103 protein-coding genes, 1 pseudogene and 1 riboswitch (2 of these 105 only partly in view) are annotated in these 113,790 nt (G+C 71.6%); of the genes and pseudogenes, 69 read left to right on the forward strand and 35 right to left on the reverse strand.

The features are described from left to right. From ACH4RG_RS18480 to ACH4RG_RS18500, 5 genes are all read right to left on the reverse strand, one after another. Positions 1-54: the start of an MDR family MFS transporter gene (locus ACH4RG_RS18480; RefSeq protein WP_398539840.1), read on the reverse strand. 2,040 nt of this gene lie to the left of the window's left edge; only the first 54 of its 2,094 coding nucleotides appear in the window; the start codon lies at positions 52-54; the stop codon falls past the left edge of the window. A gap of 60 nt (positions 55-114) precedes the next feature. Next, entirely contained in the window at positions 115-969 is an 855-nt protein-coding gene (locus tag ACH4RG_RS18485) for a hypothetical protein (RefSeq protein ID WP_397917449.1), read from the reverse strand. Positions 970-1,154: 185 nt separating this feature from the next. After that, positions 1,155-1,331 carry a hypothetical protein gene (locus tag ACH4RG_RS18490; protein WP_158688564.1) on the reverse strand — a complete coding sequence of 59 codons (177 nt, stop codon included), beginning with the start codon at positions 1,329-1,331 and terminating at the stop codon, positions 1,155-1,157. Positions 1,332-1,719: 388 nt separating this feature from the next. Then, complete coding sequence (locus tag ACH4RG_RS18495; RefSeq protein WP_397917450.1) at positions 1,720-1,983, reverse strand: hypothetical protein; 264 nt, start codon at positions 1,981-1,983, stop codon at positions 1,720-1,722. A 200-nt stretch (positions 1,984-2,183) separates the two neighbouring features. After that, complete coding sequence (locus ACH4RG_RS18500; RefSeq protein ID WP_397917451.1) at positions 2,184-3,398, reverse strand: helix-turn-helix domain-containing protein; 1,215 nt, start codon at positions 3,396-3,398, stop codon at positions 2,184-2,186. 809 nt (positions 3,399-4,207) lie between these two features. Between ACH4RG_RS18500 and ACH4RG_RS18505 the strand changes: the two genes are divergently transcribed. From ACH4RG_RS18505 to ACH4RG_RS18585, 17 genes are all read left to right on the forward strand, one after another. Further along, positions 4,208-5,143 carry a hypothetical protein gene (locus ACH4RG_RS18505; RefSeq protein ID WP_397917452.1) on the forward strand — a complete coding sequence of 312 codons (936 nt, stop codon included), beginning with the start codon at positions 4,208-4,210 and terminating at the stop codon, positions 5,141-5,143. A gap of 225 nt (positions 5,144-5,368) precedes the next feature. Continuing rightward, positions 5,369-6,025, forward strand: a complete 657-nt coding sequence (locus ACH4RG_RS18510) for a hypothetical protein (RefSeq protein ID WP_397917453.1) — start codon at positions 5,369-5,371, stop codon at positions 6,023-6,025. 567 nt (positions 6,026-6,592) lie between these two features. Next, positions 6,593-8,089 (forward strand): DUF6801 domain-containing protein, encoded by a 1,497-nt coding sequence (locus ACH4RG_RS18515; protein WP_397917454.1) that lies wholly within the window; start codon positions 6,593-6,595, stop codon positions 8,087-8,089. 550 nt (positions 8,090-8,639) lie between these two features. Beyond that, positions 8,640-9,626, forward strand: coding sequence for an ABC transporter ATP-binding protein (locus ACH4RG_RS18520; RefSeq protein ID WP_397917455.1), 987 nt, complete (start codon positions 8,640-8,642; stop codon positions 9,624-9,626). Continuing rightward, positions 9,623-10,495: an MlaE family ABC transporter permease gene (locus tag ACH4RG_RS18525; RefSeq protein WP_397917456.1), complete on the forward strand. Its 873-nt coding sequence runs from the start codon at positions 9,623-9,625 to the stop codon at positions 10,493-10,495. Before ACH4RG_RS18520 ends, ACH4RG_RS18525 begins: the two co-directional genes overlap by 4 nt. Before the next feature lie 3 nt (positions 10,496-10,498). Continuing rightward, positions 10,499-11,302 (forward strand): MlaE family ABC transporter permease, encoded by an 804-nt coding sequence (locus ACH4RG_RS18530; RefSeq protein WP_397917457.1) that lies wholly within the window; start codon positions 10,499-10,501, stop codon positions 11,300-11,302. Then, positions 11,302-12,591, forward strand: coding sequence for an MCE family protein (locus ACH4RG_RS18535; RefSeq protein WP_398539841.1), 1,290 nt, complete (start codon positions 11,302-11,304; stop codon positions 12,589-12,591). The genes ACH4RG_RS18530 and ACH4RG_RS18535 overlap by 1 nt, the downstream gene beginning before the upstream one ends. After that, entirely contained in the window at positions 12,588-13,619 is a 1,032-nt protein-coding gene (locus ACH4RG_RS18540; protein WP_397917459.1) for an MCE family protein, read from the forward strand. Before ACH4RG_RS18535 ends, ACH4RG_RS18540 begins: the two co-directional genes overlap by 4 nt. Then, on the forward strand, positions 13,616-14,635 hold the full coding sequence (locus ACH4RG_RS18545) for an MCE family protein (protein ID WP_397917460.1): 1,020 nt from the start codon (positions 13,616-13,618) through the stop codon (positions 14,633-14,635). The genes ACH4RG_RS18540 and ACH4RG_RS18545 overlap by 4 nt, the downstream gene beginning before the upstream one ends. A gap of 1 nt (position 14,636) precedes the next feature. Beyond that, positions 14,637-15,779: an MCE family protein gene (locus ACH4RG_RS18550; RefSeq protein WP_398539842.1), complete on the forward strand. Its 1,143-nt coding sequence runs from the start codon at positions 14,637-14,639 to the stop codon at positions 15,777-15,779. Then, positions 15,776-17,008: an MCE family protein gene (locus tag ACH4RG_RS18555; protein ID WP_398539843.1), complete on the forward strand. Its 1,233-nt coding sequence runs from the start codon at positions 15,776-15,778 to the stop codon at positions 17,006-17,008. The genes ACH4RG_RS18550 and ACH4RG_RS18555 overlap by 4 nt, the downstream gene beginning before the upstream one ends. Beyond that, a complete protein-coding gene (locus tag ACH4RG_RS18560; RefSeq protein ID WP_398539844.1) occupies positions 17,005-18,240 on the forward strand; it encodes an MlaD family protein in 1,236 nt (411 codons plus the stop codon). The genes ACH4RG_RS18555 and ACH4RG_RS18560 overlap by 4 nt, the downstream gene beginning before the upstream one ends. Next, positions 18,237-18,758 (forward strand): hypothetical protein, encoded by a 522-nt coding sequence (locus tag ACH4RG_RS18565; protein ID WP_397917464.1) that lies wholly within the window; start codon positions 18,237-18,239, stop codon positions 18,756-18,758. The genes ACH4RG_RS18560 and ACH4RG_RS18565 overlap by 4 nt, the downstream gene beginning before the upstream one ends. 23 nt (positions 18,759-18,781) lie before the next feature. Beyond that, positions 18,782-19,369: a hypothetical protein gene (locus ACH4RG_RS18570; RefSeq protein ID WP_397927115.1), complete on the forward strand. Its 588-nt coding sequence runs from the start codon at positions 18,782-18,784 to the stop codon at positions 19,367-19,369. Positions 19,370-19,566: 197 nt separating this feature from the next. Beyond that, a complete protein-coding gene (locus ACH4RG_RS18575) occupies positions 19,567-20,064 on the forward strand; it encodes a nuclear transport factor 2 family protein (protein WP_397917466.1) in 498 nt (165 codons plus the stop codon). 52 nt (positions 20,065-20,116) lie between these two features. Then, positions 20,117-20,881, forward strand: a complete 765-nt coding sequence (locus tag ACH4RG_RS18580; protein WP_398539845.1) for a hypothetical protein — start codon at positions 20,117-20,119, stop codon at positions 20,879-20,881. A gap of 25 nt (positions 20,882-20,906) precedes the next feature. Continuing rightward, complete coding sequence (locus ACH4RG_RS18585) at positions 20,907-22,187, forward strand: lytic transglycosylase domain-containing protein (RefSeq protein ID WP_398539846.1); 1,281 nt, start codon at positions 20,907-20,909, stop codon at positions 22,185-22,187. Between the two features lie 63 nt (positions 22,188-22,250). Here the strand turns inward: ACH4RG_RS18585 and ppk2 are convergent, their stop codons facing one another. Continuing rightward, positions 22,251-23,219 carry a polyphosphate kinase 2 gene (gene ppk2 / locus ACH4RG_RS18590; RefSeq protein WP_397917469.1) on the reverse strand — a complete coding sequence of 323 codons (969 nt, stop codon included), beginning with the start codon at positions 23,217-23,219 and terminating at the stop codon, positions 22,251-22,253. Positions 23,220-23,352: 133 nt separating this feature from the next. Then, on the reverse strand, positions 23,353-24,414 hold the full coding sequence (locus ACH4RG_RS18595) for an ATP-dependent DNA ligase (protein WP_397917470.1): 1,062 nt from the start codon (positions 24,412-24,414) through the stop codon (positions 23,353-23,355). A 76-nt stretch (positions 24,415-24,490) separates the two neighbouring features. Between ACH4RG_RS18595 and ligD the strand changes: the two genes are divergently transcribed. Both ligD and ACH4RG_RS18605 read left to right on the forward strand, forming a co-directional pair. Further along, complete coding sequence (gene ligD, locus ACH4RG_RS18600) at positions 24,491-25,519, forward strand: non-homologous end-joining DNA ligase (protein WP_397917471.1); 1,029 nt, start codon at positions 24,491-24,493, stop codon at positions 25,517-25,519. After that, on the forward strand, positions 25,516-26,583 hold the full coding sequence (locus tag ACH4RG_RS18605; RefSeq protein ID WP_397927118.1) for an ABC transporter permease: 1,068 nt from the start codon (positions 25,516-25,518) through the stop codon (positions 26,581-26,583). The genes ligD and ACH4RG_RS18605 overlap by 4 nt, the downstream gene beginning before the upstream one ends. Before the next feature lie 14 nt (positions 26,584-26,597). Here ACH4RG_RS18605 and ACH4RG_RS18610 read toward each other — a convergent pair whose 3' ends face one another. Further along, complete coding sequence (locus tag ACH4RG_RS18610; RefSeq protein WP_398539847.1) at positions 26,598-28,835, reverse strand: OmpL47-type beta-barrel domain-containing protein; 2,238 nt, start codon at positions 28,833-28,835, stop codon at positions 26,598-26,600. Continuing rightward, positions 28,832-31,336, reverse strand: a complete 2,505-nt coding sequence (locus tag ACH4RG_RS18615) for a ThuA domain-containing protein (protein WP_397917474.1) — start codon at positions 31,334-31,336, stop codon at positions 28,832-28,834. Before ACH4RG_RS18615 ends, ACH4RG_RS18610 begins: the two co-directional genes overlap by 4 nt. Before the next feature lie 272 nt (positions 31,337-31,608). Here ACH4RG_RS18615 and ACH4RG_RS18620 point away from each other — a divergent pair, with 272 nt between their 5' ends. Then, on the forward strand, positions 31,609-32,658 hold the full coding sequence (locus ACH4RG_RS18620; RefSeq protein ID WP_397917475.1) for a multicopper oxidase domain-containing protein: 1,050 nt from the start codon (positions 31,609-31,611) through the stop codon (positions 32,656-32,658). Between the two features lie 120 nt (positions 32,659-32,778). Here the strand turns inward: ACH4RG_RS18620 and ACH4RG_RS18625 are convergent, their stop codons facing one another. Then, positions 32,779-35,007 (reverse strand): DEAD/DEAH box helicase, encoded by a 2,229-nt coding sequence (locus tag ACH4RG_RS18625; RefSeq protein WP_398539848.1) that lies wholly within the window; start codon positions 35,005-35,007, stop codon positions 32,779-32,781. A 462-nt stretch (positions 35,008-35,469) separates the two neighbouring features. Between ACH4RG_RS18625 and ACH4RG_RS18630 the strand changes: the two are divergent. The 3 genes and pseudogenes from ACH4RG_RS18630 to ACH4RG_RS18640 all read left to right on the forward strand — a co-directional run bounded on the left by ACH4RG_RS18630 (position 35,470) and on the right by ACH4RG_RS18640 (position 38,009). After that, positions 35,470-36,543 (forward strand): annotated as a pseudogene (locus ACH4RG_RS18630) (LLM class flavin-dependent oxidoreductase). Positions 36,544-36,819: 276 nt separating this feature from the next. Further along, the gene (locus tag ACH4RG_RS18635; RefSeq protein ID WP_397927120.1) at positions 36,820-37,614 is read left to right on the forward strand and encodes a VOC family protein; all 795 of its coding nucleotides are present in this window, start codon (positions 36,820-36,822) and stop codon (positions 37,612-37,614) included. Between the two features lie 140 nt (positions 37,615-37,754). Then, on the forward strand, positions 37,755-38,009 hold the full coding sequence (locus ACH4RG_RS18640) for a WhiB family transcriptional regulator (RefSeq protein WP_397927121.1): 255 nt from the start codon (positions 37,755-37,757) through the stop codon (positions 38,007-38,009). A gap of 401 nt (positions 38,010-38,410) precedes the next feature. On the opposite strand, the gene ACH4RG_RS18645 is transcribed toward ACH4RG_RS18640, so the two are convergent. Together ACH4RG_RS18645 and ACH4RG_RS18650 are read right to left on the reverse strand one after the other, a co-directional pair. Continuing rightward, positions 38,411-39,385: an acyl-ACP desaturase gene (locus ACH4RG_RS18645; RefSeq protein WP_397917479.1), complete on the reverse strand. Its 975-nt coding sequence runs from the start codon at positions 39,383-39,385 to the stop codon at positions 38,411-38,413. A gap of 176 nt (positions 39,386-39,561) precedes the next feature. Further along, entirely contained in the window at positions 39,562-41,937 is a 2,376-nt protein-coding gene (locus ACH4RG_RS18650; RefSeq protein WP_398539849.1) for an ATP-binding cassette domain-containing protein, read from the reverse strand. A 58-nt stretch (positions 41,938-41,995) separates the two neighbouring features. Between ACH4RG_RS18650 and ACH4RG_RS18655 the strand changes: the two genes are divergently transcribed. Further along, the gene (locus tag ACH4RG_RS18655) at positions 41,996-42,205 is read left to right on the forward strand and encodes a hypothetical protein (protein ID WP_397917481.1); all 210 of its coding nucleotides are present in this window, start codon (positions 41,996-41,998) and stop codon (positions 42,203-42,205) included. 53 nt (positions 42,206-42,258) lie between these two features. Here ACH4RG_RS18655 and ACH4RG_RS18660 read toward each other — a convergent pair whose 3' ends face one another. After that, positions 42,259-43,890: an ABC-F family ATP-binding cassette domain-containing protein gene (locus tag ACH4RG_RS18660; RefSeq protein WP_397917482.1), complete on the reverse strand. Its 1,632-nt coding sequence runs from the start codon at positions 43,888-43,890 to the stop codon at positions 42,259-42,261. Between the two features lie 210 nt (positions 43,891-44,100). Continuing rightward, positions 44,101-44,517: an SsgA family sporulation/cell division regulator gene (locus ACH4RG_RS18665; RefSeq protein ID WP_026290062.1), complete on the reverse strand. Its 417-nt coding sequence runs from the start codon at positions 44,515-44,517 to the stop codon at positions 44,101-44,103. 206 nt (positions 44,518-44,723) lie between these two features. On the opposite strand from ACH4RG_RS18665, the gene ACH4RG_RS18670 reads away from it, so the two are divergent. Beyond that, positions 44,724-45,860 (forward strand): WD40/YVTN/BNR-like repeat-containing protein, encoded by a 1,137-nt coding sequence (locus ACH4RG_RS18670; protein WP_398539850.1) that lies wholly within the window; start codon positions 44,724-44,726, stop codon positions 45,858-45,860. 6 nt (positions 45,861-45,866) lie between these two features. Here ACH4RG_RS18670 and ACH4RG_RS18675 read toward each other — a convergent pair whose 3' ends face one another. Then, the gene (locus tag ACH4RG_RS18675; protein ID WP_397927126.1) at positions 45,867-46,736 is read right to left on the reverse strand and encodes an alpha/beta fold hydrolase; all 870 of its coding nucleotides are present in this window, start codon (positions 46,734-46,736) and stop codon (positions 45,867-45,869) included. A gap of 76 nt (positions 46,737-46,812) precedes the next feature. Next, positions 46,813-47,109, reverse strand: a complete 297-nt coding sequence (locus tag ACH4RG_RS18680) for a YciI family protein (RefSeq protein ID WP_398540026.1) — start codon at positions 47,107-47,109, stop codon at positions 46,813-46,815. A 107-nt stretch (positions 47,110-47,216) separates the two neighbouring features. On the opposite strand from ACH4RG_RS18680, the gene ACH4RG_RS18685 reads away from it, so the two are divergent. From ACH4RG_RS18685 to mmpA, 3 genes are all read left to right on the forward strand, one after another. After that, positions 47,217-47,909, forward strand: coding sequence for an endonuclease V (locus tag ACH4RG_RS18685; protein ID WP_397917485.1), 693 nt, complete (start codon positions 47,217-47,219; stop codon positions 47,907-47,909). 72 nt (positions 47,910-47,981) lie between these two features. After that, entirely contained in the window at positions 47,982-48,419 is a 438-nt protein-coding gene (locus ACH4RG_RS18690) for a glutaredoxin domain-containing protein (RefSeq protein ID WP_397917486.1), read from the forward strand. A gap of 81 nt (positions 48,420-48,500) precedes the next feature. Then, on the forward strand, positions 48,501-48,644 hold the full coding sequence (gene mmpA / locus ACH4RG_RS18695; protein ID WP_361866785.1) for a morphogenic membrane protein MmpA: 144 nt from the start codon (positions 48,501-48,503) through the stop codon (positions 48,642-48,644). Positions 48,645-48,673: 29 nt separating this feature from the next. Here mmpA and ACH4RG_RS18700 read toward each other — a convergent pair whose 3' ends face one another. After that, the gene (locus tag ACH4RG_RS18700) at positions 48,674-49,864 is read right to left on the reverse strand and encodes a saccharopine dehydrogenase family protein (RefSeq protein WP_398539851.1); all 1,191 of its coding nucleotides are present in this window, start codon (positions 49,862-49,864) and stop codon (positions 48,674-48,676) included. A gap of 206 nt (positions 49,865-50,070) precedes the next feature. Here ACH4RG_RS18700 and ACH4RG_RS18705 point away from each other — a divergent pair, with 206 nt between their 5' ends. From ACH4RG_RS18705 to ACH4RG_RS18720, 4 genes are all read left to right on the forward strand, one after another. After that, on the forward strand, positions 50,071-51,219 hold the full coding sequence (locus ACH4RG_RS18705; protein ID WP_397917488.1) for a CaiB/BaiF CoA transferase family protein: 1,149 nt from the start codon (positions 50,071-50,073) through the stop codon (positions 51,217-51,219). Positions 51,220-51,227: 8 nt separating this feature from the next. Continuing rightward, the gene (locus ACH4RG_RS18710) at positions 51,228-52,370 is read left to right on the forward strand and encodes an acyl-CoA dehydrogenase family protein (protein ID WP_397917489.1); all 1,143 of its coding nucleotides are present in this window, start codon (positions 51,228-51,230) and stop codon (positions 52,368-52,370) included. A gap of 46 nt (positions 52,371-52,416) precedes the next feature. Further along, positions 52,417-53,631, forward strand: a complete 1,215-nt coding sequence (locus tag ACH4RG_RS18715) for an acetyl-CoA C-acetyltransferase (protein WP_397917490.1) — start codon at positions 52,417-52,419, stop codon at positions 53,629-53,631. A 290-nt stretch (positions 53,632-53,921) separates the two neighbouring features. Further along, positions 53,922-56,093, forward strand: coding sequence for a 3-hydroxyacyl-CoA dehydrogenase NAD-binding domain-containing protein (locus tag ACH4RG_RS18720; protein WP_398539852.1), 2,172 nt, complete (start codon positions 53,922-53,924; stop codon positions 56,091-56,093). Positions 56,094-56,117: 24 nt separating this feature from the next. Here the strand turns inward: ACH4RG_RS18720 and ACH4RG_RS18725 are convergent, their stop codons facing one another. Beyond that, positions 56,118-56,849 carry a MerR family transcriptional regulator gene (locus ACH4RG_RS18725; RefSeq protein WP_397917492.1) on the reverse strand — a complete coding sequence of 244 codons (732 nt, stop codon included), beginning with the start codon at positions 56,847-56,849 and terminating at the stop codon, positions 56,118-56,120. Positions 56,850-57,137: 288 nt separating this feature from the next. Here ACH4RG_RS18725 and ACH4RG_RS18730 point away from each other — a divergent pair, with 288 nt between their 5' ends. The 5 genes from ACH4RG_RS18730 (at position 57,138) to ACH4RG_RS18750 (ending at position 62,509) form a co-directional block, all read left to right on the forward strand. After that, entirely contained in the window at positions 57,138-57,311 is a 174-nt protein-coding gene (locus ACH4RG_RS18730) for a hypothetical protein (protein ID WP_397917493.1), read from the forward strand. Between the two features lie 184 nt (positions 57,312-57,495). After that, positions 57,496-57,972: a macro domain-containing protein gene (locus ACH4RG_RS18735; RefSeq protein WP_397917494.1), complete on the forward strand. Its 477-nt coding sequence runs from the start codon at positions 57,496-57,498 to the stop codon at positions 57,970-57,972. 121 nt (positions 57,973-58,093) lie between these two features. After that, positions 58,094-58,993, forward strand: a complete 900-nt coding sequence (locus ACH4RG_RS18740) for an oxygenase MpaB family protein (protein ID WP_397917495.1) — start codon at positions 58,094-58,096, stop codon at positions 58,991-58,993. 287 nt (positions 58,994-59,280) lie between these two features. Then, the gene (locus ACH4RG_RS18745) at positions 59,281-60,669 is read left to right on the forward strand and encodes a M14 family metallocarboxypeptidase (protein WP_397917496.1); all 1,389 of its coding nucleotides are present in this window, start codon (positions 59,281-59,283) and stop codon (positions 60,667-60,669) included. Positions 60,670-60,742: 73 nt separating this feature from the next. After that, positions 60,743-62,509 carry a BCCT family transporter gene (locus ACH4RG_RS18750; protein ID WP_397917497.1) on the forward strand — a complete coding sequence of 589 codons (1,767 nt, stop codon included), beginning with the start codon at positions 60,743-60,745 and terminating at the stop codon, positions 62,507-62,509. 296 nt (positions 62,510-62,805) lie between these two features. On the opposite strand, the gene ACH4RG_RS18755 is transcribed toward ACH4RG_RS18750, so the two are convergent. After that, a complete protein-coding gene (locus tag ACH4RG_RS18755; protein ID WP_397917498.1) occupies positions 62,806-63,729 on the reverse strand; it encodes an FAD-dependent oxidoreductase in 924 nt (307 codons plus the stop codon). A 156-nt stretch (positions 63,730-63,885) separates the two neighbouring features. Here ACH4RG_RS18755 and ACH4RG_RS18760 point away from each other — a divergent pair, with 156 nt between their 5' ends. After that, a complete protein-coding gene (locus ACH4RG_RS18760; protein ID WP_398539853.1) occupies positions 63,886-65,523 on the forward strand; it encodes an ABC-F family ATP-binding cassette domain-containing protein in 1,638 nt (545 codons plus the stop codon). Between the two features lie 60 nt (positions 65,524-65,583). Here the strand turns inward: ACH4RG_RS18760 and ACH4RG_RS18765 are convergent, their stop codons facing one another. Both ACH4RG_RS18765 and ACH4RG_RS18770 read right to left on the reverse strand, forming a co-directional pair. Then, the gene (locus tag ACH4RG_RS18765; protein ID WP_398539854.1) at positions 65,584-68,046 is read right to left on the reverse strand and encodes a Tex family protein; all 2,463 of its coding nucleotides are present in this window, start codon (positions 68,044-68,046) and stop codon (positions 65,584-65,586) included. 190 nt (positions 68,047-68,236) lie between these two features. Then, a complete protein-coding gene (locus ACH4RG_RS18770) occupies positions 68,237-69,106 on the reverse strand; it encodes a hypothetical protein (RefSeq protein ID WP_397917501.1) in 870 nt (289 codons plus the stop codon). A 196-nt stretch (positions 69,107-69,302) separates the two neighbouring features. On the opposite strand from ACH4RG_RS18770, the gene ACH4RG_RS18775 reads away from it, so the two are divergent. Together ACH4RG_RS18775 and ACH4RG_RS18780 are read left to right on the forward strand one after the other, a co-directional pair. Further along, positions 69,303-70,274, forward strand: a complete 972-nt coding sequence (locus ACH4RG_RS18775; protein WP_398539855.1) for a GlxA family transcriptional regulator — start codon at positions 69,303-69,305, stop codon at positions 70,272-70,274. Positions 70,275-70,329: 55 nt separating this feature from the next. Further along, complete coding sequence (locus ACH4RG_RS18780; RefSeq protein ID WP_398539856.1) at positions 70,330-70,965, forward strand: DJ-1/PfpI family protein; 636 nt, start codon at positions 70,330-70,332, stop codon at positions 70,963-70,965. On the opposite strand, the gene ACH4RG_RS18785 is transcribed toward ACH4RG_RS18780, so the two are convergent. Beyond that, the gene (locus ACH4RG_RS18785; RefSeq protein ID WP_397917504.1) at positions 70,955-71,719 is read right to left on the reverse strand and encodes an enoyl-CoA hydratase/isomerase family protein; all 765 of its coding nucleotides are present in this window, start codon (positions 71,717-71,719) and stop codon (positions 70,955-70,957) included. The two genes, ACH4RG_RS18780 and ACH4RG_RS18785, sit on opposite strands and share 11 nt — an antisense overlap. 80 nt (positions 71,720-71,799) lie before the next feature. On the opposite strand from ACH4RG_RS18785, the gene ACH4RG_RS18790 reads away from it, so the two are divergent. Next, the gene (locus tag ACH4RG_RS18790) at positions 71,800-72,423 is read left to right on the forward strand and encodes an HdeD family acid-resistance protein (protein WP_397917505.1); all 624 of its coding nucleotides are present in this window, start codon (positions 71,800-71,802) and stop codon (positions 72,421-72,423) included. 146 nt (positions 72,424-72,569) lie between these two features. Beyond that, on the forward strand, positions 72,570-73,025 hold the full coding sequence (locus ACH4RG_RS18795) for an ATP-binding protein (RefSeq protein WP_097870931.1): 456 nt from the start codon (positions 72,570-72,572) through the stop codon (positions 73,023-73,025). 27 nt (positions 73,026-73,052) lie between these two features. On the opposite strand, the gene idi is transcribed toward ACH4RG_RS18795, so the two are convergent. From idi to galE, 4 genes are all read right to left on the reverse strand, one after another. Beyond that, positions 73,053-73,646: an isopentenyl-diphosphate Delta-isomerase gene (idi, locus tag ACH4RG_RS18800; RefSeq protein ID WP_398539857.1), complete on the reverse strand. Its 594-nt coding sequence runs from the start codon at positions 73,644-73,646 to the stop codon at positions 73,053-73,055. Positions 73,647-73,793: 147 nt separating this feature from the next. Further along, positions 73,794-75,062 carry a GNAT family N-acetyltransferase gene (locus ACH4RG_RS18805; protein ID WP_397927135.1) on the reverse strand — a complete coding sequence of 423 codons (1,269 nt, stop codon included), beginning with the start codon at positions 75,060-75,062 and terminating at the stop codon, positions 73,794-73,796. A gap of 237 nt (positions 75,063-75,299) precedes the next feature. Next, a complete protein-coding gene (locus ACH4RG_RS18810; protein WP_397927136.1) occupies positions 75,300-76,241 on the reverse strand; it encodes a cation diffusion facilitator family transporter in 942 nt (313 codons plus the stop codon). A 180-nt stretch (positions 76,242-76,421) separates the two neighbouring features. Continuing rightward, the gene (gene galE, locus ACH4RG_RS18815) at positions 76,422-77,399 is read right to left on the reverse strand and encodes a UDP-glucose 4-epimerase GalE (protein ID WP_397917508.1); all 978 of its coding nucleotides are present in this window, start codon (positions 77,397-77,399) and stop codon (positions 76,422-76,424) included. 316 nt (positions 77,400-77,715) lie between these two features. Between galE and ACH4RG_RS18820 the strand changes: the two genes are divergently transcribed. The 17 genes from ACH4RG_RS18820 to ACH4RG_RS18900 all read left to right on the forward strand — a co-directional run bounded on the left by ACH4RG_RS18820 (position 77,716) and on the right by ACH4RG_RS18900 (position 95,776). Beyond that, positions 77,716-79,470, forward strand: a complete 1,755-nt coding sequence (locus tag ACH4RG_RS18820; protein WP_397917509.1) for a DUF5941 domain-containing protein — start codon at positions 77,716-77,718, stop codon at positions 79,468-79,470. After that, positions 79,467-80,204: a sugar phosphate nucleotidyltransferase gene (locus tag ACH4RG_RS18825; protein WP_073868898.1), complete on the forward strand. Its 738-nt coding sequence runs from the start codon at positions 79,467-79,469 to the stop codon at positions 80,202-80,204. Before ACH4RG_RS18820 ends, ACH4RG_RS18825 begins: the two co-directional genes overlap by 4 nt. Next, a complete protein-coding gene (locus tag ACH4RG_RS18830) occupies positions 80,192-81,253 on the forward strand; it encodes an iron-containing alcohol dehydrogenase family protein (RefSeq protein ID WP_097967109.1) in 1,062 nt (353 codons plus the stop codon). The genes ACH4RG_RS18825 and ACH4RG_RS18830 overlap by 13 nt, the downstream gene beginning before the upstream one ends. After that, complete coding sequence (locus tag ACH4RG_RS18835; protein WP_265598047.1) at positions 81,231-82,010, forward strand: CDP-alcohol phosphatidyltransferase family protein; 780 nt, start codon at positions 81,231-81,233, stop codon at positions 82,008-82,010. Before ACH4RG_RS18830 ends, ACH4RG_RS18835 begins: the two co-directional genes overlap by 23 nt. A gap of 8 nt (positions 82,011-82,018) precedes the next feature. Then, positions 82,019-82,891 (forward strand): glycosyltransferase family 2 protein, encoded by an 873-nt coding sequence (locus ACH4RG_RS18840; protein WP_397918099.1) that lies wholly within the window; start codon positions 82,019-82,021, stop codon positions 82,889-82,891. A gap of 101 nt (positions 82,892-82,992) precedes the next feature. Next, positions 82,993-83,922 (forward strand): ABC transporter permease, encoded by a 930-nt coding sequence (locus tag ACH4RG_RS18845; RefSeq protein WP_069753943.1) that lies wholly within the window; start codon positions 82,993-82,995, stop codon positions 83,920-83,922. Then, positions 83,915-84,700, forward strand: coding sequence for an ABC transporter ATP-binding protein (locus tag ACH4RG_RS18850; protein WP_397917510.1), 786 nt, complete (start codon positions 83,915-83,917; stop codon positions 84,698-84,700). The genes ACH4RG_RS18845 and ACH4RG_RS18850 overlap by 8 nt, the downstream gene beginning before the upstream one ends. Positions 84,701-85,113: 413 nt before the next feature. Further along, positions 85,114-86,025 carry a squalene synthase HpnC gene (gene hpnC, locus ACH4RG_RS18855; RefSeq protein WP_398539858.1) on the forward strand — a complete coding sequence of 304 codons (912 nt, stop codon included), beginning with the start codon at positions 85,114-85,116 and terminating at the stop codon, positions 86,023-86,025. A 29-nt stretch (positions 86,026-86,054) separates the two neighbouring features. Beyond that, positions 86,055-86,975 carry a presqualene diphosphate synthase HpnD gene (hpnD, locus tag ACH4RG_RS18860; protein WP_397918100.1) on the forward strand — a complete coding sequence of 307 codons (921 nt, stop codon included), beginning with the start codon at positions 86,055-86,057 and terminating at the stop codon, positions 86,973-86,975. 118 nt (positions 86,976-87,093) lie between these two features. Then, positions 87,094-88,479, forward strand: coding sequence for a hydroxysqualene dehydroxylase HpnE (hpnE, locus tag ACH4RG_RS18865; protein ID WP_397927138.1), 1,386 nt, complete (start codon positions 87,094-87,096; stop codon positions 88,477-88,479). 29 nt (positions 88,480-88,508) lie between these two features. Beyond that, positions 88,509-89,579 (forward strand): polyprenyl synthetase family protein, encoded by a 1,071-nt coding sequence (locus ACH4RG_RS18870; protein ID WP_374105528.1) that lies wholly within the window; start codon positions 88,509-88,511, stop codon positions 89,577-89,579. A 107-nt stretch (positions 89,580-89,686) separates the two neighbouring features. Beyond that, complete coding sequence (gene shc / locus ACH4RG_RS18875; RefSeq protein WP_397917513.1) at positions 89,687-91,684, forward strand: squalene--hopene cyclase; 1,998 nt, start codon at positions 89,687-89,689, stop codon at positions 91,682-91,684. Beyond that, positions 91,684-92,331 carry a 1-hydroxy-2-methyl-2-butenyl 4-diphosphate reductase gene (locus tag ACH4RG_RS18880; RefSeq protein ID WP_397917514.1) on the forward strand — a complete coding sequence of 216 codons (648 nt, stop codon included), beginning with the start codon at positions 91,684-91,686 and terminating at the stop codon, positions 92,329-92,331. The genes shc and ACH4RG_RS18880 overlap by 1 nt, the downstream gene beginning before the upstream one ends. 7 nt (positions 92,332-92,338) lie before the next feature. Further along, positions 92,339-93,358, forward strand: coding sequence for an adenosyl-hopene transferase HpnH (gene hpnH / locus ACH4RG_RS18885; protein WP_397927141.1), 1,020 nt, complete (start codon positions 92,339-92,341; stop codon positions 93,356-93,358). Between the two features lie 91 nt (positions 93,359-93,449). Then, positions 93,450-94,847, forward strand: a complete 1,398-nt coding sequence (locus ACH4RG_RS18890; RefSeq protein WP_397917516.1) for an aspartate aminotransferase family protein — start codon at positions 93,450-93,452, stop codon at positions 94,845-94,847. An 82-nt stretch (positions 94,848-94,929) separates the two neighbouring features. Continuing rightward, complete coding sequence (locus ACH4RG_RS18895; RefSeq protein WP_397917517.1) at positions 94,930-95,538, forward strand: helix-turn-helix domain-containing protein; 609 nt, start codon at positions 94,930-94,932, stop codon at positions 95,536-95,538. A gap of 64 nt (positions 95,539-95,602) precedes the next feature. Then, positions 95,603-95,776 carry a DUF6126 family protein gene (locus ACH4RG_RS18900; protein WP_018955417.1) on the forward strand — a complete coding sequence of 58 codons (174 nt, stop codon included), beginning with the start codon at positions 95,603-95,605 and terminating at the stop codon, positions 95,774-95,776. 48 nt (positions 95,777-95,824) lie between these two features. On the opposite strand, the gene ACH4RG_RS18905 is transcribed toward ACH4RG_RS18900, so the two are convergent. After that, entirely contained in the window at positions 95,825-96,637 is an 813-nt protein-coding gene (locus ACH4RG_RS18905; RefSeq protein ID WP_397917518.1) for a tyrosine-protein phosphatase, read from the reverse strand. Between the two features lie 442 nt (positions 96,638-97,079). Next, positions 97,080-97,240: riboswitch (cyclic di-AMP (ydaO/yuaA leader) on the forward strand. 2 nt (positions 97,241-97,242) lie between these two features. Between ACH4RG_RS18905 and ACH4RG_RS18910 the strand changes: the two genes are divergently transcribed. Together ACH4RG_RS18910 and ACH4RG_RS18915 are read left to right on the forward strand one after the other, a co-directional pair. After that, positions 97,243-98,199 (forward strand): peptidoglycan DD-metalloendopeptidase family protein, encoded by a 957-nt coding sequence (locus ACH4RG_RS18910; protein WP_398539859.1) that lies wholly within the window; start codon positions 97,243-97,245, stop codon positions 98,197-98,199. A gap of 174 nt (positions 98,200-98,373) precedes the next feature. Continuing rightward, the gene (locus ACH4RG_RS18915) at positions 98,374-99,201 is read left to right on the forward strand and encodes an SGNH/GDSL hydrolase family protein (RefSeq protein ID WP_397927143.1); all 828 of its coding nucleotides are present in this window, start codon (positions 98,374-98,376) and stop codon (positions 99,199-99,201) included. Positions 99,202-99,213: 12 nt separating this feature from the next. Here ACH4RG_RS18915 and ACH4RG_RS18920 read toward each other — a convergent pair whose 3' ends face one another. The 6 genes from ACH4RG_RS18920 to ACH4RG_RS18945 are packed head-to-tail and all read right to left on the reverse strand — an operon-like array spanning position 99,214 to position 105,459. Beyond that, positions 99,214-100,137, reverse strand: a complete 924-nt coding sequence (locus ACH4RG_RS18920) for an STM4011 family radical SAM protein (protein WP_397917521.1) — start codon at positions 100,135-100,137, stop codon at positions 99,214-99,216. Between the two features lie 7 nt (positions 100,138-100,144). Further along, complete coding sequence (locus ACH4RG_RS18925) at positions 100,145-101,527, reverse strand: STM4012 family radical SAM protein (RefSeq protein WP_397917522.1); 1,383 nt, start codon at positions 101,525-101,527, stop codon at positions 100,145-100,147. Further along, entirely contained in the window at positions 101,524-102,354 is an 831-nt protein-coding gene (locus ACH4RG_RS18930; protein WP_397918101.1) for an STM4013/SEN3800 family hydrolase, read from the reverse strand. Before ACH4RG_RS18930 ends, ACH4RG_RS18925 begins: the two co-directional genes overlap by 4 nt. Positions 102,355-102,403: 49 nt before the next feature. Further along, positions 102,404-103,561 (reverse strand): STM4014 family protein, encoded by a 1,158-nt coding sequence (locus ACH4RG_RS18935; protein WP_398539860.1) that lies wholly within the window; start codon positions 103,559-103,561, stop codon positions 102,404-102,406. Then, a complete protein-coding gene (locus ACH4RG_RS18940; protein ID WP_397917524.1) occupies positions 103,542-104,501 on the reverse strand; it encodes an STM4015 family protein in 960 nt (319 codons plus the stop codon). Before ACH4RG_RS18940 ends, ACH4RG_RS18935 begins: the two co-directional genes overlap by 20 nt. Before the next feature lie 7 nt (positions 104,502-104,508). After that, positions 104,509-105,459: an STM4015 family protein gene (locus ACH4RG_RS18945; RefSeq protein WP_397917525.1), complete on the reverse strand. Its 951-nt coding sequence runs from the start codon at positions 105,457-105,459 to the stop codon at positions 104,509-104,511. Between the two features lie 176 nt (positions 105,460-105,635). On the opposite strand from ACH4RG_RS18945, the gene ACH4RG_RS18950 reads away from it, so the two are divergent. The 7 genes from ACH4RG_RS18950 (at position 105,636) to ACH4RG_RS18980 (ending at position 111,729) form a co-directional block, all read left to right on the forward strand. After that, complete coding sequence (locus ACH4RG_RS18950; RefSeq protein ID WP_361866713.1) at positions 105,636-105,962, forward strand: hypothetical protein; 327 nt, start codon at positions 105,636-105,638, stop codon at positions 105,960-105,962. An 85-nt stretch (positions 105,963-106,047) separates the two neighbouring features. Further along, complete coding sequence (locus ACH4RG_RS18955) at positions 106,048-107,049, forward strand: DUF6745 domain-containing protein (protein ID WP_398539861.1); 1,002 nt, start codon at positions 106,048-106,050, stop codon at positions 107,047-107,049. A 142-nt stretch (positions 107,050-107,191) separates the two neighbouring features. Continuing rightward, entirely contained in the window at positions 107,192-107,632 is a 441-nt protein-coding gene (locus tag ACH4RG_RS18960; RefSeq protein WP_398539862.1) for a PPOX class F420-dependent oxidoreductase, read from the forward strand. A 104-nt stretch (positions 107,633-107,736) separates the two neighbouring features. Further along, positions 107,737-108,933, forward strand: a complete 1,197-nt coding sequence (locus ACH4RG_RS18965) for an MBL fold metallo-hydrolase (protein WP_398539863.1) — start codon at positions 107,737-107,739, stop codon at positions 108,931-108,933. Between the two features lie 351 nt (positions 108,934-109,284). Beyond that, positions 109,285-110,403: a pentapeptide repeat-containing protein gene (locus tag ACH4RG_RS18970; protein WP_397927147.1), complete on the forward strand. Its 1,119-nt coding sequence runs from the start codon at positions 109,285-109,287 to the stop codon at positions 110,401-110,403. Between the two features lie 505 nt (positions 110,404-110,908). Then, positions 110,909-111,139, forward strand: coding sequence for a hypothetical protein (locus ACH4RG_RS18975; RefSeq protein ID WP_397917530.1), 231 nt, complete (start codon positions 110,909-110,911; stop codon positions 111,137-111,139). A gap of 125 nt (positions 111,140-111,264) precedes the next feature. Continuing rightward, positions 111,265-111,729, forward strand: a complete 465-nt coding sequence (locus ACH4RG_RS18980; protein ID WP_397917531.1) for a GNAT family N-acetyltransferase — start codon at positions 111,265-111,267, stop codon at positions 111,727-111,729. Between the two features lie 181 nt (positions 111,730-111,910). Here ACH4RG_RS18980 and ACH4RG_RS18985 read toward each other — a convergent pair whose 3' ends face one another. Both ACH4RG_RS18985 and ACH4RG_RS18990 read right to left on the reverse strand, forming a co-directional pair. Further along, positions 111,911-112,672 carry a MerR family transcriptional regulator gene (locus ACH4RG_RS18985; RefSeq protein WP_398162757.1) on the reverse strand — a complete coding sequence of 254 codons (762 nt, stop codon included), beginning with the start codon at positions 112,670-112,672 and terminating at the stop codon, positions 111,911-111,913. 145 nt (positions 112,673-112,817) lie between these two features. After that, positions 112,818-113,315, reverse strand: coding sequence for a hypothetical protein (locus ACH4RG_RS18990; RefSeq protein WP_398162756.1), 498 nt, complete (start codon positions 113,313-113,315; stop codon positions 112,818-112,820). Between the two features lie 151 nt (positions 113,316-113,466). On the opposite strand from ACH4RG_RS18990, the gene ACH4RG_RS18995 reads away from it, so the two are divergent. Continuing rightward, positions 113,467-113,790, forward strand: the 5' portion of a protein-coding gene (locus ACH4RG_RS18995; RefSeq protein WP_397917534.1) for a hypothetical protein. 150 nt of this gene lie beyond the right edge of the window; 324 of the gene's 474 nt are visible here — the first part of the coding sequence; it begins with the start codon at positions 113,467-113,469; its stop codon lies off the right edge, out of view.

Consider the following 113,790-nt stretch of genomic DNA (forward strand, 5'->3'; position numbering starts at 1 on the left):
CGGCGGCGCGGCGGCACTCTGCGCGGCGGGAGCTTGCTCGCTGGCAGTGGTCACCTCTGCACCCTCACATCGGCCCCACGCCCCCGCATGCGGGGGCGGTCCGGACGGGGGTGGTCAGCGGGGCAGCGAGGCGATCGACGTCTTCAGCCGCGCCACGAACGCCTCGCGGACGTCGTCGCCGACCCGGTCCAGCGACAGATACGGATTGAGGTCCTCCAGCTCGACGAGCAGCAGCGCGCCGTCCTCCGTGCGGCAGGCGTCGACCCGCTGGATCCCGTGCGTGAGGGAGTTCCAGGCGATGAAGCGCTGGGCGAACTCCAGGTCCGCCGCGCTCGCCGCGTACGGCTCCAGCATCCAGCGCCGTTCCGGGTCGGGTGCGTACAGCGCGTACTGGAAGTCGTGGTCGACGAAGTAGAAGGACACCTCATGGCGGAAGTCGATGCGCGGCTGGACCAGGAGCGAGCCCTCGGCCGCCCGCTCCAGCTCGGTGGCCGCCTCCGCCGCCGTGGCGAAACGCAGCCCGACCGAGTCCGCACCCAGCTTCGGTTTGACGACGTACCGGGAGACATCGGGCAGCCGCGCCAGATCCGCCGCTCGGTCCACCGTGGGGATGACCGGCAACCCGGCCCGGTCCATCTCGACCAGATACTCCTTGCCCGCCATGTCACCACGCCCGTCCAGCGGGTTGTAGACCGGCGTCCGCAGCTCCCTGGCCCGGGAGCGATACGCGTCGTACGCCTCCCGGTGGTGCAGCACCGGCCCGCTGTTGCGGACGAGCACCGTGTCGAAGCCCTCCAGCAGCGCGGCCGCGTCCCGGGGGTGGCAGAGAGCGACGTCGAACGACTCGCGCAGCCGGGAGCCGAGGTAGATGTCCTCGTCGCAGTAGCGGCGGCCGCGGGCCTCGTACGCGAGATCGGTGACGAGCAGGAGGGACGGGCGGCGTGCGCCGGCGGGTGACGCGGCGGTCATGAGGTTCTCCCGGGGGCAGGACGCGGACGGACGATCACTATCGCCGACGCCCGGCAGGGCCCGCGGAGCGGGTGGTTCCTCTGCGTCCGAGGCCGGCCCGCCCGCCCCCTTGCCCGCATGAGCCCGCCCGGATGCCCTTGCGCCCGGGCCCTCGCCGCTTCCGGTGGCAGTCCGCGGCCCCGCGGTCAGACAGCGTCCGTGGATCCGCCCCGTACGGCCGCCACCCACTCGACGAGCAGCCGCTCGTACTCCCGGCGACCCTCGGGCGAGACCACACCGCCGTCGGCGACCAGAGCGCGGATCTCCGCGTTCAGCTCAACCATCGGGCGGGCAGGCGTCGGCTCGGTCGAAGTGGAGGTCATGTGAAGAGGCTAGTGGCAGGGAGACCGGAGAGGCACCGGTCGAACGTGTGGGGCCCACCACGGGCACCGTTCGTCGTCGGTCCCGAGACGGCGCCGACGCGCTGTCGTCCTGTGGGGCGACGCTCTCCACACCGTCGTCACCGATCGCCGCGCATCGTCACGACCGGACGATCCGAACCGTGTTGCCGCACGTCGGCGGCGTGTGGCGCGGCCTCGGCGCTGTTGCGTACACGTCCCGACGCGCTCGGTGACGATCTCCGTCCGGCCCGGCCCGACGGAGAATTGCACGGCTCCGTTCCCCGTCGGTGTACGCGTTCAGGGCGACGAGGATCACACCGATTCCGCGCGGTTCAGGCCCGGATCAGGGGTGGTGAGGGGTGAGGGGCGGTCAGCCGGGTGAGCCCGGGAGCACGGCGAGTCCCGGGTGGTGCGCGGCCAGCATCTTGTTGGCGCGGGCCAGATCGGACAGGGCCAGTTCGCGGTCGGCCTGGTCCTCGATGCCGAGCCGGGGGCCGCGGAACCTGCGTACCTCGCGGGCCGCGCAGTCGGCGTCGAACTCCGCCTGGAGGATGTGCGGCGGAATGCACGAACCGATCAGCGCGGCGACCCGGTCCGGGATCGGCACGGGGACGAGGAGGTGCGAGGCGGTCATGGGGCGTTCCCTCTCGGATGGTTGGCCAGGAGGCGGTGCACGGGCCTGTCGCCTGATGGGCGGCAGGTTCCCTCCTGTGTACGGGACGCGGTTCCGGGTTTCTCGTCGGATACGTCTCCGTGTCGCAACCGTTTGGGACTGACCGTCTATTTCGCCTTACGCGCCGGTAAGTTGACCCGCCGCGCCGAACGTGATCCGGATCAGGGGGATGTGCCCGTGGTGCGGGAACGCAGCCGCAACGCGCGCAGCACCGCCTCGGTGGCGAAACGTCTCTCGGGATCGACGAGTTGGTCACCGAAGATGGTCTCCAGGCTCCGCATGCGGTAGCGCACGGTCTGCGGGTGGACATCCAGCAGTGCGCCCATCTGGGCCGCGGTGCCCCGGGTGTCGAGCCAGATCCGGAGCGTCTCGACCAGCCGGTCGCGGCGGGTGGCGCTGATCCCCGCGACGGCGGCAAGCTCCCGCCGGGCGAGCTGGTCCAGCAGGGCGGGGTCGGACAGCAGCCACAGGGTGGTGAGGTGGTCCTCGCAGTGGATCAGCGGTGCGTCGTCGATCACGCCCGAGTCGACGAGCTCCAGGACCCGGCGGGCCCAGCGGATCGACTCGCAGGCCAGCGCCGTGGGTACGGTCAGCCCGATCGCCGCGCGGCCGGCCGGCAGGGCCTGTTCCAGCATGGATCTTCGTGCGTCGTCCAGTGCTCCGGGGATGAGCAGGTGGGGCTGCGGGGCGCTGAGATCGACGAGGAGGTCGCGGTCCGCGCTGAGCCGGTCCAGTTCCGCCGGGGCGCGGACGGCGATCAGCGTGACCTCTTCCGGCAGCGCCCACCCGACCTGCTCGGACAGGTCCGCGATGGCGCTGCCGGGGGTCGGGCGCCCGGAGAGAATGAGGTGGAGCAGTCGGCGGCGCAACGCCTCGCTGTGCTCGCCCGACTGCGACTGCACCTCCTGGAACCCCTCACGGGAAAGCGATTCCAGTTCGTCGACGTAGGCGAAGAGCGCGTCGGCGAAGCTCAGCATCAGGGTCGGGGACAGGTGGTAGCTCTGCCCGACCTTCTTCGCCCGCCGCAGGGCCACCCGTGCACCCAGCCGGTAGGCCCCCTGGAGGGTGTCCATGGTCCGGCCCTCGTACGCCTCGAACCTTCCGAAGCGCCGGCACATGTCGTCGCGGAGCGTGGTGGGGGAGGAGGGCTCGGCCACCAGATCGACGAAGGAGGCGAGGCTCTGCTCCACGCCCACCCGGATGGCCTGCCCGTTCGGGCCGTCGAGCAGTCGGGCGTATTCCGGATAGGCCCGGGTGACCTCCACGCCGATTTCCTTGATGAGGCTGGGCAGTTCGGGCCGCATGATCGCCGCGAATTCCTGGGGGAGCGGCCCCAACGGGTCGTCGGTATCCAACGGCTGTATGAGATGTGGCATGACAGGTCCCCTTGCTCTCGGCGCCCGGTGGTGGGGTGAGGCGGTGGGGGGAAAGCGCTCCCACGAACCGACAGGTGCGTACCAAGTTCGCGACGAAGATAGACCAACGAACAGGCACTGCACACCACTTGGGCAAGATCGAAGTGCAGGGGGCACACATCCCGGCCGCACTGTGCGACTTCCGTGCAGGTCGGGCGGCACTACGCGCTTTCGGACAATGAATTTCGGCCGCGTGCTCCGGCGGTGACAACAAAGCCGTTCCGCTGCCCGGAAACGTTCTCGGCGTGATGTCCGTGGTGTCGGTCGATCCCTGTGGTGAACGGGTGCGCAAGCGGCTCACCACGGCGAATGTGGGTGGGTGGCCACTCCGTGGTGGGCATTTTCGGCCGAGTGGCTGATTTGTACGCCATCCGTGAGTGAGGGGAGGCGGGGCGTCAGCCGCCCCCGTCTCCGTGGGGCCGCGTACGCACGGCACGCGGGCTTCCGGTCGCGGCTGCGCAATTCTCTGCGCCCGAGTGCGCATTCCTTGACAAGGGGGTGGTGTCCCGATGCTCATTTCCGGATCAAAAAAAGTGCGATACAAAGAATCTTAGACGGACGGATTGTGTCGCCTGGTTTCCCGCGAGTAACATCACGCCTCGATCAATTCGGTCACGAAATCTGCCCGAAATTTGATGCTCCGATCCTCCGCCCCGGGCCCACCCGAGGTTCCAACACCGTCGAGAAGTCGTCGCGGTGCGGGCTCGTATTGCGGAACCGCTCAACTTCGTGCACGAGGCCGCGCCACGGCGGCCGACAGAGGGGACGACATGAGATCCGTTTCCAATCGAACCCGCGTAGGTGTGCTCGCGGCGTTCACGGCATTCAGTGCTCTGCTCTCCACCGGCTCGGCCACCGCCGCCACCCAGCTCAACGGCGACTGGGCGCCCTTCGACCGCTGTCCGGTCGACGCGGCCCCCATGCTGGCCGCGGACGGCCTCACCACCATCGCGACCTGCATAGCGTCGAGCTCGGCCACCGGAACCATCACGCTGGGCAAGACGAAGGTCTCCACCGGCGACACCGATCTGCAGCTCGGAGTCATCCAGCGCCCCGGCGGCGCCGCCTCCCTGGTGGCCCCTCCCGAGGGGGCGCTGACCGCGGATCCGGCGGAGATCCCCGGCGGGCTGATCGGACTCATGTGTCCCAGCGGAATTCCGCTGGTATCGGCAATCTGCCGTCAGTTGACGGACAACAGTCTCAACCGGGTGACGGCCACCATCGAACCGGCCGGAGCGCCACGCGACTTCGATATGAGCGCGGCATTCTCCACCGGTGATCCCATTCTCACCATCCCGGTCCGCATCCACCTCAAGAATCCGTTCCTCGGTGACAAGTGCTACATCGGGACCACTTCCGACCCGGTGCTCCTGAAACCCCGCAACGTGACGGCGCCGAGCCTCTCACTGCAGCGGTTCTCGGCCGATGGCACCCCGAACGACGACGAGGGCGAGATGGGGCGCTACACCTTCGACGGCGCCGACCAGGGGGATGCCACGTTCGCCGTTCCCGGGGCCAGCGGCTGCGGTGCCGGGCTCCTGGACTGGGCGGTGAATCTCAAGACCGGTCTCCCGTCCGCCGCCGGAAAGAACAGCGTGACGCTCGACGCCACCACGACGTACTTCGGCAGCCCCTACGACCCCGCCGGCCTCGCGCCGAACGAGGGCAGGAAGTTGTCCGAGTTCTGGCACTCCGCGAAGCGGTAGCCGCGGTCCCGTTCCGCCGGGCCCACCCTGACGGCGAGTGACGCCGAGTACCGAGGAGGTGATGAGCGACCCTCCCTCCCCATTCCCTGTCCGCGCACCTCGACATGAGCCGGTGCCGTGGACCCGCCCAGTGCCGCACCGTCCGGCACGGCGAGCAACCGAGCAAGCGCCTCTCCAGTCACGTTCAGTCGAATCCCCAACGGGACGAGAAAAGGGAGTACCCCCATGTTCAAGCGAACCGGAGTCCTGACCGCGATCGGTGCCGCCGCGGCATCCGTCGTCCTGGCGGCCCCGTCGGCCGTCGCCGCGCCGACCAGCTGGACGATCAGCCCCACCGGCGCCTTCAACGGCAGCGCCGGCGTGACCGTCCTGACCGACAACAACGGCAACAAGATCCAGTGTGCGACGTCCGCAGCCTCGGGCTCGGCGCCGACCTCTCCGGTCGCCGGGAGCCCGGCCAAGCTCGCGTCGATCTCGGGGATCTCGTTCAACTCGCCGTGCACCGGGCCGTTCAGCTCGACGTGGACGGTGACCACCACGCCGCCGTGGGAGATCTGGGGCCTGAACTACGCGGCGGGCGCCGGCACCAACTCCACGGGCCAGGTGACCGGTGAGATCAGAGCGATCAAGGCGAAGGTGTCCGGGAACAGCGTCCTCGGCCCGTGCACCTTCGACGTGACCGGCAAGGTCGCGGCCAAGTACAACAACCCGAGCGCGGGCGGCAGCAACGGGACGCTGAACACCGCGGGCGGCGGGCTCACCCTCTCCATCGCCAACAAGACCGGCGGCGGCTGCGGCATCGTCGGCACCACCGCCAGCTTCCAGGGGCTGTACACCATCGTGAACGCGGCTACGGGCAAGTCCCCGGTCATCAGCGGGTGACCCACCGCCGATGACGTCCCGTACCTGAGCGTCGTGCCCGGCCGTGCGCACCCGACGGCCGGGCACGACCGCGAGCGGTGCGCGCTGAGAGGTGTCGGCGGAGCCGCACAGGCCGCTCCGTCGGCCGGAGCCGCGCGTACCGCTCCACCGCACCGGCCGGGCGCCCCCCGTTCCCGCGCACTCGCCGACAAGGGCGCGGCCGTGGATTGTCACCGGCTGCCAAAGTCCGGGCGCCCGTGATCCGATCGGAAGCGCGGCCCTTCCCAGGCGTCGTCGGCGTGCGTACCGTACCCGTCGGTAGGAGGGGCCGTATCCCTGTCCGGACGACGTACGGCTGAGCCCGGCCGACGTAGCACCGAAGCCCGCCCGACGTCGGTCCGAACTCCGCTCGACGTAGCACCGAAGCCCGCCCGACGTCGGTCCGAACTCCGCTCGACGTACCACCGAAGCCCGCCCGACGTCCGTTCGAAATCCGCTCGACATCCGCCCACAGGGGCTGTTGCCGAGAAGTGGACCCGCTGTCCGTACTCGTCCCTGGGTCCCCGCGCGCCGGAAGGACACATCCGTATGACCGTCGATGCACGCGCCGCAGCGAGACGACCGATCCACTGGGCCGTGGGCGGGGCGCTCGTCGTCGCCACCGCTCTCGTCCCCAGCGCCGAGTCGGCCGCCGCGGAACAGACCTCGGAGGTCGCGCTCCGCTACGCCTGCCCGTTCCCCTCCGGGCCCGAGGAAGTGGACGTCGTCGTCTCGGCGGTGCTCCCCACCTCGGTCCGCACGGGCGAGGTGATCCGCCCGTCCCAGGTCTCCGTCGAGGTGAACCTGGATCCCACGGCGCTCGCCCGGTTCGGGGAGCTGGACGCCGCCACCCTGTCGGCCGTCGCGCGGCTCACCGTCCGCAACACCGTCGGCGACCGGTCCGCCGACGCCTCCTGGCAGGATCTGACCGCTCCGCCCGTCGTCCTGCCCGGGCCCGACGGGGGCGGCCTGGCCCTGACCGCGACCGGTGACGTGCCGACGGTCTCCTTCGGCAGCCCCGGTCGCGCGACGCTGGCCCCCGCCGAGCTCGCCCTCTCCCTGTCCTCGCTCACCGCCGCCGACGAGCCGACCACGCCCCCCGGGCTCGACGTCACCTGCGAACCCGCCCCGGGCCAGGAACCCGAACTCGCCGCCATCACCGTCCGCGGCGCCAGCGGCCCCACGACCCCCGCTCCGCAGCCGTCGGCGAGCGCCCCGGCACCGGGCCCGGCCCCCACCCGGCCGGCCGAGGGCCTGTCGCCCGGCGCCCGGAAGAAGATCGACGCCCTCACCGACGAACGGCTCGCGGCCCTGGACGGCGAGGACCCGGGCAGCTGCCCGATCGAGATCCCGCCCGAGTGGGTGATGACCACCGCCGAGACCTACGCGGCCGGCTACGCCAACGCCGCCAAGCTGGACGGCGCGGCGGCGCTGGGGCCCGCGTTCATGAAGGTGGTGCTCAACAAGCGCTACATCAACGACTCCTGCGCCTCGACCGTCGACGTCAGCTCGGAGGTGAACTTCGACTACCAGGGGCGCCGGCAACTCCCCCCGACGAAGGCCACGTTCCTCAGCTACGGGTTCATGCCGACGACCGCGACCATGACGCTGGAGCAGGTCGGCCCGCCGGCCGCCATCCACACCCACACGGTCACCAACACGCCCACCTACCCGGAGGAGACGACCGTCACGGCCCAGCTCGTGATGCGGCTCTCCGACGTCGAGGTGAACGGCGTCCCCCTGGACGTGGGCGCCGACTGCCGCACGGCACGCCCCTTCGAGCAGGTGCTGAGAGGGTACGGCCAGAGCTATCCGCCGGCCGGCTACCTCGTGGCGACCGGCGGCAGTCTGACCGGGTACGCCCACATCCCGCCGTTCGAGGGCTGCGGTGTGGGGGAGGACCTCGACCCGATCTTCACCTCGGCCATCTCCAGCCCGGGCAAGAAGGCCGACAACTACACCAAGATGACACAGGCGCCCCTGTGCGTGGCCACGAACCCGGAAGGGCCGGACTGCCCCCCGAGGGTGCCGAAGCCCGAGCGCTGACCCGGACACCTCCGAGCGCTGACCCGAACGCCCAGAGCCCTTCCGGTCTCCCGACCGGAAGGGCTCTTTCCTGCCCACCGGCCGGCGTGCGATTCCTCATCATCCGACAGGTTTGGTTCGAGAATTGCTCACGCGTCGACAATTCTTCGCCCCGCGTGAATTCTCGCCGAGGAAAGTCTGTACCCAGTATTGCGAAGTCAGGTTACCGGCCCGTAGCGTCCCAGACGTGCCGACCGAATCCGGCTGCGTGCCTGTTCGGCGGGCGCACCGGGGCCCGGTTCGCTCCGCTCCGGTCCAGGGGAGCCCCGGACCGAACGCCCACTGCCTGCGCAGATTTCGACAAGGACGGGAATCGGCCTTGTCACTGATTGACAAGTGCTCCATTCTCAGCCCCGCGTTCGCCGATCTTCGCTGTTCAACGGCTTGCCCTGGCGGTTTCGGCGGACATAACGTGCGCCCCCTGGTGCATGTGTGACGAGCCGCCATCGCTTTTCTCAGAGCCGGAGCGCCAATCGATGAACACGTTCACCGCAACTTCGAGGGAGGGCCGATGGGAATCGAAGTAGTCGTCGAGGGCCTGACGAAGTCCTTCGGCAAGCAGAACATCTGGCAGGACGTCAGCCTCACCCTGCCCGCCGGTGAAGTGAGCGTCATGCTCGGTCCTTCCGGGACCGGAAAGACCGTCTTCCTGAAATCCATCATCGGGCTGCTCAAGCCCGAACAGGGACACGTCCTCATCAACGGCGTCGACATGGTGAACAGCTCCGAGCGCGACATCATGGAGACCCGGAAGCTCTTCGGCCTCATGTTCCAGGACGGTGCCCTCTTCGGCTCGATGTCGCTCTTCGACAACATCGCCTTCCCGTTGCGCGAGCACACCCGCAAGAAGGAATCCGAGATCCGCCGCATCGTCATGGAGCGCATCGACATCGTCGGGCTCCTCGGCGCCGAGGGAAAGCTGCCGGGCGAGATATCCGGCGGCATGCGCAAGCGCGCCGGCCTCGCCCGCGCCCTGGTCCTGGACCCGCAGATCATCCTCTGCGACGAGCCGGACTCCGGCCTCGACCCGGTCCGCACCGCCTACCTGTCGCAACTCCTCATCGACCTCAACGCCCAGATCGACGCGACGATGCTCATCGTCACCCACAACCTCGACATCGCGGCGACCGTCCCCGACAACATGGGCATGCTGTTCTGCCGCAACCTCGTCACCTTCGGCCCCCGCGAGGTGCTGCTCACCAGCGACACCCCGGTCGTCTCCCAGTTCCTCGCCGGACGCCGCGAAGGCCCCATCGGCATGTCCGAGGAGAAGGACGCCGCCACGCTCGCCGCCGAGCAGCAGGCCGACGCCACCCCGCCCCGCACCGGACCCCGCGCCGTCGTCCCCCAGCTGGAGCCGTCGCCCGGGATGCCCGTACGCCAGGGTGCGCTGCGCCGCCGGGAGCGGGTCATGTCGATGATGGGCCAGCTGCCGGAGGCCGCCCGTACGGCGATCCTCGACAGCTACGCCCCGGCCGCGGGAGGTGCGCGCGCGTGACCGCCCCGATGCCGGTGCGGCCGCCCGAGCCGCCCGAGAATCCCCCGCCGCCCTCCGACCCCGGGGCGACCGCCCCGTCCGCGCCCGAGCAACGGCGGCCCTCCCGGCTCCTCGCCCCGCTCCGTGAGACCGGGAAGCTCTTCGCGCTCGCCGTCGCGGTGGTCCGGGCGATCTTCCGCCGCCCCTTCCAGGTGCGCGAGTTCATCGAGCAGTTCTGGTTCGTCGCGAGCGTCACGATCCTGCCCGCCGCCCTCGTCTCCATCCCGTTCGGCGCGGTCATCGCCCTCCAGGTCGGCTCCCTCACCCAGCAGCTAGGCGCCCAGTCCTTCACCGGCGGCGCCAGCGTGCTGGCCGTGATCCAGCAGGCCAGCCCGATCATCGTGGCGCTGCTGATCTCCGGAGCCGCCGGATCCGCGATCTGCGCCGACCTCGGCTCCCGCAAGATCCGCGAGGAACTGGACGCGATGGAGGTCATGGGCGTCTCACCCGTCCAGCGCCTCGTCGTCCCCCGGGTGCTCGCCACCATGCTCGTCGCCGTCCTGCTCAACGGGCTGATCTCCGTGGTCGGCACCCTCGGCGGCTACTTCTTCAACGTGATCATGCAGGACGGCACCCCGGGCGCGTACCTCGCGAGCTTCTCCGCCCTCGCCCAGCTGCCCGACCTCTACATCAGCGAGTTCAAGGCCCTGATCTTCGGCTTCATCGCGGGCATCGTCGCCGCCTACCGGGGCCTCAACCCGCGCGGCGGCCCCAAGGGCGTCGGCGACGCGGTCAACCAGTCCGTCGTCATCACCTTCATGCTGCTGTTCTTCGTGAACATGGTCCTCACGGCGATCTACCTCCAGATCGTCCCCGCGAAGGGGAGCTGACCCATGGCGATGCTCAGCTGGCTCGACCGATCGGGCGACCAACTCACCTTCTACGTCAAGGCACTCGTCTGGATCCCGCGCACCCTGCGCCGCTATCTGCGGGAGGTGCAGCGGCTGCTGGCCGAGGTCGCCTTCGGCAGCGGCGGACTCGGCGTCATCGGCGGCACGATCGGCGTGATGGTCGCCATGACCCTGTTCACCGGCACCGTGGTCGGACTCCAGGGCTACGCGGCCCTCAACCAGATCGGCACCTCGGCGTTCACCGGGTTCATCTCCGCCTACTTCAACACCCGGGAGATCGCCCCCCTGGTCGCCGGCCTCGCCCTCTCCGCCACCGTCGGCGCGGGCTTCACCGCCCAGCTCGGCGCGATGCGGATCAACGAGGAGGTCGACGCCCTGGAGGCGATGGGCGTCCGCTCCATGCCCTACCTCGTCACCACCCGGATCATCGCCGGAGTCGTCGCGATCGTCCCGCTGTACGCGATCGGGCTGCTCTCCTCGTACGTCGCCTCCCGCTGGATCACCATCTTCTTCAACGGGCAGTCGGCGGGCACCTACGACCACTACTTCCATCTCTTCCTCTCTCCCGAGGACGTGCTGCTGTCGGTGCTCAAGGTGCTGATCTTCAGCGTGCTGGTGATCCTCGCCCACTGCTACTACGGCTTCCACGCCACCGGCGGACCGGCCGGCGTGGGCGTGGCGGTCGGCCGGTCGGTGCGCAACGCCATCGTCCTCATCAGCGTCACCGACTTCTTCCTCTCGCTCGCCATCTGGGGCGCCACGACGACGGTGAAGGTGGCCGGCTGATGCGCACCTCCAGCACCCGCACGGTCCGCCGACGCCTGGCCGGAGTCACCTTCCTGGCGGTGCCCGCCGTCCTGGTGTGGGTCTCGGTCTCCGTGTACGAGAAGGACTTCACCGACGACGCCACGGTCACCGTCCGCACCGGAGCGGTCGGCAACGAGATGCACGACAACGCCGACGTGAAGCTGCGCGGTGTCGTCATCGGGCAGGTCCGTTCCATCGCCACCGACGGCGACGGCGCCCGTCTCACCCTGGCCATCGACCGGGACAAGCTCGATCAGGTGCCCGCCGACGTCACCGCCCAGATGCTGCCCACCACCCTCTTCGGCGCACGGTTCGTCGCGCTCGTCCCGCCCCGCGTCCCCACGGGCACCACCCTGCGGGCCGGGGCGGTCATCCCGCAGGACCGCTCCAGCAACGCCATCGAGCTGGAGCAGGTCCTGGACAACGTCCTGCCGCTGCTGACCGCCGTGAAGCCCGAGAAGCTCTCCGCCACCCTCAACGCCGTCTCCCAGGCGCTGGAGGGACGGGGGACGCGCCTCGGCGAGACGCTGACCACGCTGGACGGCCACCTGAAGAAGTTCAACCCCCAACTCCCCACCCTCAACGCCGACATCAAGGAACTCGTCAAGGTGAGCACGCTGTACGCGGACGCCGCGCCGGACGTTCTCGACGCGCTGACCGACGCCACGGTCACCAGCTCCACGCTTGCCGACCAGGAGGCGCGGCTGGCCGGGCTCTACGGCACCACCACAGCCGCCGCGCGGGACACGACCTCCTTCCTGCGGGAGAACAAGGACAACCTGATCCGGCTCTCCGCCGCCGGCCGCCCCTCCCTCGAACTCCTCGCCGAATACGCCGAGTCGTTCCCCTGCACGCTGCGCACCATGGCCGGCTTCGTGCCCGCCATGGACAAGGCGCTGGGCAAGGGAACCGACCGACCGGGGCTGCATGTGTCGATCAAGTCCGTGCCCTCCAAGGGCAAATACGTCCCCGGCAAGGACACCCCGGTCTACAGCGCGAGCGGCGGGCCCGCCTGCTACTCGGTGCCGTACGTCGGCAAGCGCGCCCCGACCGCCGACACCCGCCGGGTCACCGACGTCACCGCGCCCCCGGCGGACGCGGGCGACGCCGCCGACACCGGGCTCGGACTGCCCAACTCGCCGCAGGAGTCCCGGCTCGTCAACGAACTGGTCGCCCCCTCGCTCAAAGCCCGGCCGGGAGACCTGGCCGACTGGAGCAGCGTGCTCATCGGCCCGGCCTTCCGCGGTGCGGAGGTGAAGCTCAAGTGAAACGCCGCTCGCTCGCGGGACCGATCACCAAGTCCCTCGTCTTCATCGTCGTCACCGTGCTGGCCACCACCGTCCTAGGGCTCTCCATCGCCAACACCGGCGTCGGGGACACCACCACGTACAGGGCGCGGTTCACCGACGCCACCGGGCTCATCCCCGGCGACAGCGTCCGGATCGCCGGAGTCAAGGTCGGCCAGGTCGAATCCGTGAAGGTCGCCGACCGGCGGGTCGCCGAGGTCGCCTTCGCCGTACGCAAGGGGCGCACCCTCCCCGCCTCGGTGACGGCGTCCATCAAGTACCTCAACATGGTCGGCCAGCGGTACGTCGACCTCGACCGGGGCCCCGGACCCGTCGGCCGGGCCTTCGCGCCCGGCGACACCATCCCGCTCTCCCGCACCACCCCGGCGCTCGACCTCACCCAGCTCTTCAACGGCTTCCAGCCCCTCTTCGAAGGGCTGTCCCCGCCCGACGTCAACCAGCTCGCCGACTCCATCGTCCAGGTGCTCCAGGGCGAGGGCGGCACCGTCGACAGCATCCTGCGGCACGTCGGCTCGCTCACCACCACCGTCGCCGCGAAGGACAAGGTGATCGGCGAGGTGATCAAGAACCTCAACACGGTCCTCAAGACGGTCAACGACCGGGAGGCCGGCTTCGACGACCTCGTCGTCACCCTGGAGAAGCTCGTCACCGGATTCTCCGGCGACCGCAAACCCCTGGGGGAGGCCATCACCGCGATGGGCGCGCTCACCACCGTCACCGCCGACCTCTTCCAGGACGGCAGGAAGCCGCTCAAGGACGATATCCGCCAACTCGGGCGCCTCAGCGACCAGTTGGAGAAGGGTACTCCGCAGATCGAGAACTTCCTGGAGAAGACCCCGGCCAAGATGGCGGCCATCAGCCGGCTGACGTCCTACGGATCGTGGCTCAACCTCTACCTCTGCGAAGCGAAGGTCAGCGGCGTCACCCACGACGACGGCAGCAAACCGCCGGGCGGCATCGCGATCACCCAACCGAGGTGCCTGGCATGAGAATCACCCCCGTCCGGGAACGCAACCCGGTCTCCGTCGCCGTCGTCGGACTCCTCGTCCTGACTTTGCTCGGCCTCGCCGCCTGGCGCGCCGACTCCCTGCCCTTCGTCCAGGGCGGCACCTCCTACAGCGCCGACTTCACCGAATCCGCCGGACTCACCGACGGCGACGAGGTGCGGATCGCCGGAGTGAAGGTCGGCGAGGTCACCGGCGTCTCCCTCGACGGCGCGAAGGTCCGCGTCGACTTCCGGGTGAGAGGCGCCTGGATCGGCGACTCCTCCACCGTGGGCATCGCCGTCAAGACCCTGCTCGGCGAGAAGTACCTCGCCGTCGACCCCCTCGGCGACGCCCCGCAGAACCCCGGCTCCCGCATCACCGCGAGCCGCACCACCTCCCCGTACGACGTCACCCAGGCGTTCAACGGCCTCGGCGAGACCATCGGGGAGATCGACACCGAACAGCTCGCCAAGAGCTTCGAGACGATCTCCGCCACCTTCAAGGACTCCCCGCCGCACGTCCGCAGCGCCGCCGACGGGCTCTCCGCCCTCTCCCGTACGGTCTCCGAACGCGACGCCCAGCTCGCCACCCTGCTCCGCAACAGCAAGAAGCTCACCAAGACCCTCGCCGGGAAGAAGAGCAGCTTCGAAACGCTCCTGGAGGACGGGAACCTGCTGCTCGGCGAGATCCAGGCCCGCCGCGACTCCATCCACCTGCTGCTCACCGGCACCCGCGACCTCGGCACCCAGCTCACCGGACTCGTCCGGGACAACGACAAGCAGCTCGGGCCGACCCTGGAGTCCCTCGGCCGGGTCACCGCCGTCCTCGTCAAGAACCGCAAGAGCCTCGACAAGGTCCTCGCGATGACCGGCTCCTACAGCCGGCTCGTCGGCAACACCCTCGGCAGCGGGCGCTGGTTCGACAACTACGTCTGCGGAGTCGTGCCCAAGAACTACCTCCCCGCCGGCACACCCCCGGCGACCGGCTGCATGCCACCCCGGCAGCAAGGAGGCCGCTGACATGAGACGCACCCGCATCACCGGCATCACCGCCGGACTCGCCCTCGTCGTCGTCGCGGCCGCCACCGGCGTGAGCGCCCTGGAGGAGGACGGCAAGACCACCGTCACCGCCTACTTCGAACGCGCCACCGGCGTCTACGCCGGATCCGACCTGCGGATCCTCGGCGTCAAGGTCGGGACCGTCGCCTCCGTCGAGCCCCGCGGCGAGGAGGTGAAGGTCGTGCTGCGCCTCGACCACGGCATCGACGTCCCCGAGGACGCCCACGCCGTCGTCGTCGCCCCCAGCCTCGTCGCCGACCGTTACGTCCAGCTCGCCCCGGCCTACGACGGCGGCCCCCGGCTCGCCGACGACGCGGTCCTGCCCGCCGCCCGCAACGCCACCCCCGTCGAGGTGGACGAGCTGTACGCCTCCATCACCGAGCTCTCCACCGCCCTCGGCCCGAACGGCGCCAACGCCGACGGGGCGCTCGCCCGGCTCCTGGACACCGGGGCGAAGAACCTCGACGGCAACGGCAAGGCCATCGGCGACTCCATCGAACAGTTCGGCAAGGCCACCAAGACGCTCGACAAGTCCAGCGGTGACCTGTTCGACACCCTGGCCCACCTCCAGACCTTCACCACCATGCTCAAGGAGAACGACGGCAACGTCCGCAGCGCCGAGCAGCAGCTGAACACGGTCACCTCCTTCCTCGCCGACGACAAGAAGAACCTCAGCGCGGCCCTCAAGGAACTCGGCACCGCCCTCGGCCAGGTCAAGACCTTCATCGCCAAGAACCGCGGCGCGCTCAAGAAGAACGTCGAGGCGCTGGTGCCCGTCACCCAGGCGCTCGTCGACCAGCGCGCCTCGCTCGCCGAGGCGATGGACACCCTCCCGCTCGCCGCGGGCAACGTCCTCAACGCCTACGACCCCGCCAACCGCACCCTCAACGGGCGCACCAACCTCAACGAACTGTCCATGGGGGGACCGCTCGTCGACCCCGGGGCCGCCTCCGCCGCCGGCCGGCTCACCGGCCTCGCCCCCGTCGACGCGACCCGCCGCGAGGCCCTTCCCGTCCTGCCGCTCCCGGAGGTCGGCACGGTCTACGGCACCCCCGAGAAGCACCCCGGCGAGCAGCCCGGCAAGCAGAAGGGAGCGCGACGATGAACGACGACGTCCGGCGCAGACCCGTCGTACGGGCCGCCGTCGCGGCCGTGTCCCTCCTCGCCACCGGTGCGCTGATCGCCCTGGTCGTGGTCCGCCCCGACGGCCCCTCCTTCACCGGCATCGAGCAGATCCCGCTGCCCGGCGGCGCGGAACTCGGTGACCGGCCGTACGAGGTCACCGCCGAGTTCGGCGACGTCCTCAGCCTGGCGCCGCAGTCCTCGGTCAAGGTCAACGACGTGGCCGTGGGGCGCGTCACCAAGATCGCGCTGGCCCCGGACGGCTGGCGGGCCCGGGTCACCATGCGGGTCAACGGGAAGATCAAGCTCCCCGCCAACTCCTACGCCCGCCTCGAACAGTCCAGCCTGCTCGGCGAGAAGTTCATCCAGCTCGCCCCGCCCCCCGAGGGCACCGCACGCGGTTCGCTCGCCGCCGGCGGCCGCATCCCGCACTCCCGCACCAACCGGAACCCGGAGGTCGAAGAGGTCTTCGGGGCCCTGTCCCTGCTCCTCAACGGGGGCGGCGTCAACCAGCTCAAGACCATCACCACCGAACTCAACAAGGCGCTCGCCGGGCAGGAGCCGCAGATCCGCTCCATGCTCAACCGGGTCGACACCCTCGTGACCAACCTGGACGGGAACAAGGGCGACATCACCAGGGCCCTGGACGGCGTCAACCGCCTCGCCGCCACCCTCGCCACCCGCAAGCAGGACGTCGGCACGGTACTCACCGGGCTCAGTCCCGGACTCAAGGTCCTGGAGAAGCAGCGCGGTTCACTGCTGACCATGCTGCGCTCCCTCGACACCCTCTCCACCGTGGCCGTCGACACGATCAACCGGAGCAAAGCCGACATGATCGCCGACCTCAAGGCGCTCGCCCCGACCCTCGAGGCGCTCGCCGACTCCGGCCAGGACCTCCCCGACTCCCTCCAGGTGCTGCTGACCTACCCCTTCACGGACGAGGTGCTCCGCGGCGTCAAGGGCGACTACCTCAACGTCTACCTGGACGTGACGGCCCTGCCCGGTACGCAGATCATCCCCGCCCTCACCCCCGATCCCCCCGGCATCCCGCCGCTGCCCCCGGCCGAGGGCGTGGGCGCGGCGGCCCGGGGTGCGCTGCCCCTGCCCCTGCCGTTGCCCGCCGTGTCAGGAACGCCGAAGACCGGGGCGCCGAAGACCGGGGCGCCGAAGCCCTCGGGGGCTTCGAGCGTCGCGAAGGGGGTGACACCGTGATCACCCTCGCCATCCGGCTGAAGAACCTCGCCTTCCTCGTCATCGCCACGCTGGCCCTCGGCTACCTGGGGGTGCGGTACGCCGATCTCGGCCACTACGTCGGACTGCGCGACTACTACACCGTCACGGTCCGACTCCCGCAGACGGGCGGGCTGTACACCCACTCCAACGTCACCTACCGGGGCGTCTCCGTGGGCCGCGTCGGCCCCATCGAGCTCACCGAGGACGGCGTCGAGGCCGAACTGCGGATCGAGAAGGACGCGCCGCCGATCCCGGACAGCCTCACCGCCGTCGTCGCGAACCTGTCGGCGGTCGGCGAGCAGTACGTCGATCTGCGGCCCACCCGCAAGGAAGGGCCGTTCCTGGGCAACGGCTCGGTCATCGACGAGGCCGACACCACCACCCCCGCGCCCCCGACCGACGTCCTCACCAGCGTCGACGACCTGGCGAGCTCCGTGAACCTGGAGAGCCTGCGGACCGTCGTCGAAGAGTTCGGGGCCGCCTTCGAGGGGCGCGGCGACGACCTCCAGGTCCTGCTGGACACCAGCGGCGACTTCATCGAGGCCGCCGACAAGGCCCTGCCGGTCACCACCCGGCTGATGGCCGACGGCGAGCGCGTCCTGCGCACCCAGGCCGAACAGGGACAGGCGCTCAAGGGCTTCGCCTCGGGGGCCAGGGAACTGGCCGCCGAACTCAAGGGCTCCGACGGTGACCTGCGCCGCCTCATCGCGACCACCCCGGACGCCGCCGTCCAGATCAGCGGGCTGCTGCGCGACCTGGATCCCGCATTCGGCGTCGTCGTCGCCAACCTCCTCACCACCTCGGAGGTCGCTGTCACCCGCCAACGCGGCCTTGAAGAACTTCTCGTGAAGCTGCCCGCCGTGGTCGCCGCCGGATCGAGCGCGGTCGACGACGACGGCGCCCGGTTCGGAATGTCCGTCGCCTTCTTCGAACCGCTGCCGTGCACCGCGGGGTACGGCGGCACGGTCTACCGCAACGGCCTCAACACCTCGGACGGGCCCGCCGTGAACACCGCCGCCCGTTGCACCTCCTCGCCCGGCACCGGCATCAACGTCCGGGGCAGCGCCAACGCCCCCAAGGGCGGACCGGTGCCGAAGCCGGCCGTTCCGGGCTCGATGAAGCTGCCGGGAACCGTGGACGCCGAGTCCGCGACCACAGAGCCGCCGGCCGAGGGCATGGCCGGGCTGCTGGGCCTGGGAGGCGGCTCATGACGCCCCGCACCCGACGCCGGGCCGGCTGGGCCGTGCTGCTCGTCGCCGCCCTGGTCTGCGGCCTGGGGGCCTGGTCGTACGGGCAGGCGCGCGGCGACCGTTCGCTGTCCTACGCGAAGGCCCGCGACACGGCCCTGGCCGACGGCAGACGGCACCTGGCGACGCTGAACAGCCTGGACGGCGAGAACGCGAAGCGGGTCGACGACGGGCTGCGGGCCTGGCTGGACTCCTCCACGGGGCCGCTGCACGACCAACTGGAGCGGACCCGGAAATCCGACGCGAAGTCCCTGACGGCCGCGGGCGACACGGCCCGGGGCAAGGTCACCTCGGCAGCGTTGACCGCACTGGACGAGCGCACGGGCACGGCGGAGCTGATCGCCACCGTGGACGTCGAGGTCACCCCGCGCTCCGGCGCGGCCGGCACCCAGCGCAAGCGGTTCGGGGCGACCCTCGCCCGTACGGCCGACGGCTGGAAGGTCAAGGCGCTCACGGCGATCGGAACGGGCGGCGGCCGATGAGACCGCGGGGAGGAACGGCGACGATGAAGAGCGACACGGTCCTCGATCCCGAGGTGGGCCGGGAAGCCGGATCGGAGACGGCGGACCCGGACGGTGCGGCGGAGGTACACCTCCGGCGGTGGCCACGCGTCCTCGGCGCACTCATGACGGTCGCCCTGATAGCCACGGGCGGCGCCCTGTACGTCGAGGGACGCCACCTGAGGGACACCACGGCCACGGCGAACCTCGCGCTCACCGACGCGGAGGCGACCGCCCGCGTCACCGGTGACGTCAGCAGCGCGCTCGGGAAGATCTTCTCCTACGGTCCCGGGGCCACGGCCGCCACCAGGGCGGCGGCGAAGGAGGTCCTGGCGGGCAAGGCGCTCCAGCAGTACGCGGCGCTGTTCGGCCAGGTCGAGCGGCAGTCCGCCGACCAGAGACTGACGCTCACCACGGAGGTAGTGCGGGCCGGGGTGACCCGGCTGACCGGTAGCAGCGCCCACCTCCTGGTCTTCCTCGACCAGGTCTACGAGCGCCGGGGCCGCGCCCCCACCACCGCCTCCGCACAGCTCACGGTGACCGCGCGCCTGCGCGACGGACGCTGGTGGATCGTCGAGATCGGCTCCACATGACGGCGGGCCGGAGGCGATGGCGCACCGGTCCGGTTCGGCAGGCAGGAGAGAGGCAGCACATGGCACGGCAGCGGACGGCACAGCAGGATCCGGCAGGGCCGGACTCGCCACCGGAGAGTCCGGCCCCGGAGAGTCCGACACCGGCAGGGACGGCGGCACGGGCGGGAACGGTACGGACGGGGGCGCGAAACCCGCTGGTGATCGCCGCACTGGCCCTGGCGCTCTGCGCGGCCGGAGCGGCGGGCTGGGGCGGCTGGCTGCGCTACGAGGCCACGCACGACGACGCGGCGTCCTTCGCGCAGGCGCGGGACGACGCACTGGCGGCGGGCGAGCAGGCGGTGCAGAACATGAACACCCTGGACCACCGCTCCCTGGAGAAGGGGCTCGACAGCTGGGAGCAGTCCACCACGGGCGATCTGCACAGCCAGCTCGTCGACGGACGCGATGCGTTCGCCGAGCAGATCGCCGCCGCCAAGACGGTGAGCACCGCGAAGGTCCTTTCCGGCGCGGTGACCGAGCTCGACCAACGGGCGGGCCGGGCCGGGGTGATGGTGGCGCTACGGGTCACCGTGACCGCGCCGAGGGGTGAACCGGCGGTGAAGGAGAGCCGCTTGCTCGGGAGCCTCACGCGCACCGCCGACGGGTGGAAGCTCAGCGCGCTCGGCCAGGCGCCCGTCGGCGGCACGGGCGGCTGACCCCGGCCCCCACATCCGCCCGCACCCGCCTGCCCCGGAGAGGACCCCGCCCATGTCGACCACCCGTCACCTGGTCAACCGCCGCCGCCGGCTGGCCACGGCACCACCGCGCACACTCGGGGCCGAGACCGACCCGGCACCCGAACAGAGCACCGCCGCCACCGTTGTCACCGCTGCCGAACCGGCGCAGACGGCGGAGAGCACCGACCCCGCCCCCGGCCCCGCCCCCGCCGCTGACGCCGCTGCCGGCTCCGACGAGGCTCCCGACGCCCCGGCGGACGCCCCCCGTGCCAGGGCGTCCCGCCCGCGGTTGTCACTTCCCGCCGTGCTCTGCGCCCTCACCGTCCTCCTCGGAGCCTTCGCCGCCTGGGCGTTCACCTCGGCCGGCAGCCTCCGTGACGAGCCGGCCCGGCGGAACACCGCGCTCACCGACATCGGCCGGACCAGTGAGGTGAAGGGCCGGATCAGCGAGGCGGTCGGCGCGGTGTTCTCGTACGACTACGCCTCGCCCGCCCGGTCCGACCGCGCCGCGAGCACCTATCTGACCGGCCGGGCCGTGCGGCAGCACAAGGACATGCTCGCCGACGTACGGGAGCAGGCCCCGAAGCAGAAACTCGTCCTGACCACCACCGTGACCGGGAGCGGGGTCGAGTTCCTCGACGGCGACCGCGCCCGGCTGCTGATCTTCGCCGACCAGAGCAACACCCGTACCGGCAAGGACGAGGAGACGACGTACGCGGCGGCGATGTTCGCCGTGGACGCCGTCCGCCGCGGGGACACCTGGCTGATCGCCGCCATCGACACGTTCACCCGCTGAGCCCCGGAGAGGGAGTGGAGTCCAGATGAGCTTCAACCGCACGGTGCGCCGACGGCTCGGCACCACGGCCACCGCGGTCGCCGCGATGACCGCGCTCACCGCTTCCCAGGCCCCGGGGATCGCGCTGCCCGAGCCCCGGCAGGGGAAGGCGGCGGCTTCCGACGACGTCGTGTGGAGCGAGGTGCCGGGCGACGACGTGTACCACACCGAGTTGCCTCCGCTGCGGTCCCCGAAGCCGCCCGCTCCTCCGAAGCCCGGCGCGAAGACCGATCCGCTCGTGGCCCGCGCCTGGTCCGAGGCGGGCATTCCGGCGACCGTGCTGGCCGCCTACCGGAAGGCCGAGAGCGCGGTGGGCCGCGGCGACCCGGGCTGCGGGCTCCCCTGGCAGCTGCTCGCGGCGATCGGCAAGGTCGAATCGGGCCAGGCGTCCGGCGGGCGGGTCGACGCCCGAGGGACGACGCTCACCCCGATCCTCGGCCCCGCGCTCGACGGCAACGGCTTCGCCCTGATCCGGGACACCGACGACGGGGCGTACGACGGCGACCGCGCCTACGACCGGGCCGTCGGACCGATGCAGTTCATCCCCTCGACCTGGGCGGCCTGGGGCGCGGACGGCAACGGCGACGGCCGCCGGGACCCGGACAACGTCTACGACGCGGCGCTCGCCGCCGGGCGCTACCTCTGTGCCGGGAACCGCGACCTGACCCGCCGCTCCGACCTGGACCGGGCGATCCTCAGCTACAACCGGTCGGAGACGTATCTGCGGACCGTGCTGTCCTGGCTGGAGTTCTACCGCAGCGGAAGCCATGCGGTCGCCGACGGCCAGGGCGTCCTCCCGGCCAGCCCCGGCCCCGGTGGGAAGACCCCACCCAGATCCTCCGTCGGCGGGCCCGGCGCGCCGGAACGTCCCGGCAAGGGCGACGGAGGTGTCGTGGTCGGCCCGCAGCCCACCCGGCCGCCGAGTCCGACGCCCACTCCCCGTCCCACGGGTCCCGGCTCACCGAGCCCGAGCCCCGACCCGACAGACCCCGGCCCCACCGACCCCGGCCCGAGCCCCGACCCGACCGGCCCGACCGACCCGGGCCCCACCGATCCGGGCCCGAGTCCCAGCCCCGGCCCGACGGACCCCGGCCCCACGCCGTCGCCCGACCCCACCACCTCGCCCGACCCCGGCGAGACCGGCCCGGGCTGCCCCGACGGCACTCCGTCACCGCCGCCGTCCGAACCTTCGCCGAGCGAGCCGGCCTCGACAGAAGCACACGGTTCCGCCGACCCCTGCGCACCGGAGGGGAAGCCGGGCTCCTGACCCGTACCAGGAGGGGCCTCCGTACGGGGCGGCTCCCCGCCCCGCCATGGCCGGGGCGGGGAATCACTCCCGTCGGGGATGGTCGCCCGGCCCGTGGGCCCCGCCGGTCAGGGGGGTGGGCGAGAGATCCGTCTGTTCCTCACCCGGCTCCAGCAGGGTGTCCGCGGGACCCACGATGAGAGGATCCGGGGCTCCTACGCCCTTCTCGTCCTTGCTGTCGTAGTCGAAACGCCACAGAAGGCTGCGCATCGCCTCCAGCCGGCCGCGCTTCTTGTCGTTGTTCTTCACCACGGTCCACGGCGCGCACTCGGTGTCCGTGGACCGGAACATCTCGACCTTCGCGGCGGTGTACTCGTCCCAGAGATCCAAGGAGGCCACGTCGGTCGGCGACAGCTTCCACTGGCGTACCGGGTCGACCTGCCGGATCGCGAAGCGCGTCCGCTGCTCGGCGCGGGAGACCGAGAACCAGAACTTCACCAGCAGGACACCGTCATCGACGAGCATCCGCTCGAACTGCGGGGCCTGCTTCAGGAAGTGCTTGTACTGCTCCGGTGTGCAGAAGCCCATCACCCTTTCCACCCCGGCCCGGTTGTACCAGGAGCGGTCGAAGAAGACGATCTCGCCGGCGGTCGGAAGGTGTGCCACGTACCGCTGGAAGTACCACTGTCCGCTCTCCTGCTCGGTGGGCTTCTCCAGGGCGACCACGCGCGCCCCACGCGGGTTGAGCCGCTCGGTGAACCGCTGGATCGTGCCGCCCTTGCCCGCCGCGTCGCGGCCCTCGCACAGGACCACCAGCCGCTGCCCGCTCTCGCGGACCCACCGCTGGAGCTTCAGGAGCTCGATCTGGAGGAATCGTTTCTCCCGTTCGTACTCCCTGCGGCGCACCTTCCGGTCGTACGGATGGTTCTCCCGCCACGTCTCAAGAGGACGGCCCTGCTCGTCGAGGAGCACGGGCTGCTCGGGGCGCCGACCGTCGACGGTCAGTCCCTTCAGCAGCTCCGCGGGGTCGGTGTTCCGGCCGTCGTCGGTCATGGTCGTGTCCCCGTTCGCTTCGCATGCTCCGGTGCGGCGGGAGAGGGCCCACCCGCCGCGGACGAGCCCTCTCCCGCACGGGAATGTTCCCCGGCAGCCGCCGGGCATGTCCGAGCGGGCGCGGTGACCGGGGTCAGCCGCCCGACAGCACCTCGGACAGGTCGAAGGAGACGACCTCCTCCAACTGCGCGTACGTACAGCCGGCGGGGGACCGGTCCGGCCGCCACCGACGGAACTGGGTGGTGTGCCGGAACCGGTCGCCCTCCATGTGGTCGTAGGCCACCTCGCACACCCGCTCCGGGCGCAGTGGCACCCAGGACTGGTCCTTCTTGCCCGACCAGCGGTTCTGCGTCCCCGGCAGCCGGGACTGCTCGTGCGCCGCCGCGTCCGCCCAGGCGCCCCACGGATGACCGGCGGACTCGACGCGGAGTGGCGCGAGCTCCTCGGCCAGCTCGGCGCGCCGTTTCATCGGGAAGGCCGCGCAGACCCCGACGTGGTGGAACACGCCGTCGGCGTCGTACAGGCCGAGCAGGAGCGAGCCGACGACCGGGCCGCTCTTGTGTTCGCGATAGCCCGCCACCACGACGTCGGCGGTCCGCTCGTGCTTGATCTTGTACATCGCCCGGGCGTCCGGCCGGTACGGGAGATCGAGCGGTTTCGCCACGATCCCGTCGAGCCCGGCCCCCTCGTACCGGTCGAACCACTCCCGGGCGACCTCGATGTCCGTGGTGGCCGGGGCGAGGAACACGGGCGGGGACGCTTCCGCGAGCGCGGCCCTCAGCACCTCCCGCCGGTCCGCCTGCCGGGTGGGGAGGAGGGAGGTGTCGTCGACGGCGAGGACGTCGAAGGCGATCAGGCTCGCCGGGGTCTGCTCGGCGAGCAGCCGGACCCGGGAGTCCGCCGGATGGATGCGCTCGCTGAGCCGGTCGAAGTCGAGCCGCCCCTCGTGGGCGATGACGATCTCCCCGTCGATCACACAGCGCGGCGGGAGACTCTCCCGTACGACGTCGACCAGGTCGGGGAAGTAGCGGGTCAGGGACTTGCCCGTGCGGCTGCCGATCTCCACCTCGTCCCCGTCCCGGTACACGATCGCCCGGAAGCCGTCCCACTTCGCCTCGTAGCTCATGCCCGGCGGGATCTTGGAGACCGACTTGGCGAGCATCGGCTTCACGGGCGGCATCACCGGCAGGTCCATGGGCCGATTCTGGACCGCGATCGCGCGCGTGTCTCCCGATGTGCGGCATATGTGCGACCCGCCTACGGTGGCCGTCATGGGAGCAGCGGTGGAGCTGGACGCGGGCGGACGGGCCGTGAGGCTGTCCAACCCGGACAAGGTGTACTTCCCGGAGAAGGGCTACACCAAGAGGGACGTGGCCGAGTACTTCCTGGCGGTGGGGCCGGGGATCACCCGCGCCCTCGACCACCGGCCGACCACGCTCCAGCGCTTCGTCGACGGGGTGGAGGGCGACTTCTTCTACCAGAAGCGCGCCCCGAAGAACCTCCCCGAGTGGATCCCCACCGCCCGCATCTCCTTCCCCAGCGGCCGGCCCGCCGACGAGATCTGCCCCACCGAGCTCGCCGCCGTCATCTGGGCCGCCAACCTCGGCACCCTCACGTTCCACCCGTGGCCGGTCCGCGCCGGGGACACCGACCACCCGGACGAACTCCGCATCGACCTGGACCCGCAGCCCGGCACCGACTACGCAGACGCCGTCACCGCCGCCCACGAGCTGCGCTCCGTCCTGGAGGACCACGGCGTACGCGGCTGGCCCAAGACCTCCGGCGGCCGGGGCATCCACGTCTTCGTGCCCATCGAGCCCGCCTGGACCTTCACCGAGGTGCGGCGCGCCACCATCGCCGCCGGGCGCGAACTGGAGCGGCGGATGCCCGAGCGGGTGACGACCGCCTGGTGGAAGGAGGAGCGCGGCGAGCGGATCTTCGTGGACTTCAACCAGACCGCCCGCGACCGCACCATCGCCTCCGCCTACTCCGTACGCCCCTTCCCGCACGCCCCGGTCTCCGCGCCGCTGCGCTGGGAGGAGATCGACGACGCCGAACCGCGCGACTTCGACATCGTCACGCTCCCGGCGCGCTACGCCGAACTCGGCGACGTGCACGCGGACATGGACCAGGAGGCGTTCCGGCTCGACGCCCTGCTGGAGCTGGCCGACCGGGACGAGAAGGAACGCGGGCTCGGCGACATGCCGTACCCGCCGGAGTATCCGAAGATGCCCGGCGAGCCCAAGCGCGTCCAGCCCAGCCGTGCCCGCCACGATGACGACGACGGTGAGATGGCGTGAGCGGGAGCGGCGACCGGCACGGTGCGCACGGGCGGCCGCCCACCCTCCGCGAGCGCTGGGAGGCGTACAAGAACAGCCCGTTCCTCCCCGCGACCGTCCTCGTCCTGATCGTCGCCGCCGCGGCCGGTCTCTTCGCCGGCTCCTACACGTACGCGATGGCCGACCCCACCCCGCACCGCATCCCCGCCGCCCTGGTCACCCGGCCGGAGGCGGCGCGCGGCGAGGCGTTCGTCGCGGGCATGGAGAAGGCCCTCGACGCCTCCCTCGAAGTGCGCGACTACCCCGACATCGCCGACGCCCGCCGCGCCCTGGACGAGCAGAAGGTCTTCGCCATCGTGCGCGCGTCCGACGGGGGAGTGGCGCTCGACGTGGCCGGAGCCTCCGGAGCGTCCGTGGCCGAGCTGCTCGGCAAGGCGGGTCTGGAGGTGGGCGAGGCCACCGGGGTCGAGGTCACCGTCCGGGACATCAAGCCGCTCCAGCGGGGCGACCCGCGCGGACTCGCCCTGTTCTACATCTCGCTGGCCGCCGTGATCATGGGCTTCCTCGGCGCGATCCAGCTCAGCGTGCACGCCCACGGCCTCAACCCGGCCGAGCGGATCGCCTTCACCGTCGCCTACGCCCTGCTCGGCGGGTTCGCCATCGCGGCGGCCGTGGACTGGTGGCTCGGGGCGGTGGACCTGCCGTTCGTCCAGTCCTGGCTGATCCTGGCGTTCACGATGTTCACCTCCGGCATGGTCTTCACCATGTTCAACACGTTGATGGGCCGCTGGGCGATGATCCCCACCTGGGGCGTCATGGTGCTGCTGGGCAACCCGTCCTCCGGCGGCGCGGTGTCCTGGCCGCTGCTGCCCTCGGCGCTCGGGCACATCGGCCGCTGGCTGCCGCCGGGAGCCTCCGTCAACGCCCAGCACACCGCCGTCTACTACCAGGGCCACCAGTTCGTCTTCCCGTACCTGGTCCTCGCCGGCTGGGCGCTGGTCTCGTGCACGGTGTTCTGGGTGTGGCGGCACCGACACCCCGGTGGCCGCGCCCGCACGCCGGAGCATGCGGACGCGGCCACCTGAGCGGGCCCCGCGGCCTACAGCTCCTTGATCCGGATGTCGCGGTACGAGATGACGTCGGTGACGCCGTGCACCTGGAGCCCGATGTAACCGGAGGCGAACCGCCGGCCGTCGGTGCCCGGGTCGTCGCCCCGCGGCGGCTCGAAGAGCTGACCGCCGGTGTTGTCGAACTCGTTGATCAGGACACCGTTGCGGTAGATCTCGTAGTGCTGGTCCACCACCTTGATCTCGTAGTCGTTCCAAGTCCCCTTCGGGGTGACCCCGGCGCCGCCGAGACCCACCCGGTCGAAGCCGTACACCGAACCGGTCTTGTACATGTCGCCGTCCGGCCGGTCGTTGACCTGGATCTCATGGCCGTACTTGATGGCGACCCACTCCGGACGCGACTCCTCCGGGTGGTCGTGGACCTTCGGGAAACGGACGAAGACCCCGCCGTTGGCGTTGCCCGAGCCCGGGGCGTCGTCCCGCCACTGGAGCTTGAGCGAGTAGTCGCCGTAGGCCCGGTTCGGCAGCCACAGCATGCCCATTCCACCGACCGTGGTGGAGCTGGTGATGGAGCCTTCCTCCTCGTTGAGCTCGAACTTGCCGCCGCCCACGTGCTGCCACTTGGCGAGCGAGGCCGCCGTGCCGTCGAAGAGCTTGGTGTAGCCCTCGACCTGGCCCGGCTTCCCGATGCCCGACTGCTTCGCGGCCTGGTTGATCGCCCGACGCTCGCGCAGGTCGATGACGCCGTCGGTCTTCAGCCTGTCGAGCACCGACGTCACGTGCTTGAGGAACAGCGCGTGGGAGGACCAGTCCTTCTCGTCCTCGATCAGCTCGTTGATCGTGCAGCGGTTACGGGTGATCCGGTTCGGGACGCCCGTGTCGATCGTGCCGACGAAGACGGTGTGCCGTTCGTCGAACTCCGCGCAGTTCGGCGCGGGAACCCCGCCGCCCTGGGCGATGGTGAACGACACCTTCTTCGCCTCGGAGGTGTTGCCCGCCTTGTCCGTCGCCCGGTGGGCGATGGAGTGGTAGCCGACCCGGTCGACGATCACCGGGGTGGTGTAGGCGAGGTACGGTCCGCCGTCGAGGCTGTACTCGACCTTGTCCACGCCCGAGTCGTCGTCGGTCGCCGAGACGGTGGCCTTGGCGCTGGTGATGAACGCGCCGTCGCTGTTCTTGTCGCCCTCGACCTTCACCGAGGTCTCCGGCGCCGTCCGGTCCTGCGACGGCGGCTCGACCACGGTGAAGTCGACGGCCTTCTCGTCCGCCACGTTGCCCGACCGGTCGGTGGCCCGGTAGCGGACCTGGTGCTCGCCCACCTCGTGGACCATCACCGGTGCGGTGTACGGCTGCCACGCACCGTCCGCGCCGAGCGCGTACTCGATGGTGTTGACGCCGGACCCGGTGTCGGACGCGGTCACGGTGACCGTGGCCATCCCCAGGTACGCGCCCGCGTCGTCCTTCTCGCCCGAGACGGTCGCCGAGGTCTCCGGCGGCGTCTTGTCGTCGGTCGGCGGCGCGGCGACCGCGAAGTCGACGGACTTCTCCGTCGCCACGTTCCCGGCCTTGTCGGTGGCCCGGTAGCGGACCGTGTGGTCGCCGACCTCGTTCACCACGACGGGCGCGGTGTAGGGCTGCCACTCGCCGTCCGCCCCGAGGGCGAACTCGACGGTGTCGACGCCGGAGCCCGTGTCCGTGGCCTCGACGGCGACCGTGGCCTGGCCGATGTACGCGCCGTCGCCGTCTCTGTCACCGTCGACCTTCGCCGAGGTCGCGGGGGCCTCGGTGTCCTCGCCGCTGCCCTCGGTGACGGTCAGGATGCCCTGCATCATGCCGTGGCCGGGGATCGTGCAGTGGTAGAAGTACCGGCCGGGCGAGAGCGTGACCTCCACGCTGTGCTTTCCGCCCTCGGCGTCGCCCGGGTTGGCCAGGATGTTCAGCTGGACGTCGTTGTTGAACTCCGGGTCCGACACGCCGAACGTCAGCGTGTGCGGCATGCTCGTCGTGTTCCCGGTGGCCGTGCTGTTCTCGAAGACGATGGTCGCCTTGCCGGCCACCGCCGTCTTCGGCGCGGACAGGTAGCGGTCGATCGGGTCGCCCGCGGTCCAGGTCAGCACCTGGTCGGCGGCGGCCGCCGGGGGAGTGTCGTCCCCCTTGCCGTACGCGGCCGTCGAGGTCAGTCCGAGGACCATCAGTAGGGAGGCCAGCAGGGCCACCCAGAAGCTCGGCGGACGGTGCCGCCCGCGTGCGAGGTGCGGGTGATGTCTCACTTCGCTGCCGCCTTTCCGACGAGGTCCTTGGCGGCCGGGGTCGCGGCGCCGCCCTTGTAGGTCACGCGCCACAACGCGGACTTGGGGTCGGAGGTGAAGAAGCCGCGCCCGTAGTCCAGGACGTAGAGCGAACCGTCCGGCGCGAACTTCCAGTCCATCAGGTTGCGGATGCCGTCCGCCCCGACCGGGATGATCTTCTTCAACGACTCGGCGTGCGTGGGCAGTCCGCCCTTGCCGACCGTCCTCGGGTCGGTGAGCACGGCGTGCCGGGGCTGGGTGTCGTCGTAGAAGTCTCCGACGAACCACTTGCCGTCCCAGTAGGCGGGCCACTTGGCGGTGGACTCGCTCCGCGCGTCGTAGCGGTAGAGCGGGCCGTTCATCGTGGCCTGCCCGCCGCCCTTGAGCCAGGGGAGCAGCTGCTTGCCCTCCTCCGCCTTGTAGCTCGGTACGCCGTTCTCGTCGCGCGGGTAGTCGACCCCGCCGCCCTGCGGGGAGTACCAGATGGTGTTCGGGGTCACCGGCGGGATCTTGACGAGGCCGTCGTTGTGCGGCGACTCGTTCTTCGGGGCGTCGCAGTCGTACCAGCCCAGCGGCTTGCTCGGGTCGGGGAGATTACGGTCCCGGTAGGGCTGGTTGTTGCCCATGCAGTACGGCCAGCCGTGGTTGCCCGCCTTGGTGATCGCGGCGAACGTGTCGTACTTCGCCGGGCCCCAGGTGGTGGACGGGGCGCCCGCGTCGGGGCCGACCCACCCCGCGTACAGCGTGTCCGTCGCGGTGTCGATCGAGATGCGGGCCGGGTTGCGCACGCCCATCACGTAGATCTCGCCGCGGGTCTTCCCGCCGCCCTCGTCCGGCTCCTCGCCGGTGAAGAGGTTGCCGGACGGCAGGGTGTAGGTGCCGTCGTCCTCCGGGTGGATCCGCAGGATCTTCCCGTTGAGGTTGTTGGTGTTGCCGGCGGTGCGGCGCGCGTCGGCGAAGCCGACGCCCTTGTAGTTCGGCTCCGGGTTGTTGCCGGAGTAACCGCCGCTGAAACCGGAGGAGTTGTTGTCACCGGTCGCGATGTACAGGTTGTCGTCGGAGTCCCAGGCCATGCCACCGCCCGCGTGGCAGCAGCTGTTGATCTGCACCGGCCAGCCGAGCAGCACCTTCTCCGAGGCCAGGTCCAGCCTGCCGGTCGCGGAGTCGAAGGTGAAGCGGGAGACCTGACGGGTCGCCATGCGCTTGTCGCGGTCGATCTTCGCGTGCGGTGTGTAGTGCAGATACACCCACCCGTTGGACGCGAAGTCCGGGTCCAGCTCGATGCCGAGCAATCCCTCCTCGACCTTGACCAGTTCGTCGCCGCCGCCCTTGTTGCCGAAGACGTCCAGCGCACCGGCCAGGGTGACCTTCCCGGTCTTCGGGTCGTAGACGTGGATCTCGCCCTTGCCCTTGCCGATGTTCGGGTCGTTCCAGTCGATGACGACCGGGACGGAGCTGTCGGCCCCGCCGCGCCCGATGTAGAAGACCCGGCCGTCCGGCGCGGTCACCAGACCGTGCGGTTCGCCGATCTGGTCGTTCTGGCCCGGCTGGTTGGGCTGGGTCAGGCGCTCGGCGGTGTAGTTGGAGGTGATCGTCGCCTTGCAGTCGGCCTGCGAGGTCCGGTTCGTCCAGGCGAGGGCGCCGCGCAGATGGTCGCGGAAGTCGGTCTCCGCGAAGCTGTCCGCCGTACCACCCATGGCCGTGTAGAAGGACCGGCCGCCGTCGTAGTCGCGGCACCAGGAGACCGGATGGTCCCAGCCGTTGGCGCTCGCACCCGGCTTGTACGTCAACTCCCGCACGCGCGCCACGGTGTGGACGTCGCCGGACGGGTTCTTCGTCCAGTTGAGCCACTTGTCGGGGCGCTTCCACTCCAACGGCAGGTTCTTGGTGGCCGGGTGGACCCGGTCGCCGATCTCCACGGTCGCCCGCTGCGTGGACGCCGGGCTGTTCGCCGCGGGGCGCGCTCCGACCAGACCGGTGAACCAGTCCGAGTACGGTTCGGTCCGCGCCGCGTCATGGATGCCGAGGAAACCGCCGCCCGCCTCCATGTAGGCCTCCAGGCCCGCTTCCTGCTCCGGGTCGAGGACGTCGCCCCCGCCGGTCAGGAAGACGACGGCGTGGAACGAGCCGAGCCGCTTGCCGTTGGTGAAGACCCGGGGGTCGGCCGTGGCCACGGTGGCGAACCTTCCGGCCTCCGGGCCGCTCAGCCCGATCTTCTCGATCGCCGCGATACCGGCGTCCGTGTACGGTGCCTCGTCGCCGGCCGAGGCGTGGAAGACCAGCACCTTGACCTGCTTGGCGGAACCGGGCGGAGTCGGCAAGGACAACGTTGTCGCCATCTTCTCGACCAGAGCCCGGTCCGGCGACTGGTCCGCGCTGGCCGGGCCGCCGCCGCCCAGCATGGACACGGTCAGTGCGCCGGCCGCCACGGCCGCCGCGAGGCCGCGTCGTGATCTGGACCGGTGATGTGATGCGCGCTGCATGTGGTCACCCACCCCTCTGGGGTCACTGCACCTCTCGGTGACTGTGGCTTGCTCACTCTTCGTCGGTACCTCTTGATTCACTGTGACAGCGCACGAAGCTAGACCTCTTTTCGCGGTACGCCAATAGGTACGGCAGCAATCGTGTGAACTTTGTCCTGGGTGTGGATAAACGAGGGTGCCCCGGCTACGGTGTGGCCCGTTCCGGGATCCCGTGAGCGCCGTTCCGTTTCCTGTGGCATCGCCAGTTCTCTTATCGCAGTGGGGAGTTCGACATGGACCGAAGGACCTTCAGTCGGCGGATGCTGGTCGGTGGCGCAGCCGCGGCCGCGACCGGGGTGACATCGTTGTCTCTCGGGGCGGTGGAGGCGAGCTCGGCCGAGAACCCACCCCGTACGGCCCCGGCCGGCGGGGTGGTGCGACGGCTGAGGATGTACGCCGAGAAGTTGCCGAACGGCGAGCTGGGCTACGGCTTCGAGAAGGGCAAGGCCTCGATCCCCGGTCCCCTCATCGAGCTGAACGAGGGCGACACGGTGCACATCGAGTTCGAGAACCTCACCGACGTCGACGCCAGCCTCCACGTCCACGGCGTCGACTACGACATCGCCAACGACGGCACCCGGATGAACAGGAGTCACGTCGAGCCGGGCGGCACCCGGACGTACACCTGGCGCACCCACGCCCCGCGCCTCCGCAAGGACGGCACCTACGAGCCGGGCAGCGCGGGCTACTGGCACTACCACGACCACGTCGTCGGCACGGACCACGGCACCGGCGGCATCCGCAAGGGGCTGTACGGGCCGGTCGTCGTGCGTCGCAAGGGCGACATCCTGCCCGACCAGACCTGCACGGTCGTCTTCAACGACATGATGATCAACAACAAGACGGCCCACAACAGCGTCAACTTCGAGGCCACGGTGGGTGATCGGCTCGAATTCGTGATGATCACGCACGGTGAGTACTACCACACCTTCCATATCCACGGTCACCGCTGGGCGGACAACCGGACCGGCATCCTCACCGGCCCCGACGACCCGAGCCGGGTCATCGACAACAAGATCTGCGGCCCCGCGGACTCCTTCGGCCTCCAGATCATCGCGGGCGAACGCGTGGGCGCGGGTGCGTGGATGTACCACTGCCATGTCCAGAGCCACTCCGACATGGGGATGGCCGGGCTCCTGCTGATCAAGAAGCCCGACGGCACCATTCCAGGCTACGAACCCCACCACGCGGCGGGCGGCGCGGAGAAGAAGGCCGAGGAGAAGAGCGGCACGCAGAGCGCGGAGGAGAAGTCCGGGAAGGCCGCCGGGGAGCACCAGCACTGACCCCGTCCGTGCCCCTGCCTGTCACGGGGCTCGGGGAGGGGAGGGGCCCGGTCATGGACGGCGGCTGGCCCCGGTCATGAACGGAGGGTGGCCCGCGTCATGGACGGCGGGCGGCCCCGGTCACGGCCGGCCGGCGTCGTCCGCGAGCCGCCGCTGCTCCTCCTCGACGATGCGCCGGGCCAGCTCGGCGTCGGAGACGTCCACCGCGTCCGGGGTGGTCTCCGCGAGATCGCTGCGTCGGGCGTACGCGTCGAAGAGCCGGGCCTTGCGGGAGAGCAGCTCCACCAGGCGCTGGTCGACGCTGTCCGTGGCCAGCAGCCGGTGCACCTGGACGGGGCGCACCTGGCCCATCCGGTGTGCCCGGGCCACGGCCTGGTGCTCCAGCGTGGGTTTGATCTGCGGCTCGCACAGGATGACCACGGAGGCGGCCTGCATGTTCAGACCGGTGCCCCCGGCCTGGATCTGGCTCAGCAGCACCGCGTGCCCGTCCACGGCGGAGAAGGCGTCGACGAGCTCCTGCCGCCGGGCCGGCGGGACGCTTCCGGAGAGCGGCCCGAAGGCGTCCGGACCCAGAGCTTCGCCGACGGTCGCGAGGACCTCGCGGAAGTAGGAGAAGACGACCACCTTCAGACCGGTCTCCCGCGCCTCGTCGACCAGTTCGCGCAGCCGCTCCAGCTTGGCGGACGTCTCGGGCGCGGCATAGGCGGCCCGGCGCATCCGCATGAACCGCCCCGAGGCGACCGCCTCCCGGTAGGCGTCCCGGTCCTCGGCGCCGAACTCCTCCCACTCGTCCACGTGGACCAGCGCCGGGAGTTCGGCCAACACGTCCACCTGGTTGCGGCGCAGATAGGCGGGGGCGACGGCGCGGCGGAAGGCCCGCGAACCGGCCGCGCCGTGCGTACCGCAGACGGACGGTGCGAGTTCGGGGCGGAGTTGGCGCACGAGGCTGCGGAACTCCTCGACCCGGTTCTCCATCGGGGTGCCCGTGAGGAACAGCACCCGCTCCACGTGCTCCGCCCAGCCGGCGACCGCCCGCGACCGTCGGGCCGCGGGGTTCTTCACGAAGTGGGCCTCGTCCACGACCAGCATCCCGGGCCGCACCGAGGCCGCCGCCCCGGGCAGCAGGTGCAGCGCGTCGAACGTGGTCACCGCCACCCCGCCGTTCTCCCGCCAGTCCGCGAACGCCTCGGTCCGCTCCGCGCCGTGCACCGGCACGGCGCGGAGGGTGGAGCGGGCCCGGATCTCCCGCGTCCAGTTGATCAGCACGCTCGCCGGGCAGACCACGAGGAAGTGGCTCTCGCCGTGGGCGGCGAGATGGGCGAGCGCCGCGATGGCCTGCACGGTCTTGCCGAGCCCCATCTCGTCCCCGATGACGACCCGTTTCTGCGCCAGCGCGAACCGCGCCCCGAACGCCTGGTAGCCGCGCAGGGACACCCGCAGACGCGTGTCGTCCAGGCGCAGCGCGCGTACCCGGTCCGCGATCCCGGCGGGCAGGAACCCCTCGGCGGCGTCCCGGTCCGGACCGCTGCCGGACAGCTCGGCGAGCAGGCTGTAGTACTCGGCGGAACGCAGCTCGAAGTCGACCCAGGCCTCGGCGGGCGACGCCGGTGACCGCAGCAGGTCGGCCGACGCCTGTGCGAAGAGCACCGGCAGCTCCCGCTCCACCGCGTCCGCCACGGCCGCGTGCACCGCTCCGACGGCCTCGCGCGCCCGCGCCCGCGCCTGCCGCCCCGTGAACAGCATGCGCAGCCGGCTCCCGGCCGGTGCGGCCGCCGTCACCGGGGGGCCGAGCCGCTCGGCGAGCCGACGGGCCGCGTCCACCGCCCGCCGCGCGTCCGAACCGGCCTCGGCCAACCGGTGCAGGGCGACGACCAGCGCGGTGCTGGTGTCGTCCGGGGCGTCCACGTCGATCCGCACCGAGACGGTGTCCCGCACGGCGTGGGCGATCTGCGCGGCGGCGGCCAGCGCCTGATCGGCGGTGTGCGCACCGACGCCGGGGAGCTGCCGGAGCTCGTAGCGGTTCGTGCCGTGGACCTGCCCGACCGTGCCGAACCCGGCCTGCTCCAGAGCCCCGAGCCGCAGCCGCCCCTCGGTGACGTCCTTGAGCCGGGATACGGGGATGGCGGCCAGCTCCCGGCCCACCAGGGTGTCGAGCAGCGGATCGAGCACGGAACGTACGGCGTCCACGGCGTCTCCATGGTCCGCCGGCACGGCACGGGCGCTCTCCAGGAGCCGCTCAGCCCGCGCGAGCAGCTCCCGGACCGCGCCGCCCGTCGGCACCGGGCCCGCGGCGGCCCCGTGCGCGAGTGTCCCGAGGGCCGTGCCGCCCGCCGCCCCGCTCTGCTTCATGTGCGTCCTTCTGTTCCCGGAGTGGGTGCCTCACCGCTCCGGGGCCGGTGTCTCACCGCCCCGGTACCCGCTCCGCCAGCTTTCCCGCCATCGTGCCACGCACTGCCGACAGGCCCCGGGGGTGCACCGCCGGGCCCCTGCCGGTCGCGCGACGCGCCGGGCGGCGGGCGCTACGGCCGGGTGGGCGGGCGGCGTTCCGCGGGGGAGAGCAGCAGCACCTCCAGGGCCCGGGCACAGGAGCGGGCCTCGCTCAGCAGCCACCCGGTGCGTTCGGGGGCGGCACGGTCGAGGACTGGGAGAGCGCGCTCGCCGCACTGCCGTGGCGGATCGAGGAGGTCGGCGAAGCCTTCCTCGCCGAACAGCAGGAGGCCGCCGACGTTTCCACCGCACCGGCTTCATCGAGCGCCCGGTCACCGTGGCGCACGCCGTCGCCCACGCACCCGCGAAGGCGGTCTGAGGGCCATGGCCACCGAAGTCCTCTGGTACATCATCCCGCGCGAAGGCGCCCACCCCTGAGAGCCGTCCGGCCGGCGCCCCGTCGACCTCGGCCATCTCAGCAGACTCGCCGGAACCGTCGAACAGCTCGGCTACAGCGGTGCGTTGCTCGCCACCGACCCCTACGACGTCTGGCCGCTCGGCAGCGCGCTGGCCGCGTCCACCAGCTCCCGGTTCAAGCCGCTGCTCGCCGTCCACCCGGGACTGATCTCACCGACCCTGCTCGCCAAGATGGCCCCCAGCTTCGACACCCTCTTCGGCGGGCGGCTGCGCTTCAACGTCGTCAACGGATCCACCAAGTCCCTCCAGGAGTACGGGCTCCACGTGGAACACGACGAGCGTTACGAGCTGAGCGCCGAGTACTGGTCGATCGTCAAGCGGCTCACCGCCGGCGAGGTGTTCGACCACCGGGGCCGCTTCTACGACCTGAGAGACGCGGGCGCGTCCTTCCGCGAGCTGAAGCCCGTCCAGGAGCCGCACATCCCGCTCTGGTTCGGCGGCTCGTCCGACCCCGGCATCGAGATGGCCGCCGAACACGTCGACGTCTTCCTCACCTGGGGCGAGCCGCCGCACCTGCTCAAGGAGAAGCTGGAGCGGGTCAGGGCGCGGGCCGCCGCCCACGGGCGCACCCTGCGCACCGGGCTGCGCCTGCACCTCATCGTCCGCGACACCGAGGACGCGGCCTGGGCGGCGGCCGACCGGCTGCTGGACGTCACCAGCGAGGCCACGTACGCCCGGCAGCTCGGAGGCCGGGAGGGCGAGGACGGTGTCGGCTGGCAGCGGCAGTTCCGCCAGCACGGCGGAAGAGTGCCCGCCCGCGCCCGGGAGCTGGAGGTCCACCCCAACATGTGGCCGGGCATGAGCCTCTTCCGGCCCGGCCCCGGCACGGCGGTCGTCGGGTCCACGACCCGGGTCGTCGAACGGCTGCGGGAATTCCAGGACTTGGGCGTCGACACCTTCATCCTGTCCGGCAATCCGCTGCTGGAGGAGGCCTACCGCGTCGCCGAGACCGTGCTCCCGTCCCTGGAGGTACGGCGCTGAACGACAACCGCCCGACGGCCGGGACGACGCGCCGGTCCAATGCTTCGCCCCGGTCCCCCGGCGCTGTCTACTCTGAGCCGCATGACAGCAGCGATCACCGCCGGACCCGGCTCCCACCGGTCCGCAGCCGTGCCCCACGGGTCCGCCGGTGTATCGCACCCCGGTCGGACCCGCGTGGACTGCGGTCGTCGGCGCCCGGTGCGAGACTCGGAACGAGAGGACCCACCCGGCAGCACCCAACGAGCCAGACCACCCGGACCGACTGAGGAGCGCACCATGATCAGCCCCACCTTCCTCGACGGAGCCCCCAACTGGGTCGATCTCGGCACCCCCGACCTCGACGGGGCCACCGCCTTCTACCGGGAGCTGTTCGGGTGGGGCCTGGTCCCCGGCGGCCCCGAGGTCGGCGGCTACGGAATGCTCACCCTGGACGGCCGTTACGTCGGCGGCGTGATGACGGTGTCGGAGAAGGAATCGCCCAGCGCCTGGTCGGTCTCCTTCCAGTCGCCCGACATCGCCGCCACCGCCGCGGCGGTGGAGCGGGCGGGCGGCACCGCCGCGTTCGAGCCGATGGACGTCCTGGACTTCGGCAGCATGGGCGGCTTCACGGACCCGGCCGGGGCGTACTTCGGCGCCTGGCAGCCGAAGGAGCACGCCGGCTTCGGCGTCGTCCAGGAGCCCGGCTCCTTCCTCTGGGCCGAGCTGTACACCTCCGACGTCCCGGCGGCGACCGCCTTCTTCAAAACGGTCTTCGGCTGGGGGACCGACCAGTTGAAGGTGGAGGGCACCGACTACACCTACACCACCGTCCACCCGGCCGGCGCCGGCCCGGACGCGTCGTTCGGCGGCCTGGTCCGGATGGGCGACGTTCCGTCCGAGGCCGCACGCGGCCCGCACTGGCTGCCGTACTTCGCCGTGGCCGACGTCGACGCCACGGTGGCGACGGCGAAGCGGCTCGGCGGCACGGAGACCCTGGCCGCCATGGACGTGCCCGGCGTCGGCAAGATGGCCAACATCGCCGATCCGTACGGGGCGGTCCTCGCGGTCATGAGGCCCGAGCCGAGGCAGTAGTCACGGGCGGGGGCCGCGGCGCCGACGGCTCCGGCGCGTCCTCCGTGGCCGCCCTCGCAGCGCATTCATCGTGGCTGCCCGCGGAGCGCATTGATGAATCGTTGATCAGCCGTTTATCGCCACCGGGCACCGTGTGCACCATGCTGATCAACACCGTGACCGACGACGCGCTCGCCTGGCAGGAGTCCGCGTTGTGCGCGCAGGCCGGGCCCGAGTTCTTCTTCCCGGCCCCGGGCAGTTCGACCCGCGAGGCCAAGCAGCTGTGCAACGCCTGCGAAGGCCGACTGGCCTGCCTGGAGTACGCCCTCGCCAACGACGAGCGGTTCGGCGTCTGGGGCGGACTGTCGGAGAAGGAGCGCGAGCGGCTGCGCAGGGAAGGCCACGGCCGGGGCTGAACGCCCCGGCCACACCGTGAACCCGCGCCTCCGGACACGCTGCCCACCAGGCTGGTCGCGCTCGCCGTCCTGCACACCGGCCGCCCCGCCCTCGCCGTCGGGACCGCGCGAACGGTCGGCAGGCGGGTCGCCGGACAGCGGGGAGCGGAGGCCGCCGACCCGGAACCGCTGCTGCTCGTCGTGGCACGGCCGACGGGGACGGGGGATCCGGCCGAGGCATCCTCGCCGCCGGACTGACCGTGGCGTGCGGCCGGGGCACCGGGTGGACGGGTCCGTGGCGCACCCGGCTGCGGATGCTGCGCCGGCACGCATCGGGCGACGTACGTGACGCGGCCCACGCCGAGGCCACTGCCGAGGAGCGAGGCCTGGGCCCTGATCGGGGCATCGGCCGGGGGCGGGGATCAGGCGCGGCCGCGCGCCACCATACGGGCCTTGCGGGCGGCGAGCTTCTCGTCGAACTTTGACGCCTCGCTGTCCAGCCCGCTCATGTACAGACCGAGCTCCTCCTGGGCCTTCGCACCCTCCGGGCCGAGCCCGTCGATGTCCATCACCTTCAGGAAGCGCAGCACCGGCTGGATCACGTCATCGTGGTGGATGCGCATGTTGTAGATCTCGCCGATCGCCATCTGCGCGGCGGCCCGCTCGAAGCCGGGCATGCCGTGTCCGGGCATCCGGAAGTCGACGACGACGTCGCGCACGGCCTGCATGGTCAGGTCCGGGGCCAGCTCGAAGGCGGCGCCCAGCAGATTGCGGTAGAAGACCATGTGGAGGTTCTCGTCGGTCGCGATCCGGGCCAGCATCCGGTCGCAGACCGGGTCGCCGGACTGGTGGCCGGTGTTGCGGTGCGAGACGCGGGTGGCCAGCTCCTGGAAGGCGACGTACGCGACGGAGTGCAGCATCGAGTGCCGGTTGTCCGACTCGAAGCCCTCCGCCATGTGCGCCATGCGGAACTGCTCCAGCTTGTCCGGGTCCACGGCGCGCGAGGTGAGCAGATAGTCGCGCATCACGATGCCGTGGCGGCCCTCCTCGGCGGTCCAGCGGTGCACCCAGGTACCCCAGGCGCCGTCGCGGCCGAAGAGGGAGGCGATCTCGTGGTGGTAGCTGGGGAGGTTGTCCTCGGTGAGGAGGTTCACCACGAGGGCGATCTTGCCGATGTCGGTGACCTTCGACTGGTCGGCCGCCCACGCCTCGCCGTCCTCGAAGACGCCGGGGAAGTTCCGGCCGTCGGAGAAGGGGACGTACTCGTGGGGCATCCAGTCCTTGGCGACCTTGAGATGGCGGTTGAGTTCCTTCTCCACCACCTCTTCCAGCGCGTACAGCAGTTGGGCGTCGGTCCACGCCTTCGAACTGCCGAGGTGGGGAGAGGCGATCGTCACGGGGAGCTCCTGGGGACGGGAGAATTACCTACGGCTTCGTAGGTTACGTGACCGTAGGTTAAGGCGACGGTAAGGCCAAAGCCAAGCCCGCCCCCGGGAGCGACCGGACACACGGAGTCATCCGGCCCGGTGAAAGGGTGTGCTGGAGCCCTCCAGCGGCCCGTCCGGGCCCTGTTTCACCATTCCGGAATGGGTTGCTCCACTCCCGGGTTCCGCAGCCGCTCCTCCCCGGCGCCCGGGCGTGGTGCCACCCCCGGGTCCCGCCGCAGGTAGCGGCCGGTGACGGACGTCGGATGAGCGAGCAGATCGGCGGGCGTCCCCTCGAAGACCAGCTCCCCGCCGCCCTTGCCGCCGTCCGGACCGAGGTCGATCACCCAGTCCGCCCGCTTGACCACATCCAGGTTGTGCTCCACGCAGATCACCGTGTTCCCCGCGTCGACCAACCGGTCCAGCAGATCCACCAGCGTGCCCGTGTCCGCCAGATGCAGCCCGGTCGTCGGCTCGTCCAGCACGTACACGCTGGACTTGCGGTGCAGCTGGGTGGCGAGCTTGATCCGCTGACGCTCACCGCCCGACAGGGAGGAGAGCGGCTGCCCCAGGGTGAGGTAGGTGAGGCCGACGGCGTCGAGGGTGCGCAGCTTCCGCAGCAGCACCGGGTCCTCGAACAGCCCGGCCGCCCGCGCCGCCGTCATGGCCAGGACGTCCACGATCGACCGGCCGCCGACCCGGTGCTTCAGCACATCGTCGTGGAACCGGCGGCCCTCGCACTCCGGGCAGGTCGTGGTGACCGGGTCCATGAACGCCAGATCGGTCGAGATCTCTCCCCGGCCCGAGCAACCCGCGCAGGCCCCGGCGGAGTTGAAGCTGAACAGCCCCGCGTCCACGCCGTTCTCCCGGGCGAACACCTTGCGGATGGCGTCCAGCGCACCGATGTACGAGGCGGGGGTGGAGCGCGACGAGGCCGTGATCGCGCTCTGGTCGATCACCACCGCCTCCGGGTAAGCCTCGGTGAACACCCGCGACACCAGGGTCGACTTGCCGGATCCCGCCACTCCCGTGACCGCGGTCAGCACCCCGGTGGGGAACGACACGTCCAGCCCCTTGAGGTTGTGCAGGTCGGCCCCGTACACCGGGAGCCGGCCGGTGGGGGAGCGGACGGTCTCCTTGAGCGGGGTGCGGCCGCGCAACGAACGGCCGGTGAGCGTGTCGGCTTCGCGCAGCCGCTCGAAGCTCCCCTCGAAGACGATGTGTCCGCCGTCCGCCCCGGCCCGCGGCCCCATGTCGACGATGTGGTCGGCGACGGCCATCACATCCGGGTCGTGCTCGACGACCAGCACCGTGTTGCCCTTGTCGCGCAGCCGCACCAGCAGATCGCCCAGCCGCCCGACGTCGCGCGGATGCAGGCCGACGCTGGGCTCGTCGAAGACGAACGTCAGCCCGGTGAGCGAGCTGCCCAGGTGCCGCACCATCTTGAGCCGCTGTCCCTCGCCCCCCGACAGGGTGGTGGTCTCCCGGTCCAGGCTCAGATACCCGAGCCCGATGCCGACCAGCCGCTCCAGCCGTTCCCTGGCCGCGGCGGCGATGGGCCCGCCCACCGGATCGACGACCCGCTCCAGGACGCCGACGAGTTCGGAGACCTCCATCCGCCCGTAGTCGGCGGGCGAGAAGCCGTCGATCCGGGTGGCGAGCGCCGCCGCGTTCAACCGTGCCCCGCCGCAGGCCCCGCACACCCGCTCCACGGTGAACCGGGCGGCCGCCTCGCGCCGCTTCTCGGACAGCGAGGCGGTGTCGCGCTTGAGGTAGAGGCGCTCGAAGCGCGTCACGACCCCCTCGAACCGCATGTCGGCCGCGCCGGTCCGCATGTCGAGGCGGACGGTGAACCCCGAACCGTGCAGCAGGGTCCGCCGTTCCTCCTCGCCGAACGCGGACAGGGGCAGATCGTTGTCGAACCGCCCCGAGCCCCCGTACAGATTCCACTCCCAGCTGCCCACCGTCAGGCCGGGCAGCAGCAGTGCCCCCTCGTTCAGCGACTTCGACCAGTCGATCGCCCGGTCGAGATCCAGCTGGACCGTGCGCCCCACCCCGTCGCACTCCGGGCACATCCCGCTGGGGTCGTTGAACGAGTACACGGTCGCGCCGCCCGCGCTCGGGGTCCCGCAGCGGGAGAACAGCACCCGGATCACCGACCAGATGTCGGTCGCGGTGCCGACCGTGGAGCGGACGTTGCCGCCCAGCGGCTTCTGGTCGATCACGATGGCCACCGACAGGTCCTCGACGGACTCGACGTGCGGGCGCTCGTACTTCGGCAGCCGGTTGCGGAGGAACGAGGTGAAGGTCTCGTTGAGCTGCCGCTGCGACTCCACGGCGATCGTGTCGAAGACGACCGACGACTTGCCCGAACCGGACACCCCGGTGAAGACGGTGATGCGGCCCTTGGGGATCCGGAGGGAGACGTCGCGCAGGTTGTTCTCGCGCGCGCCGGTGATGACGATGTCGCGGTGCGCGGAGCCGGGGGTGTGCGGCTCCGCGTCGTGCTCGGGGAAGTGATCCATGAGCGCGACGCTAGGCGGGATACCCGACAGCTTCTGTCCCCTTTTCCCGGGAGATCCGATGTCACCCGTCCACGCCCAGCCCGGGCACCGCCGGGCCCGACTGCTCTCCCCGACCCCCGAGGGCCGCCGGCTCCGGGACGCGGTGAGGGACGAGATCCAGCGGGGCGAGAAGGTCTGGCCGGGGCGACTGGCGGACCTCGACCGGGACCGCTTCCTGCGGAGCCCGCGCGCGCTCGCCGACGCGATCCGCCGGAGCCCGGACCGGTAGCCGCCCGCGCCACCCGGATCCGTGCCGCGGTTCCACCGGCCGCCCGGCCGGTCTCAGCCGCCCTCGCGCACCGCCCGGGCTGTCGTGTCCGACAGTCCGCCGTCGAGCCGGAGCCAGCGGGTGATCCCGATCGACTCCAGGAACGGCACGTCGTGGCTCGCCACGATCAACGCCCCCTCGTAGGCCCCCAGGGCCTCGGTCAACCGTCGTACGCTCGCCAGATCGAGGCTGTTCGTCGGCTCGTCGAGCAGCAGCAGCCGGGGCGCCGGGTCGGCCAGGAGCAGCATCGCCAGCGTCGCCCGGAACCTCTCCCCGCCCGAAAGGGTCCCCGCCGGGCGGTCCGCCGCCGCCCCCTTGAACAGGAAACGGGCCAGCCGCGCCCGTACGGCGTTGTCCGTGCGGTCGGGAGCCGACCGCGCCACGTTCCGCACCACCGACGACGCGTCGTCCAGCACGTCCAGCCGTTGCGGCAGGAACCCGGTCGCGACCAAGGGGGTCGCCTCTCCCGAGACCGGCGTCAGCTGCCCCGCGATCAGCCGGAGCAGTGTGGTCTTGCCCGCCCCGTTGCGGCCGGTCAGCGCGATCCGCTCGGGACCCCGCACCATCAACGCGCCCCGCAACGGCGGGCCGTAGGGCGGCACCGCATCGCGCAGCAGCAGCACCTCGCTGCCCGGATGGACCCGGGTCCCCGGCAGCTCGACCCGGATCTCCTCGTCCTCCCGCACCGCCTGCTCCGCCTCGTCGAGACGCTCCCTGGCCGCGGCCAGCCGCTCCGTGTGCAGGATGCGGTGTCTGCCGGCCGACTCCTGCGCGAAGCGCTTGCGCTGCCCCATGACGACCTTGGGCTCGCGCTTGCTGTCCCACATCTTCTGCCCGTAGCGCTTGCGCCGGGCCAACTTCATGTGGGCGTCGGACAGTTCACGCTTCTGACGCTGTACGTCCGACTCGGCGACGCGCACCATGCGCCGCGCCGCCTCCTGCTCGACGGCGAGCGCCTCCTCGTACGCCGACAGGTTCCCGCCGTACCAGGTGACCGAACCCTCGCGCAGATCCGCGATCCGGTCCACCCGTTCCAGCAACTCCCGGTCGTGGCTGACGACGAGCAGCGCACCGGTCCAGGCGTCGACCGCGTCGTGGAGCCGCCGCCGGGCGTACACGTCCAGGTTGTTCGTCGGCTCGTCCAGCAACAGCACCCCGGGCCGCTCCAGCAGCAGCGCGGCAAGCCGCAGCAGGACGCACTCGCCGCCGGACATCTCCCCGATGGCGCGGTCGAGCCCGATGTGGCCGAGGCCGAGCCCGTCCAGGGTGGCGAGGGAGCGTTCCTCGATGTCCCAGTCGTCGCCGATCACCGCGAAGTGCTCGGGCCGGACGTCGCCCGACTCGACCGCGTCGAGCGCGGTGCGCCGGTCGGCGACGCCGAGCACCTCGTCGACCCGCAGCGCGGTGTCCAGGATCAGGTTCTGGGGAAGGTAGCCCAGTTCGCCACGGGTCCTGATCACACCGGACCGCGGGGCGAGGTCACCGGCGATCAGACGCAACAGAGTCGATTTGCCGCAGCCGTTGAGGCCGATGAGACCGGTCCGGCCCGGCCCCACGGCCAGATCGAGACCGGTGAAGACCTCGCTGCCGTCGGGCCAGGAGAAGGCGAGGGAGGTACAGCTGATGTGGGTGTCGGTGGTAGACATACGGATCTCCCGTTGTGCGTCGGGAACGACAGGGACGGTCGGCGGAAGCTGAGATCGCACACGGGCGCTCCGGGCCGCGGCAAGGCGCGGCGGGCGCTGCACGGTGTGCACAGGACCTCAGATCAGCAACGTCCCACTCCGATCGACGACAACAGGAACCGTCACGAAGGTAGGGCCGGGGGCGCGGGCCCGGCAACCGGATTTACCAGGTCAGCGCGGACCGCCGAGCAGATCGGTCAGACCCCGGTCCAGGTCGAGATACCGGTGCTCGTCGCCCATCGGCACGAGCTCCTGCGCCCGCTGGAGGAAACGCCGCAGCTCCTCGGTGCGCACATGGACCATGGCGATGCCCTCGGGGGCGTGGAACTCCAGCACGGTCCGCTCGTACCCGAACGGCCGTACGCGTACGTCTCCCTGCCCGGCGGGGGAGTCCACCCCGGTGGTCAGCAGCTCGCGGGAGAACTCCCAGGACACCTCGGTGCCTTCCAGGGTCGCCGGGGCCGGGAACGCCATGCGTACGGCGAACGGGTACTGGCGGTCGTACTGAAGAGTGGCGGGCAGGGTCTCCATCCGCGGTGCGGACGCGACCATGCGGGCCTGCACGGACTGCTCGATAACGCTGGACAAACCTGCTCCCTCTCGCACGGCCGGATGAACGGTTCCCGGCATTGGAGTAGACGACGGAACTCCTGGTTTCGTGCACCGGCGCGCGGCGTGAGCTGCGTCACCGGCTCCCGGCGGTCCCGCCCGGACTTGGCGCACCCCGCTCTCCTGCCCGCTCGGCGGCGACGCACCCTGGACGGGTCGGAACCCGTCGGCTAGCTTCCAGCGCCATGAAGGCCATGGGGAACACGAGACGGCTGATGGCACTGGTGACCGGCGGCGCGGCCCTGGCCGCCGCACTGGTCGCACCGGGCGCACACGCGGCGCCGACGGAAGGCCCGGCCGGGACGCCGGGCGGGACGGCCGCGTCCCGGGAGGCGAGCGCCCGCGGGCCTCTGCCCGGCTGGCAGCTCACCGAGACCGCCGCCGACGCACGCTTCCGGGGGCTCGCCGCGGTCAGCCGCACCACCGCCTGGGTCGCCGGCTCGAAGGGCACGGTCCTGCGCACCGGCGACGGCGGCCGCACCTGGCGCGACGTGTCACCGCCGGGCGCCGCCGAGCTGGAGCTGCGGGACATCGAGGCGTTCGACGGCCGCCGGGCCGTCGCCCTGGCCATCGGCGAGGGCGAGGCCTCCCGGGTGCTGCGCACCGACGACGGCGGGGCCACCTGGACCGAGTCCTTCCGCAACACCGACCCCCGCGCCTTCTTCAACTGCCTGACGTTCTTCGACAGTCGGCACGGACTCGCGGCGGGCGACCCGGTGGACGGAAAGTTCCGGGTCCTGTCCACGGCGGACGGCGGCCGTTCCTGGCGGGTCCTGCCCGACGCCGGGATGCCCGCCGCCCAGCCGGGCGAGGCGGGCTTCGCGGCGAGCGGCCAGTGCCTGGTCAGCTCCGGCCCCAAGGACGTCTGGCTGACCACCGGGGGAGCGGCGACCGCCCGGGTCCTGCACTCCCGGGACCGGGGCCTGACCTGGACGGCGAGCGCGTCGACCATCCCGGCGGGCGACCCGGCCCGCGGGGTCTTCGCGGTCGCCTTCCGCGACCGGGGGCACGGCATCGCCGTCGGCGGGGACTACCGCCCCGACCAGGCCTCCCCGAAAGCCGCCGCCGTCACCGGGGACGGCGGCCGGAACTGGCGGGCGTCCGCCACCCCGCCGCCCGCCTACCGCTCCGGCGTCACCTGGCTGCCCCACAGCCGCTCCGCCGCCCTGGCCGTCGGCCCGACGGGCACCGACCTCAGCCTGGACGGCGGACGCACCTGGCGGACGGTCGACTCCGGTTCGTACGACACCGTCGACTGCACGCCCGACCTGGGCTGCTGGGCGGCGGGCGAGAAGGGGCGAGTGGCCCGGCTGGGGTTCTGAACGGCGCTACGAGGCGCCGTCGAGCACCTCCCGCAGCCGCTGCCCGAACTCGTCCGGCTTCCCCGGATAGCCGAACTCCCCGTCGAGGAAGCCGCCGTGATGGCTCGGGAAGACGGACACCCGCTGCCCGAGCAGTTCGGCCGTCGCGGCGGACGTCCGCCCCGTCTGGACGCTCCGCGACTCCTCGCCCACGGCGATCACCACGCGGGTGGCGGCCGCGGCGAGGGCGTCGGCGTCCGGCCGGTAGTCGCTGATCGCCCACGACCGGTCGGACAGCAGCGGGTCGCCGCGCGAGCCGTCGTCCTCGGCGGGCATGCCGAACGCGGCGGGATCGGGCGCCGGCTGGGCGAAGTACGCGTCCGTGAACGCGCCCTCCCACGAGGTCATCGCCACGAACGCGGCCATCCCGGCCCCCCACCCCCGCTTCTCGTAGGCGTCCCGGACCCCGGCCCGCGCCCGGACGGCCGCCGCGCCGTCCGGGGTGAGCGTGATGAGCGGCGGCTCGTGCGCGACGAGGGTGGTCACATCACCGGGGTGGCGCGCCACGAGGGCGAGAGCGGTGACCGCTCCGCCGCTGCTGGCGAACATCTCGACCGGCCCGGCCCCGAGCGCCTCGATGACGGCGTGCACGTCGTCGGCCTGGGTCTCGGGCGTGTGGTCGGTCCGCCCGTCCTTGCGGATGCTGCGGCCGAGCCCCCGGGGGTCGTAGGTCACCACGGTCCGCCCGGGGAACCGTGCCGCGAGCGCGACGAATCCGGTGGCGTCCATGGGCTGCCCGATCATGAACAACGGCGGGCGTCCGTCAGCGGTCGGCAGGGGCCCGCGAACGTCGTGGACGAGGTCGGCGCCGGCTGTTTCGAGTGTGTACGTCTCCATACCCGTGCAGACCGTCCCCGCCCCGGAAACTCATCGGCCGCGTCGGGATCGGGAGTGGGCGGGGCCCGCCCGTCCACTACCGCAACGGCTGCTGGTACGGGGCGAGTCCGGGCGCCGTCCTGGTGGCGATGAACTCGGTGATCCGGTACGCGCACACACCGTGCTCGGCGAACGGGTCGCCCGCCGCGATCCTCTCGATCTCCGCCCGGTCCTCCCCGACGGCCGGGATCACTCCGCCGTCCCGGGGGTTCTTGCGGCCCGAGGCGATGAAGACGCCCGCCGCGTACTGCCCGTCGAGCCAGGCGATGTGCTCCCGCATCAGGGCGTCGACGCGTTCGACCGGAGCCGAGTAGGTCAATTCGAGGACGAACATGATCATCGGGCTACGGGATCCGGGCCGCTGGTCCCGAGGTCCCGCGACGGGCGGCCGGCGGACACCGCGTAACGGGCCGGGGCCCGTCACCGCATAAGCTTCCGGACATGACGACCTCCCCCACCCCCGCCCACGAGACCCCCGCCGACGAAGCCGAGGGCCGGGCGATCCAGGACCGGCTGCGTGGCCGGGTGATCCTGGACGAGACGGGGCCGGAGCCCGGAACGGGGCTGGTCACCGGGGTGGACGTGGCCTACGACGACGTGAAGGACGTCGTCGTCGCGGCGGCCGTGGTGCTGGACGCCGTGACCCTGGAGACGATCGACGAGGCGACCGCCGTCGGCCGGATCACCTTCCCGTACGTCCCCGGACTGCTGGCCTTCCGGGAGATCCCGACGGCGCTGGAGGCCCTGGAGGGGCTGAGCGTCGACCCGGGCCTCGTCATCTGCGACGGCTACGGTCTGGCACACCCGCGCCGCTTCGGACTCGCCAGTCACCTGGGCGTGCTGACCGGCCTGCCGGTGATCGGCGTCGGCAAGAACCCGTTCACGTTCACGTACGAGGCCCCCGGCCCCCTGCGCGGCGACTTCTCGCCGCTGCTGGACGGCGAAGAGGTGGTCGGCCGGGCGCTGCGCACCCAGGAGAACACCAACCCGGTGTTCGTCTCGGTGGGCCACCGCATCAGCCTCGACAACGCCTGCGCCCACACGCTCCGCCTCGCCGGCCGGTTCCGCCAGCCGGAGAGCACCCGTCGGGCGGACGCCCTGTGCCGGCAGACCCTGCGGGAAGCGACCGCCTGACGCGGGCCCCGCGGCCCCGGGCGGGCGGCCCGCCTCGATGGGCGGGGCCGCGTGGGGATAGCGTGCGTCGTCATGACGCGTGTGTGGATGCTGCCGGTCCTCTTGGTGCTCAGCGGTGCCGCCGTCGCGACGGGGCCCGCCCGCAGCGGCGACCCCGTCCTGGCGGCCGCACTTCTCGTGCTGTTCCTGCTGTTCGCCGGGGCGACCTCGCCCCTGGTCTTCCCCAGGCCGGTCCCCGCCGCCGAGGCCCGGCGGCGCAGCGCCGTCGACGGCCGCCCGGTCGTCTACTGGCGTCCGGGCTGCACGTACTGTCTGCGGCTCCGCCTCCGGCTTGGCCGCGACGCCTCCCGGCTGCACTGGGTCGACATCTGGCGCGATCCGGCGGGAGCGGCCGAGGTGCGGGCGGCCAACGGCGGCGACGAGACCGTGCCGACCGTCCTCGTGGCGGACCGGCCGCACACCAATCCGGACCCGTCGTGGGTACGCGGACAGCTGCCGCCCGCCGCGTGACGGTCCCGGGCGTGGAACAGTCCTGCAACTGAGTACCCGCACGGATGGCGTAGATCAGCACAGCTGGGCAGGCTAGAACGCATGAACGCCTCTCGTGCAGCTGTCCGCACCGCGCCCTTCGACCCCGCTCAGCGCCGCATGGCCCTCGGCATGCTCCTCGGCAGTGCCGTCGGGCTCGTCTGGCTGGGTGCGATGCTCTACACGCTGGCCGACTGGATCTTCTAGACACCCCCGGACGCCCCCCGGGGGGTCCGCTACCGCACCGCCGCTACCCGGAACCGCAGTCCCGCCGCGGTCAGCCGCTCCAGGAGCGCGTCGCCCATGGCCACCGCCGTGGTCACCTGCCCGGAGGTCTCCGGCAGCTCGTCCAGGGCCAGGCACACCGCCGACTCGGCGAGGATCTTCGCCGTCTCGCCGTAGCCCGGGTCGCCGCCCGCCACCTCGGTGAAGACGTGCCGCCCGCCGCCCTCGCCGACGAAACGGACGGTGAACCAGCTCCGCTCGCGGCGTTCCTCGTCCGGCCCCCGCCCCGGCTCGTAACGCCCCATCAGCCACTCCCGGGCGCCCTCCACCTGCGCGGCGGCCACCAGCGCGCCGATCGCCAGCGGGGCGCCGAGCGCCATCGGCAGGGTCCTGACCGAGGCGAAGTGCCGGTAGCGGAAGTCGGGGCCGTACCGTGCCAGGGACCGCGCCGAGCGGCCCACGATCGTCGGGTCCACCGTCGGCAGCGGCAGCGCCCAGGTGCCGACGGACCCGCTGAAGTGCGGGGGGCCCGCCGGGGTGCGGACCCGCCGGCCCACCAGACGCGGCTCGTGCAGTCGGCGTTCCCGGGCGGCCGCCAGCAGCTGTGGGCCCCGGCCCATCGCGGTCAGCGCCGAGGCGAACGTCCCGCCGGAGAACACCGCGTCGGTACGGACGAAGCCGTCGACGGTGAGGGGGACGCCCTCGGGCAGTTGCTGGACGGTGAAGTACGCCCCCAGGTCGTGGGGGACGGAGTCGAAACCGCAGGCGTGCACGATACGCGCCCCCGTCTCACGGGCCCGTGCGTCGTGCTCCAGGTAGGTCCGGTCGATGAACTCCGCCTCGCCCGTGAGGTCCGCGTAGTCCGTGCCGGCCTCCGCGCACGCGGCGACGAGCTTCTCGCCGTAACGGATGTACGGCCCCACCGTCGTGGCCACCACCCGGGTGGAGGCGGCCAGCTCGGCCAGGGCCTCCGCGTCGTCCGCGTCGGTCTCCAGCAGCGGCAGTTCCGCGCAGCCGGGTGCGATCGCGGTGAGCCGCTCTCGCAGCCCCTCCAGCCTGGCCCGGCTGCGACCTGCCAGCGCCCAGCGCAGGCCGGCGGGGGCGTGGGCCGCCAGGTACTCGGCCGTGAGCGTCCCCACGAAACCGGTGGCACCGAAAAGGACGACGTCCAAGGGGCGTGTCGCGTCGTTCTGCCTGTTCACGAGTACCTCCATTGCGAGCCGGTGCCGACGTGGCAGGCAGAGGCTAGCGGAGAGCGACGTGGTGGCGTCCGGCCGGGCGGCCCGGATGCGGGAGGATCGAGGGAAAGAGCTAAGCGCTTGCTCGGCCCGAGGGGTTGTGCGGGACGGGGCGTGTTCTTAACATCGCTGATGTTACATCGGTTGTGTCATACCTCTGGGGGTCACAGATGGCGAAAGCTCCAAGGCCCGGGCACGGTCCGCTGACCGGTGTCCGCGTCGTCGAGCTGGCGGGCATCGGACCCGGACCGTTCGCCGCGATGCTGCTGGCGGACCTCGGGGCCGACGTCGTCCGCGTGGACCGTCCCGGCGGCGCCGGGCTCGGCATCGATCCCGCGTCCGACCTCACCAACCGCAACAAGCGCTCCGTCCTTCTGGACCTCAAGGGCGACGAGGGGCGGGCCCACGTCCTGGCCCTCGTCGAACGCGCCGACATCCTGGTCGAGGGCTACCGCCCCGGCGTCGCCGAACGCCTCGGCGTCGGGCCCGACGTCTGCCTCGCCCGCAACCCGAAGCTCGTCTACGGCCGGATGACCGGCTGGGGCCAGGACGGGCCGCTCGCCGAACGCGCCGGACACGACATCGCCTACCTCGCCCTCACCGGCACCCTGTCCATGATCGGCAAGCCGGACGAGCCGCCCGTGGTCCCCGCCAACCTGGTCGGCGACTACGCGGGCGGCTCGCTCTACCTCGTCATCGGCGTCCTCGCCGCCCTCCAGCACGCCCGAGCCCACGGTGAGGGGCAGGTCGTCGACGCCGCCATCGTGGACGGCGCGGCCCATCTCGCCACGATGATCCACGGCATGCTGGCCGCCGGGAGCTGGCAGGACCGGCGTGGCACGAACCTCCTCGACGGCGGCTGCCCCTTCTACGGCACCTACGCCACCTCCGACGGCGGCCACCTGGCGGTCGGCCCGCTGGAGGAGAAGTTCTACGCGGAGTTCACCGGTCTCCTCGGCATCGCGGACACCTTCCCCGACCGGTGGGACCTCGCCCGCTGGGACGAGCTGCGCGCCGCCGTCACCGAGCGCTTCCTGACCCGTACGCGTGCCGAGTGGACCGAGGTCTTCGACGGCACCGATGCCTGCGTGGCCCCCGTGCTCTCGCTCACCGAGGCGCCGCACCACCCGCACCTCGCCGCCCGCTCCACCTTCGTCGAGCACAGCGGCCTCACCCAGCCCGCCCCGGCCCCGCGCTTCTCGGCCACCCCCGTCTCCGTACGCGGCGGGCCCGCCCTGCCCGGCGCCGACACGGCCGCCGTCGCCGCCGACTGGGACGTCCCCGCGCTGCGGCCCGCCGACTCGACCGACACCCACTAGGAGCCCCCGTGCAACGGCAGATCTTCACCGAGGAGCACGACGCCTTCCGCGAGACCGTCCGGGCCTTCCTGGCCAAGGAGGTCCTCCCGTACTACGAGCAGTGGGAGCAGGACGGCATCGTCTCCCGCGACGCCTGGCTCGCCGCCGGACGCGCGGGACTGCTGGGCCTCGCCGTCCCGGAGCAGTACGGAGGCGGCGGCAGCGACGACTTCCGCTACAGCGCCGTCCTCGCCGAGGAGTTCACCCGGGCCGGGGCCCCCGGTCTCGCGATCGGCCTGCACAACGACATCATCGGTCCCTACCTCACCGGCCTGGCCACCGACGAGCAGAAGCGGCGCTGGCTCCATGGATTCTGCTCCGGCGAGACCATCACCGCGATCGCGATGACCGAGCCCGGCGCGGGCTCCGACCTCCAGGGCATCCGCACCACCGCCGAGGACAAGGGCGACCACTGGCTGCTCAACGGCTCCAAGACCTTCATCTCCAACGGCATCCTCGCCGACCTGGTCGTCGTCGTCGCGAAGACCACCCCCGACGGCGGGGCCAAGGGCCTCTCGCTGATCGTCGTCGAACGCGGCGCGGAGGGCTTCGAGCGGGGCCGCAACCTCGACAAGATCGGCCAGAAGGCCCAGGACACCGCCGAACTGTTCTTCCACGACGTCCGCGTCCCCAAGGAGAACCTCCTCGGCGAACTCGACGGCGCGTTCGTCCACCTGATGACCAACCTGGCCCAGGAACGCATGGGCATAGCCGTCGCCGGGATCGCCGCCGCCGAACACCTGCTGGAGATCACCACCCGGTACGTCAAGGAGCGCGAGGCCTTCGGACGCCCGCTCTCCAAGCTCCAGCACATCCGCTTCGAGATCGCCGAGATGGCCACCGAGTGCGCCGTCACCCGGACCTTCCTCGACCGGTGCATCGTCGACCACTCCGACGGCGTCCTGGACGCCGTCCACGCCTCCATGGCCAAGTGGTGGGCCACCGAACTCCAGAAGCGCGTCGCCGACCGCTGCCTCCAACTCCACGGAGGCTACGGCTACATGAGCGAATACCAGGTGGCCAAGGCGTTCACCGACGGCCGCGTCCAGACCATCTACGGCGGCACGACCGAGATCATGAAGGAGATCATCGGCCGTTCGCTGCTCGCCTGAGCCGCCCCTCACCCGGGCCGACAACCACCCTCGAAAGGCAGCTGTCTTGAGTACCGAAGCATTCGTCTACGACGCGATCCGCACCCCGCGCGGCCGGGGCAAGGCCAACGGCGCCCTGCACGGGACCAAGCCGATCGACCTGGTCGTCGGCCTCATCCACGAGATCCGGGACCGCTTCCCGGACCTCGACCCGGCCGCCATCGACGACATCGTCCTCGGCGTGGTCAGCCCGCTCGGCGACCAGGGCTCCGACATCGCCCGTACCGCCGCCATCGCGGCCGGTCTGCCCGACTCCGTCGCCGGGGTCCAGGAGAACCGCTTCTGTGCCTCGGGCCTGGAGGCGGTCAACCTGGCCGCCGCCAAGGTCCGCTCCGGCTGGGAGGACCTCGTCCTCGCCGGTGGTGTCGAGTCGATGTCCCGGGTGCCGATGGGCTCCGACGGCGGGGCCTGGGCCATGGACCCGATGACCAGCTTCGAGACCGGCTTCGTCCCTCAGGGAATCAGCGCCGACCTCATCGCCACCATCGGGGGATTCAGCCGCCGCGACGTCGACGAGTACGCCGCGCTCTCCCAGGAACGTGCCGCCGCCGCCTGGAAGGACGGCCGCTTCGCCCGCTCCGTCGTCCCCGTCAAGGACCGCAACGGCCTCCTCGTCCTCGACCACGACGAACACCTGCGCCCCGGCACCACCGCCGACTCCCTCGCCGCGCTCAAGCCGTCCTTCGCGGGCATCGGCGAGATGGGCGGCTTCGACGCGGTGGCCCTCCAGAAGTACCACTGGGTCGAGAAGATCGACCACGTCCACCACGCGGGCAACGCCTCCGGCATCGTGGACGGCGCGTCGCTCGTCGCCATCGGCTCCAAGGAGGTCGGCGAGCGCCACGGCATGACCCCGCGCGCCCGTATCGTCTCCGCCGCCGTCTCCGGCTCGGAGCCCACCATCATGCTCACCGGCCCCACCCCCGCGACCCGCAAGGCCCTCGCCAAGGCCGGGCTGACCATCGACGACATCGACCTCGTCGAGATCAACGAAGCCTTCGCCGGAGTCGTCCTGCGCTTCGTCAAGGACATGGGCCTCTCCCTGGACAAGGTCAACGTCAACGGCGGCGCGATCGCGCTCGGCCACCCCCTCGGCGCGACCGGTGCGATGATCCTCGGCACCGTCATCGACGAACTGGAGCGCCGTGACCAGCGGTTCGGCCTGGTCACGCTCTGCGTCGGCGGCGGCATGGGCGTCGCCACCGTCGTCGAACGCGTCTGACCTTCCAGGGTCTGTCGTCGAACTGCCGCCTGCCGCGCGACGCCCGGCTCGCACTTCCCCCAAGCTCTCGGCTTCGCTCGATGAAGGAGGGACCCCTCCGGCTTCGCCGGCATGCCCTGGCAGCCCCTTCCCCACGCTCTCAACTGTGTTCGAGCGGGGGACCCCAGCCAAGACCATTCCAGCGCCTTGCGATCGCACGCACCGGACGCCGCGCGGCCGCCCTCCGGGCGACGACGGCAGATTGACGACAGGCCCTGGCCGGCCCCACCCGCTTACGGAGAAGACACGACATGACCAAGAGCACGACCATCCGCTGGGAACAGGACGAAACCGGCGTCGTCACCCTCGTCCTCGACGACCCGAACCAGTCGGCCAACACGATGAACCGGGCCTTCAAGGACTCCATCGCGGCCGTCGCCGACCGCGCCGAGGCCGAGAAGGACTCCATCCGCGGCATCATCTACACCTCCGCCAAGAAGACCTTCTTCGCCGGCGGCGACCTCAAGGACATGGTCAAGGTCGGCCCGGAGAACGCCCAGGACGCCTTCGACGCCGGCAACGCCATCAAGGCCTCGCTCCGCCGCATCGAGACCCTCGGCAAGCCCGTCGTCGCCGCCATCAACGGCGCGGCCCTCGGCGGCGGTTACGAGATCGCGCTCGCCTGCCACCACCGCGTCGCCCTCGACACCCCCGGCTCCCGCATCGGCCTGCCCGAGGTCACCCTCGGCCTGCTTCCGGCGGGCGGCGGCGTCACCCGGACCGTACGCCTCATGGGCATCGCCGACGCCCTGCTCAAGGTGCTGCTCCAGGGCACCCAGTACACGCCGGCGCGCGCCCTGGAGAACGGGCTCGTCCACGAAGTGGCCGCCACCCGCGAGGAGATGGACGAGAAGGCCCGCGCCTTCATCGACGCCCACCCCGAGTCCCAGCAGCCCTGGGACGTCAAGGGATACAAGATCCCCGGCGGCACCCCGTCCAACCCGCGCTTCGCCGCCAACCTGCCCGCCTTCCCGGCCAACCTGAGGAAGCAGCTCGCGGGCGCGCCGATGCCCGCGCCGCGCAACATCCTGGCTGCGGCCGTCGAGGGCTCCCAGGTCGACTTCGAGACCGCCCTGACCATCGAGGCCCGGTACTTCACCGAGCTGGTCACCGGCCAGGTCTCCAAGAACATGATCCAGGCGTTCTTCTTCGACCTCCAGGCCGTCAACTCCGGTGCCAACCGCCCCAAGGGCATCCCCGAGCGACCCGTCCGCAAGGTCGCCGTCCTCGGCGCCGGGATGATGGGCGCGGGCATCGCGTACTCCTGCGCCAGGGCCGGGATCGAGGTGGTCCTCAAGGACGTCTCCACCGAGGCGGCCGCCAAGGGCAAGGCGTACAGCGAGAAGCTGCTCGCCAAGGCGCTCTCCCGGGGCCGTACGACCGAGGCGAAGCGCGACGAGCTGCTGGCCCGGATCACCCCCACCGGCGACGCGGCCGACCTCGCGGGCTGCGACGCGGTGGTCGAGGCCGTCTTCGAGGACACCGCCCTCAAGCACAAGGTGTTCCAGGAGATCCAGGACGTCATCGAGCCGGACGCGCTGCTCTGCTCCAACACCTCCACCCTTCCGATCACGGTTCTCGCCGATGGCGTCTCGCGCCCCGTCGACTTCATCGGACTCCACTTCTTCTCGCCCGTCGACAAGATGCCGCTCGTCGAGATCATCAAGGGCGAGCGCACCGGCGACGAGGCGCTCGCCCGCGCCTTCGACCTCGTACGACGCATCAAGAAGACGCCGATCGTCGTCAACGACTCCCGGGGCTTCTTCACCTCACGCGTCATCGGCCAGTTCATCAACGAGGGCGTCGCCATGGTCGGCGAGGGCGTCGAGCCCGCGTCGATCGAGCAGGCCGCCGCCCAGTCCGGCTACCCGGCCAAGGTGCTCTCCCTGATGGACGAGCTGACCCTGACCCTGCCGCGCAAAATCCGCGACGAGACGAAGCGCGCGGTCCAGGAGTCCGGCGGCAGCTGGCCCGGCCACCCCTCCGACGAGGTCATCGACCGCATGGTCGACGAGTTCGGCCGCCCGGGGCGCAGCGGGGGAGCGGGCTTCTACGACTACGACGAGAACGGCGGGCGGGCCGGCCTCTGGCCCGGACTGCGCGAGCACTTCGGGAAGCCCGACGCCGATGTGCCCTTCGAGGACATGAAGGAGCGGATGCTCTTCTCCGAGGCCCTGGACAGCGTCCGCTGCCTGGAGAAGAACGTCCTCATCTCCGTCGCCGACGCCAACATCGGCTCCATCATGGGCATCGGCTTCCCGCCGTGGACCGGCGGCGTCCTCCAGTACATCAACGGGTACGAGGGCGGCCTGCCCGGCTTCGTGGCCCGCGCCCGCGAACTCGCCGAGCGTTACGGCGACCGCTTCCTGCCGCCCGCGCTGCTGCTGGAGAAGGCGGAGAAGGGCGAGACCTTCCACGACTGAGGCGCGCGCGCACCGCGTTCACCGTCACTCGGCGGTGAACGCGGCCCGCAGCTCCTCCTTCAACGATCGCTGAAACGCCGTCACCAGAGCCTGCACCACGATCGGTTGCATATCGGCTGACAGCGACTTCATCGCCGCCACGTGCTCCGGGTCGCCCTCACGCTCCCGATAGGGGTTCCACACCTCGTCCCGGAACAGCCGGGTCATCTGCTGGGCGGCCGAGCGGGTGTGCTCCAGCAGAACGGTCCGCGCCGCCAGGATCGTCTCGTGCGCGATCGGTACGTCCAGCAGCTCCACCCCGAGCCGCAGCAGCCCCAGATCCACCCGGTAGGCCCCGTCGTCCTCCCGCGGCCGGACCAGCACCCCCATCGCCGCCAGCCGCTCCACATCCGCCTCCGACAGCGCCCGCCCGGCCCGCCGCTCCAGCTCCGCCCGGGAGAAGTCCTCGGTCCGGTCCGGCGCCCAGGAGGCGACCAGCGCCCGGTGGATCGCCAGATCGTGGGCGCTCAGGTCGGGCGGCAGCCGTTCCAGATAGCGTTCGATCGCCGCCAGCGTCATGCCCTGCTGCTGGAGCTCCTCGATGAGCGCGAGCCGCGAGAGGTGGTCCGGCCCGTAGTGTCCGACCCGGCGGGCCCCGATGACCGGGGGCGGCAGCAGGCCCCGGGTGCTGTAGAACCGCACGGTGCGCACGGTGACCCCGGCGCGCGCCGCCAGCTCGTCCACCGTGAGCGTCGGCTCGTCGGTCCCCGTCGCCATCTCTGCTCCCCGCCGGTCTGTTCCGCGTATCGGACAGTGCTGGTGTCTCACCAACACTGTGAAAGTGTCCGCCACCGGGACGGGCCCGTCCACCCCACGGCCCGGGAGCCGCCGCCGTTCCGGGCTCGAGGTTGCCGCCGCGGCAGCTCCTGACGTCGTGGCCAGGGCCGGAAGGCCGGTCCGGTGGGGGAGCTGTTCCACGAAGGACGGCAGATCCACGGACGCCGCCAACCGACCGGAGAGCCTGTTCGAGGGCATGCGGCCCGGCCCGAACGGCACGCAGACGGCATGCGCGACTTCCCCGCGCTGACCGAGCAGGTCGGGCGACGCGTCTCGGCGATGAGTGAGGCCGAGACCGAGGCCGGGCAGCGTGCGCGCACGGCCCGGATGATCCGGCTGGTCGAGCTGCTGACGGCCGGTACGCCCCATGACGCCGGCCGGGTGGGGCAGACAGGACATTGAGGGGGCTTCTGACCAAGCTCCTATCAGGGCATGTTCCACCTGGCCGGAGCCATGGAGAACGGGCCCCGGCAGCCGGACGGTACAGCCCGAAGACAGCCCAGCAGGGCGTCAGTCAGTGGCAGAGCCACGACCACCGGAACCCGCTACGAGTATCAATGTCAGTGGCGGCCCGTACGGTGAGGTCATGTCGGAGATCACTTACGTACGGGGGGACGCCACCGCGCCGCAGGGCAAGGGCGTCAAGCTGATCGTCCACGTCTGCAACGACCTCGGCGGCTGGGGCAAGGGTTTCGTCCTGGCTCTCTCCCGCCGCTGGCCGGAGCCCGAAGCCGCTTACCGGCGCTGGCACCGGGAGCGCGCGGGCAACGACTTCGCCCTCGGCGCGGCGCAGTTCGTGCGGGTGGGGCCCTACCTCTGGGTGGCCAACATGGTCGGCCAGCGGGGCATGCGCACCGGTAGCAAGGGAGTGCCCGTGCGGTACGAGGCGATCGACGCGGCGCTCGGCGCGGTGGCCCTCAAGGCGGGCGAGCTGGGGGCATCGGTCCATATGCCCCGGATCGGCTGCGGGCTCGCGGGCGGCACGTGGGCCAGGATCGAGCCGCTGATCGAGCGACGCCTGATATCCGCCGGCCTGCCGGTGACGGTGTACGACCACGTATGACCATGACCGGTCCGTCGGCGGTCCCCGACCCCGCCCCGGGGGGTCCCCCCAGGGCGAGGGATCATGGAGGAACAGGGGACGGGCAGCGCACGGCAGGCCCGCCGGGACCGCGGGAGCACGGATGAGCAGCGCGACCGACGCGAAGCACCCCGAGCCGCCCCCACCCGGCGGGGTGCTCTGGAGCCTGTCCGGGGACATCCGCGCCCTGCTGATGCTGCCCGCCGCTCTCACCCTCCAGGTCGCCCACCCGGCCGTCGGCGCCGGAGTCGACGAGCACTCCGTCTTCCGTACGGACCCCTGGGGCCGCGGTGAACGCTCGCTGCGCTCGCTCCAGCTCTGGGTCTACGGCGGCGCGGAGGCCGCGGACGAGGGCCGCAGGCTGCGGGTGCTGCACCGCACCATCCAGGGGACCGACACCCGCGGCCGTCCCTACCACGCCCTGACGCCCGCCAACTACGCCTGGGTGCACGCCACCGGCTTCCCCGTGTACCAGCACGCGGCCCGGTATCTGATCCGACCCATGAGTCCCGCCCAGGAGCGCGCCCTGTACGCGGAGTGGCTCCAGGTCGGCCGGATCCTGGGCATCCACGACCGGGACATGCCCCGGACCATCGAGGACTTCTGGCCGTACTGGAGGAAGATGCTCGCGGGGGAGATCGAGGCGACCGCCGTCGTCCGGGAACTCGTCGCCACCGACCAGTCCGTCCCGCCGCCGGACCGGGGGCCGTGGCCGCTCCGGCTGCTGCTGCGGGCGCTGTGGCCGGTGCTGCTGCCGCCGCTGGCCCGCTTCCGCCGCTTCGTCACCATCGGGCTCATGCCGCCCGACGCCCGCATGGCCATCGGCCTGCCGTGGACCCCGAACCAGGAGAAGCGGCTGCGCCGGATGTGCGCGGTGCTGCGGGTCGTCGTCCCCGTCCTCCCGGAGCGGCTGCGCTATCTGCCCCGGGCGCGAGCGGCCCGCGCCGCATCGCGTACGGCCGGACAGGACGCCCGCGCCGCCGAGGCGCGTCGGAACGGCTGAACGCCCGCCGCTCCGACGCCCCGGGGCACGTCAGCGGTGGTCGTGCCCCGCGTGCTCCCGGCCGGCCCCATCCTCCGACCGGTCGTCATGAGGTGCTGCGCGGGGCGGAGCAGGAGGTGGCCTGCCGGGCCTCTGTCACACGATCGCCGTTCCGTCGTAGCGGACGGCCCGTACGACAGTGGTGATCAACCCCTGTCGCCCAGGAGTTGGCCGGGGTAACGTCCGCACATTGCCGACAGCCGGACGGGCGTCACGGCGTCCGCCCCCCCATGTTCCGGAGGCCGCTGATGACCCCTCGCATCGCTCGTGCGCTCCGCATGCTCAGCCCGCACCCGTGGCTCGCGCCGGTCACGGGCCCCGCCCGGGCGCAGTCGGTGCCCGCACGCCGCGGGGCGAGAGCGATGCGCCGGACGGCCGTGGCGGCGACACTCGCCGGGCTGGCCCTCCCGGTCGCCATCGCGCCCGCCGAGGCCGCGCACCGCCCGCCGCGCACCGGGTTCGAGACGAGCGAGGGGGCCCGCTGGACCGGCGAGGCGGAGGAGCGGTCCTTCCTCGCCGCGGTGGACCGGGGGAGCGACCGGGTCGCCGTGGACCGCGTCGGAACGACCGGTCAGGGCCGCCCCCTGCGGCTCGTGCGCGTCGGACAGGAACGCCCAGGGGCCGCCACCACGGTGCTCCTGATCTGCAGCCAGCACGGGGACGAGCCCGCCGGGCGCGAGGCCTGTCTGACCACCATCCGTGACCTGGCGTTCGCCGAGGACCGGGCGACCCGCGCCTTCCTGGCCCGTACGACCCTGCTGGTGCTGCCCACGGCCAACCCCGACGGACGCGCCGCCGACACCCGCGGCAACGCCGACGGGGTCGACGTCAACCGCGACCACATCGCCCTGGAGACCGCCGAGGCGCGGGCCGTCGCCACCGTCGTACGTGACGAACAGCCCCAAGTGATCTACGACTTGCACGAGTACGGTGCGACCCCGCCGTACTACGACAAGGACCTGTTCGCGCTGTGGCCGCGGAATCTCAACGTCGACGACCGGATCCACGACATCTCGCGGACCCTCTCCGAGCGGTACGTCCGCCCCGCCGCGACGGCGGGCGGCTACAGCAACGGCCACTACGGCATCTGGACCGATCCGGCCACCGGGGAGCCCGTCAAGCAGGTCGCCGGCGACGGCCAGGAACGCATCCTGCGCAACATCTCCGGCCTCAAGCACGCCGTCGGCCTGCTCATCGAGTCCCGGATCGACGCGCTGAGCGACGCGGAGAAGGCCGATCAGGCGCTCAACCACCGGCGCCGGGTCCACTCCCAGCAGACCGCGCTCGGCGGTCTCTTCGCCTTCACCGACGAGCGGCGCGCCCGGCTCCGCACGGCCACCGCCCTCGCCCGCCTGACCGGCCTCACCGACCGGGGCCCCGTGTACCTCGGCGGTGCCGACAACGACCCGGCCGAGCCGGCGGAGATCCTCGACGACCCACCGTGCGGCTACCGGCTGGACGCGGCCCAGTACGCGGCGGTGAAGGACGAGCTGGCCCTGCACGGCATCACGGCCCGACCGGAGGAGGGTGGCGCGTTCGTGCCCTTGCGCCAGTCGGCTCGACGCTTGATTCCGCTGCTTCTCGATCGGCGGGCGACATATCACCTCGCAAACGGTCAAACCAGAACAGCTTGTTGATCCCTCGAGATCCTGGGCAGGTGTGGTACTGCCTACGGAGAGCGTTTTTCAGACTCGGTGAAAGGTGCCATCAGTGTCCCAGGACGACCAGACAACGGGCGGGAGGGAAGGACTGTCGGTCACGGCGGACCTTCCCCCCGAACCGCTCAGTACCAGGGCTCCGACCACCGACCGGGTGGTGTTCGGAGTCACGGCGGTTCTCACCGTCGCCTTCGTCGTCTGGGGCGCGACCGCCACCGACTCCCTGGAGACCGTTTCCGGCAAGCTGCTCACCGGGCTGATCCACAACGGTGGCTGGGCCTTCATACTGGCCGCGTCCGCCTTTGTCATCTTCGCCCTGTGGCTGGCCGTCAGCCGGTACGGGAAGATCTGCCTCGGCCAGGAGGGCGAGAAGCCGGAGTTCCGGACCATCTCCTGGATCGCGATGATGTTCAGCGCCGGTATGGGCATCGGGCTGATGTTCTGGGGTGTCGCCGAGCCCCTCGCGCACTTCCGGACCCCGCCCCCGGGCACCGACCCCGCCGACTCGGCCGAGGCCATGCAGACGGCGATGGCCACCACGCTCTTCCACTGGACGTTGCACCCCTGGGCCATCTACGCCGTGGTCGGGCTCGCCATCGCCTACAGCGCCTACCGGATGCGCAGGCGGCAGACGATCAGCGCGGTCTTCGAACCGCTGATCGGCAAGCGTCATGCCTACGGCGGCGTCGGCCGCGTCATCGACATCCTGGCCATCTTCGCCACCCTCTTCGGCTCCGCGGCCTCCCTGGGCCTCGGCGCGCTCCAGATCGGCAGCGGCATCCAGGAACTGGACTGGCTGGAGAAGGCGGGCACCGGACTTCTCGTCACCGTCATCGCCGTGCTGACCGTCGCCTTCGTCGCCTCCGCGGTCTCCGGAGTCGAGAAGGGCATCCAGTGGCTGTCCAACATCAACATGGTGCTGGCCCTCCTGCTCATCGTGTTCGTCTTCATCGCCGGTCCCACGATCTTCGTGCTCGATCTGGTGCCCACCTCCCTCGGCGCGTACGTCACCGACCTGGGGCAGCTCGCCGGACGCACCGAGGCGACCGGCGGCGGTGACGTGGCCGACTGGCTCGGCAGCTGGACCGTCTTCTACTGGGCCTGGTGGATCTCCTGGACGCCCTTCGTCGGCATGTTCATCGCCAGGATCAGCCGCGGGCGCACGATCCGTCAGTTCGTCGGCGGCGTCATCCTGGTGCCCAGCACCGTCAGCCTTGTCTGGTTCGCCGTCTTCGGCGGCTCGGCCATGAAGCTGGACGAGGCCGGGAAGCTCGGCGGCGCCGACACCCCGGAGGCGCAGCTGTTCGGCGTCCTCCAGGAGTTCCCGATCGCCACGCTCACGAGCATTCTGGTGATGGTCCTGGTCGGCATCTTCTTCGTCTCCGGAGCCGACGCCGCCTCCATCGTCATGGGCACCCTCTCCCAGAAGGGTGTCCTCGAACCGAGCAAACTGGTCGTGATCTTCTGGGGTGTCGTGACCGGGGCCGTGGCCGCGATCATGCTGCTCATCGGCGACGGCAAGGAGAACGCGCTCCAAGGGCTGCAGAACCTCACCATCCTGGTGGCCGCCCCCTTCGCCCTCGTCATGGTCGGCATGTGCGTGGCCCTGATGCGGGACCTGCGCAAGGACCCGCAGATCGTCCGCCAGGAGTTCGGCGTGGAGGCGGTCGAGTCCGCGGTGATCGAGGGGCACGCCAAGTACGACGGCGACTTCGAGATCCGCATCGGCCCCGGGACCACGACCATCGTGGACGAGCGCCACAGGCCCGGCACCACCGGATCGGGCTCCACGGCCACGGAGAAGCACCCTTCCGACTGACGGGAACCGCCCGTCCGTATCCGTACCGAACCGGAGCCCGCGCCCGCCGACAGGCCGCGGGCTCCGGCACGTGGTGTCCCGTGTGCCACCGGGCGGGCTCCGGTACGTCGCGTCCCGTGTGCCACCGGCCGGGCTCCGGTACGTCGCGTCCCGTGTGCCACCGGGCGGTCTCCGGTATGTCGTGTCTCTCCCACCACCGGGCCGGCCCGCACCCGGCAGGTAATCCTCGCGACACCGCACGGCCCCCTCCCGGCAGGCCGGCGCACCACCCCGCGGGTCCGTGTCCGGTGGTCCGGTCAGCCCACCAGCGCCGCCGCCGCCCGCGCACACCCCCAGGCCACGGTCACGCCCGCGCCGCCGTGCCCGTAGTTGTGCACCAGCAGACCGCCGCCCGGCAGCGCCTCCGCCCCGATCCGCACCCCGGCCTCCCGCGCCGGGCGCAGCCCCACCCGGTGCCCGAGCACCCGGGCCCCGGCGATCTCCGGCCGGATCCGCGCACACCGCGCCACGATCTCCCGTGCCGTCCCCGGGTCGGGCTCCGTGCGCGGATCGTCCACCTCGGCCGTACCGCCCAGCACCAGCCGGCCCGGCTGCGGGAAGAAGTACGTCGTCGCGGCCGACGCCGGATCCGCCTCGGTGTACCACTCCTCGATCCCCGGGTTCTCCACGGCGACCAACTGCCCCCGCACCGGCCGCACCCCGGCGTCGGGCACCAGCTCGCGCGCCCCGAGCCCCGTGCAGTTCACCACCACCGGGCTCCGCTCCGCCGCCTCGCCGAACCCCGTCACCGCCCGCCGCTCCACCGCGCCGCCCGCGGCCGCGAGCCGCCGCTCCAGCCACGCCAGATGGACGGGCATGTCCAGCAGGGGCAAGGTCACCCGCAGCCCTTCGGGCCCTTCCACGGCGTCCTTCAGCCCGGCCGACCAGTCGCCCAGCGCCGCGAGCCGCTCCCCGCCGTGCAGCCCCGCCACCCGCCGTACGCCGGTCTCCTCCGGGGTGCCCGACAGCTCCTCGTAGACCGCGAGCGTCGCCAGCGACCAGTCGCCCACCCGCTCCGCCGGCTCGATCCGGTACGGCCACCACAAGGCCCCCGCCACCGCCGACGTCGTCGCCCCGGCCGGATCGCGCGACCAGACCCGCACCCGCAGCCCGCGCTCCGCCAGCGTCACGGCGGTGGTCAGCCCGACGACCCCGCCACCCACCACGATCACATCCGCCATCACGGTCACTCCTGTCACATCGTGGCACCCGGTCGCTGCGTGGACGCTAACGGAAGCCGGAAACCGGAGGCCAGGGGGCACACGGTGAGCGCGGGGAGCCCCGGTGACCAGGGGGTGTCCCGCGGACCACGACGGGGCTCTAGGATCGGCACCCTGATGACTGCCACTCTCGTCGCCAAGGACCTCGCCGCCGGACACGGCGACCGCACGCTCTTCGCCGGGCTCGACCTCGTCGTCGCCCCGGGTGACGTGATCGGTCTCGTCGGAGTCAACGGCGCCGGCAAATCCTCCCTGCTCCGGCTGCTCGCCGGGCTCGACCGCCCGGAGGAGGGCGAGCTGCGGCTCTCCCCGCCCACCGCCACCGTCGGCCACCTCCCGCAGGAGCCCGAGCGCCGCGACGGTGAGACGGTGTCCGCGTTCCTGGCCCGCCGCACCGGCGTCGCCGACGCCCAGCGCACGATGGACGAGGCGACCGAGGCCCTGGTCGCGGGAGCCCCGGGCGCGGACGACGCCTACTCCGAGTCCCTGGAGCGCTGGCTCGCCCTCGGCGGCGCGGACCTGGAGGAGCGGGCCGAGCAGGTCGCCGCCGAACTGGGCCTGACCGTGGGGCTCGACCGGCCCATGACCGCGCTCTCCGGCGGACAGGCCGCCCGCGCCGGACTCGCCTCGCTGCTTCTGTCCCGCTACGACGTCTTCCTGCTCGACGAGCCCACCAACGACCTCGACCTGGACGGCCTGGAGCGCCTGGAGCGCTTCGTGTCCGGCCTGCGCGCGGGCACCGTCGTCATCAGCCACGACCGCGAGTTCCTGATGCGCACCGTCACCAAGGTGCTGGAGCTGGACCTCGCCCAGCAGCAGATCAATCTGTACGGCGGTGGCTACGCGGCCTACCTGGAGGAGCGGGAGACCGCCCGCCGGCACGCCCGCGAGGGCTACGAGGAGTACGCGGACAAGAAGGCGTCCCTCGAAGCGCGCGGCCACATGCAGCGTTCCTGGATGGACAAGGGCGTCAAGAACGCCCGCCGCAAGGCCACCGACGGCGACAAACTCGGCCGCAACGCCCGCAGCGAGGCCAGCGAGAAGCAGGCCGCGAAGGCCCGCCAGACCCAGCGCATGATCGAACGCCTCGACGCCGTCGAGGAGCCGCGCAAGGAGTGGGAGCTGCGGATGGAGATCGCCTCCGCCCCGCGCTCCGGATCCGTGGTCGCGACCCTGCGCGACGCCCGAGTGGCGCGCGGCGACTTCTCCTTCGGCCCTGCCTCGCTCCAGATCGACTGGGAGGACCGGGTCGCCATCACGGGGGCCAACGGCGCGGGCAAATCCACCCTGCTGGCCGCCCTGTTGGAGCGGCTGCCGCTGGACTCCGGCAACGCCACGCTCGGTTCGGGCGTCGTCGTCGGCGAAGTGGACCAGGCCCGCAAGCTGTTCCTCGGAGCACAGTCGCTGCTGGAGGCGTTCTGCGCGGCCGTACCGGACACGGAACCGGCGGAAGTCCGCACCCTGCTCGCCAAGTTCGGCCTCCGCGCCGACCATGTCACGCGCCCGGCGACCAGCCTGTCCCCGGGCGAGCGCACCCGCGCCGCCCTCGCCCTGCTGCAGGGTCGGGGCGTCAACCTCCTGGTGCTCGACGAGCCGACGAACCACCTGGATCTGCCCGCCATCGAGCAGCTGGAGGCGGCCCTGGAGACGTACACGGGCACCCTGCTGCTGGTCACCCACGACCGGCGGATGCTGGAGGCGGTCCGCACGACCCGGCGCATCGAGGTGGCCGACGGCCAGGTCAAGGAAGTCTGAGCGGAGTCACGGGGGTGGGGGCGGGCCGCACACGGCAGACCGCCCCCACCTCTGTCCGTCTCAGCGCCCCCGGCCGCCGCCCTGTTTCGGGTCGGTCAGCCCGGCCCGCCGCAGCGCGTCCGCCATGGCGCTGTTCGCCGGAGCCGGGGCTCCCTGGCCCTGCCGGGAACCACCGCCACCGCCGCGTCGGTCCCGGCCGCCGCCGCCGCCGCCGCCGCCGCCGCCCTGCCGGCCCTGACCGCCACCGGACGGCTGTCCCTGGCTCTGGCCCTGGCGCTGCTTCGGGGGACGGCCGCCGCGCTCGCCGCGCCCCTGCTGCCCGCCGCCGGAGCCGCCCGCGCCGGGCTCGTCGTCAAGACGCAGCGTCAGCGAGATCCGCTTGCGCGGCCCGTCGACGTCCATGACCTTGACCTTCACGATGTCCCCGGGCTTCACGACGTCGCGCGGGTCCTTCACGAACGTCTTCGACAGCGCCGAGACGTGCACCAGACCGTCCTGATGGACGCCGACGTCGACGAACGCGCCGAACGCGGCCACGTTGGTCACGACGCCCTCCAGCACCATGCCGGGCTCCAGGTCGCCGAGCTTCTCGACGCCTTCCTTGAAGGTCGCGGTGCGGAACGCCGGGCGCGGGTCGCGCCCCGGCTTCTCCAGCTCCTTGAGGATGTCCGTCACGGTCGGCAGCCCGAACATGTCGTCCACGAAGTCCGCGGCCCGCAGGGCGCGCAGGGCCTCCGCGTTGCCGATCAGCGAGGCGACCTCGCCGCCCGCCGTCTTCCCCATCCGCCGCACCACCGGGTAGGCCTCGGGGTGCACGCTGGAGCCGTCGAGCGGGTCGTCGCCGTCCCGGATACGCAGGAAGCCCGCGCACTGCTCGTACGCCTTCGGACCCAGCCGCGCCACGTCCTTGAGGGCCTTGCGGGATCGGAAGGGGCCGTTGGAGTCGCGGTGCGCGACGATGTTCTCGGCGAGCCCCGAGCTGATCCCCGACACCCGTGAAAGCAGGGGCGCGGAAGCGGTGTTGACGTCCACACCGACGCCGTTCACACAGTCCTCGACGACCGCGTCCAGCGAACGCGACAGCTTCACCTCGGACAGGTCGTGCTGGTACTGGCCGACGCCGATCGACTTCGGGTCGATCTTCACCAGCTCGGCCAGCGGGTCCTGGAGCCGCCGGGCGATGGAGACGGCGCCGCGCAACGACACGTCCATGTCGGGCAGTTCCTGCGAGGCGAACGCGGAGGCGGAGTACACCGAGGCGCCCGCCTCCGAGACCATCACCTTGGTGAGCTTCAACTCCGGGTGTCTGTCGATCAGTTCACCGGCGAGCTTGTCCGTCTCGCGGGACGCCGTGCCGTTGCCGATCGCGATCAGGTCGACCGCGTGCTCCTTCGCGAGATGCGCGAGCTTCGCCAGCGCCTGGTCCCACTTGTTCGCGGGCACGTGCGGGTGGATCACATCGGTGGCCACCACCTTGCCGGTGGCGTCGACGACCGCGACCTTCACCCCCGTACGGAATCCGGGGTCCAGGCCGAGCGTGGCCCGCGTCCCGGCCGGGGCGGCGAGCAGCAGATCGCGCAGGTTCGAGGCGAAGACCCGCACCGCCTCGTCCTCCGCCGCCGTGCGCAGCCGCAACCGCAGGTCGATGCCGAGGTGCACCTGGATCCGGGTCCGCCACGCCCAACGCACCGTGTCGCCGAGCCACTTGTCGCCCGGGCGGCCGCGGTCGGCGATCTCGAAGCGGCGGGCGATCATGTTCTCGTACGTGGACGGCCCCGGCCGCTCGGCGGCCTCCGGCTCCTCCGGTTCCAGGACGAGGTCCAGGACGTTCTCCTTCTCGCCGCGCAGCATCGCGAGCACCCGGTGCGAGGGCAACGCGGTGAACGGCTCCGCGAAGGCGAAGTAGTCGGCGAACTTCGCGCCCGCCTCCTCCTGGCCCTCGCGCACCTTCGCCGTCAGCCGGCCGCGCGTCCACATGCGCTCGCGCAGCTCGCCGGTCAGGTCGGCGTCCTCGGAGAACCGCTCGGTGAGGATCGACCGGGCGCCGTCCAGGGCGGCCGCCGCGTCCGCGACACCCTTGTCGCCGTCCACGAAAGCGGCGGCCGCCGCGAGCGGATCGACCGACGGGTCACCGAGCAGGCCGTCCGCCAGCGGTTCGAGCCCCGCCTCCCGGGCGATCTGCGCCTTGGTCCGCCGCTTCGGCTTGAACGGCAGGTAGATGTCCTCCAGGCGCGCCTTGGTCTCGGCGGCGCGGATGCTCGCCTCCAGCGCGGCGTCGAGCTTGCCCTGCTCACGTACGGATTCGAGGATCGACGTACGCCGCTCCTCCAGCTCCCGCAGATAGCGCAGCCGTTCCTCCAGCGTGCGCAGCTGCGCATCGTCGAGGGATTCGGTCGCCTCCTTGCGGTAGCGCGCGATGAACGGCACGGTCGATCCGCCGTCGAGCAACTCGACGGCCGCCCTGACCTGTCGCTCACGTACGCCGAGCTCCTCGGCGATCCTGCCTTCGATGGACGTCGTCACGGTTTTCCCGACTCGCCTTCTCGTACTGGCTGTGCTGGCCGTGCTCGTGTCGCGATGAGCACGTTCTTGCTTGCCGGGGGTGTCCCCCCTGGCCTGCATTGTGCCGGGTGGCCGGGGGCCGTGTCGCGTGACCTCGACGAACCCGCCCGGAGCCCCCGCCGCGCGTGCGACGGCTCCGGACGGTGCGGGGTCAGCCCTGACCGGTCGCCGAGGCCGGGAACGCCCCCGCGGCGGCGGCCGTGAAGAGGAAGCCGCGCCCCAGCTCGGTGAGCCGCTCCACACCTGCCGCGCCCAGGTGTTCGTACGGGGCGGTGTCCATGCGGTCCGTCGCCTCCTCGACCTCCGCGCGCAGCGCCGTGCCCGCCTCGGTCAGCGCCAACTGCTCGCCGTCGGCCAGCAGCCCCCGCTTCCGCAGCCTGTCGGACGCCGCCTCCCAGTCGGTGCGCCCCCAGCCCCGGGTGGACAGGATCCAGCCGATCGCCATGCCCTTGCCGGTGGCCGTGTGGCTGACGAGCGACTCCAGAGGGTCCAGGCCGGCCGCGAGCAGGGCGGCGAGATGCGCGTCGCCCCGGTGCTCGCGCAGCAGGGTCGCGGCGTGCCAGAACGCCAGGTGCGGCTCTTCGGGCACCGGCAGATCCGCGTGCGCGGCGTAGAGCGGGCGGGCGTGCGGGGTGCAGGCCTCGGTGGCGCGCAGCGCGAGACGGGCCGCCTCCGCCATCGCGTCGGAGGCGATGACCTCCTCGCCGAGCAGTCGGCGCAGCGTGGTGTCCGCCGCCCGTAGCCGGGCCCCGAGGACCACGTCGGGGGAGGCGGTCTCCCAGACGGCGGGCACATGTCGGGCCACCAGCGCGGGGTTGAAGTTGTAGAAGGTGGCGCCGACGGTCCCCGCCCCGACCGCGCCGAGTGCGGCGGCCCGGGTCGCGAAGTAGACGGCGCTCCGGTCCTCGATACCTATCTTCGCCATCTCCGCGCCCAGGTCGGGGGAGAAGAAGAGGCAGGAGTGCAGGGGGTTGACGGCGTTGTGGCAGCGGCGCTCCGCGCGGGCCGGGAGAGTACTCATACCGGCACGTTACCGACTGGTCGGTACGGAGCGGAACCCCCGGGGGGAGCACAACGATCCACCAGGACGGGCCCAACGACAGGGCCAGGGCGGCTCCAGGAGAGGTCCGGGGCAGGTCCGGCGCGGGCCGAGGCCGGGGCGATGGCAGGAAAGGTGGGATATTCGTCATTGCGGCCACCGTCGCCCGCCGCCCAGGATGGCGGACGTGAAGCAGCGAACCGTGCTCGTCGTCCTCTTCGACGGCATCCAGAGTCTCGACGTCACCGGCCCGATGGAGGTCTTCGCCGGAGCCTCCCGGGCTCCGGGCGTCTCCTACGACCTGTGGACCGCCTCGCTCGACGGCGCCCCCGTCCGCTCCACCAGCGGCCTGACCCTGATGCCCGACGGCCGCCTCGCCGACGCGCCCGTACCGCACACCCTGCTGGTGCCCGGCGGGCACGGCACCCGGGGCTCCCACCCGGAGCTGACCGGCTGGCTGCGCGAGCACGCGCCGCGGGCGGAGCGGCTCGTCTCCGTGTGCACGGGCGCGCTGCTGCTGGCCGAGGCGGGCCTGCTGGACGGACATCGGGTCACCACCCACTGGAACTACTGCGAGCAGTTGGCCCGCGACTACCCGGCCGTCCACGTCGATCCCGAACCGATCTTCGTACGGGACGGGCGGCTGGCCACCTCCGCGGGCGTCACCGCGGGCATCGACCTCGCCCTCGCGCTCGTCGAGGAGGACCACGGGCGGGATCTCGCGCTGGAGATCGCCCGGCACCTCGTGGTGTTCCTGCGCCGCCCCGGCAACCAGGCCCAGTTCAGCGCCCAGCTCTCCGCCCGGACCGCCCGGAGCGAACCGCTGCGCGAGGTCCAGCACTGGATCACCCAGCACCCCGACGCCGACCTCGGGGTCGACGCCCTCGCGGCCCGTGCCCGGCTCTCGCCCCGGCACTTCGCCCGCGCGTTCCGGGCGGAGACCGGAACGACCCCGGGGCGGTACGTCGAGCGCGTCCGCCTGGAGCACGCCCGCCGGCTCCTGGAGGACACCGCCGACGGCGTCGAGCGGGTCGCCCGCGCCAGTGGCTACGGCACCCCGGAAGCCATGCGCCGTGCCTTCGTGAAGACCCTCGCGACGGCGCCGGCCGAATACCGCCGCCGCTTCCGCACCCCCGCGTCCAGCACCTGAACCGTCCAGCACCTGAACCGCACCGTCCGACCGACCGAACCGAGAGGCAGCTCCCGTGCAGATCGCCATCCTGCTCTTCGACCGTTTCACCGCCCTGGACGCGGTGGGCCCGTACGAGATCCTCAGCCGTGCGCCCGGCGCCGAGCCCGTCTTCGTCGCGACACGGACCGGCCCCGTCCGTAACGACAGCGGGAGCCTCTCGCTCGTCGCTGAGAAGACCCTCACCGAGGTGCCCTCCCCGGACCTGGTGATCGTCCCGGGCGGCCCCGGCCAGAGCGACCAGATGAAGAACGAGGCCCTGCTCGGCTGGCTGCGCTCGGCCGACGCCACCAGCACCTGGACGACCTCCGTCTGCACCGGATCGCTGCTGCTGGCCGCCGCCGGGCTCCTGAAGGACAGGCGTGCCACCTCGCACTGGCTGGCGCTGGAGACGCTGAGGGACTTCGGCGTCGAGCCCACCGGGGAGCGCGTCGTCCTGGACGGCAAGTACGTCACCGCCGCCGGCGTCTCCTCCGGCATCGACATGGGGCTGACCCTGCTCGGCCGGATCGCGGGCGACGACGTGGCACGCTCGGTGCAGCTGCTCACGGAGTACGATCCGCAGCCGCCCTACGACTGCGGATCGCCGGAGAAGGCCCCCGCGGCCCTCGTCGAGGAATGGCGGGCCAGGAGCCGCCACATCACCCGGTAGGTCCCGCGGTCCAGGTGAACCGGGGGGCGCGCCGCTCCAGGAAGGCGGCGGCGCCCTCCGCCGTGTCACCGCTGCCCCGCGCCTCGGCGGCCCAGTGGGCGTCCCGGTCCGTCCGGCCCGCGGCGAACTCCTTGGCGGCGGCCTGGGTGAGCAGGGACCGGGACGCCAGGACCCGTACGTACTCCTCGACCCGCCCGTCCAGCCGGCCGGCGGGCAGCACCTCGTCGACCAGACCGGTGCGCAGCGCCCGTTCCGTGCCGATCAGCTCGCCGGAGAACAGCAGGTGCTTGGCCGTGGCCGGACCGACGAGGGCGACCAGCCGCCGGGTCGAGGAGGCGGGGTAGACGATGCCGAGCTTGGCCGGGGTGACCCCGAAGGAGGCCCCCTCCTCCGCGAACCGCAGATCGCAGGCGGCGGCGAGCTGGCCGCCGCCGCCCACGCAGTAGCCGCGCACCGCGGCCAGTGTCGGCAGGGGGAACGCGGCGAGCGCGTCCTCGGCCGCCACCGCCAGGCCCTGGGCGGTGTCCGCTCCCTCCCGCAGCGTGGAGATGTCGGCGCCGGCGCAGAAGGTGTCCCCGGCTCCGGTCAGCACCAGCGCCCGGACCGCCGGATCGGCCGCGAGCCGCTCCAGCAGCTCCGGCAGACTCCGCCACATCGCGGTGGTCATCGCGTTGCGCTTGGCGGGGTTCGTGATCACGACCGTGGCGACGCCGCGCTCGACGGTCGTGATCAGGCGGGGGTCCGTAGCGTCCATGCGCCGGATGCTATCCGGGAGGTTCGAACCTATGATCAAGAAGGGGTCGCGGGGCGGGCACGCACCGTAAGGAGTCGTCGATGAACGAATCCACCGCCGAGGGCCGGAAGCTCAGCCGCAGTTTCGGCTGGCTCGCGCTGCTCGGCACGCTGCTGGTGATCGCGGGCGTCATCGGTCTCGTCTACACCGGCGTCGCCACGCTCACCTCGATGCTGCTCTTCGGCTGGCTGCTGCTCGTCGGCGGTCTGGTCGGGCTGCTGCACGCGATCGAGTCACGCGGTACGAACTACTTCTGGCTGGGCGTGGTGGTCGCGGCCCTCAACATCGCCGCGGGCGTCGTCGTCATCAAGCACCCCGAGGGCACGGCCGAGGCGCTGACCATGTTCGCCGCCCTGCTCTTCCTGACCGGCGGGGTCTTCCGGCTGGTCGGCAGCGTCGTCGTGCGCGGTCCGCAGATGGGCTGGACGCTGCTGCAGGGCGCCTTCGGCCTGCTGCTGGGCCTGCTGGTGCTGTTCGACTGGCCGCACAGCAGCCTCTACGTCCTCGGCTGCTTCTTCTCGCTGGCCCTGCTGTTCGACGGGCTCGGCCTGATCGCCATCGGCGTGGGCGGCCGGCGCATCGTGAGCCTGGTCTCGGAGCGGCTCGATGGAACCGCCCCGCCCCCGGACGAGCCGATCACGCCTCCTGAAGACGAGCGGAAGTAGTCATCGGACCGACCGCATCACGCATGTTTGGTCAAATAGCGCCGATACCTGACTACTTCCGATCAGTGGCACGGGCCGGACCAGGCCATTCCCAACACTCTTTACTCGACGGTCAGTGCAGTGCGAGTGAGAGCTGGTGCCGGACGATGGAGAGCCTCGGGAGTGCCCCTGCCGACCCCGTGTCCTACGAGGGGGTGTGGCGCTTCACCGCCTCCGCCGTGGACGCGTCCGTGCCGAGCGCCCGGCACGCCGTACGCGACCTCCTGGACCGGCAGGGCGTGCCGATCGAGGACGACATCCTCCAGGGGCTTCTGCTGATCGTCTCGGAGCTGGTCACCAACGCCGTCAAGCACGCGGCGCTCCTCTCGCCCGAACTGGCCGTCGAGGTGGCCATCGCCGCCGACTGGGTCAGAGTCTCGGTCGAGGACAACCACCCCTACCGCCCCACCGCGCTGGAGACGGACTACGCGCAGACCGGCGGCCGGGGCCTGCTGCTGGTCAAGGTGATCACCGCGGAGGCGGGCGGCACCTGCGACGTCGAGCACACCGCGAGCGGCGGAAAGATCATCTGGGCGGCGCTGCCGTTGAAGACGCAGCTCTGACCGCCCCGTACCGATGCGAGCGGGGGTTCACCAGCCCGCGGAGGGGCCCGTCAGCTCACGGATCGCCGGCCGTGCCGCGTCCAGCACCGTCATGAACCACGCCGAGAAGGGCGCCCGCGCGTGGCGCTCCGCCAGCTCCGCCGCCGTCACGAAGGCCGTCTCCCCGACCTCCTCGGGGTCCGGCTCCGGCGCCGTCTGGGCCATCCCCACGAACAGGTGGTTGAACTCCTGCTCCACCAGCCCGGACACGGGGTCCGGGTGGTTGTAGCGGACCGTTCCGGCCTCGGCGAGCAACGAGGGGGAGAGCCTCAGCTCCTCGTGCGTACGCCGGGCGGCGGCCGCGAACGGGGCCTCACCCGGATAGGGGTGCCCACAGCAGGTGTTCGACCAGACACCGGGGGAGTGGTACTTGCCGAGTGCCCGGCGCTGGAGCAGGAGCCGCCCCTGCTCGTCGAAGAGGAACACGGAGAACGCGCGGTGCAGCTGCCCGGGGGCCTGGTGGGCCGCCAGCTTCTCCGCGGTGCCGATCGTGGTGCCGTTCTCGTCGACCAGTTCGAGCATGATCGCTTCTGCGGTGCCGTTCGACGAGCTGTGCGTCGCGGTGGCTGGTGTGGTCGGCATACCCATCCTTCGCTTTGGTCCCCGGCCTCGTGCGCCGGGCCCCTGGAGTCCGGTCAAGTCTGCCGTACAAAAGCCGCTTGTCCGCACTGCGGGTCCGGGCATGTCCGCCCCGCCGCGCCCCGGGAGCGCGGCGGGGCGGACGGAGCGTCAGACCCCGAAGGCCGCCGGATAGCGGATCACGCCCGCCGGAACAGGAACGGAATCGTCCAGTACCAGGGCCATCATCGCCTCGTCAGGCACCTCGAAACCCGGCCGGATCCCGTAGTGCGAGGCCGGCACGAAACCGAAGCGCGGGTAGTACTCGGGATGACCGAGCACCAGCACCAGCGCCTCACCCCGCATGCGGGCGGCATCGAGCACCGCCCGCACCACGGCCTGCCCGGCACCCTGCCGCTGGTACGCGGGAGAGGTGGCCACCGGGGCCAGGGCGAGCGCCGGGGCGTCGCCGACCCGGCAGCGGGTGAGCAGCGCGTACGCCGCCGGTGAACCGTCCGGGGCCTCGGCGATACGGCCGAGCTCCGGCAGCCAGGCCCCGGAGTCGGCCCGCAGGGCGTCCACGAGGTCTGCCTCGTCCCGGGTGGGGAACGCGGCCGTGTTGACCGCGTGCACGGCAGCACGGTCCGCCGGTGTTTCGGGACGGGTCCTCCACCGCGGATCGGCGGGGCGCAGCACGTACGCGGCGTAGCCGTACTCGGTGCCGTGCTCCCGCCGCACCGCCAACTCCTCACGGGTGGCCGCGAGCGCCCACTCCATACCGGGAACGCCGGGGTCGGCGCTCCCGACCCGTTCGGCGAGCGGTCCGTAGTACTCGTTCCAGTCGCTCTCGGGCTGGAGCAGCACGGCGTCGACCGTGCAGCCGGCGGCGACGGCCGCCGCGGTGGTCTCCGGCAGGGTGCGCAGGGAGCCGTTGCGGTCCCAGAAGCCGCGCGCCCCGGCGGACGGCGCGTCCGTGGTCCAGACGCAATCGGAGATCATCATCGCGCCGCCCGGCGCCAGCAGGCGCTGCCAGTCCCGGACGGCGGTGTCGAACCCGATGCAGTACGCGGAGCCCTCGGCCCAGATCAGGTCGAAGGACCCCGCGGGGAATCCGGGACCGGTGAGGTCGCCCATGTCCGCCTTGACGGTACGGACGCGATCGCCGAGACCTCGGGCCCCGGCCGCCTCGCGCAGCTCGTCCAGGAACGGCTGGTGCAGGTCGACCGCGGTCACCTCGGCGCCCGCCTCGGCGGCGAGCAGCAGAGCGGCCCGGCCGGGACCGCAGCCCAGGTCGAGGACGCGCGGGCGGTCGGGCAGCGGGCCGGCGAGAGCGAGCAGGCGACGCGTGGTCGCGTCGGAGCCGGGGCTCTGCCGGGGAAGACGGTGGTGCAGGGTGAAGAACGCCTCGGTGCGCGAGGCGTCGTCAGTGTGGTCGGTCAACGTGGGAACCCTTGAATGTGAGGGCTCCGACCCGATCCGGGAAGAGAGTGGACCTAGCCGGAAACCCTGGAGATGAGGAAGGACCGATTGCCGCGCCGGGAAGGCGTCGTCGCGACCGTCATCAACCTCAGCTCCTCTCGACAGGGTCCCGGTGTCCCCGGGTTCCGCTCCACCGCGAGACTCGAACGTCTCAGCGAAACCACCCTAGCACCGGCTCGGCCCGCACCGGGAGCCGCCTCAGTGGCAGAGCCGCGCCTCGTGCTCCGCGTGACCGCTCGGCTCCAGCTGGAAGGTGCAGTGCTCCACGTCGAAGTGGTCCCCGAGGCATCCCTGCAACTCGTGCAGCACCTTCTCGTGCCCTATCGAGTCGAGCATCTCCTGGCGCACCACCACATGGGCGGAGAGCACCGGCATCCCCGAGGTGATCGTCCAGGCGTGCAGGTCGTGGACGCCCAGGACCCCGGGAAGCTCCGTGATGTGGGCCCGCACCTCCGCCATGTCCACACCCTTGGGCGCCGCCTCCAGGAGCACGTTCAGGGTCTCCCGCAGCAGCTTCACGGTCCGGGGGACGATCATCAGGCCGATCACCAGGGAGGCGATCGGGTCGGCGGGCTGCCAGCCGGTCGCCATGATGACGCCCGCCGAGATGATCACGGCGAGCGAGCCCAGGGTGTCGGCCAGCACCTCCAGATAGGCGCCCCGCACGTTCAGGCTCTCCTTCTGCCCGCGCATCAGCAGGGAGAGGGAGACGACGTTGGCCACCAGGCCGACGGCGGCGAAAGCGATGGCCAGGCCGCCCTTCGTCTCGGCCGGGGTGATGAACCGCTCGACCGCCTCGAAGACCAGATAGCCGCCGACCCCCAGCAGCAGCAGACAGTTCGCGAGCGCCGCCAGGATCTCCGCGCGGGCGAAGCCGAAGGTGCGGTTCGGCCCGGCCGGACGGTTGGCGAAGTGGATGGCGAGCAGCGCCATCCCGAGCCCCAGGGCGTCGGTGGCCATGTGGGCGGCGTCCGCGATCAGGGCCAGCGAGTCGGACAGCACCCCGCCGACGATCTCCATGACCATCACGCTCAGCGTGATCCCCAGGGCCACCCGGAGCCTGCCCCGGTACGCGGCGGCCGCCGTGCCCGTCGGAGGCGGTCCGCCGTGTGTATGCCCGTGATCGTGTCCAGCCCCCATGCGAAACGCCTCCAGGTCCCTGCGACGCGCCGGGGCGAAACCGTCCCGACGCGGCCAGTGAACTACGGGTGGGGGGTATAGGGCAACACGGCACTGAACACCGTTGTCATTGGCTCTGACCTGCGGAAACGTTCCGCAGGTCAGAGCGCTGACACGATCGCCGATGCCACCCGTGACCGACTACGAACGCGCCTCGGGGTGGCGCAGGCACCAGCCCTCCCAGGCCGACTCCACCATCTCGCGGACGCTCCGCCGCGCCGTCCACCCCAGCTCCTCGGTGATCCGCGCGGACGACGCCACCGCCGTCGGCGCGTCACCGGCCCGGCGCGGCTCGACCACCGGCTTCAGGCCGTGGCCCGTCACCTCGCCGATCACCCCGGCCAGCTCCCGTACCGAGACGCCTTCGCCCCGGCCGACGTTGAGCGTCAGCTCACCGGCGCCCGCCCCGTCCAGCCGCCGGGCGACGGCGAGATGCGCCTCCGCCAGATCGGCCACATGGATGTAGTCACGGACACAGGTGCCGTCCGGCGTCGGGTAGTCGTCCCCGAAGATCCGCGGGGCCTCGCCGCGCGTCAGCCGCTCGAACATCATCGGCACGATGTTGAAGACCCCGGTGTCCGCGAGTTCCGGTGCGGCGGCGCCCGCCACGTTGAAGTACCGCAGGCAGGCGGTCGAGAGCCCGTGGGCCTTCCCGGTGGCCCGCACCAGCCACTCACCGGTGAGCTTGGTCTCGCCGTACGGGTTGATCGGGAGACAGGGCGTCTCCTCCGTGATGAGGTCCACGTCCGGTACGCCGTAGACGGCCGCCGAGGACGAGAAGAGGAAGCGCGGCACTCCCGCCGCGACCACGGCCTCCAGCAGGACGGCCAGCCCGGCCACGTTCTCCCGGTAGTACAGCAGCGGCTTCTCCACGGACTCGCCGACCTGCTTCTTCGCCGCGAGATGCACCACACCGCTCACCGCGTGGTCGGCCAGCACCCGGTCCAGCAGGGCCCGGTCGGAGGCCGAGCCCTCCACCAGCGTGACGGCGTCCGGCAGCCGGTCCACGATGCCGCTGGAGCGGTCGTCGAGCACCACGACCCGCTCTCCCGCCGCGACCATGGCGCGCGCCACGTGTGCCCCGATGTATCCCGCCCCGCCTGTGATCAGCCATGTCATGAGCACCAGCCTAAGCCGCCCGCCCGCGCGGGCGGGCGGCGGTTTGTGGGCCGGGCCCCCGATCGATGATGATGATCGCCAACGCCGCCCGGGCCCGCGGGTCCCCCCGGTACAGCGCGCAAACGGGCGGTGAACTCGGTCTTCCGTTCATCCGATAGCCTCAGCCGACACGCCGCCGGCCCGCCTCGTGGCCGTGCCGCCGTGTGTCGTCCACGTCAGTGCCAAGGAGTGAGTTCGTCTGTCGACCGCCATTCTCACCGGTACGCCGGTACCCGGGTCGTCGCTCGCGGACGATCTGCGGTCCCTGGGCTTCGACGTGCGGACCGCCGCCGACGCCGCTGACGCCGCGGCTCTCCTCGCCGCCGTCCCGGCGGGCCGCCGGGTCGCCCTCGTCGACCCGCGTTTCGTGGGCCACGTCCACGCGCTGCGGCTCGGACTGACCGACCCGCGCTTCCCCGCCGCCACCGTCCCCGGCGCGCTCACCGCCCAGCCCGAGGCGCGCGGAGCCCTGCTGCGCGCCCTGGACCGCACCGCCGCCGCCGTCGGCGCGGGCGCCCCGGTCGTCGAGCCGGAGGCCGACCCCGCGCCCGAGGACCGCACCGTCCCCGGCCGGATCGCCGTCGCGCTGGAGGCCGAGGGCACCGCCGTGCAGCGCCCCGCCCTTGGCTCGCTCGTCGCGGCCGTCCCCACGGACCCGGAGCAGCGGGCCGCCGCCGAGGCGGGCCTCGCCTCGGTCGACGACGAGGCGGTGCGGCTGCGCAACGCGGTGAAGGCCCACGACGGGTTCTTCACCACGTACTGCATCAGCCCCTACTCCCGCTACATCGCCCGCTGGTGCGCCCGCCGCGACCTCACCCCGAACCAGGTCACCACCGCCTCGCTGATCACCGCGCTCATCGCGGCGGGCGCGGCGGCCACCGGCACCCGGGGCGGCTACGTCGCCGCCGGGATCCTGCTCCTGGTCTCCTTCGTCCTGGACTGCACCGACGGGCAGCTCGCCCGCTACTCGCTGCGGTACTCGACGATGGGCGCCTGGCTGGACGCCACCTTCGACCGCGCCAAGGAGTACGCGTACTACGCGGGGCTCGCCATCGGCGCCGTCCGCGGAGGCGACGACGTATGGACCCTGGCGCTTGGCGCGATGGTCCTCCAGGCCTGCCGCCACGTCGTGGACTTCTCGTTCAACGAGGCCAACCACGACGCGGTCGCCAACACCAGCCCCACCGCAGCCCTCTCCGACAAGCTCGACAGCGTCGGCTGGACGGTCTGGGTGCGGCGGATGATCGTGCTGCCGATCGGCGAGCGCTGGGCCATGATCGCCGTGCTCACCGCGCTCACCACCCCGCGCATCGTCTTCTACGCCCTGCTCGTCGGCTGCTCCCTGGCCGCCTGCTACACCACGGCCGGCCGCCTGCTGCGCTCGCTGACCCGCCGGGCCGGCCGCACCGACCGCGCCGCGCGGGCACTCGCGGACCTCGCCGACTCGGGACCCCTCGCCCAGGGCGTCGCGAGGGTCGCGCCGGGCCTCCGGGGCGCGTTCACCGCCCCGGCCGTCGCCCTGCTCGGGACGCTGGTCATGATCGGCGGCGCCCTCCTCCTCCCGTACGGCAGCCCGCTCACCGTCGCCGCGGCGGCGGTGTACGTGGTCCTCTCCGGCCTCGCCGTCGCCCGCCCGCTGAAGGGTGCGCTGGACTGGCTGGTGCCGCCGTTCTTCCGGGCCGCGGAGTACGTCACGCTCCTGGTGCTGGCGGCCCGCAGCGACGTCCCGCACGCCGTTCCGGCGGCCTTCGGGCTGGTCTCGGCCGTCGCCTACCATCACTACGACACGGTGTACCGCATTCGCGGAGGCACCGGCGCGCCGCCCCAGTGGCTGGTGCGGACGATCGGTGGACACGAGGGCCGGACCGCGCTGGTGGTCGTCCTCGCCGCCGTACTCACCCACACCTCAGGTTTCACCACGGCCCTGACCGCGCTCGCGGTCGCCGTGGCTCTGGTGGTGCTCGTGGAGTCCATCCGCTTCTGGGTGTCCTCCTCGGCCCCCGCCGTACACGACGAAGGAGAACTCGCATGATCGGCCTCGTACTGGCAGCCGGTGCAGGACGACGTCTGCGCCCCTACACGGACACGCTTCCCAAGGCGCTCGTCCCTGTCGACGGCGACAAGACGGTCCTCGACCTCACGCTCGCCAACTTCGCCGAGGTCGGACTCACCGAGGTCGCGATCGTCGTCGGCTACCGCAAGGAGGCCGTCTACGCCCGCAAGGCCGAGTTGGAAGCGACCTACGGCGTCACCCTCACGCTCATCGACAACGACAAGGCCGAGGAGTGGAACAACGCCTACTCCCTGTGGTGCGCCCGTGACGTCATCAAGCGCGGCGTGATCCTCGCCAACGGCGACACCGTGCACCCGGTCTCCGTCGAGAAGACCCTGCTGGACGCCCGCGGCAAGGGCCAGAAGATCATCCTCGCCCTGGACACCGAGAAGGTCCTCGCCGACGAGGAGATGAAGGTCATCACGGAGGAGGGCAAGGGCGTCCAGCGCATCACGAAGCTGATGGACCCGGCCACCGCGACCGGCGAGTACATCGGCGTCACCCTCATCGAGGCCGAGGCCGCCGAGGAGCTGGCGGACGCGCTGAAGACCACCTTCGAGCGTGACCCCGACCTCTACTACGAGGACGGCTACCAGGAGCTCGTGAACCGCGGCTTCACCGTCGACGTGGCCCCCATCGGCACCGTGACCTGGGTCGAGATCGACAACCACGACGACCTCGAGAAGGGCCGTGAGATCGCGTGCCAGTACTGACCCGGCTCATTCCGTCCCCGGTCGTCGTCGACATCCGGCGCGGCGCCATGGACGATCTGGCGGGTCTCCTGGCCGATCAGCGCATCTCCTCCTCGGGCAAGCTCGCCATCGCGATCAGCGACGGCTCCGGGCGTGCCCTGCGGGAGAGGCTCGCCCCGGTTCTGCCGGGAGCCGACTGGTACCCGGTGTCCGACGGAACGATCGACTCGGCGGTGAAGCTCGCCGACGGCATCAAGGGCAACCGGTACGACGCCGTCGTCGGCCTCGGCGGCGGCAAGATCATCGACGTGGCGAAGTACGCCGCGGCGCGGGTCGGGCTGCCCATGGTCGCCGTCGCGACGAACCTGTCGCACGACGGCCTGTGCTCGCCGGTCGCGACGCTCGACAACGACAACGGGCGCGGCTCCTACGGGGTCCCCACCCCGATCGCCGTGGTCATCGACCTCGACGTGATCCGTGAGGCGCCCGCCCGCTACGTCCGCTCCGGCATCGGCGACGCGATCTCGAACATCTCCTGCGTCGCCGACTGGGAGCTGGCCCACGAGGTCAACGGCGAGGAGATCGACGGCCTGGCGGCCGCGATGGCCCGCCAGGCGGGCGAGGCCGTGCTGCGCCACCCCGGCGGGGTCGGCGACGACGCCTTCCTGAAGGTGCTGGCCGAGGGGCTCGTGCTGACGGGTATCTCGATGTCGGTCGCGGGCGACTCCCGCCCGGCCTCCGGCGCCTGCCACGAGATCAACCACGCCTTCGACCTGCTGTTCCCCCAGCGCGCGGCCAGCCACGGCGAGCAGGTCGGCCTCGGCGCCTGCTTCGCCATGCATCTGCGCGGTGCCCGTCAGGAATCCCTCCTGATGGCATCGATACTGCGCCGCCACGGTCTGCCGGTCCTGCCGGAGGAGATCGGGTTCAGCGTCGACGAGTTCGTCGAGGCCGTCGACTACGCGCCGCAGACGCGTCCGGGACGCTTCACGGTCCTGGAGCACCTCAACCTGTCCACCGACCAGATCAGGGACGCGTACGCCGACTATGCGACGACCATCAGTAGCTGAACTCCGTCCGGTCGTTCACCCCCCGGGGGTCAAGGACCGGCGCAGCGGCGAGCACTGGGCCGGGCGCATGTACATGCGCGAGGTCTCGCTGCGCGTGGACCGCTACCTGGTCAACACACGCGTCTCGCCGAACCAGGTCACGTACGTGATGACGCTGGCCGGGGCCCTGGCCGCCCCGGCGCTGCTGGTGCCGGGCATCTGGGGCGCCGTGCTCGGCGTGGTGATGGTCCAGCTCTACCTGCTGTTCGACTGCGTGGACGGCGAGCTGGCCCGCTGGAAGAAGCAGTACTCGCTCAGCGGGGTCTACCTTGACCGGGTCGCCGCCTATCTCTGCGACGCGGCGGTGCTCGTCGGCCTCGGCCTGCGCGCCGCCGACATCTGGGGCGAGGGCCGGATCGACTGGCTCTGGGCCTTCCTCGGAACCCTCGCCGCCCTCGGCGCGATCCTCATCAAGGCCGAGACGGACCTGGTCGGGGTGGCCCGCCACCAGGGCGGGCTGCCACCCGTCAAGGAGGCGGCGTCCGAGCCGCGCTCCTCCGGCATGGCGCTGGCCCGCCGGGCGGCCGGGGCGCTCAAGTTCCACCGGCTGATCCTCGGCATCGAGGCCTCGCTGGTGATCCTCGTGGTGGCCGTGGTCGACGCGATCGGTGGCGACCTCTTCTACACCCGCCTGACCGTCGCGGTGATGGCCGGCATCGCGCTGCTGCAGACCCTGCTGCACCTGGTGTCCGTCCTGGCGTCCAGCAGGCTGAAGTGACCTTCCCCATGAAACTGGGCGCGGTGATCATCACCATGGGCAACCGCCCGGAGGAGCTCCGCGCCCTCCTCGATTCGGTCACCGCACAGCACGGTGACCGGATCGAGGTCGTGGTGGTCGGCAACGGAGCCCCGGTCCCCGACGTCCCCGCCGGAGTGCGCACGGTGGAACTGCCCGAGAACCTGGGCATCCCCGGCGGCCGCAACGTCGGCATCGAGGCGTTCGGCCCCTGCGGGGCGGACGTGGACGCGCTGCTCTTCCTGGACGACGACGGGCTGCTCCCCGACCGGGGCACCGCCGAGCTGTGCCGACAGGCCTTCGCGGCTGACCCGAGGCTCGGGATCATCACCTTCCGGATCACCGACCCGGACACGGGCGCCACCCAGCGGCGGCACGTGCCCCGCCTGCGGGCCGCCGACCCGACGCGCTCCTCGCGCGTGACCACGTTCCTGGGCGGCGCCAGCGCCGTACGCACCCGGGTCATCGCCGAGGTCGGTCCACTGCCGGAGGACTTCTTCTACGCCCACGAGGAGACGGACCTGGCCTGGCGGGCGCTGGACGCGGGGTGGATGATCGACTACCGCGCGGACATGGTGCTGAACCACCCCACCACCGCCCCGTCCCGGCACGCGGTCTACCACCGCATGGTCGCCCGCAACCGGGTCTGGCTCGCCCGCCGGAACCTGCCCGCCCCACTGGTTCCCCTCTACCTGGGGGTCTGGTTGCTGCTGACCCTGGTCAGACGTCCTTCGGCGCCCGCGCTGAAGGCATGGTTCGGCGGATTCCGGGAAGGCTGGTCGACCCCCTGCGGGCCCCGGCGCCCGATGAAGTGGCGTACGGTGTGGCGGCTGACGAGGCTGGGCCGACCTCCGGTCATCTGAGAGGCTTTCCTCTGAGAGCATGAGGCGTATTTTCTTTCCGGAACCTGTCCGCCTGAGCCGCGCCCGCGACTGGCTGCGCGTGAAGACGAGAGTTTCAACTTGTGAGTGACACGACCCACGACGGTGGGGTAGCCCTCGGGACCCCGCCGTCCGCCGACGAGGGCCTCGACGCGGCCCAGCTGGCCGCCAAGTACGGCCTGACCGTGAGCGGCGCCAGGCCGGGGCTGTTCGCATACATGCGACAGCTCTGGGGACGACGCCACTTCATCCTGGCCTTCTCCCGGGCGAAGCTGACCGCGCAGTACAGCCAGGCCAAACTGGGCCAGCTGTGGCAAGTGGTCACGCCCCTGCTGAACGCAGCGGTCTATTACCTGATCTTCGGGCTGATCCTGGGGACCAGGGAGGGGATCTCCCACGACGTCTTCGTGCCGTTCCTGGTCACCGGCGTCTTCGTCTTCACCTTCACCCAGAGCTCGGTGATGGCGGGCGTCCGCTCGATCTCGGGCAACCTCGGGCTGGTCCGGGCCCTCCACTTCCCCCGGGCCTCGCTGCCCATCTCCTTCTCGCTCCAGCAGCTCCAGCAGCTGCTGTTCTCGATGATCGTGCTGGTCGCGGTCGCCGTCATCTTCGGCAGCTACCCCTCGCTGTCGTGGCTGCTGGTGATCCCCGCCCTGATTCTCCAGTTCTTCTTCAACACGGGCCTGGCCCTCGTCATGGCGCGGCTCGGCTCCAAGACCCCCGACCTCGCGCAGCTGATGCCGTTCGTCATGCGGACCTGGATGTACGCCTCGGGCGTCATGTTCTCCATCCCGGTGATGCTCAAGGACAAGCCGGCCTGGATCGCGGACGTGTTGCAGTACAACCCGGCGGCGATCTACATGGACCTGGTCCGCTTCGCCCTGATCGACGGGTACGGCTCCGAGAACCTGCCGGACCACGTCTGGGCCGTCGGCGTCGGCTGGGCCGTACTGCTGGGTGTCGTGGGATTCGTGTACTTCTGGAAGGCAGAGGAACGGTACGGCCGTGGCTGAGGACAACGCACAGGGGCGCATCCCGACGGTGATCGCCGACGACGTGCACATCGTGTACCGGGTCAACGGCACGGGCGGCGGCCGGGGCAGCGCCACCGCCGCGCTGAGCCGCATGATGCGGCGGGGCAAGGGCGAGCCGCGAGGCGTCCGGAAGGTGCACGCCGTGCGCGGTGTCTCCTTCACCGCCTACCGCGGCGAGGCCATCGGTCTCATCGGCACCAACGGCTCCGGCAAGTCGACGCTGTTGCGCGCCATCGCCGGCCTGCTGCCGACCGAATCCGGCCAGGTGTACACGGACGGTCAGCCCTCGCTGCTCGGGGTGAACGCCGCGCTGATGAGCGACCTGACCGGTGAGCGCAACGTCGTGCTCGGCGGTCTGGCGATGGGCATGAGCCAGGACGAGATCCGTCGGCGCTACCAGGACATCGTGGAGTTCTCCGGCATCAACGAGAAGGGCGACTTCATCACCCTGCCGATGCGGACGTACTCCTCCGGCATGGCGGCGCGGCTGCGCTTCTCGATCGCCGCGGCCAAGAACCACGACGTCCTCATGATCGATGAGGCGCTGGCCACCGGGGACCGCAAGTTCCGGGTCCGCTCCGAGGAGCGGATCCGCGAGCTGCGCAAGGAAGCGGGCACCGTCTTCCTGGTCAGCCACAACAACAAGTCGATCAGGGACACCTGCGACCGCGCGCTGTGGCTGGAGAAGGGCGAACTCCTGATGGACGGTCCCACCGAGGAAGTCCTCAAGGCGTACGAGCGCGAAACGGGCAAGTAGCCAGAACGTTCGCCGCGGCCCCCGCCGGACCGGTCCGGCGGGGGCCGCTCGGTGCCCGGCGCCGTGCGGACCGTCCGCGGTGGGGCCCGGGTGCGATCTCCTCCCGGCGGATGACGTCAATTCCGCCACGCGCGGGGAAGGTTGACGGGAGCGGCCGGGAAGCGGCGGTGGGTCCTCCACCCCGCCGACCCCCTGTGAGCTGTACAACGTAAGCTGTAGCGGTGCTGATTCATGGCAAGTAGGGCGATACGCCCCGGCACCGGCCGCTCTGCCGCAGTGCACTCGGAAGACAGAGCGGCGTGTCCGAAAAGGGTTGTTTTGGGTCAGCAGTGTAGAACGGGAGCTGTGACGGCAATGACGGAAGATCTCCAGCTCCGGCGTGGTCTCGCCGTCCCCGCGCCGGGCGGTCCGCAGTGACCTGGACCCCCGAGACGCGCATCGGTGACGCCACCCTCGGCAAGGCCGCGGGCGAGAACTTCCCCGTGGCGCCCTTCTTCCTGCCCCGCGCCTGGCGCGACGACCTGATGGCGGTCTACGGCTTCGCCCGGCTCGTCGACGACATCGGCGACGGCGACCTCGCCCCCGGCGGCGCCGACGCCCGTCGGCTCGGCCTGGAGCCGGAGCGCAGCGACGACCGCCTCGCCATGCTCGACGCCTTCGAGACCGACCTCCACCGCGTCTTCGCCACCACCGGTGAGGAACCGCACCACCCACTGCTGCGCAACCTCCGCCCCACCGTGCGGCGCCGGGCTCTCACCCCGGAGCCCTTCCTCGGCCTGATCGAGGCCAACCGCCAGGACCAGAAGATCCGCCGCTACGGCACCTACGCCGACCTCGCCGCCTACTGCGAGCTCTCGGCCAACCCGGTCGGGCGCCTGGTCCTCGCCCTCACCGGCACCACGAGCCCGGAACGCGTCCGCCGCTCCGACGCGGTCTGCACCGCGCTCCAGATCGTCGAACACCTTCAGGACGTGGCCGAGGACCTGCAACGCGACCGGATCTACCTGCCCGCCGATGACATGGAACGCTTCCGGGTCACCGAATCCGACCTGGCCGCACCCTCCGCCGGAGCCTCGGTGCGTGCCCTGATCGCGTACGAGGCCCAGCGCGCGAGCGAGCTGCTGAACGAGGGCCCCCCGTTGGTGGGCAGCGTCGACGGAAGACTCAAGCTGCTCCTCGCCGGATTCGTCGCGGGCGGGCGCAGCGCGCTCACGGCGATCTCGGCCGCCGGGTTCGACGTACTGCCCGGACCGCCCAAGCCCACCAAGCCCAGTCTGCTGCGCGAAGTGGGAACCGTCTTGCGAAGAGCGCGTGGAGAGAGGTGAGCCGGACCGTGGAGGGACAGACGACGTACATGTCGCCGCCGGTGCAGGCCGCATACAGTTACTGCGAGGCCGTCACCGGACAGCAGGCCCGCAACTTCGCCTACGGCATCAGGCTGCTGCCGTACGAGAAGCGGCAGGCCATGTCGGCGCTGTACGCCTTCTCCCGTCGTGTCGACGACATCGGCGACGGGGAGCTGGACCCGGAGATCAAGCGGACCCGGCTGGAGAGCACCCGCGAACTGCTGGAGCGGATCCGCAAGGACGCGGTGGACGAGGACGACACCGACCCGGTGGCCGTCGCGCTCGCCGACGCCGCCCAGCGGTTCCCGCTGCCGCTCGGCGGGCTCGACGAGCTGATCGACGGCGTCCTGATGGACGTCCGGGGCGCGACCTACGAGACCTGGGACGACCTGAAGGCCTACTGCCGGTGCGTCGCAGGGGCCATCGGACGCCTCAGCCTCGGCGTCTTCGGCACCGCGCCGGGCGCCCGCGGGGCCGAGCGCGCCGCGGAGTACGCCGACACCCTCGGCCTCGCCCTCCAGCTCACCAACATCCTGCGCGACGTCCGCGAGGACGCCGGCAACGGGCGCACCTACCTGCCCGCCGACGACCTGGCCAAGTTCGGCTGCTCGGCAGGGTTCCACCGGACCACTCCGCCCCCCGGCTCCGACTTCGCGGGCCTCATCCACTTCGAGGTCCGGCGCGCCCGCGCCCTGTTCGCCGAGGGCTACCGGCTGCTGCCGATGCTCGACCGTCGCAGCGGCGCCTGCGTCGCGGCGATGGCCGGGATCTACCGCCGCCTCCTCGACCGGATCGAGCGCGACCCGGAGGCCGTGCTGCGCGGACGGGTCTCGCTGCCCGGCCACGAGAAGGCCTATGTCGCGGTGCGCGGCCTGTCCGGACTGGACGCCCGCCACATCTCGAAGCTCACCGCCAGGGGGCGGGACTGATGCGTCCTCGTGGCTCCAGCTCCCGGGCAACCCTCCAGTGGCCCGACGCGTCACCGACTGCGACGATCACCAGGATGAGGACCCGGCGCAGCGCACCGACCCGGCGAGAGGGGCACGCATGAACGACGAGAGCCCACGCCCCGTCGCCGTCGTCGTCGGCGGCGGCCTCGCCGGCGTCACCGCGGCGCTCCGCCTCGCCGACGCCGGACTCGACGTGACCCTCCTGGAAGGGCGGCCCCGCCTCGGCGGCCTCGCCTTCTCCTTCCAGCGCGGCGACCTCACCGTCGACAACGGCCAGCACGTCTACCTGCGCTGCTGCACCGGCTACCGCTGGTTCCTCGACCGGATCGACGCCGCCCACCTGGCCCCGGTCCAGGACCGTCTCGACGTGCCCGTGCTGGACGTCGGCCGGGCCGCGGGACCGCGCCTGGGACGGCTGCGGCGCACCGCTCTGCCCGTACCGCTGCACCTCGCCGGCGGACTCGCCGCCTATCCCCACCTCTCGCTCGCCGAGAAGGCGGGCGTGGGCCGCGCCGCCCTCGCGCTCGGCCGCCTGGACCCCGCCGACCCCGAGCTCGACCGCGTCGACTTCGCGAGCTGGCTGCGGCGGCACGGCCAGTCGGAGCGCACGATCGAGGCCCTCTGGGACCTCGTCGGCGTCGCCACGCTGAACGCCACCGCTCCGAACGCCTCCATGGCGCTCGCGGCGAAGGTCTTCAAGACCGGCCTGCTCTCCGAGCCCGGAGCCGCCGACATCGGCTGGGCCACCGTGCCCCTCGGCGAGCTGCACGACACCCTCGCCCGCAAGGCCCTGGACACCGCGGGCGTCCGCACCGAACTGCGCGCCAAGGTCGGCTCCCTCACCCGCACCGAGGACGGCCGCTGGAACGTCGAGACGGCGGGGGAGCGGATCACCGCCGACACCGTCGTCCTGGCCGTGCCGCAGACCGAGACCCACGGCCTGCTGCCCGAGGGCGCCCTGGACGAACCCGACCTGCTGCTCGACATCGACAACGCGCCCATCCTGAACGTCCATGTCATCTACGACCGCAAGGTGCTGCGCAGGCCGTTCTTCGCCGCGATCGGCTCCCCGGTCCAGTGGGTCTTCGACCGCACCCACTCCTCGGGGCTGACGGGCCCAGGGCAGTACCTGGCGGTCTCGCAGTCGGCCGCCCAGGACGAGATCGACCTGCCCGTCGCCGAACTGCGCTCCCGCTACCTGCCCGAACTGGAACGGCTGCTCCCCGCCGCCCGCGGCGCGGGCATCCGCGACTTCTTCGTCACCCGGGAGCGCACCGCCACCTTCGCGCCCGCCCCGGGCGTCGGTCGGCTGCGCCCCGGACCCCGCACCCGGCTGACCGGACTTCAGCTGGCGGGGGCCTGGACCGACACCGGCTGGCCCGCGACGATGGAGGGCGCCGTGCGCAGCGGCGCCGGCGCCGCCGAAGCGGCGCTCCACGACCTCGGCCGCTCCCCAGGACATCCGCTGCAGGAGGCGGCATGAGCAGTACCACCGGAACAAGAGGAGAGTCTGTGACCCCGGCGAATCCGGCTTTCGACACCGTGGCGGACACCGCGGACGTCACCGCGCTTCTGGAGCGCGGACGAGCCCTGTCAGCGCCGGTCCTGCGGGCTGCCGTGGGCCGGCTCGCGCCGCCCATGGACACCGTCGCCGCCTACCACTTCGGCTGGATCGACGCGGAGGGGCAGCCCTCGGACGGCGACGGCGGCAAGGCCGTGCGCCCCGCGCTCGCCCTGCTGTCCGCCGAGGCGGCGGGAGCCCCCGCCGAGGCCGGCATCCCCGGCGCGGTGGCCGTCGAACTCGTGCACAACTTCTCGCTGCTGCACGACGACCTGATGGACGGCGACGAGCAGCGCCGCCACCGTGACACCGTCTGGAAGGTGCACGGCCCTGCCCAGGCGATCCTGGTCGGCGACGCGCTCTTCGCGCTCGCCTACGACCTGCTGCTGGAGCTCGGCACCGTCGAGGCGGGCCGTGCGGCCCGCCGACTGACCACAGCCACCCGCAAGCTCATCGACGGGCAGGCCCAGGACATCTCCTACGAGCACCGCGAGCGGGTCACCGTCGAGGAGTGCCTGGAGATGGAGGGCAACAAGACCGGCGCCCTGCTGGCCTGCGCCGTCTCCATCGGAGCGGTGCTCGGCGGCGCCGACGACCGCACCGCCGACACCCTGGAGGCGTACGGCTACCACCTCGGCCTCGCCTTCCAGGCCGTCGACGACCTCCTCGGCATCTGGGGCGACCCGGAGGCCACCGGCAAGCAGACCTGGAGCGACCTGCGCCAGCGCAAGAAGTCCCTGCCCGTCGTCGCGGCGCTCGCCGCGGGCGGCGAGGCCTCCGACCGGCTGGGCGAACTGCTCGCCGCCGACGCCAAGAGCAACGACTTCGACAGCTTCTCCGAAGAGGAGTTCGCCGCCCGCGCGGCACTCATCGAGGAGGCGGGCGGCCGCGAGTGGACCGCCCAGGAAGCTCGTCGTCAGCACGCGATCGCCATCGAGGCGCTGCACGCCGTCGACATGCCCCACCGAGTGAGGGAACAGCTCACCGAGCTGGCCGACTTCGTGGTGGTACGAAAGAGATGACGACGCTTCGCATATGACTCGCAGTCGCCGGCCGGCGCCCCTCACCGGGCGCCGGCCGACGGTGACCCCAGCACAGCAGAGAACCGACTGCACGTAAGGGGAAGCTCATGACAGCGACGACCGACGGATCGACCGGGGCCGCGAACCCCGAGGCCACGGCCCACGATCCGACCGACACGACAACCGCCGCGGACGACGTGACCGTCGCCGCGCGTCGGGCCGCGGAACGCTCGGTGGAGCACCTCCTCGGCAGACAGGACGAGCAGGGCTGGTGGAAGGGCGACCTCGCCACCAACGTCACGATGGACGCCGAGGACCTGCTCCTGCGTCAGTTCCTCTCCATCCAGGACCCCGAGACCACCCGGGCGGCCGCCCTCTTCATCCGTGGCGAACAGCTCGGCGACGGCACCTGGAACACCTTCTACGGCGGACCGGGCGATCTCTCCGCCACGATCGAGGCGTACGTCGCGCTGAGGCTGGCCGGGGACCGCCCCGACGAGCCGCACATGGCCCGCGCCTCCGGCTGGATCAGGGAACAGGGCGGCATCGCGGCCGCCCGCGTCTTCACTCGCATCTGGCTGGCGCTGTTCGGCTGGTGGAAGTGGGACGACCTCCCCGAGCTGCCGCCCGAGCTGATGTTCTTCCCCAAGTGGGTCCCGCTCAACATCTACGACTTCGGCTGCTGGGCCCGGCAGACCATCGTGCCGCTCACCATCGTCTCCGCGAAACGCCCGGTGCGCCCGGCGCCCTTCGCCCTGGACGAGCTGCACACCGACCCGGACCACCCCAATCCGCCCAGGAAGCTTGCCCCGGCCGCCAGTTGGGACGGAATCTTCCAGCGCCTCGACAAGGGGCTGCACCTCTACCACAAGGTCGCCCCGCGCCCACTGCGCCGCATCGCGATGAACCTGGCCGCCCGCTGGATCATCGAGCGCCAGGAGAACGACGGCTGCTGGGGCGGGATCCAGCCGCCCGCCGTCTACTCCGTCATCGCCCTGCACCTGCTCGGTTACGACCTCGACCACCCGGTGATGAGGGCGGGCCTGGCCTCGCTCGACCGGTTCGCCGTCCGGCGCGAGGACGGCGCCCGGATGGTCGAGGCCTGTCAGTCGCCGGTCTGGGATACCTGCCTCGCCACCATCGCGCTGGCCGACGCCGGACTCGGACCCGACCATCCCGCCCTGGTCAAGGCCGCCGACTGGATGCTGGCCGAGGAGATCACCAGACCCGGTGACTGGTCGGTGCGCAAACCTGAACTCGCCCCGGGAGGCTGGGCGTTCGAGTTCCACAACGACAACTACCCGGACATCGACGACACCGCGGAAGTCGTCCTGGCGCTGCGTCGGGTGCGCCACCCCGACCCCGCCCGCATGCAGGCGGCCATCGACCGAGGGGTCCGCTGGAGCCTCGGGATGCAGTCCCGCAACGGCGCCTGGGGCGCGTTCGACGCCGACAACACCAGCCCCTTCCCCAACCGCCTGCCCTTCTGCGACTTCGGCGAGGTCATCGACCCGCCGTCGGCCGACGTCACCGGCCACGTCGTGGAGATGCTCGCCGTCGAAGGGCTCGCCGGCCACCCCCGTACCCGCCAGGGCATCGAGTGGCTGCTCGCCGAGCAGGAGGCGTGCGGAGCCTGGTTCGGCCGCTGGGGCGTCAACTACGTGTACGGCACCGGGTCCGTGGTGCCCGCCCTGATCACCGCCGGACTGCCCGCCGGGCATCCCGCGGTCCGCCGGGCCGTCGCCTGGTTGGAGTCCGTCCAGAACGACGACGGCGGCTGGGGCGAGGACCTGCGCTCCTACCGGGAGGAGAAGTGGATCGGGCACGGCGAGTCCACGGCCTCCCAGACCGCCTGGGCGCTGCTCGCGCTCCTCGCCGCCGGCCGCCGCGACACCCGCCCGGTCGCCCGCGGCGTCACCTGGCTGACCGAGACGCAGCAGGCCGACGGCTCCTGGGACGAGCCGTATTTCACCGGGACCGGCTTCCCCTGGGACTTCTCCATCAACTACCACCTCTACCGCCAGGTCTTCCCTCTCACCGCGCTCGGGCGCTATGTGTACGGCGACCCGTTCGCCGACCGCGCGACCGCAGCCGAGGGGGTCTGATGGGCGATCCGGGACGGCCGGGGAGTCCCGCGACGCCCCTGCTGGTCGCCTGCGCTCTGGGCATCGAGCAGGTGGCCCTGCGCAGCGGCAGGGGCACGTCGGGCGCGGTCCGGGTCCTGCGCACCGGCATGGGCCCCCGGGCGGCGGAGGCGGCCGTGGCGCGTCTCCTGGGCCCCGAGGGGATCCCCGACGCCGCCGTCATCGCCTCCGGCTTCTGCGCCGGCCTCGCCCCGGGGATGCACCCGGGGGACCTCGTCGTCGCCGAGGAGACCCGGGACGCCGACGGCACCACACCCTGCACGGGCACCGGCGTCCTGGTCGCCGCGCTCACCAGGGCCGTTCCGGGCCGTACCGTCCACACCGGCCCGCTGACCGGCTCCGACCACGTCGTACGGGGCTCCGAACGGGCCGCGCTGCGGGCCGGCGGGGCCATCGCGGTGGACATGGAGTCCGCCGCGACGCTGCGTACCGCCCTGTGTCACGGGCCGCGCCCGGTTGCGGCCGTCCGGGTGGTCGTGGACGCTCCGGAGCATGAGCTCGTCCGTATCGGCACCGTACGAGGTGGAATATCGGCGTTCCGCGTTCTTCGTTCCGTCCTTCCGGCCTTCTACGAATGGCACCGATCCTTACTGCTCCCCTGGAGGTGAGCCAGATATGGCCATGCCGCTCCGTCAGTCCATCAAGGTCGCGACGTATCTCCTCGAACAGAAGCTCCGCAAGCGTGAGAAGTTCCCCCTGATCGTCGAGTTGGAGCCGTTGTTCGCCTGCAACCTCGCCTGCGAGGGCTGCGGGAAGATCCAGCATCCGGCCGGTGTCCTGAAACAGCGCATGCCGGTCGCCCAGGCGGTGGGCGCGGTGCTCGAATCCGGCGCTCCCATGGTGTCCATCGCCGGTGGCGAACCGTTGATGCACCCCCAGATCGACGAGATCGTGCGCCAGCTCGTCGCCAGGAAGAAATACGTCTTCCTCTGCACCAACGCGATGCTGATGCGGAAGAAGCTCGACAAGTTCACCCCGTCCCCGTACTTCGCCTTCGCGGTGCACATCGACGGACTGCGCGAGCGGCATGACGAGTCGGTCGCCAAGGAAGGCGTCTTCGACGAGGCCGTCGCCGCGATGAAGGAGGCCAAGCGGCGCGGCTTCCGCGTCACCACCAACTCCACCTTCTTCAACACCGACACCCCGCAGACCATCATCGAGGTCCTCGACTACCTCAACGACGACCTGCACGTCGACGAGATGATGATCTCTCCCGCCTACGCCTACGAGAAAGCGCCCGACCAGGAGCACTTCCTCGGCGTCGAGCAGACCCGCGAGCTGTTCAAGAAGGCCTTCGCCGGCGGCAACCGGGCCCGCTGGCGGCTCAACCACTCACCGCTCTTCCTGGACTTCCTGGAGGGCAAGGCCGACTTCCCGTGCACGGCGTGGGCGATCCCCAACTACTCCCTCTTCGGCTGGCAGCGCCCCTGCTACCTGATGAACGACGGCTACGTACCGACGTACCGTCAGCTCATCGAGGAGACCGACTGGGAGAAGTACGGCCGGGGCAAGGACCCTCGCTGCGCCAACTGCATGGCGCACTGCGGCTACGAGCCCACGGCGGTGCTCGCCACCATGGGGTCCCTGAAGGAATCCCTGCGCGCGGCGCGGGAGACCATCAGCAGCAACCGCTGAGGCGGTGTCCGACGAGGTACGGCCGACCGCCACGGTTCTCCCGGGGCGGCCGGCCCTCATGGCGCAGCACACCCGAAGGGAAGAGCGGGCGATGACGGACGGCGGATCCCAGGGCTTCGACCTGGCTCGGCTCCTCGCCGAGCGCGGGGCCGAACGGTACGACCTGCACGCACGCCACCTCAACCACCAGCTGCCGCGCATGCTGCACACCATCGGCTTCGACAAGGTCTACGAGCGGGCCGAGGGCGCGTACTTCTGGGACGCGGAGGGCAACGACTACCTCGACATGCTCGCCGGGTTCGGCGTCATGGGCCTCGGCCGTCACCACCCCGTCGTCCGCCAGGCGCTGCACGACGTCCTGGACGCCCAGCTCGCCGACCTCACCCGCTTCGACTGTCAGCCGCTGCCCGGACTGCTCGCCGAGAAGCTCCTCGCCCACAGCCCGCACCTGGACCGCGTCTTCTTCGGGAACAGCGGCACGGAGGCGGTCGAGACGGCGCTGAAATTCGCCCGCTACGCCACCGGGAAACCCAGGGTCCTCTACTGCGACCACGCGTTCCACGGGCTTACCACCGGCTCCCTCTCGGTCAACGGGGAGAGCGGCTTCCGCGACGGCTTCGCCCCCCTGCTGCCGGACACGGCCGTCCCGCTGGGCGACCTGGAGGCGCTGCGCCGCGAGCTGCGGCGGGGCGACGTCGCGGCGCTCGTCGTGGAGCCCATCCAGGGGAAGGGCGTGCACGCCGCGCCGCCCGGCTATCTGCGCGGGGCGCAGGAGCTGCTGCACCGGCACAAGGCGCTCCTGATCGTCGACGAGGTGCAGACGGGCCTCGGCCGGACCGGGGACTTCTACGCCTACCAGCATGAGGAGGGGGTGGAACCCGACCTGGTGTGCGTCGCCAAGGCGCTCTCCGGCGGCTATGTGCCCGTCGGCGCGACCCTCGGCAAGGACTGGATCTTCCGCAAGGTCTACTCCTCCATGGACCGGGTCCTCGTCCACTCCGCGAGCTTCGGCTCCAACGCCCAGGCAATGGCGGCCGGGCTCGCCGTCCTGACGGTGATGGAGGACGAGGAGACCGTGGCGAACGCCCGGCGCACCGGCGACGTGCTGCGCGAGCGGCTGGCGGCCCTGGTGGACCGCTACGAGCTGCTGCACGAGGTCCGCGGACGCGGGCTGATGATCGGCATCGAGTTCGGCAGGCCCTCCTCGCTCAAGCTCCGCAGCCGCTGGACCATGCTCCAGGCGGCCCGCAAGGGCCTCTTCGCCCAGATGGTCGTGGTGCCGCTGCTCCAGAAGCACCGGATCCTCACCCAGGTCTCCGGCGACCACCTCGAAGTGATCAAGCTGATCCCGCCGCTGGTCATCGGGGACGCCGAGGTGGACCGCTTCGTGGCGGCCTTCACGTCCGTGATGGACGACGCGCACAGCGGGGGCGGACTGATGTGGGACTTCGGCCGGACGCTGGTCAAGCAGGCCGTGGCCCATCGCTGACCGGCTTCCGCGACGGGACGATGAAAATTGCCTCTGAGGCAAGTTATTTGCCTCAGAGGAAAGATCCTGGCCCAATGGAGCCATGAACCCTCCGGACGAAGGGGCGCCGGACGAGCTCCCCGGCGTCGCACCCCGACTGCGCGACCTGCGCCGCGATCGCGGCCTCACCCTGGAGACCGCCGCCGGCCGGGCCGGACTCTCCCCGGCCCACCTCTCCCGGCTGGAGACCGGCCGCAGGCAGCCCTCGCTGCCGATGCTGCTCGGGCTCGCCCGCATCTACGGTACGACGGTCTCCGAGCTGCTCGGCGAGCAGCCGCCCGAACGGGACGCGATCGTCCGCGGCGGCGGCTTCGAGGGGGCGGAGGCCGACGGCTGGATGTACCGGCAGGCAGGCGGATCCGGTCGCGCGATGCAGGCGCTGCGGGTGCGCGTTCCGTACGGGGCCCAGGGCGACCTGGTCCGGGTCCATCCCGGCGAGGAGTGGCTGTACGTCCTGGAGGGGCGGCTGCGGATCGGGCTCGGCGACACCGTCCACGACCTCGAACCCGGCGACAGCGCCCACTTCGACTCGCTCACCCCGCACCGGATCGCGGCCGTCGACCGCTGCGGCGCGGAGCTGCTCTTCGTCCACTCCCTGCTCCAGAGCCCCGCCGCCGAGCTGTGCCTCGGCAGTGCTCTCCACGCGCGCTGAACCGGCCGTCCCGGCCGGCTCCACCTTCGCTCCACCGGCCATGAGGCCGACAGAGAGGACCGTCATGTCCGATTCCGAGCACTACGACCCGCTGGGTCCCGGCCGGCGTCCGAACGAGGACCCGCAGGAGAAGCGGATGCCGCGCGGCGTCATCATCCGGCTCTTCGCCTACTTGGTGGCGGGCCACGTCATCGCGGGCTTCCTCTACCTGCTCTTCGTGGTGGCCGGGAGCAAGTGACAGCGGTCGGACGACCGCCCGCGCCGGACGGATCGCCTCCCGTCCGGGTCAGCCCAGGTCGAGCAGGCGCTCGCGCAGCCGCTCCCGGGTCTCGGGGGAGACGCCCAGTCCCTCCGACAGGTAGCGGTCCGTCGTTCCCCAGTTCTCCTCGATGGCCGTGAAGGCCGCCGCGAGGTAGGCGGGCCGCGCTCCGAAGAGCGGGTCCAGCAGCTCCAGCACCTCGGGAGACATGCCGGTGCCGGACGCGTCGGAGCGCTTCACGGCGTAGCGGCGGTGGAGGTCGTTCGACTTGAGGTAGTCCGCCTCGATCGCCTCCGGCTCCACGCCGACCGCCAGCAGGGCGACCGCGATCGAGAGACCGGCCCGGTCCTTGCCCGCCGCGCAGTGCATCAGGGCGGGGACGCTGTCCTCGGCCAGGGAGTGCAGCACCCGGCTGTGCTCGGCGGTGCGGTCCAGAATCGTCGCGCGGTACATCCGGATCATGCGGTCGACGCCCTTGCCGTGCGCGAGGACGGAGCGCAGCTGCTCGATGTTCCCGTCGCTCACCAGCCGCCAGAACTCCGCGCCGTCGGCCGGGTCCGAGAGCGGAATGCTGACATTGCGGACACCGGCCAGCTCGATGTCGTATCCGTCGAGCCGGTGGTCGGCGGAGTGGCGGAAGTCGAAGATCGTGTGCAGCCCGAGCCCGCCGAGGAAGACCGCGTCCTCGGCCGTGGCGTGCGCCAGGTGGCCGCTCCGGTAGAGCCGCCCGAAGGCGGTGCGCCGGCCGTCCGCGGTGGGGAGCCCGCCCACGTCGCGGAAGTTGCGGACTCCGGTCAGCGCGGTCTCTGTCGGCGGGACCTGCGGCACCTGTTGCGTCACGGTGGCTCCTGGGATCTCTGGCGTCGGCGCGGCTCGCCGGCGAGGGCGCTCCCGTGACGATACGACATCGATTCGACGGAAAATCATCACGGTCGCACCCCGGTGCGGAGTACCGGGGCCGCCGACCTGACCCGGCGTCAGCGGCGAAGCCGAGCGCATGTCCGTATTGGTGCATTTCGCAGAACATGCCCCGCTAATGGGGGAGATGGGATTTCGGAGGTGAGCGGGATCATATTCGTGACGGACCGTGGTGAGCTCGCCCCGGAGTATTCCCGTTGCCCGTACGGAAATCCAAGATCCGTCATCCACGGAGTGTGACGGGAAGTCCGGGGAGAAATTGAATCGATGATTCCGGTGAGCAACCGATGGCTTGTTCTGCTCGTCCTCGCTCGTTTACGGTCGCCGCAATCCGGACGGACCGCCTAATCCTGCCGCCGCCCGGAATTCGCACCCACCCACTCACGCGTGGCAGGAGCGGGGGAACCAGGTAAGCCGCCGGTCCGGAGCGATCCGGACCGGCTCGGGGTGAAGTCGCCGCAATGCGACCGGGCATCTCCAGCCCGAACCCGACAGCTCACCTCGCAGGCGCCGGAGAGGAACTTCCCATGCCCGCAAAGGGTAAGCACCGTCGTCCGAAGTCCGGCCCGATCTCCCGCGGCGTCCTCGTCGCCGGGACCGGCGGCGCCGCACTCGCCCTCCCGCTCATCGGCGCCACCGTCGCGAACGCGGCGGACCGGGCCGCTCCGGCGGCGAAGCCCGCCGCCGCCTCGGTCGCCGCCGCGCACACCGCCCCGGCCACCGCCCCCGCCGCGTCGAAGGCCGCCACGAAGACGTACGCCGTCGTCTCCGGCGACTACCTGGCGAAGATCGCGGCCGAGCACCGGCTCAAGGGCGGGTGGGAGAAGCTGTACCAGGACAACCGCTCCACCGTCGGCGAGAACCCCAGCCTGATCCACCCGGGCATGAAGCTGACCCTCGGCGCCAAGGGCTCCGCCCCGGCCGAGAAGTCCGCGGCTCCCGAGGCCGCCCCGAAGAAGGCCGCACCGGCGCCGAAGGCCGCGCCGAAGGAGGCCCCGAAGGCGGACAGCGTCTCCGCCGACGACTCCGAGGGCTCCGGCAGCCCGTCGCGGACCGGCTCCTCCGAGGCCACCGGCTCCGGCTGGTCCGCCCCGCTGGCCAGCGCCAACGTCACCACCCAGTACCGGGCTTCCGGCGCCAGCTGGTCCAGCGGCTACCACACCGGCTCGGACTTCCAGGCCTCCTCCGGCACCCCCGTACTCGCCATCGGCCCGGGCACCGTGGTCTCGGCCGGCAACAGCGGCTCCTACGGCAACGAGGTCGTCATCCAGCACGAGGACGGCATGTACTCCCAGTACGCCCACCAGTCCTCGCTCAACGTCTCCGTCGGTCAGACCGTCACCGGCGGACAGCAGATCGGCCTCTCCGGCTCCACCGGCAACTCCACCGGCCCGCACCTGCACTTCGAGGTCCGCACCGGCCCGAGCTACGGCTCGGACATCGACCCGATCGCGTACCTGCGTCAGCACGGCGTCTCCGTCTGACGTATCCGTCCGACCGGACGCGGCGAGAAGTGGTCGAGGGGCGGTGCGCGGCGGCGCACCGCCCCTCCGCTTATTCCGGCTTTACCAAAAACTGACCGGGTGGTCTATCTCACCACCCGTCAACCCCGTATTACGGTCGCGTAGGTCACATCGCACGATGCAGGATATGTGCTTGTGGCAGACGATTCGAGAAACAATCAGCAGCACACCATCGGGTCGTACGCGGCGATTGGCGACAGTTTCACCGAGGGCGTCGGCGACCCCGGCCCCGACGGGACCTATCTCGGCTGGGCGGACCGCTTCGCGGTGCTCCTCGCCGACCGGCTCCCGGCCCCCGACGGGGCGACCGGCCCCGAGGGCTCCCCGCACGGGAACTTCCGCTACGCCAATCTCGCCGTACGAGGACGTCTCCTCGACCAGATCGTCGAGGAGCAGATCCCGCGCGCCAAGGAACTGGCCCCCGACCTGGTCAGCTTCTGCGCGGGCGGCAACGACATCATCCGGCCCGGCACCGACCCCGACGACCTCGCCGAGCGCTTCGAGCGCGCGGTCGCCGACCTGAGCAACGCCGTCGGCACGGTCATGGTCACCACCGGCTTCGACACCCGGGGCGTTCCGGTGCTGCGCCACATGCGCGGAAAGATCGCCACGTACAACGTCCACCTGCGGGCCATCGCCGACCGCTACCACTGCCCCGTGCTCGACCTGTGGTCGCTGCGTTCCGTGCAGGACCGGCGCGCGTGGGACAACGACCGGCTGCACCTGTCGCCCGAGGGCCACACCCGCGTGGCGCTGCGCGCCGCCCAGGTCCTCGGCCACGACGTGCCCGCCGACCCCGACCAGCCCTGGCCGCCGCAGGCCCAGCGCAGCCCCTTCGACGCACGGCGCGACAACATCCAGTGGGCCCGCGAATACCTCGTGCCCTGGATCGGCCGACGGCTGCGCGGAGAGTCCTCGGGCGACCACGTCGAGGCGAAGCGGCCCGACCTCCTGCCGCTGTAGCCGTCCAGCCGGTCAGGGCTCCAGCAGGGGGAGCGCTCGCCGGGACGGGCCCGGCACCACGAGCCCGTCCGGCGGCGTGCCCCCGCCCGGGGGGTGCCCTGCCGGGATCCGCTCCAGGACACCGCCCGCGAACACGTCGTACAGCGGCAGCGACTCCAGATGCACATAGCCGATGTGGCAGTCGCACACGGCGAGCGGACAGGACCGCGGGCCGAGCGCCCGGCGGTAGCTGCCGTCGTAGAGATTCCCCAGCTCCGCCTTGACGAAGTGACAGCGGCGCACCGTGCCGTCGCCGTCCACCGAGATCACCGACTCGCCCGTCCGGCAGGGCAGCCCCGCCGAACGGTGCGGATCACGGCTGTAGGGGAACAGCGGATCCAGCTCCGTCCACCGCGCCGCCTCCTCGTCGGTGTAGGTGTGCCCCTCGGCGGCGTTCACCCAGAGGTAGACCTCCTCCGGCAGCGCCGCCCGCAGCCGCCGGGCCTCCTCCAGATGGGCGTCGAAGCCCACCACCCCCACGCTGTAGCGGATCCCCTTCGCGGACAGCTCCCGGCACTTGCCCAGGAACCGTTCGTACGGTGTCTGCCCCGGGTGGTACGTGCACCAGAGCGCGACCCGCTCCGGATCGGCGTCGGCCAGCCAGTCGGTACGGCCGCTCAGGTTCGTCTGGATCGCCACCCGCCCGATGTGCGGCAGCCGGGAGAGATCGGTCAGCGCCCGCCGGTACCAGGAGCGCACCAGGCCCTCGCCCCACGGAGTGAACAGCACGGACAGCCGGTCACCGGTCCGCTCCGCGGCCCAGCCGGTGAACCGCTCCAGTGCCTCCCGGTCCGCCGTGAGCTGCGCGCGGCTGTCCCGCCGCTTGGCGAACGGGCAGTACGGACAGTCGTAGTCGCAGGAGGCGAGCGGGCCCCGGTAGAGAATCGTCAGGTCCACGTCCCCGTCACTTCCGCTCGTACGCGGCCATCGCGGCCCGCACCCCGGGGGAGAACAGCGCGGGACCGAGCGCGTCGGAGTGGGCGAGGCCCGACGGGGACAGCCGCAGCAGACCGTCCGGCGCCGACGCGTCCAGCCAGCCACGGGCCGCGAACCCCGCCAGCTCGGCCGGGAAATCCGTGCCCGGATCCGTGCCGAACCGTGCCCGGTAGTCCGCCACCGGCAGCCCCGCCGCCTGGAGCAGCGACTGCAGCAGATGCCTTCGTCGCGCCTCGTCCGCGTCGACGTACCGGCCGACCTCGGCCCGGGAGAAGTCCTCGACGGCGGTGAACCGGTCGATGATCGAGCGGATCTCCCGCATGTCCACCGCGTAGTCGAAGGAGTAGTGCAGGGCCGCCGTGTACGAACGGGCACCGCAGCCGAGGCCGATCATGCCGTCGGTCTGGCAGGCGTAGTCCTCGGGACCCTCCTGCTCCCGGGGTCCATCGGACCGCCGGAACATCCGCATCGACACCTGCTCGTAGCCGTGCGCCAGCAGGTGGTCCCGCCCCACCGCGTACAACCGCAGCCGCTGCTCGTCCCAGGCGGCCTGCTCCAGGGCCTCCGCTTCGGCGCCGGCCGCCGCGCCCAAGCGGTGCAGACCGGTGAGCGGGCGGACGTACAACGGGTAGAGATACAGCTCCTCCGGTTGCCAGGCCAGCGCCGCGTCCAGCGAGGAGAGCCAGCTGTGCTCGGTCTGCCCGTCGATGCCGTAGATCAGGTCGATGTTCAGCACCGGGATCCGGGCCTCGCGGATCCGGCCGAGCGCCGCCTCCACATCGGCGCGGCGCTGCGGACGGACGGCCGCCCGCGCCTCCTCGTCCACGAAACTCTGCACACCGATGCTGATTCGCGTGGTGCCCCGGTCGGCCAGCACCGCCAGCCGGTCCGCCGTCGCCGTGGACGGGGAGGTCTCCACCGACAGCGGCGCCGAGCGCAGGTCGGCGCCCATCCGCTTCTCCGCCAGGTCGCAGAGCCGCTCCAGCTCACCCGCGGTCAGGAACGTCGGCGTGCCGCCCCCGAAAGCCGCTGCGGCGAACCGCACCGGCTCCTCGTCGCCCAGCGCGTCCCGTACGGCGACGGCCTGCCGCTCCAACGCGTCCAGATAGCGCGTCGTCAGCTCCTCGGGCGCGCCGATCCGGGTGAAGAGGTTGCAGAAACCGCAGCGGACCTCGCAGAACGGTATGTGGAGGTAGAGGGAGAGCGCGTCCTTGGGCTCCGCCGCCCACAGCGACCGCAGCGACGGACGGTCCTGAAGCGGCCGGTAGGCCGTCTTGTGCGGGTAGGCGTAGACGTAGCTCTCGTACGGCCGGACGGCGGTGGCCGCTCCCGCGGCGACGGTGGTGGTCATCGGGCGGCCCCCGGGGCGAGCGATGCGGGTGGTTCGAGGAAGAAGTGGGCGTACGGGACGGTCCAGACGGCCGGGTGCCCGAGCCGGTGACCGGTGTAGCCGTCGTCGCCGTAGGCCGTGCCGTGGTCCGAGCAGACGATGGCGAAGCACCGGCGACGGCTGCTCGCCGCGGCGAAGAGCCGGCCGATGTGCCGGTCCACGTACTCCAGGGCCGCCGCGTGCGTCGACCGGGAGTCCCCCGCCTCACGGGTCGCCCCGGGCAGATGGAACCAGTTCGGCTGATGCAGCGCGGACACGTTGACGAAGAGGAACAGCCGCTGCTCCCGGGGGAGCGCCGCGACGACCTGCTCCGCCCGGGCCACCTGCTCCTCGAACGAGGTGGGCGAGGCGACGCCGAAGCCGGGTTCCCAGTGGCTCTCCTGGAACATGCCGGGCAGCACCGAGCCGAGCGGCCCCTGGCGGTTGAAGAAGCCGACCCCGCCGACGCACACCGTGCGGTAACCCTCGGCGGCCAGCCCCGACACCAGATCAGGCGTGTCGAACACGAACGTGCCGTCCGCCGTCGTCTCACTGCCCGCGAACCGCGCCGCGAACAGCCGGGGATGCGGTCCCGGGGAGGCGGGCGTCGGCAGGAACCCGGCGAACATCGCCTGGTGGGAGGCGTAGGTGAAGCTGCCCGGAGCATGCCGCTCCTCCCAGCCGCCCCCGGGCAGATGCCGGGCGAGGTTGGGGAGCCGCCCGGCGGCCGCCAGCTCGACGGCGACGTCGTGCCGCAGTGTGTCCAGGGTGACCAGCAGCAGATCGTGGCTTCCCACGACCTCGCCCATGTCGGGCCGGCCGTAACCGCCGGGCAGCGGGGGCGTGGGCGTGTCGGGGTCAGGAAGGGGTGACGGCACGGTGGTTCCTTGCTCGGTCCAGTACGGCGGCGACCTGCGCCGCGTAGGTGTCCAGACCCTCGGCGCCGCTGCCCGGCAGACCGGTCAGTCCGGGCAGCAGGTCGCCGAAGGCGTTGACCTCGCCGACGGCGAAGCGCCGCCAGCCGGCCGTGGGCAGGAGGTCGACGCCCACACAGGGCGTCCCGGGGAAGCACGCCGCCGCACGCTCGCACATCGTCAGCGCCTCGCGCCAGCAGCCGCCGGAGGCCGCCACGGCGGCCCGGACCTCGTCGAGGTCGCCACGAGCTCCGCCCAGATGCAGATTGGTCATGGGGCTCGTGCTCGTCCGCACCACGGCGTGCGTCGCCCGGCCGCCGACCACCACGATCCGCAGGTCCGCGGCCCGACCCCGCTGGGACGCCTTCGGCAGCCAGCGCTCGATGTGCAGCCCGTCCGGGGCCAGCGCGTCCACGACGGCGCCCACCTCAGCCTCCGAGGTGTAGCGCCGCACCCGCAGCGAGTTGAACAGCCGGCCCGACGCGTCCCGCTCCACGGAGGTGCTCGCCCGGACCCGGCCGGGACCCGCCGTCTCGACCGCCAGCACCCCGGAGGCGGAGGAGCCGTGCGCGAGCTTCACGAACGCCCGGGGCATCCGGTGCTCGCGCAGCAAATCCCGAACGTCGGACCAGCCGCGCACCGGGGACGCCCCCGGGCCGGACGTCGGCGAGGCGGGCACGGGGACCCCCGCGCTGTCGAGGAGCCCGTGGCACAGCCGCTTGTCGAACAGCACGGCGATGTCACCGGGGGAGCCCAGTACCTCGGCGCCGGCGGCCGAGGCCGCGCCCGCCACCGCTTCCACCGCCGCCGTGAAGCGCGCGTACCACCGGGCCGAACCCTCCACCCGGGTCGGGTCGCCGACCCCGCGGAGCAGCCGCTCCACTTCGGCGTCCTCACCGGGCGAATCGATCCGTACACTCTCGCCCGTCGCGAACACCCCTTCGTCGCGCAGCACTTGGAGCCAGGGCACCACCCGGGCCGGCGGCAGCCCTGCCGAGCGCACGGCCTCCTCGAAGAAGGCGACCCGGCGGTTGTCCGGATTGCCGACGACCGCGAAGCGCGGCACCGGGCCGTCCCCGCCGCTACTCGCTGACCGCGACATAGCGTTCCGGTTCGTAGTCCTCGTCGGCCGGGTCCCCGTAGTCCTCCTCGGCCTCGCCCGCCTCGACGACGGCCGGGGCACACGCGGTCCTGACGCGGTCCAGCACCGGCTCGGTGAGGTAGTGGTGGCGCAGGTCGAGCGTGGCCAGGTGGTTCAGGGGCTGCCCGTTGAGCAGGGCCTCGCCGCCCGTGTCGCTCAGGGTGCCCATCGACAGCGCCAGGGTCTCCAGCTGGGCGACGACCGGCGCGGAACCGACCGCGGCGGCGATCTCGTCCTGGATCTCGCTGTTCTGCAGCCCCAGGTGGCGCAGTCGGGGGAACACACCCCCCGACAGGACCGGCCGGACGTCGTCGATGGTGGCGTCGCCGCCGTACCACGAACTGCCGAACCACAGGTCCAGCCGCTCCAACGCGGGCAGTTGGCTCGCGGAGACCGCCCGCACCACCTCGCCGGGCAGGCCGCCGGACTCGAAGCGCAGTGACTTCAGCGACGCATGGCGCAGCGGGCGCAGCCCCAGCCCCTCCCGGCCGCAGCCACGCACGGCGAACTCCTCCAGCAGCGGCAGCGCTTCGAGCACCGGCGTGATGTCGCACATCTGCAACCAGGACACATGGCACTCCTCATCCGCGACATCGGCGAGGAAGAGCCCGCGCAACCCGGGGAAGCGGTCCGCGTGGGCGACGATCAGCTCCATCACCGGGGCGAACGGCGTGTGGCCGTCATGCCACCAGGGGCCGACGACGAGCGCGCGGACCCGGGCCGTGTCCACCGTGTCCAGGAACTCCTGCCACCAGCCGGCGAAGTCCCTGTCCTCGCCGTAGTCGCCCTCCAGCCGCCAGGCCACCGTCTCGGCGGCCGGCAGGAACCCGGACGACGGCGCCGGGGTGTGGACCGGCAGCCCGTGGAAGTGGTCGAGGTGCTCGATGCCGATGTACGTCATGGCGCCCCTACTCCGAGACGGCGGTGTAGCGGCCTTCGGCGCCCCGGTCGCCCCAGGGCTCGCACTTCTCGGAGAGGTCGACCCGCACGCCGTGCGGCTCCAGGGCGGAACGGACCCGCTCAGCCATCGCGTCGGTGAGGAAGTGGTGGTGGAGATCGAGGAGTTCCAGATGGGTCAGCGGCTGCCCTTCGAGGAGGGCGGCCGCGCCTTCGTCGCCCAGCGTCCCGTTCGAGAGGTCGAGGACCCGCAGCTGGGCGACGACCGGAGCCGAGGCGACCGCCGACGCGATCTCGTTCTGGATCTCGCTGTTGCGCACTCCCAGGTGGTTCAGCCGGGGGAAACGGGTGCCGGCCAGCAGCGGAGCGAGGTCGGCGAGGCCGGTGTCGCCCTCGTAGGCGGACACACCGAGCCAGAGGTCCAGCCGCTCCAGCGCGGGCAGTTCGCTGTCCAGCACACCACGAACCACCACGGCGGGGAGACCGCCCGCCTGCACGGTCAGCGACCGCAGCGAATCGTGCTTGGCCGGCGGGAACACCAGCTCGGAGCCGCCGCGCACGCCGAACTCCGTCAGCGCGGGGAAGGCGGCCAGCAGCACGGTCACGTCCGACTGCTGGATCCAGGTGATCTCGGCCTCCTCCGCCTCCAGGTCCCCGACGAACACCGCCTCCAGAGAGGTCAGCCGGTCGGCGGCGGCGATTACCAGGCCGATCGGCACGGAGGAGGTCTCCTCGTACGCCTCGCCCCACTGGCCGATGACCAGGGCCCGGACGCCCGCCGGGTCGACCTTGTCCAGGAAGTCGGCGAACTCCTCCTCCCAGGGCCGGTCGTCGTCGTACGGGTCGACGGAGACACGCCAGGCAACGGCGTCCGCGGCGGGCCGGGGGCCCCCGTCGGACGTGTGCTGGAAGTCGACGACCGGAAGGCCGCCGAACTCGTGCAGATGCTGCGCACCGTACATGGCCCTGAACTCCTGATCCTGGGGACTGCTGATGTCCGCAAGGTTTATCAAGCCGCACTGACAGCGCCGCGACCGGGACCGGGCCAGGGTCGGCACGGCGGTCCGTTGTCAGACCCTGCCCGTAGCGTTTTTCCCATGGTCGGCACAGCGGGTGCCGCGACCGAGGGGAGACGTCTGTGTACCGGCAGGGCGATGTACTGATCATGGAGTTGGAGGAGTCGGCGGTGCCCGCACCCTTCCTGGAGGCCCCGGGGGAACTGCGGGACGGGCGGGGGCGGCTGGTGCTCGCGCTGGGAGAGGTCACCGGACACGCGCACGCCGTGCAGGGCCCCGGACGGCTGATCCGGGAAGCGGGGCAGTTCGGCCCGATGCTGCTCCATCTCCCCGAGGGCGGGCGGGTGGTGCACGAGGAGCACGCGGTGATCCCGCTCCCCAAGGGCTGGTTCCGCGTCGTGCGGCAGCGGGAGTACGCACCCGGCGCGATCCGCGTCGTGGCGGACTGACCGCTCCGCCATGCCGGAGCAAGCACAGCCTTCCGGAACGAGCACGGCCATGCAGAACGAGCACAGCAGGGGACGGGGACAACCGATGCAGAACGTGAATTCCTGGCGGAGCGTGGCGGCGGCGACCGGCCGGGCGGACCGGGCGGCGGCCGAGGCCGGCGTGCGGCGCGCCTATCGCACCGCGGGCCTGGCCGAGCCGGACCGGATCATCTGGGCGGCATCGCCGCGGGCCGCCGTCGAAACGGTGGAGAAGCTGGCCGACGCCGGACGGTCGGTGCGCGAGGAGGTCCGCACCCGCCCATGGGCAGAGGAACGCCGCCGGATGTACGACGAGCTGGGCCCGGCGGGCTGGTCGGCGTTCTGGTCCGCCACCGGGGCCCAGCTGTGGGAGACCACGGGCGCACTCGCCGAGCGGATACGGACCGGTGTCGTCGCGGACCTGGCGCCGCGGCCCGAGGACGGGAGCGCCGTGCGGCTGGTGCTCCTGGACGCCGTGCTCGGCCAGCACGACGCCGCCTGGCTCGCCGCCTTCGACGGGCGGGGCGACCGGCTGACGGGCCTCGCGGAGGTGGCCCGCAACGCCGGCTGGTGGTGGCCCTACGAGCACGCCGCGGTCATCAGCGAACGGCCCGACGTCCTCCACCGCGACGAGGCGGGCCGCCTCGACCACGGCGAGGGACCGGCCCTCGCCTACGGCGACGGCTTCGCCCTCCACGCCTGGCGCGGCATGCCCGTTCCCGCCGCGTTCCTGGCCGAGCTGTCCTCCCTCACCCCCGAGCGGATCCGAGCCGAGGAGAACGCGGAGCTGCGCCGCGTGATGCTGGAGTACTACGGCTACGACCGGTATCTCACCGAGTCGGGCGCCGAACCGGTCCACCGCGACGAGACGGGCATCCTCTGGCGTATCTCCCTCGCCGGCGACGAGGACGTGGTGATGGTCGAGGTGGTCAACTCCACCCCCGAGCCGGACGGCACGTACCGCACCTACTGGCTGCGCGTGCCGCCCGCCACCCGGACCGCGAAGGACGGGGTCGCCTGGACGTTCGGACTGGACGGAGCGGCCTACGCACCGGTGCGCCAGACCTGACCCGAGGAGCCGGTGCGCCGGGCGCGACCGTCAGCCCCCTGGCCCGTACGCCAGGTCAGCGACGGTGGGACGGCGTCCGACGGAGGCATCGGCGGACGCGGCGCACCGGAATCCTCCGGACGGCCCGGACGTTGCATCCTGCATGACGCGAATCGGACCGGCACAGGAAGCACTGCTCCGTCTCTTCGGTGAACACGACGGCGGAGTCCTGGTCACGCTGAAACAGGACGGACGCCCCCAGCTGTCCAACGTCAATCACGCCTTCTGTCCCGAGGAGCGGGTGGTCCGCGTCTCGATCACCGAGGGCCGCGCCAAGACCCGTAACCTGCGGCGCGACCCCCGGGCGAGCTACCACGTCACCAGTGACGACCGCTGGGCCTGGACCGTCGCCGACGGGACCGCCGAACTGACCCCGCCCGCCGCGGCGCCCGACGACGCCACGGTGGAGGCGCTGATCACGCTCTACCGTGACGTCAGGGGCGAGCACCCCGACTGGGACGACTACCGGCGGGCCATGGTCGAGGACCCCAGGGTGCTGCTCACCCTGCGCATCGACCATGTCTACGGGCAACCGCGTGGCTGACGTCGCCGCCGGCCCGGCCGGCTGCCCCGTTCAGCATCTTCTGGGCTCGCCCTGTCGTACAGGCCGACCATAATGAGACGACACCGACTCCCTCAGGAGATGTTGTGACCGGCGCTGACTACCTTCTTCCGTTCCGCACGAAACTGCGCTCGATGCGCACCGAGTCCTTCGGGGCCGATCCGGCCGGAGCGCGGATGGAGCGCGTCCGCCGCTCGCCCCATTTCGTCGACGGAGTGTTCCAGAACCCGGTGGGGGCGCGGACCAGGCCCTCCGGGTCCACCGTCGAGTTCGCCAAGGTCTACTTCCACAAGGAGCAGCGGGCCCGCAGGGCGCCGACGGGCACCGTGCCCGTCCACGCCACGACCCTCGCCGATCTCGCCGTACCCCCCGCCACCGGGCTCCGGCTGACCTGGATGGGCCATTCCAGCGTGCTGGCGGAGATCGACGGGCGGCGCATCCTGTTCGACCCGGTCTGGGGCGAGCGCTGTTCCCCGTTCCCCTTCGCCGGGCCCAAGCGCCTGCATCCCACTCCGCTGTCGCTGGCCGCGCTCGGGCCCGTCGACGTGGTCGTCATCTCCCACGACCACTACGACCACCTCGACCTGCCGACGATCCGCGCACTGGCCCGCACCGACACGGTCTTCGCCGTGCCTCTCGGCATCGGAGCCCACCTGGAGCGTTGGGGCGTCCCCACGAGCCGGATGCACGAGCTCGACTGGAACGAGACCGCGACCGTCGCCGGAATCGGCCTCACCGCGACCCCCGCACGCCACTTCTGCGGCCGCGGACTGCGCAACCGGCAGCACACGCTCTGGGCGTCGTGGGCCGTCAGGGGCCCGGAGCACCGGATCTACCACAGCGGGGACACCGGCTACTTCCCCGGCTTCCGCGACATCGGTGCCGAGCACGGGCCCTTCGACGCCACCATGATCCAGATCGGGGCGTACTCGGAGTACTGGCCGGACATCCACATGACCCCCGCCGAAGGCATGCGTGCCCACCTGGACCTCCAGGGCGGTCGCCCGCACGGCGTACTGCTGCCGATCCACTGGGGCACCTTCAATCTGGCCCCGCACGCGTGGGCGGAGCCGGGCGAGTGGACGAAGGAGGCCGGCGAGGAGGCCGGACAGACGGTGGCGTTCCCCCGGCCGGGCGAGCCGTTCGAGCCGGCGGGGAAGCTGCCGACCGAGCCGTGGTGGCGTGCGGTGTCCCAGCCGATCGCGACCCCGTGGCGGCGTCCGAAGGTGACGGACGCGCCACCCGTGCATCGAGAGGAGGCCGACCTTGCGGGTGAGCGGTGACGGAGGACGCGGGTGATCTTGAGCAGCTCTCCCAGCTGTTGAGTGATCTCCCGCGCGAAGGCCGGTCCATGGGTGGCTGTGGAGGCGCCCTCCCGAGGTGGACGGCCGACCGCGCGCGACCGTGGGAGCCGCTGCCCTCCGCGCAGGGGACAGCGCGGATCTCGGTGAGAACCCGCACGCTCTGATGCGCCTGTGCTGCGGCTGGGGCGGGGCGCGTGATCGTTCACGAGTTCCCCGCGAACAGGTGTCCGCTGTCCGGTGCGACTCCGCCAGTGCACCGAACCTCAACAAGAGCTCTGGAAGAGCGGACTCGTCGCATGTTCGCATCATCGGCCGGACATGATGCCGGGCATGAAGTGGGAGACGAAACGGAAGCTGGTGTGGGGCGGTGGTGCGGCTGCGGCCGCAGTCTTCATAGCGGCCCTCGTCTGGGGCCCCTGGCTCCTCGAAGGCCACCACGTCCGAGACAGCGAGCTCGCACCATCGGCCGGAATCATCATCACCGGATTCCGTACCATGCTCGTCGCCCTCGCCGCCGGCGTCATCGCCGGGCTGGGGCTCTACTACACCCACCGCAATCACAAGCACGCGGAAATGCTCTATGCCCACAGCCAGGAACAGTTCGCCCATGCCCGGAGCACAGACAGGGAGCAGGCCGACCTGGCCCGCGAGGGACAGGTAACCGGCAGATACGTCGAGGCCGGCAAACTCCTGGCGTCGGAGAAGCCGACCGAGCGACTCTGTGGCATCTATGCGTTCGAGCGCATCATGCGGGACAGTGCGAAGGACCATCAGGCCGTTGTCGAAGTCCTGGCAGCGTTCATACGGCAAGGTGCGCAGGAGGAGCGGCCTGGCGGCCACGGAGTTGACAGCTCACGGCCGGAGAGAGCCTCCGAAGACGTCATCGCGGCCTTCACGGTCCTCGGGCGACGCCCGGATCGCACCGAGGCTTTCCGAACCGACCTGAAAATCACCGACCTGCGAGGAGCACACCTGATTGGCGCGAACCTTCATCGCGCCAACCTGGAAGGTGCGCGCATGCAGGCCGTCGTGCTGAAGGAGGCCAACCTCCACAGAGCGAGCATCGCGGGAGCCAATCTTGAAGGGGCGGACCTCAGGGCGGCGAACCTGCATGGCGCCGATGCTGTGGCAGCGAACCTCGGCCACGCTGACCTGCGGGGAGCGAACCTGCACGGTGCCCTGCTCCAAGCAGTCAATCTCGAAGGTGCAGATCTTCGCGAAGCCAACCTCCACGATGCGGTTCTGAGCCGTGCGGATCTGCTGGACGCGGACCTGTGTGGCGCGTCCTTCGCCGGAGCCCAGATGTCCCAGGTCAGGCACGTGACGGTCGAACAGCTCGTGCTTGCGCGTCTCTCCAGCTCGACTGTCCTTCCCGAGTATGTGGCCGCAGACGTCCGCGTCCAAGACCGAATCCGAGAGTGCGAAGAGGAGCGGCGGGGCGGCGGCTGAGTCATCTCGGCCGGAGGTCTCGTGCATACGTCCTGAGGAGGGGCCGGGAGCGTGGCCCCGTCCGGCACGGATGCCGTCCGCCGCGACGAGGGCCGCCGGCACGTTGACGTCAACCGCCCGCCTCCGATGCGGAACGCGGCTCGGGGCAGGCCGGTTCCCTGCGCCGAACTGCTCGCCGAACTCGTCCGCCCGGTCCGCGGGTCGGCGTCGGCCGACTGGCGTCGCAGCCCGGTTCACCGCCATCGAGCGTGGCCGCCGGGGTCCCGCTGCGTGCGTCGCCCGCGCCAGGCGCACTGACCTCCACCCGCTCGCCTCAGAGCACCCGGCCCCCCGAGCGGCCGGTGAGACGCCTGGGTGCCGGGCCCTGAGCAGTGCGGGGGCTCGATGCCCGTTGCCCCTTCACGGGGTCCGGTCCACATGCTGTGCAGCTCTTACGCTCCGTAACCTGTCGGGGCGGGACGGCCCTTCGTGGCTCGCCGGCAGGTCTGTTCGGGACCATGCCGACATGGACTTCGACCTCGCCCCGCCGACCGGCGTCGGCCCGTTGCGCATCGGTATGACTCGACACGCGGCCAGTACGGCGCTGGACTCGCTCAGGGACCTCTCCGAGATCTCGGAGTCCGACCGGCCGGGGCAGCACGTCTTTCGTCCCAGTGGGCTGATGATCAGCATCCACTGCGTGCGCGACGTGCTTGAAGCCACCGAGTTGGGAAAGCCGTCGTCCTCTTTCCGCTAGAGACTTTTGAGCATCAGCAACGCCGACGCCACGGCATTCCCTGCTTCTTCACCACGACGACTGTCTGGGTCCGCGATGGACGATCGGATGCAGGGCGGACAGCTGCGAGCTGACAGCATGACCCCATGAGAGCAGTGGATTCGGGCAAGCTCGGTGTGCGCCGCGCGAGTGAGTCGGAGGCGGACACGCTGATCGGGATCGACGCGATCGCGGTCGAAGGCAACGGCGAACGGCAGGCGAGCATCCGAAGGTGGTGCCGGCAGGGCCTGGCGGTCGTAGCGGAGGATGCGTCCGGCCCGCTCGGCTACTGCGTGGTTGAGTACACGTTCTTCGAACAGGGTTTCGTGACGATGCTGATGGTGGCTCCCTCCGCCCGCGGCAGAGGCGTCGGACATCGGTTGCTGAACGCCGCGGCAGCCTCATGCACCACCCCGAAGCTCTTCACCTCCACAAACGTGTCCAACCAGCCGATGCAGCGGCTGCTCCAACGAAGCGGATGGAGCCCGGTCGGCCTTCTCCACGGCCTCGATGAGGGCGACCCCGAGCTGTTCTACCTCTGCCGGCAGCACACCAGGACGACGCCCCCGTGACCTGTTGTGCGCTCCAGCAGGGGCTGTCGAGGCCGAGGAGCCGGTCCGCCCCGCACCGGCGGCGCGGAGCGGGATCGGCCTCGCCGGGGAGCGCCGGCCACGCGCGGCGCGGACGCCTCCGTCCGCGCCGCTGATGGCTGGGGGCCGCCCGTCGGCTCGTCCTGCGGCGGCCCCGTCCTCGTCAGGCCGGCCGGGAAGCGGCGTACGCCTCGATGGCGGCCCGCTGATATGCGGCCAGGCCCGGGGCGATGGCCTCGTACGCGGCGCGCCACTCCTCGTTGTCCACGCAGGAGCGCCCGATCGCGCGGAACTCGTCGGCGGACACCGGATGCAGGGCCGTGAGTGCCCGGTACTGACCTTCGATCTCGGTCTGTACGGGCTCGGCGTCGGCCGGGGCGCCGGCGGCCAGGTGCTCGGCGAGTCGGATCATCAGCGCCGTGCGCTCGCGCTGGCCGGCCTCGGTCTCCGCCGGGGTCATGGTGGCGGCCCGTCGGCCGGCCTCCTCGGCGAGGCCGGGGAAGTCGCGCAGGTTCTCCTCGTACCGGGAGGGCTGAACGCCCTCGAACAGGTTCTCCGGCCGGTTGATGGCGGTCATGGCGGTACCGTCCTTTCTCGACTGTTCCAGCTCGGCGATCGTGCGGGCGACGGTCGCGGCCAGGCTGTCCAGCCGGTCCCGTTCGGTGAGCAGCCGTCGATGGTGTCCGCGCAGGGCCTCCACCGTGTCCACCTGGTCGGCGAGGACCCTGCCGATCTCCGGCAGTCCGACGTCCAACGCCCGCAGCACGAGGATCTGCTGCAGCAGCAGGAGCTGGTGCTCCTCGTAGTAGCGGTGGCCGTTGGAGCCGATCCTGGCCGGTGGCAGCAGACCGATCTCGTCGTAGTGCCGCAGGGTCCGGGCGGTCACCCCCGACATCCGGGCGACCTCGGAGATCGGCCAGTCCATCGCCACGTCCTCACTCCCTCACGAGCGCCTCACGGGGCCGGTTCCTCCGGCCCTGGTCATGACCGTAGAAGCTGCCGCTGCGGCAACTGCAAGCCCGCGTCCGCGCCGGTCGGAAGACCGGCTCACCGGGGCGTGGCGGCCGGTCTCAGCACCGGCCCTCCTCGACGGTGATGGAGAGGCTCACCGTGATGTTCTCCAGCGCCGACTCGGGCTCCGGCGGCGACACGCCCAGACAGAACGTGGCGTCGACGTCCTTCGCCGTGACCTCGAACAGGTCGACGGACGGGTCCGCGTCCTCGTCGTAGGGATCGTTCGCTTCGTCGACGTACACGCTGCCGCCGGTCGAGGGGGCTTCGCCGCTCTCCTCCAGCGCGTCGCGGATCAGACGGTCGTAACCGCCGGTCCAGGTGCTGAAGGTGTGCTGCTCCGACTCCAGGTCCCGGACGGCCGTGTGCACGGCGTCGCGCAACTCGCCCTCGCTCCACGAAGAACTCGCGAAGAGGTAGTACATGCCCCCGGCCGCGATCAGCAGGGACCCGATGATGAGGGCCACGCCGATCGGATGGTTCGGGTTGTAGACATAGCGACTTGTTCCCCAGTTCGAGCGGACGAATATCGGCTCGTCGTCATGGTCCTTGCTCATGTGCGGGAGCCTAAGGGCTGTCCCGCTCGGGTCATGCCGGGCCGGTCGCCGCCGGGCTACGGTCCTCGGGGCGGGCGGCGGCGTTCTCGGCATGCACCGACGCTGCCCGCGACGCAACGATCGGCGGCCGGTGAGCGTCTCATCGGGTGTGATGGATCTTCCCGAGGCCCCGAACCCCGTCGACACCCCGGACGAGCACGAGGACGAACGCGTGCGGTCCGGCCCGCTGTGGCGCCATGCGCTGTGGGCGGCGCTCGTCACCGCCGCCGGAGTGACGCTGGGGTGGCTGGGCGCTCTGTTCCGCATCGGTCCGGAGGAGTACGGCCTGCCGTCCGCCGCTCCGGGAGCGCTCTGGCCCTATCTGCTCGCCTGGGCCGTGATCGGCCTGGTGCTGGGCGCCATCCTGCGGTTCGTGGCGGCCAGGGTGCCGGTCTACTCCCCGTCGGAGGTCCTCCTCGGCACCGTCATGATCGGT

Origin of the sequence: Streptomyces sp. NPDC021019 (genome assembly GCF_044333295.1) — a bacterium.
Taxonomy (GTDB): Bacteria; Actinomycetota; Actinomycetes; order Streptomycetales; family Streptomycetaceae; genus Streptomyces.

Coding starts and splice junctions, on each gene's coding strand:
- ACH4RG_RS18485 (WP_397917449.1), bottom strand. CDS start 969: ATGACCGCCGCGTCACCCGCCGGCGCACGCCGCCCGTCCCTCCTGCTC.
- ACH4RG_RS18490 (WP_158688564.1), bottom strand. CDS start 1,331: ATGACCTCCACTTCGACCGAGCCGACGCCTGCCCGCCCGATGGTTGAG.
- ACH4RG_RS18495 (WP_397917450.1), bottom strand. CDS start 1,983: ATGACCGCCTCGCACCTCCTCGTCCCCGTGCCGATCCCGGACCGGGTC.
- ACH4RG_RS18500 (WP_397917451.1), bottom strand. CDS start 3,398: ATGCCACATCTCATACAGCCGTTGGATACCGACGACCCGTTGGGGCCG.
- ACH4RG_RS18505 (WP_397917452.1), top strand. CDS start 4,208: ATGAGATCCGTTTCCAATCGAACCCGCGTAGGTGTGCTCGCGGCGTTC.
- ACH4RG_RS18510 (WP_397917453.1), top strand. CDS start 5,369: ATGTTCAAGCGAACCGGAGTCCTGACCGCGATCGGTGCCGCCGCGGCA.
- ACH4RG_RS18515 (WP_397917454.1), top strand. CDS start 6,593: ATGACCGTCGATGCACGCGCCGCAGCGAGACGACCGATCCACTGGGCC.
- ACH4RG_RS18520 (WP_397917455.1), top strand. CDS start 8,640: ATGGGAATCGAAGTAGTCGTCGAGGGCCTGACGAAGTCCTTCGGCAAG.
- ACH4RG_RS18530 (WP_397917457.1), top strand. CDS start 10,499: ATGGCGATGCTCAGCTGGCTCGACCGATCGGGCGACCAACTCACCTTC.
- ACH4RG_RS18535 (WP_398539841.1), top strand. CDS start 11,302: ATGCGCACCTCCAGCACCCGCACGGTCCGCCGACGCCTGGCCGGAGTC.
- ACH4RG_RS18545 (WP_397917460.1), top strand. CDS start 13,616: ATGAGAATCACCCCCGTCCGGGAACGCAACCCGGTCTCCGTCGCCGTC.
- ACH4RG_RS18550 (WP_398539842.1), top strand. CDS start 14,637: ATGAGACGCACCCGCATCACCGGCATCACCGCCGGACTCGCCCTCGTC.
- ACH4RG_RS18555 (WP_398539843.1), top strand. CDS start 15,776: ATGAACGACGACGTCCGGCGCAGACCCGTCGTACGGGCCGCCGTCGCG.
- ACH4RG_RS18565 (WP_397917464.1), top strand. CDS start 18,237: ATGACGCCCCGCACCCGACGCCGGGCCGGCTGGGCCGTGCTGCTCGTC.
- ACH4RG_RS18570 (WP_397927115.1), top strand. CDS start 18,782: ATGAAGAGCGACACGGTCCTCGATCCCGAGGTGGGCCGGGAAGCCGGA.
- ACH4RG_RS18580 (WP_398539845.1), top strand. CDS start 20,117: ATGTCGACCACCCGTCACCTGGTCAACCGCCGCCGCCGGCTGGCCACG.
- ACH4RG_RS18585 (WP_398539846.1), top strand. CDS start 20,907: ATGAGCTTCAACCGCACGGTGCGCCGACGGCTCGGCACCACGGCCACC.
- ppk2 (WP_397917469.1), bottom strand. CDS start 23,219: ATGACCGACGACGGCCGGAACACCGACCCCGCGGAGCTGCTGAAGGGA.
- ACH4RG_RS18595 (WP_397917470.1), bottom strand. CDS start 24,414: ATGGACCTGCCGGTGATGCCGCCCGTGAAGCCGATGCTCGCCAAGTCG.
- ligD (WP_397917471.1), top strand. CDS start 24,491: ATGGGAGCAGCGGTGGAGCTGGACGCGGGCGGACGGGCCGTGAGGCTG.
- ACH4RG_RS18615 (WP_397917474.1), bottom strand. CDS start 31,336: ATGCAGCGCGCATCACATCACCGGTCCAGATCACGACGCGGCCTCGCG.
- ACH4RG_RS18620 (WP_397917475.1), top strand. CDS start 31,609: ATGGACCGAAGGACCTTCAGTCGGCGGATGCTGGTCGGTGGCGCAGCC.
- ACH4RG_RS18625 (WP_398539848.1), bottom strand. CDS start 35,007: ATGAAGCAGAGCGGGGCGGCGGGCGGCACGGCCCTCGGGACACTCGCG.
- ACH4RG_RS18635 (WP_397927120.1), top strand. CDS start 36,820: ATGATCAGCCCCACCTTCCTCGACGGAGCCCCCAACTGGGTCGATCTC.
- ACH4RG_RS18640 (WP_397927121.1), top strand. CDS start 37,755: ATGCTGATCAACACCGTGACCGACGACGCGCTCGCCTGGCAGGAGTCC.
- ACH4RG_RS18650 (WP_398539849.1), bottom strand. CDS start 41,937: ATGGATCACTTCCCCGAGCACGACGCGGAGCCGCACACCCCCGGCTCC.
- ACH4RG_RS18655 (WP_397917481.1), top strand. CDS start 41,996: ATGTCACCCGTCCACGCCCAGCCCGGGCACCGCCGGGCCCGACTGCTC.
- ACH4RG_RS18660 (WP_397917482.1), bottom strand. CDS start 43,890: ATGTCTACCACCGACACCCACATCAGCTGTACCTCCCTCGCCTTCTCC.
- ACH4RG_RS18670 (WP_398539850.1), top strand. CDS start 44,724: ATGAAGGCCATGGGGAACACGAGACGGCTGATGGCACTGGTGACCGGC.
- ACH4RG_RS18675 (WP_397927126.1), bottom strand. CDS start 46,736: ATGGAGACGTACACACTCGAAACAGCCGGCGCCGACCTCGTCCACGAC.
- ACH4RG_RS18680 (WP_398540026.1), bottom strand. CDS start 47,109: ATGTTCGTCCTCGAATTGACCTACTCGGCTCCGGTCGAACGCGTCGAC.
- ACH4RG_RS18685 (WP_397917485.1), top strand. CDS start 47,217: ATGACGACCTCCCCCACCCCCGCCCACGAGACCCCCGCCGACGAAGCC.
- ACH4RG_RS18690 (WP_397917486.1), top strand. CDS start 47,982: ATGACGCGTGTGTGGATGCTGCCGGTCCTCTTGGTGCTCAGCGGTGCC.
- mmpA (WP_361866785.1), top strand. CDS start 48,501: ATGAACGCCTCTCGTGCAGCTGTCCGCACCGCGCCCTTCGACCCCGCT.
- ACH4RG_RS18705 (WP_397917488.1), top strand. CDS start 50,071: ATGGCGAAAGCTCCAAGGCCCGGGCACGGTCCGCTGACCGGTGTCCGC.
- ACH4RG_RS18720 (WP_398539852.1), top strand. CDS start 53,922: ATGACCAAGAGCACGACCATCCGCTGGGAACAGGACGAAACCGGCGTC.
- ACH4RG_RS18725 (WP_397917492.1), bottom strand. CDS start 56,849: ATGGCGACGGGGACCGACGAGCCGACGCTCACGGTGGACGAGCTGGCG.
- ACH4RG_RS18730 (WP_397917493.1), top strand. CDS start 57,138: ATGCGCGACTTCCCCGCGCTGACCGAGCAGGTCGGGCGACGCGTCTCG.
- ACH4RG_RS18735 (WP_397917494.1), top strand. CDS start 57,496: ATGTCGGAGATCACTTACGTACGGGGGGACGCCACCGCGCCGCAGGGC.
- ACH4RG_RS18740 (WP_397917495.1), top strand. CDS start 58,094: ATGAGCAGCGCGACCGACGCGAAGCACCCCGAGCCGCCCCCACCCGGC.
- ACH4RG_RS18745 (WP_397917496.1), top strand. CDS start 59,281: ATGACCCCTCGCATCGCTCGTGCGCTCCGCATGCTCAGCCCGCACCCG.
- ACH4RG_RS18755 (WP_397917498.1), bottom strand. CDS start 63,729: ATGGCGGATGTGATCGTGGTGGGTGGCGGGGTCGTCGGGCTGACCACC.
- ACH4RG_RS18760 (WP_398539853.1), top strand. CDS start 63,886: ATGACTGCCACTCTCGTCGCCAAGGACCTCGCCGCCGGACACGGCGAC.
- ACH4RG_RS18770 (WP_397917501.1), bottom strand. CDS start 69,106: ATGAGTACTCTCCCGGCCCGCGCGGAGCGCCGCTGCCACAACGCCGTC.
- ACH4RG_RS18775 (WP_398539855.1), top strand. CDS start 69,303: ATGGCGGACGTGAAGCAGCGAACCGTGCTCGTCGTCCTCTTCGACGGC.
- ACH4RG_RS18785 (WP_397917504.1), bottom strand. CDS start 71,719: ATGGACGCTACGGACCCCCGCCTGATCACGACCGTCGAGCGCGGCGTC.
- ACH4RG_RS18790 (WP_397917505.1), top strand. CDS start 71,800: ATGAACGAATCCACCGCCGAGGGCCGGAAGCTCAGCCGCAGTTTCGGC.
- ACH4RG_RS18795 (WP_097870931.1), top strand. CDS start 72,570: ATGGAGAGCCTCGGGAGTGCCCCTGCCGACCCCGTGTCCTACGAGGGG.
- idi (WP_398539857.1), bottom strand. CDS start 73,646: ATGCCGACCACACCAGCCACCGCGACGCACAGCTCGTCGAACGGCACC.
- ACH4RG_RS18810 (WP_397927136.1), bottom strand. CDS start 76,241: ATGGGGGCTGGACACGATCACGGGCATACACACGGCGGACCGCCTCCG.
- galE (WP_397917508.1), bottom strand. CDS start 77,399: ATGACATGGCTGATCACAGGCGGGGCGGGATACATCGGGGCACACGTG.
- ACH4RG_RS18825 (WP_073868898.1), top strand. CDS start 79,467: ATGATCGGCCTCGTACTGGCAGCCGGTGCAGGACGACGTCTGCGCCCC.
- ACH4RG_RS18835 (WP_265598047.1), top strand. CDS start 81,231: ATGCGACGACCATCAGTAGCTGAACTCCGTCCGGTCGTTCACCCCCCG.
- ACH4RG_RS18840 (WP_397918099.1), top strand. CDS start 82,019: ATGAAACTGGGCGCGGTGATCATCACCATGGGCAACCGCCCGGAGGAG.
- hpnD (WP_397918100.1), top strand. CDS start 86,055: ATGTCGCCGCCGGTGCAGGCCGCATACAGTTACTGCGAGGCCGTCACC.
- hpnE (WP_397927138.1), top strand. CDS start 87,094: ATGAACGACGAGAGCCCACGCCCCGTCGCCGTCGTCGTCGGCGGCGGC.
- shc (WP_397917513.1), top strand. CDS start 89,687: ATGACAGCGACGACCGACGGATCGACCGGGGCCGCGAACCCCGAGGCC.
- ACH4RG_RS18880 (WP_397917514.1), top strand. CDS start 91,684: ATGGGCGATCCGGGACGGCCGGGGAGTCCCGCGACGCCCCTGCTGGTC.
- hpnH (WP_397927141.1), top strand. CDS start 92,339: ATGGCCATGCCGCTCCGTCAGTCCATCAAGGTCGCGACGTATCTCCTC.
- ACH4RG_RS18890 (WP_397917516.1), top strand. CDS start 93,450: ATGACGGACGGCGGATCCCAGGGCTTCGACCTGGCTCGGCTCCTCGCC.
- ACH4RG_RS18895 (WP_397917517.1), top strand. CDS start 94,930: ATGAACCCTCCGGACGAAGGGGCGCCGGACGAGCTCCCCGGCGTCGCA.
- ACH4RG_RS18900 (WP_018955417.1), top strand. CDS start 95,603: ATGTCCGATTCCGAGCACTACGACCCGCTGGGTCCCGGCCGGCGTCCG.
- ACH4RG_RS18910 (WP_398539859.1), top strand. CDS start 97,243: ATGCCCGCAAAGGGTAAGCACCGTCGTCCGAAGTCCGGCCCGATCTCC.
- ACH4RG_RS18925 (WP_397917522.1), bottom strand. CDS start 101,527: ATGACCACCACCGTCGCCGCGGGAGCGGCCACCGCCGTCCGGCCGTAC.
- ACH4RG_RS18930 (WP_397918101.1), bottom strand. CDS start 102,354: ATGGGCGAGGTCGTGGGAAGCCACGATCTGCTGCTGGTCACCCTGGAC.
- ACH4RG_RS18935 (WP_398539860.1), bottom strand. CDS start 103,561: ATGTCGCGGTCAGCGAGTAGCGGCGGGGACGGCCCGGTGCCGCGCTTC.
- ACH4RG_RS18940 (WP_397917524.1), bottom strand. CDS start 104,501: ATGACGTACATCGGCATCGAGCACCTCGACCACTTCCACGGGCTGCCG.
- ACH4RG_RS18945 (WP_397917525.1), bottom strand. CDS start 105,459: ATGTACGGTGCGCAGCATCTGCACGAGTTCGGCGGCCTTCCGGTCGTC.
- ACH4RG_RS18955 (WP_398539861.1), top strand. CDS start 106,048: ATGCAGAACGTGAATTCCTGGCGGAGCGTGGCGGCGGCGACCGGCCGG.
- ACH4RG_RS18960 (WP_398539862.1), top strand. CDS start 107,192: ATGACGCGAATCGGACCGGCACAGGAAGCACTGCTCCGTCTCTTCGGT.
- ACH4RG_RS18970 (WP_397927147.1), top strand. CDS start 109,285: ATGAAGTGGGAGACGAAACGGAAGCTGGTGTGGGGCGGTGGTGCGGCT.
- ACH4RG_RS18975 (WP_397917530.1), top strand. CDS start 110,909: ATGGACTTCGACCTCGCCCCGCCGACCGGCGTCGGCCCGTTGCGCATC.
- ACH4RG_RS18980 (WP_397917531.1), top strand. CDS start 111,265: ATGAGAGCAGTGGATTCGGGCAAGCTCGGTGTGCGCCGCGCGAGTGAG.
- ACH4RG_RS18985 (WP_398162757.1), bottom strand. CDS start 112,672: ATGGACTGGCCGATCTCCGAGGTCGCCCGGATGTCGGGGGTGACCGCC.
- ACH4RG_RS18990 (WP_398162756.1), bottom strand. CDS start 113,315: ATGAGCAAGGACCATGACGACGAGCCGATATTCGTCCGCTCGAACTGG.